Annotated in this window: 94 protein-coding genes and 7 pseudogenes; 53 read left to right on the top strand and 48 right to left on the bottom strand. The window is 72.9% G+C overall.

Going from position 1 to position 102053, the window contains the following annotated elements; all coding sequences use genetic code 11:
• A pseudogene (locus AB0F11_RS11395) lies at window positions 1-586 on the bottom strand (hypothetical protein); the annotation flags it as partial.
• Window positions 587-970: 384 nt separating this feature from the next.
• Between AB0F11_RS11395 and AB0F11_RS11390 the strand changes: the two are divergent.
• Both AB0F11_RS11390 and AB0F11_RS11385 read left to right on the top strand, forming a co-directional pair.
• Complete coding sequence (locus tag AB0F11_RS11390) at window positions 971-2671, top strand: glycoside hydrolase family 18 protein (protein WP_362170795.1); 1701 nt, start codon at window positions 971-973, stop codon at window positions 2669-2671.
• A gap of 124 nt (window positions 2672-2795) precedes the next feature.
• Entirely contained in the window at window positions 2796-4133 is a 1338-nt protein-coding gene (locus tag AB0F11_RS11385) for a M14 family metallopeptidase (protein ID WP_362170792.1), read from the top strand.
• 72 nt (window positions 4134-4205) lie between these two features.
• Here AB0F11_RS11385 and AB0F11_RS11380 read toward each other — a convergent pair whose 3' ends face one another.
• On the bottom strand, window positions 4206-4997 hold the full coding sequence (locus tag AB0F11_RS11380; RefSeq protein WP_362170789.1) for an IclR family transcriptional regulator: 792 nt from the start codon (window positions 4995-4997) through the stop codon (window positions 4206-4208).
• 145 nt (window positions 4998-5142) lie between these two features.
• Between AB0F11_RS11380 and AB0F11_RS11375 the strand changes: the two genes are divergently transcribed.
• Together AB0F11_RS11375 and AB0F11_RS11370 are read left to right on the top strand one after the other, a co-directional pair.
• On the top strand, window positions 5143-6423 hold the full coding sequence (locus AB0F11_RS11375) for an alanine racemase (RefSeq protein WP_362170787.1): 1281 nt from the start codon (window positions 5143-5145) through the stop codon (window positions 6421-6423).
• An 8-nt stretch (window positions 6424-6431) separates the two neighbouring features.
• Window positions 6432-8002, top strand: a pseudogene (locus AB0F11_RS11370) (D-aminoacylase).
• 48 nt (window positions 8003-8050) lie between these two features.
• Here the strand turns inward: AB0F11_RS11370 and AB0F11_RS11365 are convergent.
• Window positions 8051-8539: a hypothetical protein gene (locus AB0F11_RS11365; protein ID WP_362170785.1), complete on the bottom strand. Its 489-nt coding sequence runs from the start codon at window positions 8537-8539 to the stop codon at window positions 8051-8053.
• An 88-nt stretch (window positions 8540-8627) separates the two neighbouring features.
• Between AB0F11_RS11365 and AB0F11_RS11360 the strand changes: the two genes are divergently transcribed.
• From AB0F11_RS11360 to AB0F11_RS11350, 3 genes are all read left to right on the top strand, one after another.
• Complete coding sequence (locus AB0F11_RS11360; RefSeq protein ID WP_362170782.1) at window positions 8628-9635, top strand: YdcF family protein; 1008 nt, start codon at window positions 8628-8630, stop codon at window positions 9633-9635.
• 86 nt (window positions 9636-9721) lie between these two features.
• A complete protein-coding gene (locus AB0F11_RS11355; protein WP_362170780.1) occupies window positions 9722-9916 on the top strand; it encodes a hypothetical protein in 195 nt (64 codons plus the stop codon).
• Window positions 9917-10103: 187 nt separating this feature from the next.
• A complete protein-coding gene (locus tag AB0F11_RS11350) occupies window positions 10104-10574 on the top strand; it encodes a nitroreductase family deazaflavin-dependent oxidoreductase (RefSeq protein ID WP_362170777.1) in 471 nt (156 codons plus the stop codon).
• Window positions 10575-11024: 450 nt separating this feature from the next.
• Here the strand turns inward: AB0F11_RS11350 and AB0F11_RS11345 are convergent, their stop codons facing one another.
• Entirely contained in the window at window positions 11025-11537 is a 513-nt protein-coding gene (locus AB0F11_RS11345; RefSeq protein ID WP_362170833.1) for a hypothetical protein, read from the bottom strand.
• Window positions 11538-11642: 105 nt separating this feature from the next.
• On the opposite strand from AB0F11_RS11345, the gene AB0F11_RS11340 reads away from it, so the two are divergent.
• Window positions 11643-12275, top strand: coding sequence for a DnaB-like helicase C-terminal domain-containing protein (locus tag AB0F11_RS11340; RefSeq protein ID WP_362170830.1), 633 nt, complete (start codon window positions 11643-11645; stop codon window positions 12273-12275).
• A 649-nt stretch (window positions 12276-12924) separates the two neighbouring features.
• Here the strand turns inward: AB0F11_RS11340 and AB0F11_RS11335 are convergent.
• From AB0F11_RS11335 to AB0F11_RS11325, 3 genes are all read right to left on the bottom strand, one after another.
• On the bottom strand, window positions 12925-13269 hold the full coding sequence (locus AB0F11_RS11335; protein ID WP_362170774.1) for a hypothetical protein: 345 nt from the start codon (window positions 13267-13269) through the stop codon (window positions 12925-12927).
• 157 nt (window positions 13270-13426) lie between these two features.
• Window positions 13427-13903, bottom strand: a complete 477-nt coding sequence (locus tag AB0F11_RS11330) for a macro domain-containing protein (protein ID WP_362170771.1) — start codon at window positions 13901-13903, stop codon at window positions 13427-13429.
• Between the two features lie 52 nt (window positions 13904-13955).
• Window positions 13956-14354 carry a hypothetical protein gene (locus AB0F11_RS11325; protein WP_362170768.1) on the bottom strand — a complete coding sequence of 133 codons (399 nt, stop codon included), beginning with the start codon at window positions 14352-14354 and terminating at the stop codon, window positions 13956-13958.
• Window positions 14355-14604: 250 nt separating this feature from the next.
• On the opposite strand from AB0F11_RS11325, the gene AB0F11_RS11320 reads away from it, so the two are divergent.
• Complete coding sequence (locus tag AB0F11_RS11320; RefSeq protein WP_362170765.1) at window positions 14605-15825, top strand: pyridoxal phosphate-dependent aminotransferase; 1221 nt, start codon at window positions 14605-14607, stop codon at window positions 15823-15825.
• A gap of 115 nt (window positions 15826-15940) precedes the next feature.
• Window positions 15941-16360 (top strand): hypothetical protein, encoded by a 420-nt coding sequence (locus AB0F11_RS11315; RefSeq protein WP_362170762.1) that lies wholly within the window; start codon window positions 15941-15943, stop codon window positions 16358-16360.
• A 181-nt stretch (window positions 16361-16541) separates the two neighbouring features.
• Here AB0F11_RS11315 and AB0F11_RS11310 read toward each other — a convergent pair whose 3' ends face one another.
• A complete protein-coding gene (locus tag AB0F11_RS11310; protein ID WP_362170759.1) occupies window positions 16542-17009 on the bottom strand; it encodes a hypothetical protein in 468 nt (155 codons plus the stop codon).
• A 137-nt stretch (window positions 17010-17146) separates the two neighbouring features.
• Here AB0F11_RS11310 and AB0F11_RS11305 point away from each other — a divergent pair, with 137 nt between their 5' ends.
• The 4 genes from AB0F11_RS11305 (at window position 17147) to AB0F11_RS11290 (ending at window position 21795) form a co-directional block, all read left to right on the top strand.
• Window positions 17147-18226 (top strand): hypothetical protein, encoded by a 1080-nt coding sequence (locus tag AB0F11_RS11305; RefSeq protein WP_362170756.1) that lies wholly within the window; start codon window positions 17147-17149, stop codon window positions 18224-18226.
• Between the two features lie 14 nt (window positions 18227-18240).
• Window positions 18241-19461: a toxic anion resistance protein gene (locus AB0F11_RS11300; protein ID WP_362170753.1), complete on the top strand. Its 1221-nt coding sequence runs from the start codon at window positions 18241-18243 to the stop codon at window positions 19459-19461.
• A 134-nt stretch (window positions 19462-19595) separates the two neighbouring features.
• Window positions 19596-21164, top strand: a complete 1569-nt coding sequence (locus AB0F11_RS11295; protein WP_362170750.1) for a VWA domain-containing protein — start codon at window positions 19596-19598, stop codon at window positions 21162-21164.
• Window positions 21151-21795: a hypothetical protein gene (locus AB0F11_RS11290; protein ID WP_362170748.1), complete on the top strand. Its 645-nt coding sequence runs from the start codon at window positions 21151-21153 to the stop codon at window positions 21793-21795. The genes AB0F11_RS11295 and AB0F11_RS11290 overlap by 14 nt, the downstream gene beginning before the upstream one ends.
• 140 nt (window positions 21796-21935) lie before the next feature.
• Here the strand turns inward: AB0F11_RS11290 and AB0F11_RS11285 are convergent, their stop codons facing one another.
• Window positions 21936-23762, bottom strand: a complete 1827-nt coding sequence (locus tag AB0F11_RS11285) for a phosphoenolpyruvate carboxykinase (GTP) (RefSeq protein WP_362170746.1) — start codon at window positions 23760-23762, stop codon at window positions 21936-21938.
• Window positions 23763-23973: 211 nt separating this feature from the next.
• On the opposite strand from AB0F11_RS11285, the gene AB0F11_RS11280 reads away from it, so the two are divergent.
• Together AB0F11_RS11280 and AB0F11_RS11275 are read left to right on the top strand one after the other, a co-directional pair.
• The gene (locus AB0F11_RS11280; RefSeq protein ID WP_362170743.1) at window positions 23974-24657 is read left to right on the top strand and encodes a hemolysin III family protein; all 684 of its coding nucleotides are present in this window, start codon (window positions 23974-23976) and stop codon (window positions 24655-24657) included.
• Between the two features lie 134 nt (window positions 24658-24791).
• A complete protein-coding gene (locus AB0F11_RS11275; RefSeq protein WP_362170740.1) occupies window positions 24792-25391 on the top strand; it encodes a hypothetical protein in 600 nt (199 codons plus the stop codon).
• Window positions 25392-25435: 44 nt separating this feature from the next.
• Here the strand turns inward: AB0F11_RS11275 and AB0F11_RS11270 are convergent, their stop codons facing one another.
• From AB0F11_RS11270 to AB0F11_RS11250, 5 genes are all read right to left on the bottom strand, one after another.
• Window positions 25436-27859, bottom strand: coding sequence for a galactose oxidase-like domain-containing protein (locus AB0F11_RS11270; RefSeq protein ID WP_362170738.1), 2424 nt, complete (start codon window positions 27857-27859; stop codon window positions 25436-25438).
• 22 nt (window positions 27860-27881) lie between these two features.
• Complete coding sequence (locus AB0F11_RS11265) at window positions 27882-29069, bottom strand: glycosyltransferase family 2 protein (protein WP_362170736.1); 1188 nt, start codon at window positions 29067-29069, stop codon at window positions 27882-27884.
• Between the two features lie 5 nt (window positions 29070-29074).
• On the bottom strand, window positions 29075-30658 hold the full coding sequence (locus AB0F11_RS11260; RefSeq protein ID WP_362170827.1) for a phospholipid carrier-dependent glycosyltransferase: 1584 nt from the start codon (window positions 30656-30658) through the stop codon (window positions 29075-29077).
• A gap of 116 nt (window positions 30659-30774) precedes the next feature.
• Window positions 30775-32142 (bottom strand): glycosyltransferase, encoded by a 1368-nt coding sequence (locus tag AB0F11_RS11255; RefSeq protein ID WP_362170733.1) that lies wholly within the window; start codon window positions 32140-32142, stop codon window positions 30775-30777.
• 243 nt (window positions 32143-32385) lie between these two features.
• A complete protein-coding gene (locus AB0F11_RS11250; RefSeq protein WP_362170730.1) occupies window positions 32386-34449 on the bottom strand; it encodes a thioredoxin domain-containing protein in 2064 nt (687 codons plus the stop codon).
• 202 nt (window positions 34450-34651) lie between these two features.
• Here AB0F11_RS11250 and AB0F11_RS11245 point away from each other — a divergent pair.
• From AB0F11_RS11245 to AB0F11_RS11235, 3 genes and pseudogenes are all read left to right on the top strand, one after another.
• Window positions 34652-34984, top strand: a pseudogene (locus AB0F11_RS11245) (Uma2 family endonuclease); the annotation flags it as partial.
• A 123-nt stretch (window positions 34985-35107) separates the two neighbouring features.
• Window positions 35108-35380, top strand: a complete 273-nt coding sequence (locus AB0F11_RS11240; protein WP_362170727.1) for a hypothetical protein — start codon at window positions 35108-35110, stop codon at window positions 35378-35380.
• Complete coding sequence (locus tag AB0F11_RS11235) at window positions 35377-35784, top strand: PIN domain-containing protein (RefSeq protein WP_362170724.1); 408 nt, start codon at window positions 35377-35379, stop codon at window positions 35782-35784. The genes AB0F11_RS11240 and AB0F11_RS11235 overlap by 4 nt, the downstream gene beginning before the upstream one ends.
• Window positions 35785-35817: 33 nt before the next feature.
• Here the strand turns inward: AB0F11_RS11235 and AB0F11_RS11230 are convergent.
• Window positions 35818-35976: pseudogene (locus tag AB0F11_RS11230) on the bottom strand (DUF255 domain-containing protein); the annotation flags it as partial.
• A gap of 96 nt (window positions 35977-36072) precedes the next feature.
• Here AB0F11_RS11230 and AB0F11_RS11225 point away from each other — a divergent pair.
• A pseudogene (locus tag AB0F11_RS11225) lies at window positions 36073-36234 on the top strand (DNA-binding protein); the annotation flags it as partial.
• Between the two features lie 42 nt (window positions 36235-36276).
• Here the strand turns inward: AB0F11_RS11225 and AB0F11_RS11220 are convergent.
• Entirely contained in the window at window positions 36277-36960 is a 684-nt protein-coding gene (locus tag AB0F11_RS11220; RefSeq protein ID WP_362170721.1) for a hypothetical protein, read from the bottom strand.
• Between the two features lie 52 nt (window positions 36961-37012).
• Entirely contained in the window at window positions 37013-37819 is an 807-nt protein-coding gene (locus AB0F11_RS11215) for a DUF4344 domain-containing metallopeptidase (RefSeq protein ID WP_362170718.1), read from the bottom strand.
• Between the two features lie 144 nt (window positions 37820-37963).
• Here AB0F11_RS11215 and AB0F11_RS11210 point away from each other — a divergent pair, with 144 nt between their 5' ends.
• Window positions 37964-41224: a tetratricopeptide repeat protein gene (locus AB0F11_RS11210; protein ID WP_362170716.1), complete on the top strand. Its 3261-nt coding sequence runs from the start codon at window positions 37964-37966 to the stop codon at window positions 41222-41224.
• 455 nt (window positions 41225-41679) lie between these two features.
• Here AB0F11_RS11210 and AB0F11_RS11205 read toward each other — a convergent pair whose 3' ends face one another.
• Together AB0F11_RS11205 and mca are read right to left on the bottom strand one after the other, a co-directional pair.
• Window positions 41680-41904, bottom strand: coding sequence for a hypothetical protein (locus AB0F11_RS11205; protein WP_362170713.1), 225 nt, complete (start codon window positions 41902-41904; stop codon window positions 41680-41682).
• 2 nt (window positions 41905-41906) lie between these two features.
• Window positions 41907-42788: a mycothiol conjugate amidase Mca gene (gene mca, locus AB0F11_RS11200; protein WP_362170710.1), complete on the bottom strand. Its 882-nt coding sequence runs from the start codon at window positions 42786-42788 to the stop codon at window positions 41907-41909.
• Window positions 42789-42918: 130 nt separating this feature from the next.
• Here mca and AB0F11_RS11195 point away from each other — a divergent pair, with 130 nt between their 5' ends.
• Together AB0F11_RS11195 and greA are read left to right on the top strand one after the other, a co-directional pair.
• Complete coding sequence (locus AB0F11_RS11195; protein ID WP_362170707.1) at window positions 42919-43359, top strand: DUF4307 domain-containing protein; 441 nt, start codon at window positions 42919-42921, stop codon at window positions 43357-43359.
• 202 nt (window positions 43360-43561) lie between these two features.
• A complete protein-coding gene (gene greA, locus AB0F11_RS11190) occupies window positions 43562-44059 on the top strand; it encodes a transcription elongation factor GreA (protein ID WP_362170704.1) in 498 nt (165 codons plus the stop codon).
• 108 nt (window positions 44060-44167) lie between these two features.
• On the opposite strand, the gene ilvA is transcribed toward greA, so the two are convergent.
• Window positions 44168-45427 carry a threonine ammonia-lyase gene (gene ilvA / locus AB0F11_RS11185; protein ID WP_362170701.1) on the bottom strand — a complete coding sequence of 420 codons (1260 nt, stop codon included), beginning with the start codon at window positions 45425-45427 and terminating at the stop codon, window positions 44168-44170.
• A 280-nt stretch (window positions 45428-45707) separates the two neighbouring features.
• Here ilvA and AB0F11_RS11180 point away from each other — a divergent pair, with 280 nt between their 5' ends.
• The 3 genes from AB0F11_RS11180 (at window position 45708) to AB0F11_RS11170 (ending at window position 47021) form a co-directional block, all read left to right on the top strand.
• Complete coding sequence (locus tag AB0F11_RS11180; protein ID WP_361901715.1) at window positions 45708-46229, top strand: MarR family transcriptional regulator; 522 nt, start codon at window positions 45708-45710, stop codon at window positions 46227-46229.
• A 70-nt stretch (window positions 46230-46299) separates the two neighbouring features.
• On the top strand, window positions 46300-46773 hold the full coding sequence (locus tag AB0F11_RS11175; protein WP_362170698.1) for a sigma factor-like helix-turn-helix DNA-binding protein: 474 nt from the start codon (window positions 46300-46302) through the stop codon (window positions 46771-46773).
• Window positions 46770-47021 (top strand): hypothetical protein, encoded by a 252-nt coding sequence (locus AB0F11_RS11170; protein ID WP_361901711.1) that lies wholly within the window; start codon window positions 46770-46772, stop codon window positions 47019-47021. Before AB0F11_RS11175 ends, AB0F11_RS11170 begins: the two co-directional genes overlap by 4 nt.
• A 44-nt stretch (window positions 47022-47065) precedes the next feature.
• Here AB0F11_RS11170 and AB0F11_RS11165 read toward each other — a convergent pair whose 3' ends face one another.
• Window positions 47066-48223 carry a cystathionine gamma-synthase gene (locus tag AB0F11_RS11165; protein ID WP_362170695.1) on the bottom strand — a complete coding sequence of 386 codons (1158 nt, stop codon included), beginning with the start codon at window positions 48221-48223 and terminating at the stop codon, window positions 47066-47068.
• 91 nt (window positions 48224-48314) lie between these two features.
• Between AB0F11_RS11165 and AB0F11_RS11160 the strand changes: the two genes are divergently transcribed.
• The 6 genes from AB0F11_RS11160 to AB0F11_RS11135 all read left to right on the top strand — a co-directional run bounded on the left by AB0F11_RS11160 (window position 48315) and on the right by AB0F11_RS11135 (window position 55643).
• Window positions 48315-49421, top strand: coding sequence for a hypothetical protein (locus tag AB0F11_RS11160; RefSeq protein ID WP_362170693.1), 1107 nt, complete (start codon window positions 48315-48317; stop codon window positions 49419-49421).
• A 413-nt stretch (window positions 49422-49834) separates the two neighbouring features.
• Window positions 49835-51442, top strand: a complete 1608-nt coding sequence (locus AB0F11_RS11155; protein WP_362170691.1) for a M48 family metalloprotease — start codon at window positions 49835-49837, stop codon at window positions 51440-51442.
• A complete protein-coding gene (locus tag AB0F11_RS11150; protein ID WP_362170688.1) occupies window positions 51439-52599 on the top strand; it encodes a hypothetical protein in 1161 nt (386 codons plus the stop codon). Before AB0F11_RS11155 ends, AB0F11_RS11150 begins: the two co-directional genes overlap by 4 nt.
• 99 nt (window positions 52600-52698) lie before the next feature.
• Entirely contained in the window at window positions 52699-53364 is a 666-nt protein-coding gene (gene msrA, locus AB0F11_RS11145; protein WP_362170685.1) for a peptide-methionine (S)-S-oxide reductase MsrA, read from the top strand.
• Between the two features lie 382 nt (window positions 53365-53746).
• On the top strand, window positions 53747-54559 hold the full coding sequence (locus AB0F11_RS11140; RefSeq protein ID WP_362170682.1) for a DUF2637 domain-containing protein: 813 nt from the start codon (window positions 53747-53749) through the stop codon (window positions 54557-54559).
• Between the two features lie 259 nt (window positions 54560-54818).
• Window positions 54819-55643, top strand: coding sequence for a class I SAM-dependent methyltransferase (locus tag AB0F11_RS11135; RefSeq protein WP_362170679.1), 825 nt, complete (start codon window positions 54819-54821; stop codon window positions 55641-55643).
• Window positions 55644-55683: 40 nt separating this feature from the next.
• On the opposite strand, the gene AB0F11_RS11130 is transcribed toward AB0F11_RS11135, so the two are convergent.
• From AB0F11_RS11130 to AB0F11_RS11120, 3 genes are all read right to left on the bottom strand, one after another.
• Entirely contained in the window at window positions 55684-56709 is a 1026-nt protein-coding gene (locus tag AB0F11_RS11130; protein ID WP_362170676.1) for a GNAT family N-acetyltransferase, read from the bottom strand.
• A 175-nt stretch (window positions 56710-56884) separates the two neighbouring features.
• The gene (locus tag AB0F11_RS11125; RefSeq protein ID WP_362170824.1) at window positions 56885-58150 is read right to left on the bottom strand and encodes an Ig-like domain-containing protein; all 1266 of its coding nucleotides are present in this window, start codon (window positions 58148-58150) and stop codon (window positions 56885-56887) included.
• 122 nt (window positions 58151-58272) lie between these two features.
• Entirely contained in the window at window positions 58273-58566 is a 294-nt protein-coding gene (locus AB0F11_RS11120) for a hypothetical protein (protein ID WP_362170673.1), read from the bottom strand.
• Window positions 58567-58721: 155 nt separating this feature from the next.
• On the opposite strand from AB0F11_RS11120, the gene AB0F11_RS11115 reads away from it, so the two are divergent.
• A complete protein-coding gene (locus AB0F11_RS11115) occupies window positions 58722-59045 on the top strand; it encodes a hypothetical protein (RefSeq protein ID WP_362170671.1) in 324 nt (107 codons plus the stop codon).
• A 483-nt stretch (window positions 59046-59528) separates the two neighbouring features.
• Here AB0F11_RS11115 and hutH read toward each other — a convergent pair whose 3' ends face one another.
• The 5 genes from hutH to AB0F11_RS11090 all read right to left on the bottom strand — a co-directional run bounded on the left by hutH (window position 59529) and on the right by AB0F11_RS11090 (window position 65389).
• Complete coding sequence (gene hutH / locus AB0F11_RS11110; RefSeq protein ID WP_362170821.1) at window positions 59529-61070, bottom strand: histidine ammonia-lyase; 1542 nt, start codon at window positions 61068-61070, stop codon at window positions 59529-59531.
• 136 nt (window positions 61071-61206) lie between these two features.
• Window positions 61207-62322, bottom strand: coding sequence for a GGDEF domain-containing protein (locus AB0F11_RS11105; RefSeq protein ID WP_362170668.1), 1116 nt, complete (start codon window positions 62320-62322; stop codon window positions 61207-61209).
• Window positions 62323-62367: 45 nt separating this feature from the next.
• The gene (locus AB0F11_RS11100; protein ID WP_361901688.1) at window positions 62368-63162 is read right to left on the bottom strand and encodes an enoyl-CoA hydratase-related protein; all 795 of its coding nucleotides are present in this window, start codon (window positions 63160-63162) and stop codon (window positions 62368-62370) included.
• 24 nt (window positions 63163-63186) lie between these two features.
• Entirely contained in the window at window positions 63187-64341 is a 1155-nt protein-coding gene (locus AB0F11_RS11095) for an adenylate/guanylate cyclase domain-containing protein (RefSeq protein ID WP_362170665.1), read from the bottom strand.
• A 169-nt stretch (window positions 64342-64510) separates the two neighbouring features.
• Window positions 64511-65389, bottom strand: coding sequence for a biotin--[acetyl-CoA-carboxylase] ligase (locus AB0F11_RS11090; protein WP_362170662.1), 879 nt, complete (start codon window positions 65387-65389; stop codon window positions 64511-64513).
• A 131-nt stretch (window positions 65390-65520) separates the two neighbouring features.
• On the opposite strand from AB0F11_RS11090, the gene AB0F11_RS11085 reads away from it, so the two are divergent.
• From AB0F11_RS11085 to AB0F11_RS11070, 4 genes are all read left to right on the top strand, one after another.
• The gene (locus AB0F11_RS11085) at window positions 65521-67119 is read left to right on the top strand and encodes an acyl-CoA carboxylase subunit beta (protein WP_362170659.1); all 1599 of its coding nucleotides are present in this window, start codon (window positions 65521-65523) and stop codon (window positions 67117-67119) included.
• Between the two features lie 20 nt (window positions 67120-67139).
• Window positions 67140-67352 carry an acyl-CoA carboxylase epsilon subunit gene (locus AB0F11_RS11080; protein WP_361902335.1) on the top strand — a complete coding sequence of 71 codons (213 nt, stop codon included), beginning with the start codon at window positions 67140-67142 and terminating at the stop codon, window positions 67350-67352.
• A 161-nt stretch (window positions 67353-67513) separates the two neighbouring features.
• On the top strand, window positions 67514-67645 hold the full coding sequence (locus tag AB0F11_RS11075) for a hypothetical protein (protein WP_361901681.1): 132 nt from the start codon (window positions 67514-67516) through the stop codon (window positions 67643-67645).
• A gap of 21 nt (window positions 67646-67666) precedes the next feature.
• A complete protein-coding gene (locus AB0F11_RS11070; RefSeq protein ID WP_362170656.1) occupies window positions 67667-68290 on the top strand; it encodes a nucleoside triphosphate pyrophosphatase in 624 nt (207 codons plus the stop codon).
• On the opposite strand, the gene AB0F11_RS11065 is transcribed toward AB0F11_RS11070, so the two are convergent.
• Window positions 68271-68699: a hypothetical protein gene (locus tag AB0F11_RS11065; protein WP_362170654.1), complete on the bottom strand. Its 429-nt coding sequence runs from the start codon at window positions 68697-68699 to the stop codon at window positions 68271-68273. The genes AB0F11_RS11070 and AB0F11_RS11065 overlap by 20 nt on opposite strands.
• A gap of 370 nt (window positions 68700-69069) precedes the next feature.
• Between AB0F11_RS11065 and AB0F11_RS11060 the strand changes: the two genes are divergently transcribed.
• On the top strand, window positions 69070-70833 hold the full coding sequence (locus AB0F11_RS11060) for a biotin carboxylase N-terminal domain-containing protein (protein ID WP_362170651.1): 1764 nt from the start codon (window positions 69070-69072) through the stop codon (window positions 70831-70833).
• Window positions 70834-70906: 73 nt separating this feature from the next.
• On the opposite strand, the gene AB0F11_RS11055 is transcribed toward AB0F11_RS11060, so the two are convergent.
• Window positions 70907-71167, bottom strand: a complete 261-nt coding sequence (locus tag AB0F11_RS11055; RefSeq protein ID WP_362170648.1) for a hypothetical protein — start codon at window positions 71165-71167, stop codon at window positions 70907-70909.
• Window positions 71168-71217: 50 nt separating this feature from the next.
• On the opposite strand from AB0F11_RS11055, the gene AB0F11_RS11050 reads away from it, so the two are divergent.
• Window positions 71218-71346 carry a hypothetical protein gene (locus tag AB0F11_RS11050; RefSeq protein WP_362170645.1) on the top strand — a complete coding sequence of 43 codons (129 nt, stop codon included), beginning with the start codon at window positions 71218-71220 and terminating at the stop codon, window positions 71344-71346.
• A 39-nt stretch (window positions 71347-71385) separates the two neighbouring features.
• On the opposite strand, the pseudogene AB0F11_RS11045 reads toward AB0F11_RS11050, so the two are convergent.
• From AB0F11_RS11045 to AB0F11_RS11035, 3 genes and pseudogenes are all read right to left on the bottom strand, one after another.
• Window positions 71386-71796: pseudogene (locus AB0F11_RS11045) on the bottom strand (hypothetical protein).
• Window positions 71797-71877: 81 nt separating this feature from the next.
• Window positions 71878-72825 carry a DeoR/GlpR family DNA-binding transcription regulator gene (locus tag AB0F11_RS11040; protein WP_362170642.1) on the bottom strand — a complete coding sequence of 316 codons (948 nt, stop codon included), beginning with the start codon at window positions 72823-72825 and terminating at the stop codon, window positions 71878-71880.
• 197 nt (window positions 72826-73022) lie between these two features.
• Window positions 73023-74462 carry an NAD(P)H-quinone dehydrogenase gene (locus AB0F11_RS11035; protein ID WP_362170639.1) on the bottom strand — a complete coding sequence of 480 codons (1440 nt, stop codon included), beginning with the start codon at window positions 74460-74462 and terminating at the stop codon, window positions 73023-73025.
• A gap of 233 nt (window positions 74463-74695) precedes the next feature.
• Here AB0F11_RS11035 and AB0F11_RS11030 point away from each other — a divergent pair, with 233 nt between their 5' ends.
• From AB0F11_RS11030 to AB0F11_RS11020, 3 genes are all read left to right on the top strand, one after another.
• Window positions 74696-75133: a gamma-glutamylcyclotransferase gene (locus tag AB0F11_RS11030; protein ID WP_007266087.1), complete on the top strand. Its 438-nt coding sequence runs from the start codon at window positions 74696-74698 to the stop codon at window positions 75131-75133.
• Window positions 75134-75326: 193 nt separating this feature from the next.
• Window positions 75327-76133: a purine-nucleoside phosphorylase gene (locus AB0F11_RS11025; protein WP_362170636.1), complete on the top strand. Its 807-nt coding sequence runs from the start codon at window positions 75327-75329 to the stop codon at window positions 76131-76133.
• Window positions 76134-76175: 42 nt separating this feature from the next.
• Entirely contained in the window at window positions 76176-77831 is a 1656-nt protein-coding gene (locus AB0F11_RS11020) for a phospho-sugar mutase (RefSeq protein WP_362170633.1), read from the top strand.
• Window positions 77832-79326: 1495 nt separating this feature from the next.
• Here AB0F11_RS11020 and AB0F11_RS11015 read toward each other — a convergent pair.
• Genes AB0F11_RS11015 through afsQ1 form a run of 3 tightly spaced genes read right to left on the bottom strand, consistent with a single transcriptional unit; the run spans window position 79327 to window position 82176 of the window.
• Window positions 79327-80031, bottom strand: coding sequence for a hypothetical protein (locus AB0F11_RS11015; RefSeq protein WP_362170630.1), 705 nt, complete (start codon window positions 80029-80031; stop codon window positions 79327-79329).
• Entirely contained in the window at window positions 80009-81445 is a 1437-nt protein-coding gene (locus AB0F11_RS11010; RefSeq protein ID WP_362170818.1) for a HAMP domain-containing sensor histidine kinase, read from the bottom strand. Before AB0F11_RS11010 ends, AB0F11_RS11015 begins: the two co-directional genes overlap by 23 nt.
• 53 nt (window positions 81446-81498) lie before the next feature.
• Window positions 81499-82176, bottom strand: a complete 678-nt coding sequence (gene afsQ1 / locus AB0F11_RS11005) for a two-component system response regulator AfsQ1 (protein ID WP_185117195.1) — start codon at window positions 82174-82176, stop codon at window positions 81499-81501.
• Window positions 82177-82381: 205 nt separating this feature from the next.
• Between afsQ1 and AB0F11_RS11000 the strand changes: the two genes are divergently transcribed.
• Window positions 82382-83095: a SigE family RNA polymerase sigma factor gene (locus AB0F11_RS11000; RefSeq protein WP_362170627.1), complete on the top strand. Its 714-nt coding sequence runs from the start codon at window positions 82382-82384 to the stop codon at window positions 83093-83095.
• A gap of 136 nt (window positions 83096-83231) precedes the next feature.
• On the opposite strand, the gene AB0F11_RS10995 is transcribed toward AB0F11_RS11000, so the two are convergent.
• Window positions 83232-83933, bottom strand: a complete 702-nt coding sequence (locus AB0F11_RS10995; RefSeq protein ID WP_362170815.1) for a uridine kinase — start codon at window positions 83931-83933, stop codon at window positions 83232-83234.
• A gap of 83 nt (window positions 83934-84016) precedes the next feature.
• Here AB0F11_RS10995 and AB0F11_RS10990 point away from each other — a divergent pair, with 83 nt between their 5' ends.
• Window positions 84017-84367 carry a hypothetical protein gene (locus AB0F11_RS10990; RefSeq protein WP_362170625.1) on the top strand — a complete coding sequence of 117 codons (351 nt, stop codon included), beginning with the start codon at window positions 84017-84019 and terminating at the stop codon, window positions 84365-84367.
• A 105-nt stretch (window positions 84368-84472) separates the two neighbouring features.
• On the opposite strand, the gene AB0F11_RS10985 is transcribed toward AB0F11_RS10990, so the two are convergent.
• From AB0F11_RS10985 to deoC, 3 genes are read right to left on the bottom strand one after another with little or no spacing between them, the layout of a single operon-like run.
• The gene (locus AB0F11_RS10985) at window positions 84473-85369 is read right to left on the bottom strand and encodes an aldehyde dehydrogenase family protein (RefSeq protein ID WP_362170622.1); all 897 of its coding nucleotides are present in this window, start codon (window positions 85367-85369) and stop codon (window positions 84473-84475) included.
• Window positions 85362-86807: an aldehyde dehydrogenase family protein gene (locus tag AB0F11_RS10980; RefSeq protein WP_362170812.1), complete on the bottom strand. Its 1446-nt coding sequence runs from the start codon at window positions 86805-86807 to the stop codon at window positions 85362-85364. Before AB0F11_RS10980 ends, AB0F11_RS10985 begins: the two co-directional genes overlap by 8 nt.
• Before the next feature lie 12 nt (window positions 86808-86819).
• Window positions 86820-87782 carry a deoxyribose-phosphate aldolase gene (gene deoC / locus AB0F11_RS10975; protein WP_219669019.1) on the bottom strand — a complete coding sequence of 321 codons (963 nt, stop codon included), beginning with the start codon at window positions 87780-87782 and terminating at the stop codon, window positions 86820-86822.
• 308 nt (window positions 87783-88090) lie between these two features.
• Between deoC and AB0F11_RS10970 the strand changes: the two genes are divergently transcribed.
• Window positions 88091-88933 (top strand): hypothetical protein, encoded by an 843-nt coding sequence (locus AB0F11_RS10970; RefSeq protein ID WP_362170619.1) that lies wholly within the window; start codon window positions 88091-88093, stop codon window positions 88931-88933.
• A gap of 125 nt (window positions 88934-89058) precedes the next feature.
• Window positions 89059-89715 carry a PH domain-containing protein gene (locus AB0F11_RS10965; protein ID WP_362170616.1) on the top strand — a complete coding sequence of 219 codons (657 nt, stop codon included), beginning with the start codon at window positions 89059-89061 and terminating at the stop codon, window positions 89713-89715.
• A gap of 44 nt (window positions 89716-89759) precedes the next feature.
• Here AB0F11_RS10965 and AB0F11_RS10960 read toward each other — a convergent pair whose 3' ends face one another.
• Window positions 89760-90188 (bottom strand): hypothetical protein, encoded by a 429-nt coding sequence (locus AB0F11_RS10960; RefSeq protein ID WP_362170613.1) that lies wholly within the window; start codon window positions 90186-90188, stop codon window positions 89760-89762.
• A 163-nt stretch (window positions 90189-90351) separates the two neighbouring features.
• Entirely contained in the window at window positions 90352-91497 is a 1146-nt protein-coding gene (locus AB0F11_RS10955; RefSeq protein ID WP_362170610.1) for a calcium-binding protein, read from the bottom strand.
• 207 nt (window positions 91498-91704) lie between these two features.
• On the opposite strand from AB0F11_RS10955, the gene AB0F11_RS10950 reads away from it, so the two are divergent.
• Complete coding sequence (locus AB0F11_RS10950) at window positions 91705-92289, top strand: VanZ family protein (protein ID WP_362170608.1); 585 nt, start codon at window positions 91705-91707, stop codon at window positions 92287-92289.
• 42 nt (window positions 92290-92331) lie between these two features.
• Window positions 92332-92532: a PspC domain-containing protein gene (locus AB0F11_RS10945; protein ID WP_361901633.1), complete on the top strand. Its 201-nt coding sequence runs from the start codon at window positions 92332-92334 to the stop codon at window positions 92530-92532.
• Window positions 92533-92609: 77 nt separating this feature from the next.
• Here the strand turns inward: AB0F11_RS10945 and AB0F11_RS10940 are convergent, their stop codons facing one another.
• The 3 genes from AB0F11_RS10940 to AB0F11_RS10930 form a co-directional block, all read right to left on the bottom strand.
• Complete coding sequence (locus AB0F11_RS10940) at window positions 92610-93389, bottom strand: hypothetical protein (RefSeq protein ID WP_362170605.1); 780 nt, start codon at window positions 93387-93389, stop codon at window positions 92610-92612.
• A gap of 204 nt (window positions 93390-93593) precedes the next feature.
• Window positions 93594-93866: a hypothetical protein gene (locus tag AB0F11_RS10935; RefSeq protein ID WP_362170602.1), complete on the bottom strand. Its 273-nt coding sequence runs from the start codon at window positions 93864-93866 to the stop codon at window positions 93594-93596.
• Window positions 93867-94005: 139 nt separating this feature from the next.
• On the bottom strand, window positions 94006-95154 hold the full coding sequence (locus tag AB0F11_RS10930; RefSeq protein ID WP_362170599.1) for an adenosine deaminase: 1149 nt from the start codon (window positions 95152-95154) through the stop codon (window positions 94006-94008).
• A 113-nt stretch (window positions 95155-95267) separates the two neighbouring features.
• On the opposite strand from AB0F11_RS10930, the gene AB0F11_RS10925 reads away from it, so the two are divergent.
• The 3 genes from AB0F11_RS10925 to AB0F11_RS10915 all read left to right on the top strand — a co-directional run bounded on the left by AB0F11_RS10925 (window position 95268) and on the right by AB0F11_RS10915 (window position 97903).
• Complete coding sequence (locus AB0F11_RS10925; protein WP_362170596.1) at window positions 95268-95993, top strand: alpha/beta hydrolase; 726 nt, start codon at window positions 95268-95270, stop codon at window positions 95991-95993.
• Between the two features lie 95 nt (window positions 95994-96088).
• Window positions 96089-96457: a cupin domain-containing protein gene (locus tag AB0F11_RS10920; RefSeq protein WP_362170593.1), complete on the top strand. Its 369-nt coding sequence runs from the start codon at window positions 96089-96091 to the stop codon at window positions 96455-96457.
• Window positions 96458-96841: 384 nt separating this feature from the next.
• Complete coding sequence (locus AB0F11_RS10915; protein ID WP_362170591.1) at window positions 96842-97903, top strand: LuxR C-terminal-related transcriptional regulator; 1062 nt, start codon at window positions 96842-96844, stop codon at window positions 97901-97903.
• Between the two features lie 97 nt (window positions 97904-98000).
• On the opposite strand, the gene AB0F11_RS10910 is transcribed toward AB0F11_RS10915, so the two are convergent.
• Window positions 98001-99029 (bottom strand): LysR family transcriptional regulator, encoded by a 1029-nt coding sequence (locus AB0F11_RS10910; protein WP_362170809.1) that lies wholly within the window; start codon window positions 99027-99029, stop codon window positions 98001-98003.
• 63 nt (window positions 99030-99092) lie between these two features.
• Here AB0F11_RS10910 and AB0F11_RS10905 point away from each other — a divergent pair, with 63 nt between their 5' ends.
• On the top strand, window positions 99093-100415 hold the full coding sequence (locus AB0F11_RS10905; RefSeq protein ID WP_362170588.1) for an MFS transporter: 1323 nt from the start codon (window positions 99093-99095) through the stop codon (window positions 100413-100415).
• A gap of 154 nt (window positions 100416-100569) precedes the next feature.
• Window positions 100570-101670: a sigma-70 family RNA polymerase sigma factor gene (locus AB0F11_RS10900; protein WP_362170585.1), complete on the top strand. Its 1101-nt coding sequence runs from the start codon at window positions 100570-100572 to the stop codon at window positions 101668-101670.
• Here the strand turns inward: AB0F11_RS10900 and AB0F11_RS10895 are convergent.
• Window positions 101641-101871 (bottom strand): annotated as a pseudogene (locus AB0F11_RS10895) (hypothetical protein); the annotation flags it as partial. The gene AB0F11_RS10900 and the pseudogene AB0F11_RS10895 overlap by 30 nt on opposite strands.
• Window positions 101872-102053: the final 182 nt, after the last annotated feature.

The raw sequence follows: 102053 nt of genomic DNA, 5'->3' as shown, positions 1-102053 counted from the left end.
CGCCCCGGCCCCCGCGTGCGGCCCGCCCGCCCGCGCCGGCCCCCGCACCCGAGCCGGCACCTGCGCCCCCGCTCCCGCCCGTCAGCCGCAGCACCGCGGGCATCGGGTGCGCCAGGACGGCGAACTGGGCGCTCGGCGACCAGGAGCGGGCGTGCGCCTTCAGCCCGACCGGGACCCGGTCGAGCTTGGCGACCGAGCCGAGCAGGGCCCCGGCGTGGATGTAGTGCGACAGCAGGCGGGCGGACGCGGCGACGACGCCGGGGCTGAAGTCGCAGACGCTGAGCTGGCGCAGCTGGCGTACCAACAGGGCGGTGGCCAGCGGCGGCAGGTCGACGTCGAGGATCGCGATCCGGTCGGTTTCCAGGATGGCGCGCACGGTGTGCATCCGGCGGACGGTGGCGGGCGGCAGCCAGGGCGGGACGACGGCCAGGACGTGGCCGTGGCGCTCCAGCAGGGCGCTGGTCTCGGCGAGGGCGCCTTCGAGGTCGAGCTGCCCGGGCGGGCCGATGACGGCGGCCGGCGGCGTGTGCCGGTCAGGGGCCGGCAGCACCAGATCGGCGCTGGTGACGGCAATGGCGATCGGCACAGCGAATCCCCCTGTTCACCCCGTACGCCACACACGTTCACGCGGTCGCCGCGTACGCGCACACCCTGCGCGACCGCAAACGCCTCGCGCGTTTCCCCCTTGCACCGGAACCATATCCGCGACCTTGCCGAGGAGTCAGGGCCTTGGGAATTCCTGTGCCAGGAGCACATGTCACAGGTGGCGGAAAACCCGGACATCCAGGATCGGACGGTCGATCAGTTCAAGCCAGATTGCAAAGAGTATTGACACCAGAATTGGTCTGGACCAACTTGTCTGCGGGGTCCCCACACGCCACCCCCCACGGCCCCGGTCCCTCCTGAGCACCCTTCACCTCCCCACCGCTTCCCCACCCCCCTCCCCACCTCCTCCCCCCACGGAGCCCACGTGAACCGCATACGCTCCCTCGCCCTGCTCGGCGCGGCGACGCTCACCGCCGGCGGCCTGACCGCCCTGGCCACCGGCACCGCACAGGCCGCCGACGTCAACGTCGTCCGCAACGGCGGCTTCGAGTCCGGCCTCACGCACTGGAACTGCAGCTCCGGCAGCGGCGCCGCCGTCCCCTCACCCGTCTACGCCGGGGCCGCGGCCCTGCGCGCCACGCCGGCGGGCCAGGACAACGCGCAGTGCAGCCAGACCGTCACGGTCAAGCCGAACTCGACGTACACCCTCAGCGCGCAGGTCCAGGGCAGTTACGTGTACCTCGGCGCGACCGGCACCGGCACCCAGGACGTGTCCACCTGGACCCCCGGCTCGGGCGGCGGCTGGCAGAAGCTGGCGACCACCTTCACCACCGGCCCGAGCACCACCCAGGTCACCGTCTGGACCCACGGCTGGTACGGCCAGCCGGCCTACACGGTGGACGAGTTCAGCGCCTTCGGCCCGGACGGCGGCGGCCCCACCGACCCCGGCCCCTCGCTCCCGGGCGCCCCGGCCGGGACCGCCGTTTCCGGCCAGAGCGCGGACGCCCTCACCCTTTCGTGGAGCGCGGTCAGCGGGGCCGCGGGCTATTACGTCTATCAGGACGGCGTCCGCGTCCAGACCGTGTCCGCCCCGCCCGCCCGGATCACCGGGCTGGCCGCCTCCACCTCGTACGCCTTCCAGGTGAGCGCGTACAACGCGGCGGGCGAGGGCCCGAAGTCCGCCCCGGTGACCGGCACCACGACCGGCACCGGCAACCCGGACCCGAATCCGAACCCGGCCGTCCCCAAGCACGCCCTGACGGGCTACTGGCAGAACTTCGACAACGGCGCGACGGTCCAGAGGATCTCCGACGTGCCGTCCCAGTACGACATCATCGCGGTCTCCTTCGCCGACGCCACCGCCACGCCCGGGGCGATCTCCTTCACCCTCGACTCGGCCGGCCTCGGCGGCTACACCGTCGACCGGTTCAAGGCGGACATCGCCGCGAAGAAGGCGGCCGGCAAGTCCGTCGTCCTCTCGATCGGCGGCGAGAAGGGCACCATCACGGTGAACGACTCCGCCTCCGCGGCGAACCTGGCGAATTCGGCGTACGCGCTGATGCAGGAGTACGGCTTCGCCGGCATCGACATCGACCTGGAGAACGGCCTCAACCCGACGTACATGACCCAGGCGCTGCGCGCACTGTCGGCGAAGGCGGGCCCCTCCCTCGTGCTCACCATGGCCCCGCAGACGATCGACATGCAGTCCACGCAGAGCGGCTACTTCAAGACGGCCCTGAACGTCAAGGACATCCTCACCGTCGTCAACATGCAGTACTACAACAGCGGCTCGATGAACGGCTGCGACGGCAAGGTCTACTCCCAGGGCTCGGTGGACTTCCTCACCGCGCTGGCCTGCATCCAACTGGAGGGCGGCCTCGATCCCTCGCAGGTGGGCATCGGCGTGCCGGCCTCGCCGAGCGGCGCGGGCAGCGGCTACGTCGCGCCGGCCGTCGTGAACAACGCCCTCGACTGCCTGGCCAGGGGCGTGAACTGCGGGTCCTTCAAGCCGGCGCGGACCTGGCCCGGGTTGCGCGGGGCGATGACCTGGTCGACCAACTGGGACGCCAAGGCGGGGAACGCTTGGTCCAACGCGGTGGGTCCGAAGGTTCACAGCCTGCCGTAGGCGGTACGTGTGGGGGTGGCCTTCGCGGAATCTGGCCGAATTCAGGCCCTTGACCGGGACATGCCATAAGAGCACGCTGTGCGCGTCCGCACGGCTACCCCCACACTCCCACCCAGGAGAACGCATGCGGCTCCACACACGACGCAGGGCCGCCGTCACGGCGGCCCTGCTCGCTCTCGCTCTCGGCGCACCCGCCTACGGCCTGAGCGCGACGGCGGCCCCGCCGCCCAGCCCCTCGACGGCCACCCTCGACGACACGATCGCCCAGTACGAGATCAAGGGCCCGGCCACGCCGGCCGAGCGAACCGCCCTGCTCCGTACGGGTGTCTCCATCGACGAGGTCGACGCCCGCTCGGTCGTCGTCAGCGCCGACGCACAGCAGGCCAGGAAACTGCGCGCGCTCGGCTACAAGCTGACCGCCCTGCCCGGCCCGCCGGACCGCTCCGAACGGGGGGTCGTCGCGAACCCGATGGACTTCCCGTCCGCGGACTCCAAGTACCACAACTACGCGGAGGCGAGCGCCGAGATCGACCAGCGCATCGCCCAGTACCCCTCGATCATGAGCAAGAAGGTGATCGGCAAGTCGTACCAGGGCCGCGACATCATCGCCATCAAGATCAGCGACAACGTCGCGACGGACGAGAACGAGCCCGAGGTCCTCTTCACCCACCACCAGCACGCCCGCGAGCACCTGACCGTCGAGATGGCGCTCTACCTGCTCAAGGAGTTCGGCTCCAAGTACGGCACCGACTCCCGCATCACCAACCTCGTCAACAGCCGCGAGATCTGGGTCGTCCCCGACCTCAACCCGGACGGCGGCGAGTACGACATCGCCACCGGTTCCTACCGCTCCTGGCGCAAGAACCGGCAGCCGAACTCCGGCTCCTCCTCGTACGGCACCGACGAGAACCGCAACTGGAACTACAAGTGGGGCTGCTGCGGCGGCTCCAGCGGCAGCAAGAGCTCCGAGACCTACCGCGGCTCGGCCCCCGAGTCCGCGCCCGAGGTGAAGGTCGTCTCGGACTTCGTCCGCAGCCGCGTCGTCGGCGGCAAGCAGCAGATCACCGCCGCCATCGACTTCCACACCTACAGCGAACTGGTGCTGTGGCCGTTCGGGTGGACCTACAACGACACGGCGCCCGGCATGACCGCCGACGACCTCGCCGTGTACAAGACCATCGGCACGAGCATGGCCAACAGCAACGGCTACACGCCGGAACAGTCCAGCGACCTGTACATCACCGACGGCACCATCGACGACTGGCTGTGGGGCGACCAGAAGATCTTCGCCTACACCTTCGAGATGTACCCGTCCGACACCGGCGGCGGAGGCGGCTTCTACCCGCCCGACGAGGTCATCGACCGCGAAACCGCGCGCAACCGCGACGCCGTGCTCCAACTCCTGGAGAACGCGGACTGCATGTACCGCTCCATCGGCAAGGCGGCCCAGTACTGCGCCTAGCGACCGCCTGACGCCCGCGGTTCCGGGGCGCCCCCGCCACCAGGGGGGCGCCCCGCTCCGTTGCGCCGGCCCCTACGGCATCGGCGTCGGGGCCGTAGGAGCCGTAGGGGTCGTCGGGGCAGGACCGCCGCCCGCGTAGTCGCGGCCGATGGCGTCGGCCGTGCGCACCAGGAGCGGCAGCAGGTCCAGCAGGCCGTCCGCGTCGGCCACCACGGTCGGCGCGGAGAGCGACATCGCGGCGGCGACCCGCCCGTGCGGCCCGTACACCGGCGCGGCCAGGCAGTTGAGGGACTCCTCGTGACCGCCGAGGTCAGTGGCCCAGCCCTGCTCCCGCACGAGGGCCAGCTCGCGCAGGAAGGCGGCCGCGTCCGGGGTGGAGCGGGCGGTGTGGCGCGGGTAGTCGATCCGCTCGGCGAGGGCGCGGCGCTCGGCCTCGGGCAGATCGGCGAGCAGGACCTTGGCGACGGCGGCGACCGTCAGCGGGACGGGCCGGCCGATGCGGGAGTACATCCGGACCGGGTAGCGGCTGTCGACCTTGTCGACGTACACGACCTCGTCGTCCTGGTGGAGGGCCAGGTGCACGGTGTGGCCGGTGGCCCGGTTCAGCTCCACGAGGTGCGGGTGCGCGACCTCGCGGACGTCGAGGTTCTCCACGGCCTCCGCGGCCAGGGCGAACAGGCGGGCGCCGAGCCGGTAGCGGCCGTCGCCCTGGCGGTAGGCGTAGCCGTGCTCGTGCAGGGTGCGCAGCAGCCGCAGGGCGGTGCTCTTGTGGACCGCCAGCTCCTCGGCGACCTCGCCGAGGCCGGCCGGCCCCGCGGCCAGCACGGGCAGGATCCGCAGCGCCCGCTCCACCGACTGGCTCACACCCTGCCCTTCCGTCTGTCTTCCCTGCAACCGCGGCACGTTGACCCGTCGTCACCGCGGATGTTAGACAGCAGAAGCACCACCCGCAACGGACGTTGCGGACACTGCAACGCATGCACCGCAGCGCAACCCGAGGAGGATCCGCATGGGCAGCGACGCCGTCCGCAGGCTCGCCGACGAGCCGGTAGACCACCGATTCAAGGGCCTGCCCCCGGACGCCGAGCGCGCCGCCCTCACCGTGGGCGCCCTCGCGGCCCAGCGCCGCAGCCTGTACACCGGCGGCTTCACCACCCCCGTCCTGACCCTCGACGCCGAGGCGCTGGAGCACAACCTCACCGCCCTCGGCGAGTACGCCGCCCGCCACCACCTGGCCTTCGCCCCGCACGGCAAGACCTGCATGGCGCCGCAGCTGTTCGAACGCCAGCTGGAGCACGGAGCCTGGGGCATCACCGCCGCCGTCCCCCACCAGGCCCGCGTCTACCGCGCCTTCGGCATCCAGCGGATCTTCCTCGCCAACGAGCTCGTCGACCCCGCCGCCCTGGCGTGGGTCGCCGAGGAGCTCGTCGCGGACCCCGACTTCCGGTTCGTCTGCTACGTGGACTCCGTACGCGGCGTCCACCTCATGGACCGGGCCCTGCGCGACCACTCCGCGGTCCTCGACGTCGTGATCGAGCTCGGCGCCGGCGAGGGCGCCCGCACCGGCGCCCGCAGCGACGACGACTGCCGGGCGGTCGCCGACGCCGTCGCCGACGCCACCGCCCTGCGCCTGGTCGGCATCGCCGGGTACGAGGCCGAGGTGCCGGACGCGAACCCGGAGTCCGTCCACGCCTACCTACGCCGGATGACCGCCCTGGCCGTCGAGTTCGACAAGGCCGGCCGCTTCGGCCCCGACCTCGCGGAGATCATCGTCAGCGCGGGCGGCTCCGCCTGGTTCGACGCCGTCGCCGACGTCTTCGCCGAGCTGCCGGAACTGTCGCGGCCCACGCTGCGGCTGCTGCGCTCGGGTGCGTACGTCTCCCACGACCACGGCTGGTACACCCGCCTCACCCCCTTCAACCGGATCCCGCAGGAAGGCGGGCTGCGGCCGGCGTTCCGGCTGTGGACCCAGGTGGTCTCCCGGCCCTCCCCCACGCAGGCCTTCGTCAACGCCGGCAAGCGCGACATCGCCTACGACCTCGGCCTGCCCGAGGCCGAGCTGGTGCGCGACGCCCTGACCGGCGAGGAGCGGCCCGCCGCCGGGATCCGCGTGGTCAAGCTGTCCGACCAGCACGCGTGGCTGGAGACCGACTCCGCCGGCGCGGTCGACGTCGGCGACTGGGTCGCGCTCGGCATGTCCCACCCCTGCACCATCTTCGAGAAGTGGCCGCTGATCCCGGTCGTGGAGGCCGACGGCACCGTCACCGAGTTCGTGCGCACCTTCTTCTGATTCCTCCGATGGACCTGGTGATCCGCGGGGCCCGCGTCGTCGACGGCACGGGCGGGCCCTCGTACACCGCCGACGTGGGCGTCCACGAGGGCCGGATCGCGCAGATCGGCCGGATCCGCAGCGGCGGGCGGCGCACCCTCGACGCGCACGGCCTGGCGCTGGCCCCGGGTTCGTCGACATGCACGCCCACAGCGACCTGGCCCTGCTGCGCGACCCGGACCACAGTGCGAAGGCGGCCCAGGGGATCACCCTGGAGGTCCTCGGCCAGGACGGGCTGTCGTACGCGCCGGTCGACGACCGCACCCTCGCCGGGGTGCGGGCGGCCATCACCGGCTGGAACGGCCCCGGCGAGGACGCCGACTTCACCTGGCGCAGCGTCGGCGGCTACCTCGACCGGCTCGACACCGCCGGCATCGCCGTCAACGCCGCCTACCTCGTCCCGCACGGCACCGTACGCGCGTACGCGGTCGGCTGGGACGACCGGCCCGCGACGCCGGCCGAGCTCGACCGGATGCGCGCGCTCGTCGCCGAGGGGCTCACGCAGGGCGCGGTCGGGATGTCCTCGGGGCTCACCTACACCCCCGGCGCGTACGCCTCCCGCGCCGAGCTGACGGAGCTGTGCCGCGTGGTGGCCGCGTACGGCGGCTACCACTGCCCCCACCACCGCTCGTACGGGCGCGGGGCGCTCGCCGCGTACGCCGAAATGCTCGCCGTGGCGCGGGAGGCGGGCTGCGCGCTGCACCTCGCGCACGCCACCTTGAACTTCCCCAAGAACGAGGGCCGGGCCCCCGAACTGCTCGCCCTGCTCGACGAGGCACTGGCCGGCGGCGCCGACATCACCCTCGACACCTACCCGTACACCCCCGGCTGCACCACCCTCGCGGCGCTGCTGCCGAGCCGGGCCGGCGAGGGCGGCCCGGACGTGGTCCTGGCGCGGCTGCGCGACGACGCCGAGGCGGAGCGGATCCGGCACGCGCTGGAGGTGACCGGGTCCGACGGCTGCCACGGCGTCCCCGTCGACTGGACGGCCGTGGAGGTCTCGGGCACCGCGGACCCGGCGCTCGCCGCGTACGCGGGCACCCGGCTGCGGGACTGGGAGGGCGCCCGGCGGCTGCTGCTGGCGGACCGGCTCGGGACGACCGTCCTGCAGCACGTCGGGCACGAGGAGAACGTCCGGGCCATCATGCGCCACCGCACCCACACCGGCGGCTCCGACGGGATCCTGCAGGGCGCGAAGCCGCACCCGCGGGCGTACGGCACCTTCCCGCACTACCTCGGCCGGTACGTGCGCGAGCTCGGCGTGCTCTCGCTGGAGGAGTGCGTGGCCCACCTGGCGGGCCGCCCGGCGGCCCGGCTGCGGCTCCCGGACCGGGGCCTGGTGCGGGCGGGCCACCGCGCCGACCTCGTCCTGTTCGACCCGGAGACGGTGGCGGCCGGGGCCACGTACGACAACCCGCGCGCCCTGCCGGCCGGCATCCCGCACGTCCTGGTCGACGGCCGCTTCGTGATGCACGACGGCCGCCGCACGAACGCCCTGGCGGGGCGCGCCATCCGCAGGACGCGGCACGGGGGGCGGTGAGCGGAGCGGGCGGTGAGCGGGGGCGGGGGGAGCAGGTAGCGCGGGGCGCTATTCCGCGGGCAGGATGATGCCCCCGGCCGCGATGCCCAGATCGACCCGCGCCCGCTCGTGGTACACGTTCATCAGCTCGATCAGCCTCAACGTCCCGCCCGGGAAGTCCGCTTCGGGGTCGCGGGTGGCAACCTCCTCCCGCCACAGCTCCCGGTTGACGGCGTCGGCGGCCTCGACCGCCTCCGGCGACGCCAGCAGGATCAGCGTCTCGAACATCGCCGAGCGCCGCAGCTCGGCCTCCTCCATCGCGGCGAGGTACCCCTGCCGCTCCTCACTGCCGGCCGCGGCGGCCTGCCGCGCCCGCTTCGCGTTGGCCGATATCTCCTTCACGCACGTGGCGTACTGGAGGTAGGTGTCGAGCTTGCGCTCGTCCCAGCGCGTGGCCATCGCCCGCCGGTGGCGGGCGCGTTCGGCCGCCGACGTGGCGAGGAAGGAGGTCACCGCTCCGATGAGGACGCCCGCGAGCGTCACGAGTTGACTGATCATGGACAGGCATCCTGTCCCATCCGGTCCCGCGCCCGCGGCCTGGGCAAGACGCCCCCGCCACGACGGGCCGGCTGCCTACGATGAGGGCGTGATCGCTTTCGTGCCCGCCGCCGTGCTCCTGGTCCTGTTCCTGGTGAGCGTGCGGGCCGACCGCCGGCGCTTCCGCAACGCGGTCCTGCTGGGGCTGACCCTGATATGCGCCTCGCTCGGGGTGCTGTTCCTGATACCGGCGCTCCCCGGACCGCTCGCGGTCGCCGCCTGGGCGCTGGTCCTCCTCATACCCGGGCTGGGCACGCTCGCGCTGGGCTGCTTCCTGGTCGGCAACGGCCTGACCATGATCCGGAGGGAGGGGCGCAGCCCGACCAACCTGCTGTCCTTCGCCGCCGGCATCGGGATCTTCGCGCTCACCGCCCTGGTCCTCACCCTGGCCGGGCAGGGCTCGCGGGCCATGGACACGCTGGCCGCGGGGCTGGTCCTGGTCGTCGGCTACGTCTCCTTCATCTTCGTCTGCTTCCTCGCGTACGCGTTCCTGTACGGGCGGATCCGGGTCCGCGGGGACGTGGACTACGTGGTGGTGCTGGGCTCGGGCCTGATCGGCGGCGACCGGGTGCCGCCGCTGCTGGCGTCCCGGCTGGCGAAGGGCCGGCAGATCCAGGACGTCCAGGCGGCGCGCGGCGGCCGGGTGCCGCTGCTGCTGGCCTCGGGGGGACGGGGGTCGGACGAGCAGCTGTCGGAGGCGCGGGCCATGGCCGACTGGCTGATCGCGTCGGGGGTTCCGCGGGAGCAGATCGTGCTGGAGGACCGCTCCCGTACGACGCGGGAGAACCTGGAGTTCAGCCACGCGATCATGGAGGCGGCCGACCCGGACTACCGGTGCGTCGTCGTCACCAACAACTTCCACGCCTTCCGCGCGGCGATGACGGCCCGCAGGGCCGGGGTGAACGGGCAGGTGCTGGGCTCGGCGACCGCCCGCTACTTCTGGCCGAGCGCCACGATCCGCGAGTTCGTCGCGGTGTTCTGGGAGCACAGGGCGGTCAACCTGACCGTCTGCGGAGCCATTGCCGTACTGACGGTGGTGGCGGCGCTGGCGGCGTAGCGGGCGACATGACGCCCTGGGATGCGTTCATGGGGCCGGCGCCGGAGTATGGGGGCACTGGGGGGAACCGACGCAGGAGGTAACCGATGGGAAGTGAATCGGACCAGCAGCGTGAGACCGTCACTCCGTCGTCCAAGCTGTGGACGGGCGGAGAGCGGGCTTACGACCCCGAGGACCTCGTCATGGCGACGGGCGCCGACCCGACTCCGGAGCGGGTCGAGAAGGCCCGGCAGCTGATCGAGAAGGAAGGCGCGAGGGTCATCGAGCGCTTCCTCCCTTGAGGGAGAGGCCGAGGTCACCGGCAGTGTCCACCGGGCGGCCGGCCGTACTCGCAACGGTCGGCCGCCCGCACGCGATCAAGGCGACGATCCACCGCACCGGAAGCCGTACCGGGCCGTGTCGCGGCGGCCGCATCCGGACCGGGTGAAGGATCGTTAAGCCTCCGGGGGGTCGTTACTCGGAGGCAGCATGCAGACGATCACCATCGACTGGGACCACCCCGCCGACCCGGCGCCGCCCCTCGCGCGGGACCACGTACGCGATTACGTGCGGACCGGCGGCGAAGACGGCCACCTCTGGCACGGGGTGCCCACGCTCCTCCTGACCACCTTGGACCGCGCGACGGGCCGCACCGCCCGCACCCCGCTGATCTACACCGAGGACGAGCGCAGACTGGTCGTCGCGGCGGCGGCCTGGGGCGCCCCGGAGCACCCGGCCTGGTACCGCAACCTGACGGCACACCCCGAGGTCCGCATCCAGATCGGCCGCACGATCTGCTGCGCCGAGGCCCGCACGGCGACCCGCCACGAACGCGAGGCCTACTGGCCGGCCCTGACCGCGCTGTGGCCCCCCTTCGACGACTACCAGTCGCAGACACCGCGCACGATCCCGCTGGTCATCCTGGACCGCGGGGCGGGCCCGGAGGGGGCGGGGCGGTAGCGAGGCGGGGCGGGCGGGACTCCGGCCAGCCGGGGCCGGGGCGCCGCGGGACGACGACGGCGGAGGTCACGCCCGGAGCCGGCCTGGAAGCTGGACGGGAGCCGAAGGGCGGGGTCGGAGGAGTGTCCGGGGGCTTTCCCGGCCGCCCACTGTCCTTCCGGTGCGGGCCGGCCTGCCCCGGAATGCCAAAGAGCTGCCGGGAAAGCCCCCGAAGGATGGCCAGGGGGAACAATCCGGCAATGGCCCTCGTCAGAGAGGGCAGGGCCGGGTCGGGCACAGCCGGTTCGTCGACATGGCGAACACCTGATCGGCCTGTTCTACTTCGTTAGCAATGAAGGCAGTTCGTCGGCAGTGGACTGGCAAATCCGCGGTCCCGTTGGCAATGACCACATCCAGTAGGGATGTTTGTTGGGGCTCTTCCCAACTTCTCCGGGTGCACGTGGTCGGTGGTCATGCTTGGCCCCGTGCCCGGTGCCGCTTCGTGTACGACCAGGTCACGGCCGTCATCAATGCCGGGATGGCGCACAGCGGCGCGAAGACGAAGCCCCAGACGGTCTGTGCCGTACCACTTGACATGTACGTCTGGCTCTCGACGGTGAAGGCGACCACGAGTTGCCACAGTGCCATCATGACCAAGACGGCCGAGGCGGTCCAGGCCAGCGCGGCGAGAGTTCGGGGGCGCAGTGGCCGCCACCGGTCGCTGACAAGTAGCAGCGGGAACAGGGCGGCCAGCTCGGCGATGACGGAGAGGCCGACGACGTACGCGATACCCCACCCCGGGATGTCGAAGACGTCGCGCAGGACCTGGTCGCTGTAGCCGACGTAGACACCGGATGCCATGGCGATGCGCCACAGACCGGACGGGACGGCGCAGAGGGCGATGGCGTGGGCGGCGCGGCGGGCCCAGACGGGTGCGGAGTCAGAGCCATGGAGTGGAGCGGTCGCTGTCGTCATGACATACATGCTGGCCGTGGACATGGCAGCCAGGCATCGTCCGCTACGGCGGACCGTCTCCACTGTGCGGGGGAGGGCGCACCCCGCTGAGGTACAACCTGAGCGGGGTGCGTCCTGGGCCGCAGCACCCTTCTGCAGAACATCTGCCAGTGGAACGCCGGGGGCACGCTCGGCGGCCGGGACGAGGAAGGCATGGTGGTGCCCGTCCTGCTCCCGTCCGCCGAGCAGAGCGCGGAGCAGATCACGGTTCGCGCACTGGTCACGGCCGGGCGGGTGGCCAGAGACCACGTCCGGACGGGCGAGCTCGTGGAGGAGGACCTCCGCCGGCTGGCGCGTGCCCGCTCGATCCTCCAGGTGGCCCCGCTGTTCGTCCTGGCCCCGGCCGTACTGGGGACGGGCAGCTGGTGGAGCACGCCCGGCGCCTGGTGCGCGAGCACCAGGTCCAGCTGGTCGGGGTGGACGGCCTGGACGCCGTGGGACCCGGTCGCCACCACCCCACTCGGCGCCGTCTCGCGGCGACGCGACAGATCGCTACACGGTCTCTCACATCTCGGCGTCCGGCGGCCATTACGCGACAGACCGCTGCCCACATCAGCCCGTTCGGCATCCGGCTCCGGTCCGCGCCCAAAGAGCGCCCACCGGCGGCCCAGGCGCACTCACCGCAGCAATCAACCGTCCCTTGGACGTTGGGATGCTTCATACGACCCGAAGACGGCCGCCAGTCGCCGAGCAAGAGGCAAAACGTAGCGATCCAACGCGCCCACCAGCCAGGGACGGTCGTCGGCCGCCGAGACGTGAGGGACCACGTAGCGTTCTGCTGCGCTACCAGCCCAAGACGGCCGCCGGACGCCGAGACGAGAGGAGCGCGTAGCGATGTGGGGCGCTCCCCGCTCCTGGCAGCCATTTCGTCGACGTCTGGTGCAGGTCGGAGCCCCTCGGCTCCGGAGAAAGCCCTCTTGCGCGTCTTGGCGGCTCGGCTGCCCCGATGCCCGGTGCCGGGCAGGGGTGGTGGTCCCAGGCGGAAGGATTCCGCACATCGCGACCCGGCCCTGCCCTCTCTGACGAGGGACGAGGCCGGACATGACCCCCTGGCCATCCTTCGGGGGCTTCCCGGCAGCTCTTTGGCATTTCGGTTCGTGTCGGCTTGTCAAGGGTCGCCGAAGGCGATCGCGCAGCGACGCGACGCAGGAGCGCCCTTGACGAGCCGGCGCGAACCGAAAGGACAATGGGCGGCCGGGACGCCCCCGGACGCCCCCCGACCCCGATCGACCGTGACCCCGCCCCTCAGCTCCCGGCCGGCCGATCCATCCGCACCCGCCCCGAAGCCCCGCCCCGCCGACGCAGCCCAGCCCAGCCCTCTCTCCCCCCCACGGGAGCCCCCGCCCCCCGACATGGGTCAGCTGAAGACGACCGAGCGGAGGAGGAGGCGTTCGCTTGCGCGGCCGCCCGGGCGGAGGGAGTAGTGGTCGCCCGTGCAGTCGGGCTCGGTGAAGACCACCGCCGTCGAGTCGGTCAGGTTGCGCGGCGAGTGGGCCGGGGAGCTGGCGCCCGGGTCCGCCACCTCGGGCAGGGTGATGCACTCCCCGCTGGCCGGGTTCTCCAGGACGCCCACCTGCGGGCTGCCGTTCAGGCCGCTGTAGACGTAGACGAAGTCGCCCGTGGCCGCGGACGCGGAGGCGGGGATGGTCAGGACAAGGGTCAGGGCGCCGAAGGCGGCGACGGCGGCATTGCGAAGACGCATGGAAAGGGGATCCCTTCACAAGGAGCAACAACCACAAGGAGCGACAACGTGCGGGAGCCACCTTTCCGGCGCACCGCCTCCCGGGTCACTGGTCCGCCCCCGGCGAATCGATCCGTCGTCGCCTGAACGGAGCAACCTCCGTGTCACCGCGCGCCCCTCACCCGTGGTCGTAGACCGTCACCGCCACCCCCCGCTCGCACAGCGCCCCCCTGACCAGCGGTTCGATGCGGGACCACTTGCCGCCCGCCAGGCCGCAGCCGATGCGCGGCATGTGGACCGAGGCGTCCAGCTCGACGGCGTGGTCGGCGAGGGCGGCCAGGCAGCGTTCCACCGCGTCGTAGCGGATCGGGACACCGGCGCTGCCGGTGCGTATGCCGTGCTGGCCGACCATGTTGGCGACCCAGGTGTCGGGCCGGACCCGGACCAGCCGGACCGAGCCCAGCCCGAAGTCGTTGCCGGCGCGCCCCCGGTGCCAGGCCCGGTAGTCGGCCTCGGGCTCGGGCCAGCGTTTCGAGAGGGCCAGGACGAAGCCCTTGCCCCAGCCGCCGATGTCGTTGCAGACGTGGGCGATGATCTTCGGCCCCTTGGCCTGCGGGCTCGTCGCGTCCCCTTTGATGATCTGCAGCGGTGTCATCTGCCCACGGTACGCAGGGCCACTGACACATCCCGGCCCGGCGGGACCCCGCCTACGCCCGCACCCGTACGAAGCCGCCCCGCGCCGCTCCCGAGCCGAGCAGGTGGGGCCAGTCCGGCTCCGCGGGCAGGGACTCCAGGGAGAGCACGAGCGCCCCGCCGGCCTGCTCGACGTCCGCGCACCAGTCGGCCGTGGCGTCCGGGCCGCAGGGCGCGCCGGAGCCGTCGACCACCGGGGCGCCGAGGGCCGGGATGACGAGCCCCGCGTCACCGGGGCCGTCCACGAGGCACAGCGTGAGCATCGGGGCGATCATCCAGCCTTCGCACACGGGCACCCGCCCGTCGGGCGCGGCGAGGACCGGCAGGGCTTCGTGGACGGAGGTGTCGGCCAGCAGGAGCGCAGGGCGGTCTGCACCCCGTACGAACAGGGCGTTCTCGGGATCGAAGAGCATCGGGCCACTCTCGCAGACCCTGCCGCGCGGCCGACGAGGCCCGGCCGCGGCCAAGGTGACGAGCGCAACACCGCCCTGCCGCTGATCCTGCGCACCCCACCGATTCCGCAGGTCGGGGCCGGGCTCAGCCCCCGTTTCCAAGGGTTCGGCGGGCCGCCGGCCTCCCATCCCGCTAAACGGGACATTTCCCTCGCGCTGCTTCGGCGGAGAAACCGCAGCGGCCCCGCCGCCAGGCCCGTAAGCTCCCGTCATGCAGGTGATCCAGTCAACGAAACTCGCCAATGTCTGCTACGAGATCCGCGGCCCCGTGCTCGAAGAGGCCATGCGACTCGAAGCAGCAGGTCATCGCATCCTCAAGCTGAACACCGGCAACCCCGCGGCCTTCGGCTTCGAGTGCCCGCCGGAGATCCTCGAGGACATGCTCCGCAACCTGGGCAACGCCCACGGCTACGGGGACGCGAAGGGGCTGCTCTCCGCGCGCCGCGCGGTCATGCAGCACTACCAGACCAAGGGCGTCGACCTGGACGTCGAGGACATCTACCTCGGCAACGGTGTTTCCGAGCTGATCCAGATGTCGATGCAGGCGCTGCTCGACGACGGCGACGAGGTGCTCGTCCCGGCGCCGGACTACCCGCTGTGGACCGCCTCCGTGAACCTCGCCGGCGGCACCGCCGTGCACTACCGGTGCGACGAGCAGTCCGACTGGATGCCCGACCTCGCCGACATCGAGCGCAAGGTCACCGACCGCACCCGCGCAATCGTGATCATCAACCCGAACAACCCGACCGGCGCCGTCTACGACGACGAGATGCTGCGCGGTCTGACGGACATCGCGCGCCGCCACAACCTGGTCGTCTGCTCCGACGAGATCTACGACCGGATCCTCTACGACGGCGCCACGCACACGAACACCGCCGTGATCGCGCCGGACCTGCTGACCCTCACCTTCAGCGGGCTGTCCAAGAACTACCGCGTCGCCGGCTACCGGTCCGGCTGGATGGCGGTCTGCGGCCCGAAGAAGCACGCGGCCTCGTACATCGAGGGCCTGACGATCCTGGCCAACATGCGCCTGTGCGCGAACATGCCCTCGCAGTACGCCGTCGCGACGGCCCTCGGCGGCCGGCAGTCGATCCAGGACCTGGTGCTGCCCGGCGGGCGGCTGCTGGAGCAGCGCGACACCGCGTACGACCTGCTGACGCAGATCCCGGGCGTCACCTGCGTGAAGCCGAAGGGTGCGCTGTACCTGTTCCCGAAGCTCGACCCGGCCGTCTACAAGATCAAGGACGACCGGCAGATGGTCCTGGACCTCCTGCGCGCCGAGAAGATCATGGTGGTGCACGGTACGGGCTTCAACTGGCACGAACCGGACCACTTCCGCATCGTCACGCTGCCGAACGCGAAGGACCTGGCGGACGCGGTGACCCGGATCGGGAAGTTCCTGGACGGGTACGGCCAGGTAGGCCAGCCGTAGGGCCGTCACCGCCCCTCGCCGCGAGCGGGGCTCCAACCTGACTCAAGTCAAGATCAAGCACAACTTTAGAACGAATCCAATGTAGGATGGTCTCCTGACACGCAGGAGGCCACCTATGTACGAGCCGATCCGGACCAAGCCGGCCGTCCACCGTGTGGGCGGCCGCCACTCCGACCATCACGCCGACCACTCCGGCGGGTACCCGCACAGCAGCCGCGCCGAGGCGCTGGACATGCAGCTCGCGGGACACCTGTCTGCCCTGCTCACGGTCACCGACGAGCTGGGCCTCGACGGGGCCGCCGCCCGCATCGCCGCCGAGGTGGCGCGCCTGCGCGGCAGCGAGCCCGCCCGTGCGCCGCACGCCTCGGCCGCGGATCCCGCCAAGCTGCACCAGCGGGCGCACGACCTCGCAGGGCGGGCGCTGGTCGTGGCCGCGTCCCGCGCCGACACCACCGTCGCTATCCTCGCCGCCGAGCGCATGGACGCGCACGCCGCCGCCCTGGCCTCCCCGAGGCCGGCCGGCAGCAGCCTCTGACCGGCCCCGGTCCGGGGCCGCGGAGGCTCCGGACCGGGCGCCATGCCGGGCGGCCGGCCCGCGCCCGCATCACGCCCCGCACATCTCCTCGCCCGCGTCACGGCGCCCACGTCACGGCGCCCGCATCACGGCGCCCACGTCACGGCGCCCGCATCACGGCGCCCACGTCACGGCGCCCGCATCACGGCGCCCGCTCGAACTCCGCCCCCGCCACCCCGCACCACGGCACCGTCGCCGCCGGCCAGACCGGGCCGACGGCCTCGCCGCGCTCCGTGGCTCCCGGGGCCACGCCCGGGACCTTCACCAGCGCCTGGGCCGCCCGCTCGCCCGGGACCGCCTCGGCCTTCTCGCGGAACTCCACCGTGACGACGTACGCGCCGACGCCCCCGGGCCGGCCCGCCGCCTCCACCGCGGCGACCACGCGCCGACTCACCGGATCGACCCGGCACCCGCTGACCCGTACGTCCTCCACCGCGGCCCGCGGAGGACCGGCTCCGGCCGCCCCCGCCCCTCCCGGACCTCCGCTGGCCCACACGTACAGACCCAACGGGGCGAACACGAGCCCGGCGGCCAGGGCCACCAGCCCGACCAGCCAGCCCTGCCACCTCAACGCGCCCACGCTCCGGCTCCCGCTCACGCTCACGGCCATGCCACGATGTTGGCGGCCCGCTGCCCCCGCTGCCAGCACCCGCCGATTCATACGGCATTTCGAAGTGGGACCGCTTGGTCACCCGGCGTTCACCCAACTCGGCGCGGAATGTGGGTTTCCGTGAGCAGGCTGCCCCCGTGAGACGCATCCTGGCAATCGCCCTGGCCGTCCTCCTCCTCGGCGGTGTGATCTACATCGTCGCGTTTCGAGGTGATGGCGGGACCGGGGGCACGGCAACGAAGACCGTGCATGGCGTGATCGGGTCGGAGAAGTCCGAGTACTTCCGCGATCCCGACGTCGTCAAGGCCCTGAAGGACAAGGGCTACACCGTACAGACCGAGACCTCAGGCTCCTGGGCGATGGACCGACTCGCCCTGAACAAGTACGACTTCGCCTTCCCGGGCAGCAGCGAGCCGGCCGCGGAGATCGAGGCCGCGGCCGGGGTGAAGGGCGCGCAGACCGCCAAGCCCTTCTTCTCCCCCCTCGTCGTCATCGCCCGCGCAAACGCCGCCAAGGTCCTCGCCGACAGCGGCCTGGTGAAGATGACCGGCAAGAACTCCGGGACCCTGCTCATGGGCCCCTACCTCAAGGCCGCCGGCGAGGACCGCACCTGGCAGCAGCTGCCCGGCTCCGCCCCGTACGCGGAGCTCACCGGGACCGTGTTCATCAAGACCACCGACCCGGCCACCTCCAACTCCGGCGCGCTGTTCCTCGCCGCCACCTCCAACGTCGCCAACGACAACAAGGTCGTCGCCGACGAGGCGGCGATCGAGCGGACCGCGCCCCTGATGCGGAAGCTGATCTCCGTCCAGGGCGCCCTGGAGCCGAGCACCGACGACCCGTTCCGGGCCTTCATCAGCGGCAGCGGCGAACCGCTCATCCTCGCGTACGAGTCCCAGGTGGCGGCCCTGGTCCAGCAGAAGCAGGCCCCCGGCGACATGGTCGTCCTCTACCCGGACACCACCGTCAACTCCCCGCACACCTTCGTCCCGATCAAGGACAGCGCCAGGGAGCTTGGCACCCTGCTGGCCACCGACCCCAAGCTGCGCGCCCTCGCGGTCAAGCACGGGTTCCGGCCGCAGGACGGCGTGCCCGAGTTCACCGCCGCGACGGCCGCGCACGGCGCCTACCTCAACCCGGAGCTGACCGGCATCCGCCAGGTCAGCGCACCCACCGTCAAGATCCTCACGGCGCTGGCCGAGCGCGCCAAGGGCTAGGGGGACCACCACCGATGACACTGTCACCTCCCGAGGACGGCCCGCTCGTCCTCAACGCACCCGAGCCCGTGCCCGCCGTGAAGCGGGAGCAGGCCGCAGGCCTGGTCCCGCTGGAGGACGGCGTCCGCGACGAGATGGCCCGCCGGGCCGGGGAGTACGTCGACGCCCTGGCCGGCATCGACGCCCGCTCCCCCGAGTTCGCCGGTCGCATCGGCGAGATCACCGCGCTCGGCGCCGCCGACATGCGCACCGCCGACCGGCAGTCCAACCGGATGCTGGAGCGGGCCGTGCGCGCCCTCGGCCCGTCCGGCTCCGCCGGCTCCGGCGGGGGCGCAGGGGGCGGCGACGCCCAGGCCCGGGTCGCGGGCTCGCTGGTCGAGCTGCGGCGCACCGTCGAGGACCTCGACCCGCGGGACACGGCCGCCAAGGGGGCCCGCAAGCTGCTGGCGAAGCTGCCGGGCGGCAACCGGTTCCGCGACCACGTGGCGAAGTACGCCTCCTCGCAGACCACCCTCAACCGGATCGTGGGCGCCCTGCGCAGCGGCCAGGACGAGCTGCGCCGCGACAACGCGGCCCTGCACACCGAGCGGACCCGGCTGTGGGAGACCATGGCCCGGCTCCAGGAGTACGCGGTGCTCACCGAGGCCCTGGACGCGGCCGTGGAGCAGCGGATCGCGCAGACCTCGTACACGGACCCGGAGGCGGCCGACGCACTCCGCGCCGACCTGCTCTTCCCCGTCCGGCAGAAGCACCAGGACCTGCTGACCCAGCTGGCGGTGTGCGCGCAGGGCTATCTGGCGATGGACGTGGTCCGGCGCACCAACGACGAGCTGATCAGGGGCGTGGACCGGGCGGCGACGACGACGGTGTCGGCGCTGCGGATCGCGGTGATGCTGGCCTCGGCGCTGGACAACCAGCGGCGGGTGGTCGAGCAGGTGGGGGCGCTGCGGTCGACCACCGAGGAGCTGATCCGGGGCAACGCGCAGATGCTGGCCTCGCAGAGCGGGCAGGTGCAGCGGATCGCCGCCGATCCGGCGGTGGGGGCGGAGACGTTGCGGGCGGCGTTCGCGGAGATCTACCGGACGCTGGATGCGATCGACTCGTTCAAGGTGCAGGCCGCCGAGAGCATGGCGGCGACCGTGGAGTCGCTGAGCGGGGAGTTGGAGGCGGCGTCGGGGTATCTGGCGCGCGCTCGCAGCGCCGGGGCTGGGCTGGACGGGGGTGCGGGGCAGTGAGCCGTTCGCCGTTCCGGGGGCCGCTGCGCGGAGCCTCTCCCCGCCCCGCCCCTTCCCGCAGTATCGATCAGCGGCTCCGCCGCGGGTGGGGCTCCGCCCCGGACCCCGTTCGCCTCAAGCGCCGGCGAGGCTTGATGTGCCTGGCCCTCGCGGCTCTCGTCGGGGTGGCGGGTTGTACGTCCGACGGGGCCGCCAAGCCCACCGAGTCGAAGTATCAGGACGGCAAGCTGCGGGTGTTGGCCTCCAGTGAGCTCTCCGATATGGAGCCCGTGCTCAAGTCGGCGAAGGCCGCGACCGGGGTGAGCGTCGAGTTGACCTGGTCGGGGACGTTGGACGCGGCCGAGCAGGTTGCCTCCGGCAGGGCCGACGGCAAGTACGACGCGATCTGGCTGTCCTCCAACGACTACCTGCGGCTGCGGCCCGAGGCCGCCGGGAAGCTCAGCAGTGAGACGCCGGTGATGTCCTCGCCGGTCGCGCTGGGCGTGCGGCCCGATGCGCTGGCCCGGCTCGGCTGGAAGCCCGAGGAGGTGACCTGGTCGGCCGTGCACGAGGCGGTGGCGGCAGGGAAGCTCACGTACGGGATGACCGACCCGGTGCGGTCCAACTCGGGCTTCTCGGCGCTGGTGTCGGTGGCGTCGGGGCTCTCGGGCGCACAGGCGGCGCTGACGGACGCGGACGTGCAGGCGGCCCAGCCGAAGCTGAAGCAGTTCTTCGCCGGGCAGCGGCTGACGTCGGGCTCCTCGGGCTGGCTGGCGACGGCGTACACCAAGCGCGGCGACGTGGACGCGCTGATCAACTACGAGTCCGTGCTGCTGTCGATGAACCGCGACGCGAAGACGAACCTGACGGTGATCCGGCCGCGCGACGGCGTGGTCACCGCGCACTACCCCCTGACGCTGCTGACCTCGGCGCCGGCCGGGGCGCGCGAGTCGGGGCGGGCCCTGACGGACTGGCTGCGGGGCGGTGAGGCGCAGAAGGCGATCACGGAGCGGACGTTCCGCCGGCCGGTGGCGGCCGGGGTGGCGCCGGCGGCCGGGCTGAACGCGGAGAAGCGGCGCGAGCTGCCGTTCCCGGGGACCCGGCCGGTCGCGGACGGGCTGCTGGCGAGCTACGAGAACGAGCTGCGCAGGCCCTCGCGGACGGTGTACGTGCTGGACACCTCGGGCTCGATGGCTGAGGAGAACCGGATCGGCCGCCTGCGCGACGCGCTCACCGAGCTGACGGGCACGGGGAGTTCGGGGCCCGGGCAGCGGTTCCGGGACCGCGAGGAGGTGACGTTGCTGCCGTTCGGCGACAAGGTGAAGAAGGTGCTGACGCACGTAGTCGAGCCGGGCAATCCGCAGCCGGCGCTGGACTCGATCCGCGGGGACGTGAAGTCGCTGTCGCCCGACGGGGGCACGGCCGTGTACGCGAGCCTGAAGGCGGCGTACGAGCACCTGGGCAAGGGCAACGCGGACGCGTTCACCTCGATCGTGCTGATGACGGACGGGGAGAGCGGGGACCGGGCGAAGGACTTCGAGACGTTCTACGCGGGCCTGCCGGAGGCGCAGAAGCACACGCCGGTCTTCGCGGTCGTCTTCGGCGACTCCGACCGCAAGGAGCTCAGCCGGATCACGGAGGTGACCGGCGGACGGCTCTTCGACGCGACCGGCGGCAACGGCTCGCTCCAGGGGGCCTTCGAGGAGATCCGTGGCTACCAGTAGAGCGGCGAGCAGAGACCCGGGGCGGGTGTCGAAGGGCGCGGCCCTGCGCTACCTGGAGTCGAAGAAGAACCTGGCCGGCTGCGCCTGCGGCGTGGCCGGGGTGGGTCTGACCCTGACGGGGGCCGCCGGCACGTGGTGGCCGGCGGTCGTGGCCGGGCTGTACGGCGTCGGCGCGCTGCTCGCCCCGCCGGAGCCGCCCGAGCCGCCGCCGCCGGGGAACCCGACGGACCGGCTGGACGAGGTGCGCGAGCGGTTCGGGCGGCTGAAGGAGTACCTGGCGGAGGTGGAGCTGCCGGCCTCGGCCGAGGGGCGCCTCGCGGAGCTGCTCGAGGTGTACGGGGCCCTGCTGGAGCCGGGGTGGGTGGCCGAGGCGCTGGCCGGTGAGGCGGAGTCGGTGCACGCGCTGTCGCGGGCGATCGGGGTGGACGTGCCGGAGTGCGTGGACACGTACAACCGCACCCGCTGGTGGACGCGGATCACGCCGGGCGGGGAGTCGCCGGAGGGGCACCTGGAGCGGCAGCTGGCGCTGCTGCACGAGGAGGCGGAACGCGTGGCGGCGGACCTCCGTGAGACGGAGGCCCGCCGCCAGCAGACGCACACGACCTACCTGGAGGAGCGCGGACGCTCCTGACCAGGGGTGTCAGGCCGTGGCTGCGGTGGGCGCCGCTTGGTCGGGGGCTCCCACAGCGGTGGGAATCGCTTGGTCGGGGACTCCCACGTTCTTCGGCCCTTCTTCAGGGCGCGCCCCTCGCGCGCGAGGGGCGGTCCGGCTCAGCCCAGGCGCTCGACGAGCGCGTGGTACTGGTCCCACAGCTCCTTGGGAGTGTGGTCGCCGTAGGTGTTGAGGTGCTCGGGGACCAGGGCGGCCTCCTCGCGCCAGACCTCCTTGTCGACGGTGAGGAGGAAGTCGAGGTCCGCGTCGGCGATCTCGAGGCCGTCGAGGTCGAGGGCGGCCTTGGTCGGCAGGATGCCGATGGGGGTCTCGACGCCCTCGGCGGTGCCGTCGAGGCGGCCGACGATCCACTTCAGAACGCGGCTGTTCTCGCCGAAGCCGGGCCAGACGAACTTGCCCGCGTCGTTCTTGCGGAACCAGTTCACGTAGTAGATCTTCGGGAGCTTGGCCTGGTCCGCGGAGGCGCCGACCTTGATCCAGTGGGCCATGTAGTCGCCCATGTTGTAGCCGCAGAACGGCAGCATGGCGAACGGGTCGCGGCGCAGCTCGCCGACCTTGCCCTCGGCGGCGGCGGTCTTCTCGGAGGCGATGTTCGAGCCGATGAAGACGCCGTGGTTCCAGTCGAAGGACTCGGTGACCAGCGGGACGGCGGAGGCGCGGCGGCCGCCGAAGAGGATCGCGGAGATCGGGACGCCCTTGGGGTCCTCCCACTCGGGGGCGATCGTCGGGCACTGGGCGGCCGGGACGGCGAAGCGGGCGTTGGGGTGGGCGGCCGGGGTCTCGGACTCCGGGGTCCAGGCGTTGCCCTTCCAGTCGATGAGGTGGGCGGGGGCCTCCTCGGTCATGCCCTCCCACCACACGTCGCCGCCGTCGGGGGTGAGCGCGACGTTGGTGAAGACGGTGTTGGCGTACATCGTCTTCATGGCGTTGGCGTTGGTGTGCTCGCCGGTGCCGGGGGCGACGCCGAAGAAGCCGGCCTCCGGGTTGATCGCGTAGAGGCGGCCGTCCTCGCCGAAGCGCATCCAGGCGATGTCGTCGCCGATGGTCTCGACCGTCCAGCCGGGGATCGTGGGCTCCAGCATGGCGAGGTTGGTCTTGCCACAGGCGGACGGGAACGCGGCGGCGACGTAGCGGGCCTCACCCTGCGGCGGGGTGAGCTTGAGGATCAGCATGTGCTCGGCGAGCCAGCCCTCGTCGCGGGCCATGACGGACGCGATGCGCAGGGCGTAGCACTTCTTGCCGAGCAGGGCGTTGCCGCCGTAGCCGGAGCCGTAGGACCAGATCTCGCGGGTCTCGGGGAAGTGCGAGATGTACTTGGTGGTGTTGCAGGGCCACGGCACGTCGGCCTGGCCCTCGGCGAGCGGAGCGCCGAGGGTGTGGACGGCCTTGACGAAGAACCCGTCGGTGCCGAGCTCGTCGAGGACGGCCTTGCCCATGCGGGTCATGGTGCGCATGGCGACCGCGACGTAGGCGGAGTCGGTGATCTCGACGCCGATCGCGGAGAGCTCGGAGCCGAGGGGGCCCATGCAGAACGGGACGACGTACATCGTCCGGCCCTTCATGGAGCCGCGGAAGATCCCCTTCTCGCCCGCGAAGATGTCCTTCATCTCCGCCGGGGCCTTCCAGTGGTTGGTCGGGCCCGCGTCCTCTTCCTTCTCGGAGCAGATGAAGGTCCGGTCCTCGACGCGCGCGACGTCGGACGGGTCGGAGGCGGCGTAGTACGAGTTCGGGCGCTTGGTCTCGTCGAGCTTCTTGAACGTTCCCTTGGCGACGAGCTCCTCGCACAGGCGCTCGTACTCCGCCTCGGAACCGTCGCACCACACGATGCTGTCGGGCTGGGTGATCGCTGCGATCTCGTCAACCCAGGCGATCAGCGCCTGGTGGTTCGTCGGGACGGTGGTGGGAGCCGCGTTGTCGCGCGCCACGATTGCTCCTTGTTGAGGGGTTTGTTTGGTGTATGCCCCGTGGGGGCTGCGACCCGGACGCTTCGCGCTCCGCTCATCCGGTGCCGACCGCACTCATCTGATCATCCGGTGCATGTGCGCATATGTCCAGGGGGCCTCTCACGTGAGCATCGCCACTCCCGTCAATCTTCCGTAAAGAGCACTAACGGAAACCTACGGACCCGTAGGTAGCATGGCGGCCATGACTTCTGACGCCGCAGCCGTGCCGGCCGCCGCCGCGCCGGAGGCCAAGCCGCTCATGCGCGGCTGGCTGCACACCGGGATGTTCCCCGCCGTGGTCGTCGCCGGCCTGGCGCTGATGGCCTTCACCGACTCGGCCAAGGCACGGGTGGCCTGCGGGGTGTACATCCTCACGGCCTGCCTGCTCTTCGGCGTCAGCGCCGTGTACCACCGCGGCACCTGGGGCCCGCGGGGCGAGGCCATCCTGCGCCGGCTCGACCACGCCAACATCTTCCTCATCATCGCGGGGACCTATACCCCGCTGACGGTGCTCCTGCTCCCGCCCTCCACCGGACGGACGCTGCTGTGGGCGGTGTGGCTAGCGGCCGCGGCCGGGATCGCCTTCCGCGTCTTCTGGGTCGGCGCCCCGCGCTGGCTCTACACGCCCTGCTACATAGCGATGGGCTGGGCGGCGGTCTTCTTCCTGCCCGACTTCCTGCGCACCGGCGGCATCGCCGTGCTCGTCCTGGTGATCGTCGGGGGCCTGCTGTACAGCGCGGGCGGGGTCATCTACGGGCTCAAGCGGCCCAACCCCTCGCCCCGCTTCTTCGGCTTCCACGAGGTCTTCCACTCCCTGACCCTCGCGGCGTTCGTCGCCCACTACGTCGGCATCTCGCTCGCCGCGTACCAGCACTAGGCGTTGCAGGTCGGGCAGCCGGCCCGGGCGGCGCGCCCGCGCGGGCCGGGCCGGCCCGGCGTACCGTCGAATGGGGGAAGATCCGCCAGTCGGTCGGCTCGGGGAAGATCACCGAAGTCCCGGAGGGGTACGTCATGAAACTCCGGCAGAGCCGGGCCCTGCTCGCTCCCTGCATGATCCTGGCGCTGGCGCCGGCGCCCGCCGCGGCCGCGACGGCCACCGGGGCGGCGGCCGTCCCCACGATCTGCCACAAGCTGTCCACCAAGACGGACCAGTACACCCTGGGCTGTCGCGAGGGCGTGCGGCAGGGCCGTGCCGCGGGCTTCGCGGACGGCAGTCAGCCCTTCTGCGCGCGGCGCACGATGCCGCTGGCCCCGGTCAAGCCGACGGTGTTCGAGCAGGGGAAGATCGCGGGCTGGAAGTACGGCTACGACACGGCGTACGCGGCTGCGTACAACAAGAACTGCGCCGGCAAGCAGACGGCGCCGAAGCCCCCGCCGCCGCCCCCGGGGACGCAGCAGACGCAGGAGAGCATGTTCGCGCTGGGCAAGCAGTCCGGTGAGACCCTGGGCGCTCAGGACGCCAAGTCCTGCAACAACACCCGGCCCAACGCCAACCTGACCCCGGGCACGGACCCTCTCGTCATCGCCTTCCAGAACGGCTACCGCGTCGGCTACGACACCGCCTACGACGAGGCGTATCGGCAGAACTGCCTGAAGAAGACCGGCCCGTGACACGGCGTGGGTGACGTGTCACGGGCCGGCCCCGCCCCCTGCTGCTAGCCGCAGGCGTGGCCGTCCCGGTCCGGGTCCAGGCCGAGCGGGTCGCTGCCGTGGACCCTCATGCGCGCCGGGTAGCGGTGGGCGGCCAGCCAGTAGCAGCGGGCCTTGCCGGTGTCCTCCACCTCCGCCGGGAAGGCCGTCGGGACGCACTGGTTGACGGTGCCGTAGTGGCGGTCGCAGCCGGCGGTGCTCGGGGCGACCGGGACCGAGTCCCGCCGCTCGGGGTTCTGCTTCGGCGCCGCCTGCGGGGCGTCGGCGAAGTCGTGGACGTGCGGCGAGGGCTGCTGCCGGGTGGCGGCGAGGGCCGAGGGGCCGCCCAGGTGCACCCAGGTCGCCACCGACGGGATGCCGTTCGCATCGACCCCGAAGAGCATGTACCAGCCGGGCGGCGCCAGGTTGGGGTTGCTGGTGACGTTGAGGTCGACGGTGGTGTTGTTGACCACCGTCAGCGGCAGGTCCACGAACCGCTGGTTGGGGTCCGAGGAGTGGGTGACCGCCGCCGGGCGGATCAGCTCGGCCTTGGCGATCGGCCGGTCCACGGTGATCCGCTGCGTGTCCCCGTACACCCACTGGGTGTCGATCACCGAGGTCAGCTTCGGGCGCGGGCCCTTGAACAGGTACGGCGGCGTGTAGATCGACACGTTGTGGTTGTACGTGCCGTTGCCGGGGTTGTCTCCGACCGTCATCACGCGCCCGTCGGGCAGCAGGAAGGCCCCCGAGTGGTACGTCCGCGGGATCGGGTCGGACGGCAGGCCCGCCTGGTAGGTGTCGGTGACCGGGTCGAAGAAGGACGCCTCGTACACCGGGTCGGCCCGGTCGTGGAGCCCGCCGCCGGTCTCCAGCACCTTGCCGTCGGGCAGCAGGACGGCCGAGACGTACATCTTGCCCTCGGCCCCGGCCTGCGGGCGCTGGCCGGTGCCGGTGTCGACCAGGCCCTGCGGGAGGTCCGGGCCGGCCCGGTAGGAGGGGTTCGCGGCCTTGAGGTCGATCAGGTCGGTCAGCCGGTTCGCCGCCGGGTTGGTCTCGTTGTTGCCGCCGCCGATGGTGAGCACCCGCTGGTCCTGCGCGGGCGGCAGCAGCACGCTCGCCGACTCGTCGCGCTCGTCCTTCTTGCGCAGGCCGGGCACGTCGGTGATCGTGTTCGCGGTGTAGTCGTAGATCGAGGCGCCGCTGCCCTGGGTGCCGTTGCCGAAGGTGTGGCTGCCGGAGTAGAAGAGCCGCCCGTCCTGCATGAGGATCATCGACGGGTACAGCCCCCAGTACGACCAGGTCTGGTTGACCTCGTTCATCGGCAGCCACTTGCCCTGCGCCGCCGAGAACCTCTCCGCGGTGACGTTGCCCGTGGAGTCCTCCTTCAGGCCGCCGAAGGAGATCACGTCGCCGTTGCCGAGGACGGTCGCCGACGGGTACCAGTGCCCGCCGTTCATGTCGTTGGTCTTCGTGTACGTCTCGGTCGCCGGGTCGAAGAGGTACGAGTCCTTCAGCCCCTGGTAGCCGATCTTGCCGTCGGCGGACGGGTAGCCCTTGTTGCCGCTCATCACCAGGACCCGGCCGTCCGAGAGCTGCACGTGGCCCGAGCAGAACATGTCGACCGGCGTCGGGATCGTCTTGAAGCTGCCGTTGGCGGGGTCGTACACGGCCGACGTGAAGGTGCCCGCGTTGAACTGGGAGATGTCGTTGCCGGAGCCCGCGATCAGCAGCACCTTGCCGTTCTTGAGTACGACGGCGTGCATCGAGCGGACCGGGTTCTTGGCCGGGATCACCTCCCAGGCGCCCTTGGCGCACTCCTGCGGGGTGCCGGTGCAGCCGGGCTGTGGCGGGACCGCGCCGACCTCCTCGACCGCGTAGTCGTCGGTGGTCAGCGTGCCCGTTCCGTAGACGGACAGCCCCCAGGTGATCTTGTCGGTGTTCGGCGGGACGGCGGGCGTGCGCACCTCGGTGCGCGCCCAGCCGGCGCTGACCGGCGGGTTCTGCAGGTCGGTCCAGTACTGCCAGCCGGCGGTCGTGTCGTGCCGGAAGACGGTCACCGACACGTCCGGGGTGTCCGACTTGTACCAGGCGGACAGGTCGTACTGCCTGCCCGGTACGACGGTCGGGGCGCAGGTGGCGTTCTCGGTGACCAGGGCCTTGCGGTCGCCGGTCACCCGGCGGGTGAGGGAGACGCGCATGGCCTTGGTGCCGCTGTGGGCGTCGGCGACGGTGGTGAAGGAGAAGTCGTTGTCGCCCCAGCCGGACTTCTCCCAGCAGGACGGCATGTCGGCGCCGGGCGCGCCGGCGGTCTCGAATCCGGGGTTGGTGAGCAGGTTGGGCGGTCCGGCCGTGGCCTGCTGCGGTGCGGTCAGCAGCAGGCCCGCGGTCATCGCCCCGACGGCGGCCAGGGCGGCCCGCCGCCCGGTCCGCCGCCGGATGGAGCGTGGCATGGACGTTTCCCTTCTGTGCGGCTCAACTCCTGGTGGTGTGCGGGGTACGGGAGGCGCCGGCGGTACGGGAGGACCGGCGCGGCAGGTAGACGAGGGCCTCGGTGGCCGCGAACCGCAGGACGAAGGTGGTGACCAGGGCGAGCGCGGTGGCGGGCAGCACGGCCAGGGCGAACCGGTCGACGAACAGGGCGATCAGCGGGATGCGCAGCAGCAGGTCGGCGTTGGCGAGCAGGGCGAAGCGGCCGAGGCGGTCCGTCCAGTGCCGGTGGCGGCGCCGGTCGCGGAACAGCAGCAGCTCGATGAGGAGGAAGTTCCACAGCACGCCGGCCTGGTTGGCGGCGATCTCGGCGGGCAGGTAGTGCAGCCCGGCACGGGTGAGCAGCCACAGCGCGAGCAGGTTCGGGACGAAGCCGGAGAGCCCGATCAGCCCGAAGCCGATCATCCGGGCCAGCGGGGTCGCGGACCGCAGCGCCGCGAGGTGGGCGAGGAAGCGCATGCCCTCGCGGGCGCCGGACTTCGAGGCGCCGGCATAGCGGTCCTGGAAGACGAACGGCACCTCGGCGACCTTCGCGGGGCGGCAGCGCACGGCCAGCTCCAGCAGGATCTTGTAGCCGAGGGGTTGGAGGGCGTCGGCGGCCACGGCCCGGCGGCGCATCGCGAAGAAGCCGCTCATCGGGTCGCTGATCCCGCGCAGGGCGCGCGGGAAGAGCCCCTTGGCCAGCCAGGTCGCACCGCGCGACACGGCGACGCGGTAGTTGCCGGCGAGGCCGGCGCGGCTGCCGCCGGGCAGGTAGCGGGAGGCGACGACGAGTTCGGCGCCGGTGCGCTCGCCCTCGCCGACGAGCTCGGGCACCAGGTGGGGCGGGTGCTGGAGGTCGGCGTCCATGACGACGATCCAGTCGGTCTCCGCGCGGGCGATCCCCTCGACGACGGCGCCGCCGAGGCCGCCGTGCGCGGTCTCCCGGTGCAGGACCGCGACCGGGAAGGGGCAGGCCGGTGCGGCCTTCTCGATCACGGCCGGGGTGTCGTCCGTGGAGTCGTCGACGAAGAGGACCTCGCAGGGCGGGCCGGCGGGGAGGGACTCGGCGAGCCGGGAGAGCAGTTCCCCGATGTTCCCGGCCTCGTTGAAGGTCGGGATGATCAGGGTGACGCTGCCGCGGGCGGGTTCCTCCGCCGGCTCCCGCACGTGGGCCGTGGCCAGGTCGGTCATGCGGGTCAGCTCCCCTTCGGGCGGTCGGCGGAGTCGGTCCGGCGGATCTCGATGCGGTCCTCGCCGGAGCCGAAGACGGCCACCGCCGTCGAATGCTCCAGCGCCGCCCTGACGTTGGGGAGGTCACGGGCGTCGCGGCGGACGGTGGGCGAGGAGACGACGTAGTCGATGTCGCGCCAGCCGTGCGGGAGGGTCCTGGTGACCGCCGGGTCGAGGTCCGCTTTGTAGAACCAGATCGCGCCGAGGCCGGGCGCGTAGCCGTGGTGGACGGCGTCCAGCCACAGCGCGTCGTCGAGCAGCACCCGGGTGTGCGCCGGGTCGGGGACCTCGTGCCCGAGCCAGGCCGCGGCCTGCCGGTACGGGGCGTTGGCGTCGGCCGTGAGCGCCGTGCGGTCGCCCTCGTACCAGCGCGGCAGGACGTACGCCGCGGCCGCGACGGCGAGGGCGCCGAGCAGCAGCCGGCGCCCGTACGTGAGGGCCCGGCGCTCGGCGGGTCCGCGGCGACGGCGCAGTACGGCGTGGGTGACGGCGGCCGCCGCGGCGGCGAGGACCAGCGCGAGGAACGGCAGCGCCTGGATCACGTACATCGCCGGCAGGTAGCCGGAGGGGCGCAGGGCGACGGCGGCGAGGAGGGCGGCGGCCAGCGCCGGGCCGGCCAGGGCGCGGGCGGTGACGGAGCGCCGCAGGACGGCGAGGAGCAGGAGGGCGCCGGCCAGTCCGCCGAGCGGCAGGACGGTGTCGTAGTAGAGCCAGGAGCGCAGGACGCCGTTCGAGCCGGAGCCGGGGGTGAGGAGGAAGCCGGAGCCGGGGCGGCTCATCTGGTAGGTGATGCCGTCGAGGAGGGAGACGTGTCCGGCGCCGGGCAGGAGCTCGCTGTTGAGGAGGGCGTACAGCGGGTACGAGAGTCCGATCAGGGCGCAGGCGGTGACGGCTCCGGTGACGGCGAACTTGCGGGTGTCGCGGTGGCTGTGGCGCCACATCGTCACCAGCAGCGCCGGCAGCACCACCAGCATCGTCTCCTTGGTCAGGACGGCGATGGCCGCGGCCAGCCCGGACGCGAAGTGGTGCCACAGGTGCCGGCGCGGGGAGGCGGCCAGGCAGAACGCCAGCAGCATCCACATCACGGCGAGGTTGTCGAGGAAGATCTCCCGCTGCAGGACCACGGAGAGCGGTGAGAGCCCGAACAGGGCCATGGCGAGCCCGGACGCCCAGCGCGGCAGCCACAGGCGGCGGGCGAGGACGTAGAGCAGCACCGAGCTCGCGGCGGACACGGCGAGCATCGACAGGCGCATCGGGGCGACGGTCATCCAGTCGGGCGTGACGAGGGACGGCAGGTAGGTCAGGGCCGCGATCTGGATCCAGCCGAGCGGCGGGTGGTCGTACCAGTACGTGTAGTGGGCCAGGCCCTCGCCCTGCTGGACGGCCCAGGCCTGGGCGAGGTAGGTGCCCTCGTCGTCGCTCAGGGTCGGGAAGTCGGTGATGTTCCAGCCCTGTACGGCGATGATCACGAGCAGCAGGGCCCCGCAGAGCAGCAGGTCGGGGCGGGAGGAGCGGAAGCGGACCGGCGGCCGGGCCGGCGCGGGCCGCACCCCGAGGCCGCCGCGGCGCGGGGCGGGGACGCGGGGCCCGGCGGTGGCGGTGGCGGCGGTGGGGCCGGCGGCTGCCGGGCCGGTGTGGGGATCCGCGGCCGTGTGCAGGGTGGCGGTCACTGGTGGCTTTCCTCTCGGCTCGCGGTGGACTCGGTGGCAAGGGAGGGCACGGGAGCCGGGGCGGCACCGTCGTCGGGGGCAGCGGCGGCGGGGGCCTCGGCCAGGTGGGCCCCCGTATGGCTGGTCAGCTCCCACTCGTTGCGGCCGCGCTGCTCGCGCCAGACCGCGCGGATCGCCGCGCCGGCCAGCATCACCTGGTAGAAGGGCCCGCCCGCGATGAGCTTGGCGTAGTGGACGAGGCGGATGCGCAGCCCGTACTGGCGGCCGAAGTCGTGCAGCCCGACGATCTCGAAGACGAAGGTGACCATCGCGGTGATCATCGGCAGGAAGGTGGTGATCGCGATGCCGACGGGCACGTCGAGGAAGAGGGCAACGGCGGCGTTGACCGGGATGATCACCCCGGTCGCCGCCTGCATGAACGGGGTCATCAGCGTGTGGCGGGCCAGCCAGCGCTGCCCGCGGCCGGGCAGCTGCTGCCAGTCCTTCTTCCGGTAGACCTGCAGGAAGCCCTGGTTCCAACGGGTGCGCTGCTTGAGCAGGCTCAGCAGCGAGCCGGGCGTCTCCTCGCGGGTGACCATGTCGGAGTCGTACGCGACGACCACCTTCTTGCCGGCCGACGACAGCCGAACGCCCAGGTCGCAGTCCTCCGCCAGGCAGTTCTGGTCCCAGCCGCCGGCCTCGCGCAGCACGCCGGTGCGGACGAAGACGGTGTTCCCGCCGAGCGGGATGAACCCCTTCTCCGCGTGCAGGTGCAGGCGGGAGCGGAACCAGAAGAAGTACTCCAGGCAGTTGCGCAGGCTGTACCAGCTGGAGTGGAAGTTGATGAGCTGGACGCCGCCCTGGACCACGTCGGCGCCGGTGGCGCGGAAGGCGTGGTCGACGTGGGCGAGCAGCTCGGGGTGGACCTGGTCCTCGGCGTCGAAGACCCCGACGATGTCGCCCCGGCAGTGCGGGAGGGCGGTGTTGAGGGCCTTGGGCTTGTTCTTGGTCTCGTTGTGGTCGACGACGACCCGGACGCGCTCGGGCGCGCGGGCGGCGGCGGCCTCGGCGACGGCGGCGGTGCCGGGGTCGTCGTGGCCGACGATGACGATGACCTCGTAGTCGGTGTGGGTCGATTCGAGCAGCCGGTCGATGGTGTGGCGGAGCACCGCCTGCTCGTGCCGGGCGGGCAGGAGCAGCGAGAAGGCGAGGCGGCCCTCGCCGTCGGGCCGGTCGAAGCGGGTCGAGGCCAGCGTCTCGGGCGTGCGCCAGGCGTGCATCTGCCACCACAGGGTGAAGGCGGCCATCCAGAACAGCGCGACCGACAGCACGGTGACGAACGCGGAAACGAACACAGAGGTGTACACACTGCCCCCCACAGCCATGCGGTCGAGAGCGCAGCACGGCGCTCCCGGCCAACCCCCCAGGGGATCAGGCCGGCCCCCCGGCCCGCCTGCCCCCGCTTCCCCCCTCGGGCGCACCCCCCAGTGCGCCGTCTCGGAGCCACCCCCGTGACTCCCGAAGCCATGAGACTAGACAGCGAACATGAAACTCAGGAGCCGCTCGAATAAAAATCGCGTGTCCGAAATGATGCGCCGCCAACCGGAATTGACGCTACTCCGGCGGAATCACGGGCGAACCCGACCCAACTGCTCGGCGAGCTCGACCGGATCGGTCGTAGGCCGCGCGCAGACGAAATGCCGACACACATACGCCGTGGGAAGGTCGCGTACGAGTGTGCGCTCGGCCAGAAGGGGGAACTCGCCCCCGCTGTCGTCCGCCGCCTGCGGCAGCCCGACCGCCACCACCGCCCCGGGAGCCGTCCCCAGCAACGCGGCCCGGTGCAGCTGCGCCCGCGCCGGATCGTCCGGGTGGCCCACCACGGCCACCTCCCGCGGACCGTCCAGCAGCGCCTCGGCGACCGCGAGCCCGTGCCCGATGAAACGGGGCACGCGCGGGCCGAGCGCGTGGACCACGCCGAGCGCCCGCTCGGCCGCCGTACGGTGGGCCTCGGAGCCGGTGTGCGCCGCGTACGACAGCAGCGCCCCGGCGGCGGCCGTCCAGCCGGAGGGGGCCGCGGTGTCGGTGGGGTCCTGGGGGCGGCGGATGAGCTGCTCGGCGTCGTGCGCGGTGTCGTAGAGGGAGCCGTCCTCGGCGGTGAACCGGTCCAGGACCAGGTCGACGAGGAAGCCGGCGAACTCCAGCCAGACGCCCTCGCCGGTCACGGACGCCAGCGCGAGGAAGCCCTCGGCGACGTCGCCGTAGTCCTCCAGCACCCCCGCGTTCGCGCCGGCCCGGCCGTCCTTGCTGGTCCGGGCCAGCCGCGGGGCCCGGCCGGCCTCGGCCTCGAAGTGGACCCGTACCAGCAGGTCGGCGGCCTCGGTGGCCCGCTCGACCAGGTCGGGCCGGTCGAAGTAGGCCCCGCACTCGGCGAGGGCGGCGATGGCCAGGCCGTTCCAGGCGGCGACGATCTTGTCGTCGCGGCCGGGCGCGGGCCGCTCGGCGCGCGCCTCCAGCAGCCGCCGCCGGATGTCCGCGATCCGCTCCGCGTCCACGACCGGCCCGTCCTGGGGCAGCTGGAGCACGGAGCGGCCGTGTTCGAAGGTGCCCTCCTCGGTCACCCCGAAGTACGCGGCCGCCAGCGCCCCGTCGGCCTCCCCGAGCACCTCGGCCAGCTGGGCGGGTGTCCAGGCGTAGTAGGCGCCCTCCGCCGGCTTGCCGGTGTCGGGGTCCTCGCTGTCTGCGTCGAGGGCGGATGCGAAGCCGCCCTCGGCGGTGCGCAGGTCGCGCACCATGAAGTCGGCGGTCTCCAGCGCGACGCGCCGGGCGAGGTCCGAGCCGGTGGCCCGCCACAGGTGCGCGTAGACCCGGCACAGCAGGGCGTTGTCGTACAGCATCTTCTCGAAGTGCGGGACGACCCACTCGCGGTCCACGGAGTAGCGGGCGAAGCCGCCGCCGAGCTGGTCGTAGATGCCGCCGCGGGCCATGGCCTCGCAGGTGTCGGCGGCCATCTGCAGGGCGCCCTCGGCCCCGGTGCGGGCGTGGTGGCGCAGCAGGAACTCCAGCACCATCGACGGGGGGAACTTCGGCGCCCCGCCGAACCCGCCGCGCACCGCGTCGTACTCCCGGGTCAGCCCGAGCAGCGCCTGCGCCAGCTCCTCCGGGCCTGGGCTGCCGGCCCGGCCGTAGTCCAGCTGCCGGCCGGCCAGGTCCCGTACGATCCGCTGCGCGACGTCGGCCACCTCCTCGCGGCGACCCGTCCAGGCGGTCCGCACTCCCTCCAGGACCTGCAGGAAGGACGGCATCCCGTGCCGGGGCTCCGGCGGGAAGTAGGTGCCGAAGTAGAAGGGCTCGGCGTCGGGGGTGAGGAACACGGTCATGGGCCAGCCGCCCTGGCCGGTGGCGGCCTGGACGGCCTCCATGTAGACGGCGTCGACGTCGGGCCGCTCCTCGCGGTCCACCTTGATGTTCACGAAGTGCTCGTTCATGTACGCGGCGGCGAGCTCGTCCTCGAAGGACTCGTGCGCCATGACGTGGCACCAGTGGCACGCAGAGTATCCGACCGACAGCAGAACGGGTACATCACGCCGTTTCGCTTCCTCGAACGCCTCGGGTCCCCACGGCCACCAGTCGACCGGATTGTCAGCGTGCTGAAGCAGATAAGGCGAGGTCATACCAGCCAACCGGTTCATACGACCCAGCCTCTCACAGCGCCTGGCGCGGCCGATGAAGCCTTCACGGGATCGCTTGGCTTGACTGAATTCCACGTGTGGGCCATCACGTGGCGGCCTGCTCATGCCTCCTTCGAACCGGGCGGCCCGACCCCTTGGAACAGCAGGCTGGGCGCAGCAGTGCCGGACCTGCCGAGACTCCTCGAAGGAAGGGGCCGCCGAGATGGTGGCGCCCGCGTGGATGCATACGCAGATCGGTGCGGAACAGTACGACTCCTGGTCCGAGGAGCAGTGCGCCGGCATCGAGATCGTGGACGGGATGGTCGTCGTGAGTTCGACGTTCGCCTGCAGGACGTTCCGCTCACCAACCGCCGTCCGGACGTCATCGTCTATCGGGCGGAGACCATCGACCTCGCGCCCACCCGCCCTGCGCACGTACTCCTGGTCGTCGGGGTCGTGTCGCCCGGTTCGCGAGACCACTGACCGGATCGTGAAGGTGGACCAGTACGCCAAGGCCGGCATCCCCTCCTACTGGCGGGTCGAGCAGGCCGCCACCCCGGCTCCGGCCGGGTGGCCGCCGGACGGAGACGGTCTCCCTCACGGGTGACCGCAGGACATCGAAGGCTTCCACTCCGCCAAGGAACCCCCTCTGTAATAGAGTTTGTCTTACACTAGGGCTATGAAGACGACCCGAGCCGGGACCACCGAGAACATTTCCGTCTCCATGCCCGCCGAGCTGGTCAGCGAGCTGCGCTCTCGCACCGGCCGCCGCGGCCTGTCCAGCTACATCACCGAAGCTGTCCGGCACCAGCTCGCCATGGACGGGCTCGCCGAGATCGTCGCGGCCCACGAGGAAGCACACGGCGCGCTCACGGAGCAGGAGATCGAAACCGCTCGTCGCGAGCTGTTCGGAGACGACAGCGCCGAGGGTGTCGAGCGGGGCGCCGCGTGAAGGAGCAGCCGGCTCGCTCGCTGGTGCTCGACTCCGAGGCGCTCTCCCTGCTCCTGCGCAACGACCGCAAGATGGTGGCGCGCATCGAGGCATCCCGGCAGGTCGGAGTTCCCGTCCTCGTGTCTGCGCTGACCATCGTCGAAGCCATGCACGGGAAGACCGATCTGGCGCGCTTGAAGTGGGTGCTGTCCCGGCTGCGCGTGGAGCCGGTCAGTCAGGAGGACTCCCTGACCGCAGTGAAGCTTCTTCAGGACGCAGGTGGGTTGCACGGGCGCAAGTACGCGATCGACGCCCTCGTCGCCGCGCTCGCGCTCCGCGTCCCGGCTCCAGCAGTCGTTCTGACCTCCGACCGCGACGACTGGTCGAAGCTCTGCGGGAGCCGCGTGATCATCAGAGAGGTGTGAGCGCCGCCGACTACTGGGTTGACGAGTTCACTGGCACCAGTGGCAGCTGCTGTAGCCGACGCTGAGCAGCACGGGCACCCCGCGCTCACGGGCCTCGGCGAACGCCTCCGGCGACCAGGGCCACCAGTCGACGGGGTTGTCGGCGTGCTGGAGGAGATGGGGCGAGGTCTCGTTCGCGAGGCGGTTCGACATGGGGCCGTCCTCGCTCAGGTGCCGCGAGCCCGTCGTGCTGCGCCACACGGTCCCCACCGGCGGCATCGACCACGCGGCCCACACCGGCCCGTGCAGTTGCTGCGCGACGCCGGCGGGCTGCACGGCCACGAGTACGCCATCGATGCGCTGGTGGCGGCACTGGCCCTGCGCTCTCCGGCGCCCGTCCTCGTCCTGACGTCCGACCGTGACGCCTGGTCGAAGCCGTGCGGGGACCGGGTCGCCGTCAAAGACGTGTGACGGCTCGGGGCCGTCATGCAGCCGAGTTCGCCGCGACGGGGTTCAGGCGCGGGTGCACATGTGGATGGAGATGTTGCCGCGCAGGTCGAGGTGGTGGATGCGCAGCTGGTCCTTGCCGTTGTAGGCGACGTCCAGGTGGCCGAAGACGTCCTGGGCGCCCATCGGGAACCAGTTCAGCAGCTGCGAGGTCGGGCCGTCGACGGTGTCGGGGACCTTCTGGGCGGAGGAGGTGGAGATGTCGGGGTCGGTGAGGTGCTTGGGGCCGGTGAGGACCTGGAGGTCCAGGCGGCCCCGCTGCAGGGACCAGCGGCCGCTCCATATGCCGTTGAGGCCGGTCCAGATGATGGTCCAGGTGCCGTCCGGGTTCACGGCGGCCCGGCCGGTGTCCTTGCGGCCGGCGCCGTTGTCGCCGCCGGGGAGGGTCGAGCTGATGGTCCAGGCGCCCTTGACGAACTCGGCGAAGGCGTGGCCGACGACGCCGGAGGCGGGAGACGCCGAGGGCACGGAGGGCGGGGCGGCGGCCGGGGCGGTGGCGGAGGCGGAAGGCGAAGCGGAACCGGTGGTCGGGCCCGGGGTCGCGGTCGCCGTCGGGGTCGCGGGGCCGGCGGGCTTGTCCTTGCCCGTGCAGGCGGACACCAGTGCCGCGCCGGCTCCGAGCGCGAGGTAGCGCAGGGCGGTGCGGCGCCCGACCATCCGGGCCGCCGCGCGTATCTCTCGTACCGTCACCAGGTCCCCCGGGGCGCGCAGTTGGATCTTGAAAACGGGAGTCTACGGGAGGTCAGCGCCGCACCACCGGCCCCAGCAGGCGCGCCCACTCCTCCTGCACCGCAGGCCAGGCGGGGGCGCAGCCCTGCGTACGGGCCGCAAGGTCGGGGTGGCGGCCGGCGGCCGCGCCGTACAGCAGGCACAGGTGTCCGGCGGCGCGCTCGGCGGGCGGCGCGTGCTCGTCGCGTCCACGGTCGCCGGGGCCTTCGGCAGCGGCCGTGAGCTCGTACGCCTCGGCGGCGGTGCGCAGCCTGCGCTCGCCCTCCGGGCCCTCGCGCAGCAGCATCAGGGCCGCGAACCGGTCGGCGGCGTCCTCCTCGGCGCGGTCGTCGCCCACGCGCAGGCCGAGGAGGTCGACGAGGGCGTGGCCGGCCTCGTGGTAGAGGGTTTCGGCGGCCACCGCGGCCACCTCGTCGTCGGCCGGGCCGCGGCCGGCCGATGCGAACAGCTCCCGATCCTCGGCGAGGTCGTCGTAGCAGAGCTCGATGCGGCGGGTGGCCGGGTCGTAGCCGGAGCCCTGATCGGCGCAGGAGAGGGCGACGACGGTCACGCGGTGCGGGAGGTCGAGGTGGCCGTTCAGGGCGGCGGCGACGGCCTCGGGCAGGCGGCGGTCCCGCAGGAGGCGGGCCTCCGCTGCGTCGGCCGGGCCGTCGGGCTCGGTGTGGCGGACGGCGAAGCCGCGGGCCGAGGGGGATGGGGGCGGGGGCGGCTCGGTGCAGGCGGCCGCCAGGGCCGCCACCGTCGTCGACAGAACGACCGTGCGCAGAACGAGGGTTCCCCGGGGCCGGCCGTGGCGGCTGTGTCGGCTGTGTCGGCTCATTGCGCCAGTAGAACGCACATATATGCACGCGGACGCCCGAAGAGGGGTCAACTCCCTCTGATCTAGCTCAAGTTCCCTCGCGCTCACGCACGTACCGCCCCACACTTGTGGCACGTTGCCGGAGCTCTCTTGAGGGGGATGCCGATGCGGGACAGCCATCGCGGTGAGGCCGAGCGACTGCTGGAGCGGGCCGTGGACGAGGAGGCCCAGCGGGCTGCCGGGACGGGTGTGCCGGTCGACAGGGCGGCGCTGCTGGCGCGCGGGCTCCAGGCGCTGGACGCGCTCGCCGCGAGCGCCGCCGAGGAGTACGAGGCGTACGTACGGGCCCTGGACGAGGCCGATGCCGGCGAGGAGTCCCTCGGCGAGGCCTTCCGGCGGCAGAACACCTCGACCGCGCTGCTGGTGACCGCGGTCGCGGCGGCCGCGGCGGTCGGCGCCGACCTCTCGCTGGGCGTGGCCACGGGCACGGCGCTGGCGGCGGGAGCCGTCACCGGCGTCGCCGGGGCGGCGGCCACCGTCGCCAAGGTGACCGCCCTGCACCTGCCCGCCGCGAACCGCCGGGCCGGTGAGCGCGGGCGCCCGGGCGGGCCGGAGCAGCTGCGGCTGCAGTGGCTGACGGCGCTGGAGGTCCGCGGCGTACGGCCGTTCCTGGAGCAGCAGCGGGCCGTGGCCGCCGCGGCCCGGCTGCCGCGCCAGCCGGGGCGGCCGCCGGGCGGCGGGCCGGTCCTGCGCGGCGGCGACCGCAGCGCGGAGGCCCGGCGGCGCAGCGTGCTGGAGCAGTCGTTCGCGCACCTGCCGCAGCCGGCGGCCCCGTTCAGCGGCCGGCGCGCGGAGCTGACCCGGATCGCGCAGTGGGTGCAGGCCGCCCGGGCCAGCACGGAGACCCGGCCCGTGGTCGTGGTGCTGCACGGGGAGCCCGGGGTTGGCCGCACCGCGCTGGCCCTGCGGGCGGCGGACGCGCTGAAGGACCAGTTCCGCGGCGCGTGCGTGGTGGACCTGCGCGGCGGCGCCTTCAGCGGGGAGTCCCCGCTGCCGACCCGGGAGGCGCTGCTGCACCTGCTGAACCGGCTCGGCGCGCCCCGCGAGCAGCTGCTGTTCCGCGACGGGGCGTCCGCGGAGCAGCAGGTACGGCGCCTGGGCGAGCTGTACCACCAGCACCTGCAGGGGCTGCCGGTGACGGTGGTGCTGGACGACGCGGCGGACGCGGAGCAGATCCGGCTGCTGGTGCCGGAGCGGTCGGAGAGCCTGGTGCTGGTCACGGCCCGGGAGCCGCTGGAGCTGCCGGGGGCGCCGGCCTGGGTCCACCAGCTGCCGGTGGAGCCGCTGGCCGACCCGGAGGCGGCGGAGCTGGTCCGCGCGGCGGCGGCAGCCTCCGACGACGCCGCCCTGCGGGAGCTCCTGCCCCTGGCCGGCGGCCTCCCCCTGGCCCTGCGGGCGCTGGCTCCGCTGGCGGGGGGCGCGGTGGCCGGGGCCGGAGCCGGGGCCGCGGTGCAGGCCGGCGACCCGGCCCCGCCCGGCGGCGGTGTCGTCGAGCGGGCGCTCGGGGCCGCCTATGCGGGGCTGCCCGAGGAGCGGCGGCGCCTGCTGCGGCGGCTCACGCTGGCCGGGCGGGCCTCCCTCGGCCCGTCGGCGGCGGCCGCGCTGATCGACGCGGACCGGGTGGAGGCCGGGCGGCTGCTGCACGAGCTGGCCGGCGCCGGCCTGCTGGACCTCGTACGCGGGGAGCGGTTCCGGATGCACGACGCGGTGCGCTCGTACGCGGCGGCGCGGCTCGCCGCGGACGAGGACCGGGCCGAGGCCTCGGCGGCGCACGGCCGCCTGATCCGCAACTACGCGCAGCTCGCCGACTCCGTGATCCGGATGGTCGACGGGAAGATGTCGACCCGGGCGAACCACTTCGGCGGACACGGCTTCGTCTCGCTGGACGCGGCACTGCGCTGGCTGGACGAGGAGTCGAGCTTCATCACCGCGGCCCTGCGGCACTCGCAGGACGACGTCGACCAGCAGGCGGTGCTGGACCTGCTGGGCGCGCTGTGCGACTTCTGCCTGCTGCGCGGGGACCTGTACCGGCTCGGCGAGATCAACGAGCTCACCCAGGCCGTGGAGGCCGCCCGCGCCGGGCAGGGCCGGCCCGACCGGGGCCGCCTGGTCCGCTCGGTGCAGTGGCGCACGGGCATCGCGGCCCGCCAGCTCGGCGAGCTGGACAAGGCCCGCACCACCCTGTCCTCGGTGGTCGACCAGTACCGCGAGGCGCAGCAGGACGCGGGCGCCGGCATGGCGCTGATCTCCCTCGGCATCACCCTGCACCACCAGGGCCAGCTGCCGGAGGCGGCGGCCCGGATCCGGGAGGCGCTGGCCCTGCAGGAGCCGGACAAGCTGGCGGGCGACCGGGCGTGGGGGCTGCACGCCCTGGCGGCGGTCGAGCGGGACCGGGCGCACCTGGCGGAGGCGATGCAGCTGTTGGAGCAGTCGCTGGAGCTGCACCGGGAGAGCGAGAGCGTGCACGGCGAGGCGTGGGCGCACTTCCAGCTGGGTCAGGTGTACCTGCGGCTCGGCGAGGTGCCGCGGGCGGAGGCGGAGCTGCGGCTCGCCCTGGAGCTGTACGGGCGCACGCGCGACGACCGCGGCGAGGCGTGGGCCCTGACCCAGCTGGGCCGGGCCCGGGTGGTGGACGGCGACCCCGAGCCGGCCCTGGAACGGCTGCGGGAGGCGCTGGCCCGGCACCGGGACGCGGAGGACGCGCGCGGCGAGGCGTGGACGCTGTACTACCTCGGGCAGGCGCTGGAGGAGCGGGGCGAGCGCGACCAGGCGGTACGGGAGCTGGAGCGGGCCCGGACGATGTTCTCGCGGATGCGGGACGTGTACGGGCTGGCGTACGCCCGGCACCACTCGGGCCGGGTGACCCGCGACCAGCGGGCCGCACAGACCGGCAACCTGAAGAACTCCGGCTTCGCGCGGCAGCTGCTCGTGGACGCCCGGGCCGACTTCCGGCGGATCGGGCTGGCGCACGGGGAGGCGTGGACCTGCCTGGAGCTGGCGGTGGTGGACGCGGGCAACGACCGGGTCTCGCAGGCGCTGGGGCTGTGCGAGGAGGCGGCCCGGCTGTTCATCTCGTACGGGGACCGGCGGGGGGAGGACTGGGCGCGGTTCCTGCGGTGCACGCTGCTGCCGTACGCGGTGCCGGGGGGTGGGGGTGCGGAGGAGGCGCGGGCCGAGCTGGCCCGCCTCACCGGTGCGCCGCATCCGATGCGGGACGCTCGCCTGGAGGACGGGCTGGACGCCTACGCCGTCGTCCTGGCCCGGGGCGTGGACCCCGGCGAGGGCTGGCAGGCCTGGCGCCTGGGCCTGACCCCGACCCTCCGGGCCCGCGAAATCATGGGCGTCCCCAAGCCACCCCCGCGCTGACGCGACCCGCCCAACCGCCGGCGGCCACCGGCCGCGCCTCAAACGCCGGCGGGGCTGGGATGGTCCGGCGGGGCTGAAAGACCCGTGCGATCCGCGCCCGGTGCGCTCAAACGCCGCGCGGGCTGGATCGTCCAGCCCCGCCGGCGTTTGAGGCGCTGGGGGTCCCCCCAGCGGTAGCTGGGGGAGGTCCGGGGGCGGAGCCCCCGGATCTTTGAGCCTCGCCGGCGACTGAGGCGTTTCGGGAAGGGGCGGGGTGGGGGAAACGGCTCCGCGCAGCGGGAGCGGCAGGACAGGCCCCGGACCAGGGCAGGGGACCGGGGCAGGCCGGAGCCGCCCGGCGGCCCCCCGGGCCGGGCCGGGCCGGGGTATGCAGGGGCCCCGCCCGGCGGGGGTCCCGCCTGGCGGGCCGGGCCCGGGCCGACGGCCGGGATCGCGGCGGCCGGGGGCCGCCCCGGTCAGGCCGAGGTGGTCGGGTCGGCGGCGCCGCCCGCCGGCTCCGGGGCCTCCTGGAAGTCGACCCGCCCCATGTGCCGGTTCATCGACTTCATCAGCCCCCACACCCCAAGGGCAAGGGCCGCGAACACGATGAACCCCAGAAGCCCGGGCGTCACCTTGTTCTTGTCGAAGGTGTCACCCGCCAGCGGCAGGAACTGGGCCAGTGCTGCATGAGTAGCGCTCATGGCTACGCATTCTCCCGGATGCCCGCGAAGAGGTCCGACTCGGGGAGGGAGGTGTCGACGAGCGACTTCGCGAGCTCGTACTCCTCCGTCGGCCAGACCTCCTTCTGGATCTCCATCGGAACGCGGAACCAGCCCCCGTCCGGGTCGATCTGCGTACGGTGCGCGATCAGCGCCTTGTCGCGGATCTCGAAGAACTCAGAGCACGGGATGTGCGTGGTCAGGGTCCGCTCGGTGCGCTCGAACTCCTTCCAACGCTCCAGCCACTCCCCGTAGGGGGACTCCATGCCGCGCGAGAGCAGCGCCTCGTGCAGGGCGATGGTGCGCGGCTTGTTGAAGCCCTGGTTGTAGTACAGCTTCTGCGGCTGGTACGCCGGGCCGAACTCGGCCTCCGGGTACTTCTCGGTGTCGGCCGCGCCCTCGAAGGCCACCATCGTGATCTTGTGGGTCATGATGTGGTCGGGGTGCGGGTACCCGCCGTTCTCGTCGTACGTGGTGATGACCTGCGGCCGGAAGGCGCGGATCTTCTTCACCAGGCGGCCGGCCGCCTCGTCGACGTCCTCCAGCGCGAAGCAGCCCTCCGGCAGCGGCGGCAGCGGGTCGCCCTCGGGCAGGCCGGAGTCGACGTAGCCGAGCCACTCCTGCTCGATGCCGAGGATCTGGCGCGCCTCGTCCATCTCCTTGGCGCGCACCTCGTGGATGTTCTCCTCGATGTACTTGTCACCCTGGAGCTTGGGGTTGAGGATCGAGCCCCGCTCGCCGCCGGTGCAGGTCACGACCAGGACGGGCACCCCCTCGGACACGTACTTGGCCATGGTGGCCGCGCCCTTGCTCGACTCGTCGTCGGGGTGGGCATGGACGGCCATCAGTCGAAGCTGCTCGGTCAAGACAGGATCCTCTGTGATACGTCAGGCGGACGGCTTCTATAGTGACCGAACCAGGGGGTGGAAAAATTCCGGGGCCGGACCCCGGATCGCCCGGATCTCCCGGATCCCGGCCCTCCCGGAAGGAACGATCATGAGCACGGTGCGCGAGGGACTGCCCGAGGGCCGCTACGGCCGGTCGGCGGACGCGCGCGCGGACCGCAGGCTGAAGATCGTCGGCTCGGTGCTCGGCGTCGGCCTGCTGGCCGTGGTCGGCTGGATCGGCTGGGACTACGTCGCAGGTCAGAGCGTCAGCGCCGAGGTGATCAAGTTCCAGGTGGTCTCGGACGCCGAGGTGAAGGTACACCTGGAGGTACGCAAGGACGCCGGGGTGACCGGGGTCTGCACCCTGATCTCCCAGGACCGGGACCACGCCGAGGTGGGCCGCGCGGACTTCACCTTCGCGCAGCGGGCGTCGCGCGTGGACGAAATGGTGTCGCTGAAGACGACCGGACGCGCGACGATGATCGAGCTGGTCGGCTGCCAGGCCGCCGGCTCGGCCGGCTCGGCCGGCTCGGCCCACTCGGCCGGCTGACACCCCCGCATCCCCCGGGGATCCCGAGCGGTCGGGAACCAGCCGACACCCCCGTCGGCAATCTGGTCCCTTTCCTGCTCACGGGCCCGATGACACACTTCATACACATGGTGTCCTCCCCCTTTTCTTCCCGAATTGTTAGGCTCGTGGTTTCGCCCGCCACCGGCGGCCAAGTAGTCCCCTGTACCGACGAGGAGCACCCGTGACCCAGACGAGCGAGAGCGTCACCTGGCTGACCCAGGCGGCGTACGACCAGCTGAAGGCCGAGCTGGACTACCTCTCTGGTCCCGCACGCACGGAGATCGCCACCAAGATCGCAGCTGCCCGTGAGGAGGGCGACCTGCGCGAGAACGGCGGTTACCACGCGGCCAAGGAGGAGCAGGGCAAGCAGGAGCTGCGCGTCCGCCAGCTGACGCAGCTGCTGGAGAACGCCAAGGTCGGCACCGCCCCCGCGGCCGACGGCGAGGTCGCCCCGGGCACGGTCGTCACGATCGCCTTCGACGGCGACGAGGACGACACGATGTCCTTCCTGCTGGCCTCCCGCGAGTACGCGTCGGCGGACTTCGAGACCTACTCCCCGCAGTCCCCGCTGGGCTCGGGCGTGCTGGGCAAGAAGATCGGCGACGACGCCGAGTACGAGCTGCCGAACGGCAAGAAGGCGTCCGTCCGAATCCTCGACGTCAAGCCCTTCACCGGCTGATCACCCGGGACTGAACACGGGCGGAGCCCCCTGCCGGAGCAATCCGGCAGGGGGCTCCCCCCTTTACGGGCCTTGCGGGACTTACGGGCCCTGCAGGCCTTGCCCGGCCTAGCCGCGCCCGTCCTCCTGGCCGCCGCCGCCCATGACCGTGTACCCCGCGGCGTGCAGGGCGCGGGCGACCTCCGTGCAGTGCTCGCGGCCCTTGGTCTCCAGGTGCAGTTCCACCTCGACCTCGGTCAGGCCCAGGCGCGGGTCGGTCCGTACGTGGCTCACGTCCAGCACGTTCGCGTCGACCACCGACAGCACGCCCAGCAGCCCCGCCAGCGCCCCCGGCCGGTCGGCCACCCGCAGTCGCAGCGACAGGTAGCGGCCCGCCGCGGCCATGCCGTGGCGCAGGATCCGCTGGAGCAGCAGCGGGTCGACGTTCCCGCCGGACAGGACGGCGACGACCGGGCCGCCGCCGTACCGCTCGGGCTCGCTCAGCAGGGCGGCCACGGTGCTGGCGCCGGCCGGCTCGACGACCAGCTTGGCCCGCTCCAGGCACAGCAGCAGGGCGCTGGAGAGCGCGTCCTCGGAGACGGTGCGGACGTCGTCGACGAGCTCGCCGATGATCTGGAACGGGACGTCGCCGGGGCGGCCGACGCGGATGCCGTCCGCCATGGTGGCGGGGCTGTCGATCGAGACGGGGTGGCCGGCCTTGAGGGAGGGCGGGTACGCGGCCGCGCCCGCCGCCTGGACTCCGACCACCTGCACGTCCGGGCGCAGCGCCTTCACGGCGGTGGCGATGCCCGCCGCGAGGCCGCCCCCGCCGATCCCGACGAGGATGGTGCGCACCTCCGGGCACTGCTCCAGGATCTCCAGGCCCACCGTGCCCTGGCCCGCGATGATGTCGCGGTGGTCGAAGGGGTGGATGAACACCGCGCCGGTGCGGTCCGCGTAGTCCTGGGCGGCGGCGAGGGTCTCGTCGACGACCTGGCCGTGCAGCCGTACGTCGGCTCCGTACTCCTCGGTGGCCGCGACCTTCGGCAGCGGCGCCCCGACCGGCATGAAGACGGTGGAGTGCACGCCGAGGAGGGAGGAGGCCAGGGCCACGCCCTGCGCGTGGTTGCCGGCGCTGGCGGCGACGACGCCGGCGGCCCGCTGCTCGGGGAGCAGGCCGGCGATGCGCACGTACGCGCCGCGCAGCTTGAAGGAGCCGGTGCGCTGGAGGTTCTCGCACTTGAGGTGGACCGGCGAGCCGACCAGGGCGGAGAGGTGCCTGCTGCCTTCCATCGGGGTCACCCGGGAGACGCCCGACAGCATCTTCTGGGCTCCCAGGACGTCGTCGAGGATGACCTGCGGGACGGGCTGGGGCACGCGGTAGCTCATGCCGCCAGTCTCGCAGGCCGCACGTGGCGCGGGGCACGGCGCGGGGCACGGCGCGGGACCCACGGGCCCCACCCGCACCGTCGGCTCCAGGTCCTTCCGGGCGCTGCGGGAGGGGCGAAATCCCGCCATCCGGGACGGGCCCGGGAGCTTGGTACGGACCGGGTCCGCGGCAGATCCGTACCGGTCGTATCAGTTCTCCTACGCGGCGTACGAGCCGGGTCGGGGCCGCGTACTCTGTCCCCCAATCCCTGTCGGCCCCACGCGAAGAGAGCTCACGGCCATGCCTTCCAACCCGGCCAATTCCGACCTGCCCACGGCGGCCGAAGCGCCTGCCGAAGCCGGTCTTCTGGACGCGCTCCAGCACCAGGTGGCCGTTTTCGCGCGCCGCGCCGAGCAGACCCGCCTGGGCGGGGTCGGCCAGGCCCGCAACTCGATGGACCGCGCCGCGTACCTGCTGCTGAACCGGCTCGACCTGGAAGGCCCGATGGGCGTCAAGGCGCTCGCCTGCGGCATGGGCATCGACTCCTCCACCGTGACCCGGCAGGTCGCGCCGCTGGTCGACACCGGCCTGGTCAAGCGGACCTCGCACCCGGAGGACGGGCGGGCCGTGGTGCTGGCGCTGTCCCCCCGCGGGCTGGCCCGGCTGGAGGAGGTCCGCCTGTCGCGGCGCGAGCTGATGGCCCGGGTCACCGAGGGCTGGAGCGAGGTGGAGCGCGAGTCGTTCACCGGGCTGCTGACCCGGTTCAACAGCTCCCTGTCGGAGCTGATGGGCACCGTCGCCGAGGCGGGCCCCGCCTCCTGAGCGGACGGGGCGACGCGGGGCCGTCCGACCCCTTGACCGGGGCGGTGCCCCTGGCCGCACTATGTGGCCTGTGGACCACCGAGCGGGGCCCTACGCCGAGTTCGAGGCCTTCGTCGCCGGCGCGGCGGGGCGGCTGCTGCACGTCGCGGTCCTGCTGACGGCGGAGGACGGGCCCGGGGCGGATGTCGTTGCGGGTGCCGGCTCCGGAGCCGGGGCGGGTGCCGACTGCCCCGCGGCCCGCCGGCTGCTGGCGGGCGCGCTGGCCCGTACGTACGCGAACTGGCGCCGGCTGCGCGGCGACGACCCCTACGACCACACCCGCCAGGAGTTGTGCGCCGCGTTCGCCCGCACCGGCTGGCGCCACCACGGCGGCCGCGGGATCCTCGCGCCGCTCGGCCCGCTGGAGCGGCTCGTGCTGGTGCTGTGCGTGTACGAGGGCGTCGCCGAGGAGGTCGCGGCCGCCCAGCTGGGGCTGCCGGTCGAGCGGGTGCGGCAGCTGTGCGCCCGGGCGGTGGACGTGATGCGCGCCCGGGATGCCGCATGAGCGTCCCGGACCGCAAGGAGGACCGGGTCCGGCGGCTGATGGAGGGCCCGCACCCGGTGGTCCCGGCCGGTCTGGCGGCGGCGGCCGCGGCCCGCGGGACTCGGCTGCTGCGCCGCCGGCGGGCGTGGCGCCGGGCCGGGTGGACGCTGCTGTTCGCGGCCGCGGTGGCCTTCGCGGTGTGGGCCTCGCTGACCCGGCCGTGGGAGGTGCCGCCGAGCGAGGTCTCCCCGCCCCTGGAGGGCTGGTAGACCCACCGCCCGGCGGCCGGTCCCGTACGACTGGCCGAGGACGACTAGCCGAGGGCCTGGGTCAGGTCGGCCAGCAGGTCGTCGGCGTTCTCGATGCCGACCGAGAGGCGGACCAGGTCCGCGGGGACCTCCAGGGCCGAGCCGGCCACCGAGGCGTGCGTCATGCGGCCCGGGTGCTCGATCAGGGACTCCACGCCGCCCAGGGACTCGCCGAGGGTGAAGAGCTTGGCGCGGTTGCAGACCTCGACCGCCGCCTCCTCGCCGCCGGTGACCTGGAAGGAGATCATGCCGCCGAAGTTGCGCATCTGCTTGGCGGCGATCTCGTGGCCCGGGTGCTCGGCCAGGCCCGGGTAGAGGACCTTGTGCACCTTGGGGTGGCGGGTCAGCATGTCGGCGATCTTCGCCGCGTTCTCCGCGTGCCGGTCCATGCGGACGGCCAGGGTCTTGATGCCCCGCAGCACGATCCAGGAGTCGAAGGGGCCGGCCACCGCGCCCATCGCGTTCTGGTGGTAGGCCAGCTCCTCGCCGAGGGCCGCGTCGGCCGTGACCAGGGCGCCGCCGACGACGTCGGAGTGGCCGCCCATGTACTTCGTCAGCGAGTGCACGACGACGTCCGCGCCGAGGGCCAGCGGCTGCTGGAGGTACGGCGAGGCGAAGGTGTTGTCGACGACCAGCTTGGCGCCGGCCGTACGCGCGATGTCGGCGACGACGGCGATGTCGGTGATGCCGAGCAGCGGGTTGGAGGGGGTCTCGACCCAGATGACCTTCGTCTTCGGGGTCAGCGCGGCCCGCACCGACTCCGGGTCGGAGGTGTCGGCCACCGACCACTCCACGCCCCAGCGGGAGACGACCTTCGCGAAGAGGCGGAAGGTGCCGCCGTAGGCGTCGTTCGGGATGACCACGTGGTCGCCCGGGACGAGCAGCGTGCGCAGCAGGCAGTCCTCGGCCGCGAGCCCCGACGCGAAGGCCAGGCCGCGGCTGCCGCCCTCCAGCGCCGCGAGGTTCTCCTCCAGGGCGGTGCGGGTCGGGTTGGCGCTGCGGCTGTACTCGTATCCGCCGCGCAGTCCGCCGACGCCGTCCTGCTTGTACGTGGACACCTGGTAGATCGGGGGCACGACCGCGCCGGTCAGCGGGTCCGCGGTGTTGCCCGCGTGGATCGCGCGGGTCTCGAAGCTCTGGTGCTCGTGGCTGTCGTCGCTCATGGGCAGAGCCTAATCCCCGCAGGCCCGGGGTGGTTGCCCACGGGGCGCGGGCATTGGCCTTTGCGCGGGTGCGTCTGGTTCGCTTGTGGGCATGGAGATTCTCTGGTTCCTGATCGCGATGGGCCTGCTCGTGGCCGCCCTCGGTCCGCTGATACGGCGCCGGCGCGGCGGCGGCATCCGCCTGGCCGCCCCCGGCAGCCCCGACGCGGCCGACCCGGCGGCGTACGGCTTCGCCCTGCAGGAGGAGCTCGACATCCGGGTTCCCGGACCCGACCAGGACCTGATGGACGCCCTCACCGCCGTGCAGAGCAGCGGGCGCTGGCAGGCCGCCTCGCAGCTGCTGGCCGGCACCGCGAAGGAGGGCGAGCTGCGCTGGCAGCGGGTCCAGGCCTTCGGCGGGGCCGCGGCACTGGAGCTGGTGGAGCGGCCCGGGGTGGGCGCACAGTGGCTGAAGGCGTGGCGGCTGGAGGCCGGCAAGGACGCGGGCGGGGCGCAGGTGCACGCGGAGCTGCTGGTGCAGCAGGCGTGGCGGCAGTCCGGCGGCGTCGGCTCCGCGGACCACCGGATCATCCTGGAGGAGGCCCGCGAGGCCTGCCGCAAGGCGGCGCTGCTGGCGCCGGGCGACCCGGTCCCGTACATCACCGAGCTGGCGGTGGCGCGGGGCCTTGCCTACCCGGAGGCGGAGTTCGACGAACTCTGGGCGAAGGTCATCGACGTCGCCCCGAACCACATGGGCGCGCACCTGGCGGCGCTGCACTACTGGTGCGAGTCGTGGCACGGCTCGCGGGAGAAGGCCGACGCGTTCGCGCACGCGGCGGCGGCCCGCGCGCCGCAGGGATCGCTGCTGGCGGCGCTGCCGCTGTTCGCGGTGTACGCGCACATCCCGGAGGTGGTCCTGACCAACTTCTGGGAGAGCGCGGTGGTGACGCGGGCGGTGCAGGGGGCGATGTACGCGGTACGGACGGCGCGGGGCGACGATCCGATGCTGGCGCACGTCCGGCACCTGCTGCTGTGGTTCCTGGTGGGAATGGAGCGGTGGGCGGAGGCGATGGAGCAGGTCCGGCACGTCGACGGGTGCGTCGGTGCCCTGCCGTGGTCCGCGGCCGAGGATCCGGCGGCCCAGTACGCGGTCTACCGCGCGCTGGCCGTCGCCGGCTACGAAGCCAACGGCGGCTCCCCGGCCACCCTCCCGAACTGACCCCCGCCCGGGGCAGGCCGGTGCCGCTGCGCGGAGCCGTTTCCCGGCGGGGCTGATTTCAGCCCGCGCGGCGTTTGACCGCACCGGGCGCGGAGCGCACGGAACGGGGTCCGGGGCGGAGCCCCGGCTTCGGGAAGGGGAACGGCTCCGCGCAGCGGCCAGCGGCCAGCGGCCAGCGGCGCCCGATCGCGCCAGAGGCACCGCATAAGGTTGCCGTAAGTGACCGGGAGGGCGCATGATCCCCCGGTGGCCGTTCGGCCGGCCGGTACGCCGGCCCGGCCAGGGGCCGCCGCCGGCCCGGCACACACACCGGCCGCGCCCGCCCCCGCCCGCACCCACCGCGGCGGCAGCGCAACAACCACCGGCGTACCTCTGCACCCGCACCACCGTCATCCCGGGGGGATCTGTCCTACATGGGCGCTTCACTGCGCGCGCTGCGCGCCCTCGTCCTGCTCGCAGGCTTCTATCTGCTCGGCGTCGTCCTGCTGGCCATCCTGGCGGCCGCCGACATCGGCATCATCGCCGCCGGCCTCCACGGCTTCGCCGCCGCCAAGCTGGTCGCCGTCACCGCCGTCCTCGCAGTCCCGATCGTCCGCGGCATGTTCATGCTGCGCACCCCCAAGGGCGACCCGGTCCCCGGCGTCCCGGTGACCGAGGCGCAGGAACCCGCCCTGTGGCAGGCCGTCCGCGAGGTCGCCACGCAGGTCGGCACCCGCGCCCCCGACGAGATCGCCCTGATCGCCGACGTGAACGCGGCCGTCAGCGAGGACGCCCGGCTGCTCGGCCTGCTCCCCGGCACCCGCCGCCTCTACATCGGCCTGCCGCTGATGACCGGCTTCGACGAGATGCAGCTGCGCGCCGTGCTCGCCCACGAGATGGGCCACTACGCCAACCTCGACACCCGCCTCACCCCGCTGATCGCCCGCGGCCGCGCCCAGCTCATCCGCACCATCCGCCACTTCCACGAGCGCGCCGACGCCAAGGTGGCCAAGGAGCGCGCCCGCCAGGAGAAGAAGGCCGCCCAGCGCCTCGCCAAGGGCAAGACCGCCCAGGAGATCGACACCCGCGGGCAGGGCGCCACGTACCGGGCCATGGCCAGGATCTACGTGGCGTACGGGAACTTCTACCAGCGCGCCACCCTCTCCTCCGCCCGCCGCCAGGAGCTCGCCGCCGACCTGGCCTCCGTCGAGGTCGCCGGCCGGGACTCCGCCGCCTCCGCGCTGCGCGAGCTCAACGCACTGGGCCCGGCCCAGGAGTTCTACATGGACTCCTACGCCACCCTCGGCGTCGGCGCGGAGCTGCTGCCCCCGCCCGGCGAGGTCTTCGGCGGGCTGCGCCGCCTCCTCGACGCCCGCCGCGCCGAACTGGACGAGCTGCGCCGCGACCTGCCGACCGAGCCCACCGAGCCGTACGACTCCCACCCCGCGCTCGCCGAACGCGTGGCCCGCATCGAGGCCCTGCCCGACGACGGCCGCGGCGCCCAGGACGCCCGCCCGGCGCTGGCGCTGCTGTCGGCGCCCGAGGCCGCGCAGGCCGCGCTGGAGCAGGCCGTGCTGACCCCGCAGGCGCTCGCCCTGAAGCGGGTGGACTGGCCCGAGCTCGTCCACCTGAGCATGACCCGGTACGTCTCCCAGGGTTCCGAGGAGATCCGCGCGGCCTTCACCGCCGAGGGCGCCGATCCCGCCCTCGGCCTGGGCGCCGTGCTGGACGCCGTCGACGCCGACCCGGCGCTGCGCTGGCGCGTGGCCGACCGCTTCCCGAAGTCCGAGGAGGCGGCCGCGGCCACCGGCCGCACCGCCCGCGAGTTCGCCCGCCCGGTGGTCCGCCGGGCCCTGAACCAGCTGGTCACCGTCGAGCTCACCGCCCGCGACAGCGCCCGCTGGGAGCTGTCCTGGTCGGACTCCGCGGCCCTGCGCTACCCCTCCGACGACTTCGAACAGCAGCTGAAGTCCGCGCTGGAGGCGGCCACGGCCGACCAGTGCGACACCGAACCGCTGCGAAAGCTGGTGCTCGCCCCGTGATAGGTCTCATCGTCTTCGGCGTCCTGCTGCTCGCAGGTGCCTGGAAACTGCTGCGCGGCATGTACTTCGTCCGCAAGGCGCGCAGGCTGAACGCCGCCTCGGACGCCCTGGAGGCCGAGACCGCGGCCACCAAGGCCCGTACGGCCGCTCTGGAGGAGCAGGCCGAGGCCGAGAAGGCCGCCGCGGTCGTGGCGCTCGGCTTCGTCGCGGAGGCCGACCTCGACACCGAGCACGGCCAGCCCGTACCGCCCGGACAGGAGGCCGCGCTGGCGGCCGTCCGGGGAGGCGACTGGGAGGCGGGCGCCGACTGGATCGCCGCCGCCGGGCAGGACTGGGAGGAGCGCTGGTCGCGGGTCCGCGACCTCGCCGAGGCGGCCGCCGAGGACGACGCGTGGCTGCTGGCCTGGAAGGCGGCCCGGCCGGGCGATCCGACCGCGGCGCTCGTCGACGCGGACACCGCGGTGCTGGTGGCGTGGAACGTACGCGGCAGCCAGTCCGGGGCCCGCACCACGCAGGAGCAGTTCCGGCTCTTCCACGACCTGCTGCTCACCGCGCGCCGTACCGCGCAGGAGGCGCAGGAGCTCGCCGACCCGGCGGACCCGGTGCCGTACATGGTCGAGCAGCCCATCGCCATGGGGCTGGGCTACCCGCACGAGCAGTACGAGGAGCTGTGGGCGCAGATCACCAAGCGCGCCCCGAAGCTGCTGTGCGCGCACACCAGCGCCCTGCAGTACTGGGCCGGGAAGTGGCGCGGCTCGCACGAGCTGGCCCTCGGCTTCGCCCGCACGGCGGCCGACGGCGCCAAGCCGGGCGAGCTGCTGTCCGTACTGCCGCTGATCGCGCACTTCGAGAACGAGGCGTGGGTCAAGGAGCTGCGGGCGGAGGAGTACTACAAGGAGCCGGAGGTCGTCGCGGCCGTCGACGCCGCCCTCGCCGACCTGGCCGCGGCCGCGCCGGACGACCGGCGGGCGGTCACGCTGCGGCACATGCTGGCGTGGATGCTGTTCTGGCAGGACCGGGACGCGGAGGCGGTCGAGCAGTTCCGCCACATCGACGGGTACATCGGCGCGATCCCGTGGTCGTACGCGGGGCGGCCGAAGCAGCGGTACCTGTACGCGCGCGACTGGGCGGTCCGCGTGACGATGCAGTCGCAGTAGCGGGAGCTGTCCGGTTCGGGGGGCGGGGCGGGGGCGGGGGCGGGAATCCTCCCCCGTCCCCAACCGTTGTCCCTCCTACCCGAAGGAGGCGATCGATCCATGTTCCCGTTCCGCCGCACGCCCGAGCTGCCCACCGCCGAGGAGGCCCTCAAGGGCCGCCCGGAGCCCCTGTTCGCCCTGCCGCCCGAGCACACGGTCCTCGGCAACCCCCTCGCCGGCCCCTACCCGGAGCACCTGGACGTCGCGGACTTCGGGCTGGGCTGTTTCTGGGGCGCGGAGCGGAAGTTCTGGCAGACCCCCGGTGTGTGGACCACGCTGGTCGGCTACCAGGGCGGCCACACCGAGAACCCGACGTACGAGGAGGTGTGCTCGGGTCTGACCGGCCACACGGAGGTCGTCCGCGTGGTGTTCGACCCGGCGCAGGTCTCGTACGACGCGCTGCTGAAGCTCTTCTGGGAGTCCCACGACCCCACGCAGGGCTTCCGCCAGGGCAACGACGTGGGCACCCAGTACCGCTCGGCGGTCTACACCCACTCCCCCGCCCAGCAGTCCGCGGCCGAGGCCTCCCGCGACGCCTACCAGCGGGTGCTGACCTCCTCGGGCTACGGCCCGATCACCACGGCCGTCCTGCCGGCCGCGGACCGCCCCTTCTGGCCGGCCGAGGCCTACCACCAGCAGTACCTGGACAAGAACCCGGCCGGGTACTGCGGCATCGGCGGCACGGGCGTGTCCTGCCCCATCGGCGTGGCCCGCGCCGACTCCTGACGGTCCCGAACGGTCCCACCGCGGAGAGAAGATGATAAAAAGCAGGGTGGATTTGCCGGGGATTGTCGCCTGCTGGCACCCATAGAGAAGATAAGATTCCGCGCGCTCCCCTGATCGGAGCATCGAACTCACTCGTATGCCGCACACCCCGCTGCCGTCGGCGCCGTTATCTGGCATATGACGGACAGGAACACCGCCGACGTACGTGCCGACTCCCGGAACGAAAGTGACGTCGTTCCCCTGGAATGGTCCGCACCCTCCGCGACTCCCCTGAAGCAGTTCACGGAGGCGATGGACCGGATCGAGTGCGATTTCTGGCGCTGCTGGAACCGAATCGTTCACACACCGAAGGCGACCCGCGCCGGGGTGGGGATTCGCGGGAATGCATGACTTCCACAGCGGCGAACCCTTCGCGTACCCCGAAGAGTTCTACGCAGCCTCCAGCACCCAGGCGTGGCGTCCCACGGCCCAGTACGACACGCTCGCCGGCGAACCCGACCGCCTCGGGTCGGGTCTTCCGGGCGTGCCGCCGCAGATGTCGCCGAACCCGACGGAAGAACTGGGCTTCCTGCTACAGGAGAGCCTGGCGGCCGAGTACGACACCCCGCCCGTGCGTCCGCAGCCGAACCCCTACGCCGTCCATCCCGAGGGGTCCCCCCGCCGGCGCCGCAGACCACGTCGCTGGGTCGTGGACTGGCTGCGCACGACCAGCTTCTCCATTGCCACGCTCGCCGCCGCCCTGGTGACCCTGGTCAGCCTGTTCGGCGGCATCATCGCCTACGAACCGCTGCACCGGATCGCCGAGCTGCGCACCCCGGCGTACGTGGCCGACTGGTGGCCCCTCCTCGTCTACGGTCCGTGGGCCGTCGCCTCCCTGAACATCCTGCGCGCCGCCCTTCACCAGCGCCGAGCGCTCCACTCCTGGCTCGTGGTCCTCGTGTTCTCGGGCACCGCGATCCTGCTGTGTCTGGCGCAGGCGCCCAAAACCCTCACCGACGAGGCCGCCGCCGCATTGCCGCAGATGGCGTCACTCGCCTGCTTTCACCAACTGGTCCGCCTCATCACTTTGACCAACCCACCCCGCAAGTCCGGCGCCCGCCACCGCACCGTTCTCCCGCGCATCGGACCCTCCGCCCCGCCGTCCACCCCGCAGCCGACCAGGCCGCCGTTTCCGAGGAGCAGAAGACCCTTCTGAAAGGAATCCGCAAAACCCCTCCCGAACACCCCCCTTGCGGCTCTGGCCAGGCTTTTCGGCTGCCAAGGAGGGGATCTCCCCGATGGCTCCGATTCTTTCCCAGGCAAGATCCATTTAGCAAGGCGCCCATCACCCGGACGGCCCAATATTCCGGTTATTGATCGTGATCTTCACGGTCGGCGGGTCATGGGCGCCGCCCTTGCAGGGGCTGGCCGAAACCCGGTCGACCGTCGGCGGGGCGGTCGGCACACTGGGCCGAATGGACAGCCAGGGGCAAGGCGGCAGTGCGGGTGCGCTCAACCGGGCGGTGTGGGACGAGCGGGCCCGGGTGCACGGGACCACCGCCGGGGACCGGTTCTACGACGTCGAGGGGTTCCTCGCCGGGCGGCAGACCCTGCTCGGCACCGAGCGGGAGCTGGCCGGGGAGGTGCGGGGGCTGGACCTGCTGCACCTGCAGTGCCACTTCGGCATGGACACCCTGAGCTGGGCCCGGCTCGGGGCACGGGTGACGGGGGTGGACTTCTCCCCCGTGGCCGTGCACCGGGCCCGGGAGCTCGCGGCCCGCGCCGGCTTGGCCGCGGAGTTCGTCGAGGCGGACACGCAGGCCCTGCCGGCCTCCCTCGCCGGCCGGTTCGACCTGGTGGTGGCCACGTACGGGGTGCTGTGCTGGATCGGCGACCCGGACGCCTGGATGCGGGGTGCGGCCGCGGCACTGCGGCCCGGGGGCCGGCTGCTCCTGGTCGACCTGCACCCGCTGTTCCAGGTCTTCGCCTCCTACGAGCCGCTCGTCGCCGACTGGCCGTACGGCGGCGGGGCGGCGCTGCGGGAGCCGGTGACCGGGACGTACGCCGATCCCGAGCTGCGCGTCGAGGCCCGCGAGGCGGTGCAGTACCCGCACTCCCTCGGGGAGATCGTGACGGCGGCCGCCGGGGCCGGACTGGTCCTCGCGCACCTCGGCGAGCACACCGAGGCCGACACCGACGGCCGGGGGCTGCTGCCCCGGGGCGAGGACGGCAGGTACCGCTTCCCGTTCGGGCAGACGCACCTGCCGGTCCTCTACTCCCTGGTGGCCGCGAGGCCCTGAGTCCGTCTCCGCACCGGGTGCGCGGCGGGCGGCTCCGCGGCTACAGCTTGAGCTGGTAGATCGCCGCCGCGCGCTCGCGGCGGTAGCCGAGCGCCTCGTTGACGGCGAGCATCGGGGTGTTGGCGTCGGCGACGGTCGTGGCGATGGTGCGCAGGGCGGGGTGACGGGCCGTCGCCTCGGCGAGCATGCGGAGCTTGACCGCGCGGCCGAGGCCGCGGCCGCGGTGGCCGGGGACGACGGCCGTGTCGTACTGGATGGCGCGCGGGCCGTCCGGGTCCGGCAGGACGAGCTCGGTGTACGCGGCGACCTCGCCCTGCGGGGTGACGGCGGCGACGGTGGTGATCGCGCCGCCGCGGTCCAGGATCAGCTGCTGGGCGGCGTGCAGGCGCTCCGCCGTCCAGGCCTGGGTCTGCTCGTCGGTGTCGCCGCTCGGGGCGTCCTCCATGGAGCCGTGCGCGATGGCGGCGGCCCCGGCCCAGGCGTCGGGGACCAGGCCGGGCCAGCACAGCAGCGTGTAGCCGGGGGTCTGCGGTGCCTGCTCCGGCTGCGGCGCAGCCACGTCCTGGACGTACCAGGCCATCCGCAGCGCCTCGGTGAAGCCGAGGGACTCGGCGAAGGCCTGGCCGGGGCCGCCGAGGTCGACCACGGCGGAGACCGAGCTCCGGCCGTCGGCGAGGAGCGCCTCGCGGACCTGCTGCCACAGGGCCGTGCCGAGGCCCTGCCGGCGCGCCTCTGGGCGCACGGCCAGGACGTCCAGGAAGGCGGTGTGCCGGTTCTTCTCGTCGCTGAAGAGGAGCAGCCCGGCGACACCGAGCGTCGCGGCGGCGCCCTCCCCTGCGACGCCGTCCCCGGCCGCACCGGCCTCGGCGGCCCAGAGCGCGGCGCGGCCGCGGGCGGGCGCCACCTGGATCCGGCCGGACACCTCCACGCGGGACGGCGTCGGCAGTTGCGGCAGGTCGGCGGCCTGGACGGCGGCCAGGACGGCCCGCCAGGCGTCCGCCTCGGCATCGGACGGGGGCGGGGTGAGGGCGCGTATCGCCGTGGGGGCGCTGCTCGGAAGGGTCATGATCGCGACCTTAGCCGCGGCGCGCCCGGCGCGCCCCGCACTTTCGGGCCCTCCGGCCCCGGCCCCAGCCCGTCGTCCCCGGCCCCGTAGCCCGGCCCGGCCCGGAAAACGCCGGACGGCGGGGAGCCGCCTCGGGCTCCCCGCCGTCCGGTCGGGGTTCGGTTCACACCGGGGGTCAGGCGGCCGAGCCGGCCTTCCACTCCGCCCAGCTCATGTTCCAGCCGTTGAGGCCGTTGTCCGGCTTGATGGTCTTGTCCGGGGAGTTGACCACCGTCACCACGTCACCGATGAGCGTGTTGTCGAAGAACCAGGCCGCCGGCTGGTCCGGGTCGCCCGCGCCCTTGACGTCGTTGAGGCCGACGCAGCCGTGGCTGGTGTTCACGCTGCCGAAGATCGAGTCCGATCCCCAGTAGTTGCCGTGGATGAAGGTGCCGGAGGTGGACAGCCGCATCGCGTGCGGGACGTCCTTGATGTCGTACTCGCCCTTGCCGTCACTGCCGGTGAAGCCGACGGTGGAGCCGTCCATCCGGGTCTCCTTGAACTTCTCGGAGATCACCATCTGGCCGTTGTACGTCGGGTTCGCCGGGGAGCCGGCCGAGATCGGGATGGTCTTGAGGACCTGGCCGTCGCGCGTGACGGTCATCTTCTTCGTCTTGGCGTCGACGGTGGAGACCTGGCTGCGGCCGATCTTGAAGGTGGCGGTGCGGTTCTGCACGCCCTGGACGCCCGGGGCGCCCTGCACGCCGTCCAGCGTCATCTTCAGGGTGACGGTGGAGTTGGCCTGCCAGTACTGCTCGGGCCGGAAGTCGAGCCGCTGCTCGCTGAACCAGTGGCCGACGATCTCCTGGTTCGAGCTGGAGGTGACGCTGATCGCGGCCTGGACCGCCTTCTTGTCCTTGATCGGCTTGTTGAAGGTGATCGAGACCGGCATGCCGACGCCGACGGTCTGGCCGTCCTCCGGCACGAACGAGCCGATGAAGCTGTTCTCCGGGGAGACGGTGGTGAAGGAGGCGTTCTCGTGCGCCTCCTTGCCGCTCGCGTCCTTCGCGGTGGCCGCCAGCGCGTACTTCGTGGAGCGCTTCAGCGGGGCGTCCGGCTTCCAGCTCTTGCCGTCGCCGGCTATCTTGCCGGCGACCGCAGCGCCCTCGGAGGTCTTCAGCTCCACGCCGGTGAGGGTGCCCTCGGCGACGCTGACGGCGGTGGAGTCCAGGCCGACGTTGGTCGCCCCGTCCTTCGGCGTGATCGTTATCTTGGCCTTCGAGGCGTCCTTGGCGGCGGCCGCGTCGACGTCCGACTGGGACTTTCCGGAGTCCCCGCCCTTCGCCTTGTCGTCGCCGCCGCCGTTACACGCCGTGAGCATCAGTACGCCGCCGAGCACGGCCGATATGGCCGCCATGGACCTGCGCCGCCGCTTGCTGTCCGTCCTCACACGCCACTCCATCATTGCCTGAACCCCCCGGGGCAGTCCCCGGGCAGGGGGAAAACGCCCCCTGCCTCGCCCCAGTCAACGCATTGACGGCCCGGTCGGTTCCACATTCCGTTTGAATGTGGGCAACCCCACGGTCAGGCGTTGTCGGTCTCCCTGTCGAAGCCTCCATCTTCCTCTTCGAGGTCCCATTCGAGCGACTCGGGGTCGTATTCCACGGGCTCGCTGCTCCAGGAGGCCTGTACGAGCTCCACTCCGGGGATCTCCGCCACCAGGTCCGTGGGGTCCACGAGGTACGCGAGAGCTTCCGATTCGTCCTCCCGGACGGCGGCCTCGGCGTGGCTGCGCTCCTCGTCCGGCATGAACTCGTCGGCGTCGATGTGCTCGAGGGCGGCGCCCGTCAGGGCCTCGGCGTCAGATACCTCCAGCACCAAATCCACCCGGAGCCGTACATATCGTGATGTGTCAGAAGGGTTCATACGACGGAGAGTAAGCCCGAACCGGCCCCGACTTTCCCACGACCCGCCCCTTTCCGTAGCATCACCGCACACGGCCAATTCGCTGCTTCCGCAAGGGGGATCGCACCGTGACCGCACGCCGACCGCTGCTCACCGCTCTCGGGGCGACCACCCTGCTCGCCGCCCTGTGGTTCGTGCCCTCGGCCAACGCCACCGCGCCCGAGGACTCCGCCGGGCGCGGCGCGCCCGCCGCGGCGAACACCGAAGGCTCGGGCGCCGACGCCGCCGCCGACGCCGCGGCCGGGCAGGGGACGGGCTCCGACGAGCCGGTGCTCGGCCTCGCGGACACCGGCGGCATCGACACCACGCCCTACCTGCTGGCCGGCACCGCCTGCCTGATCGTGGGCGCGGCCTCGGTCACCTTCTCCGTCCGCCACTCCCGCGGCGCGTAACCCCGCCTCTGCTTCCCAAGCAGAGGTCCGCCACCCCAGCCCCCCAGGCGCCTTCGAAGCGGGAGTCCGGCAATTCCAGCCCCGCCTTTGCCTGAGACGGGGGGCCGGCAAATCCAGCCCCGCCGGCGTTTGAGGGGCGGGTCCGGGCGGAGCCCGGTGCCCGGCGGAGCCGGGTTCCTCGGTGCGCCGCCTCGCCTCAAACGTCGGCGGGGCTGGAATGCCCGGACCCCGGCGCAAAGGCCGGCGGAGCCGGGGTTGCCGGGGCTCCGCCCCAAGCCCCGCGCCTCAAACGCCGACGGGGCTGAACATGCCCACCCCCGCTTCGAAAACGGGAGCGGCGGCCGGGCCGGCCCTCGGCTTCGGAAGGGCCGGCGAGGCCTGAAAGGCCACGCCAACCGCGCACGCCGAAGGGCCGCCCCCGGGGGAAGGCTCTCCCGGTGGCGGCCCTGGGCGGGCGCGGGCCGCGCGCGGCGGGGCGGCCCGTCAGGCCAGGGGGCCCGTTACCGACTCGACCGCGGTGACCAGGCCGCCCGAGCGGACGAAGGCGTCGGCGGCGGCCAGGTCGGGGGCCAGGAAGCGGTCCGGGCCGGGACCCGCCACGCCGGCCTCGCGGGTGCCCGCGATGGCGGCAAGGCTGGCCGGGGCGGCCGTCAGCCCGTGCCGCAGCTCGATGGCCCGGGTGGCCGCGTACAGCTCGATCGCGATGATCCGGGTCAGGTTGTCGATGGCGGTACGCAGCTTGCGCGCCGCTGACCAGCCCATCGAGACGTGGTCCTCCTGCATGGCGGAGGACGGGATGGAGTCGGCCGAGGCCGGGACGGCGAGCCGCTTCATCTCGCTGACCAGCGCGGCCTGCGTGTACTGGGCGATCATCAGCCCGGAGTCGACGCCGGCGTCCTCCGCGAGGAACGGCGGCAGGCCGTGGCTGCGGTTCTTGTCGAGCAGCCGGTCGGTGCGCCGCTCGGCGATGGAGCCGAGGTCGGCGGCCGCGATGGCCAGGAAGTCCAGCACGTAGGCGACGGGGGCGCCGTGGAAGTTGCCGTTGGACTCCACGCGCCCGTCGGGCAGGACGACCGGGTTGTCGACGGCGGAGGCCAGCTCGCGGGAGGCGACGAGGGCGGCGTGCGCCAGGGTGTCGCGGCCGGCGCCGGCGACCTGCGGGGCGCAGCGCACCGAGTAGGCGTCCTGCACGCGCGGGGCGGACTCCTCCTGGAAGTGCCCGGTGAGCCCGGAGCCCTTCAGGACGGCGGCCATGTTGGCGGCGGAGGCGCCCTGGCCGGGGTGGGGGCGGATGGCGTGCAGCTCGGGCGCGAGGACCTTCTCGGTGCCGAGCAGGGCCTCCAGCGTCAGGGCCGCGGTGATGTCGGCGGAGGTGTACAGCCTGCCGAGGTCGGCGAGGGCCATGACCAGCATGCCGAGCATGCCGTCGGTGCCGTTGAGGAGGGCCAGGCCCTCCTTCTCGCGCAGCTCGACGGGCTCGATGCCGGCCTCGGCGAGCAGCTCGCCGGCGGGCCGGACGACCCCGTCGGGGCCCTCGGCGTCGCCTTCGCCCATCAGGGTGAGCGCACAGTGCGAGAGCGGGGCGAGGTCGCCGGAGCAGCCGAGGGAGCCGTACTCGTGGACGACGGGCGTGATGCCCGCGTTGAGCACGTCGGCCATGGTCTGCGCGACGGACGGGCGGACGCCGGTGTGGCCGGAGGCGACGGTCTTCAGGCGCAGGAACATCAGGGCGCGCACGACCTCGCGCTCGACGCGCGGGCCCATGCCGGCGGCGTGCGAGCGGACGATGTTGCGCTGGAGCTGGGCGCGCAGCTCGGGGCTGATGTGCCGGGAGGCCAGGGCGCCGAACCCGGTGGACACCCCGTAGACGGGCTCGGGCTTGGCGGCGAGGGAGTCGACGATCTCGCGGGAGCGGGCGAGGGCGTCGAGGGCCTCGGGGGACAGCTGGACCCGCGCGTTGCCGCGGGCGACGGCGATGACGTCCTCGGCGGTGGTCCCGGACGTCCCCACCACGACAGTGTGCATATCCATATTCAGCACCCTACGGACTGAATCGCTTCATGTCACTAGCGACTTTCACGAGCACCTGTTACGCAGCGCACGCACCGCCCCGTACGGCCCCGCCCGGCCCGGGGCACGCCGCGCACGGCCCCCCGCGCCCCTACGCCCGCCCCCGGAAGCGGCGCCGCTCGCCCGGCGCCTCCTGCTGCGCGGCATCGGCCATGCGCACCACCGCGGTGTCCCGGCCGGCGACGACGGGCCCCGCCGAGCGGGCCGCCTTCGCCTTGTACTGGGCGGCGTCGGCCAGCCGGAACAGCCGCCGCGAGGACTTCACGGGGCCGATCGGGTCCCCGGTCGAGGCGACCCCGCAGGCCACCCCCTCGCCCAGCTCCAGCCCGGCGGCCCGCCGGCACAGCTCCTCGGTCACCCGCACCACCTCGTCGGCGGCGGGCCCCACGCTGACCAGGCAGAACTCGTCCCCGCCGAGCCGGGCGACGAGCGCACCGGGCAGCATGGCCCCGCACAGGCTGAGCACGGACCCGAAGCGCTCCAGCAGCCGGTCGCCGGTGGCGTGGCCGAGGGTGTCGTTGACCCGCTTGAGGCCGTTGAGGTCGCACACGACCAGGCTGACGACGGCCCCGGCCCGGCGGTGCTCCTCCAAGGCCTCGTCGAGCCGCATGTCCACGGCGCGCCGGTTGGCCAGCCCGGTCAGCGGGTCGGTGAAGGCGAGCCGCCGGGCCTCCTCCAGCCGGTCGTTCTGGGCGAGCCCGGCGGCGATGACGGCGGCCAGGACGGCCGCGAACTCGGCGTCGTCCTCGTCGAAGTCGGGCAGGCCGTCGTCGCGGGCCACGTACAGCTCGCCCCACGCCCGCCCGCTGAGCACGACCGGCGCGACGACACAGGTGCCGCGGCCGCGGCGGCGCAGCTGCTCGCCGCGCCGCCCGGGTCGGCCGCCGCCGGCGCTCTCGACCCAGGCGTGCGGGCCGGCACCGCCGACCCACCGCTCGTGCAGGAACTCGGTGATCTCGGGGAAGTCGTGCACGGGGTAGGACTCGTCCTCGGGGAACTCGGCCTCGTCGGCCCGGCGCTCGCCCTCGTTGACGAGCACCCGCAGCCGGCCCCGCTCGCGCTCCCAGGCGGAGATGGCGGCGAACGACCCGTCCATCGCCAGCCGGGCCCCGCGCGCGGCCGCGCGCACGCTGTCCCGCGGCGCGACCGCGGCGGCCATGGCCTGGGCCAGGCCCACGACGGCTCGCAGCCGTCCGTCGACTCCCATCACCCCAGGTTAGGGAGTTTTGCCCGTTTTGGAGACGGGAAGGCCTCAGACCCCCGGCCAGTTCGGCCGGCGCTTCTCGTTGAACGCCGCAACGCCCTCGGCGCGGTCGCCGGAGAAGGCCACCGTCCGCCACGCGGCGTCCTCGATCTCCAGGCCCGCCGCGAGGTCCATGCCGTGCCCCAGCCGCAGCGCCCGCTTGGCCGCCCGCAGCCCCACGGGGGAGTTCGCCGCCATCCGGGCGGCCAGCGCGAGCGCCTCGTCGCGGTCCGTGCCGGCCGGGACCACGGAGTCCACCAGGCCCAGGGACAGCGCCTCGGCCGCCTCCACCCGGCGCGCCGTGAAGATCAGCTCGGCCGCGCGGGCCGCGCCCACGCGCCGCGGCAGCAGCTGCGTGCCGCCGCCGCCCGGGATGACGCCGACGGACACCTCGGGCAGGCCGACCACGGCCGTCTCGTCCGCCACGATGACGTCGCAGGCCAGGGCCAGCTCGAAGCCGCCACCGAGGGCGAAGCCGTGCACCGCCGCGATCGTCGGCATCGGCAGCTCCAGCACGCCCCCGTACGCACCGCGCGTGGTGGGGCGCTGGCGCAGCAGCTCGGCGTCGGAGAAGGAGTTGCGCTCCTTGAGGTCGGCGCCGACGCAGAAGGCCCGCTCCGCGGTCGAGGTGAGCACGACGACCCGGACCGAGTGGTCCGCCGCCAGCTCGGCGCAGGCCGCGCCGATGGCCCGCGCCATGTCCGTGGACACCGCGTTCATCGCCTTGGGCCGGTCCAGGGCCAGCTCGACGACCCCGTCCTCACCGTGCCGACGTACGCTGACGAACTCCGACTCCACCGACACAGGAACCCTCCCGGTTAACGAACGTTACCCGGGGATCTTAGGCTTCCGCCGCGTCAGCGACCAGGGCTCCACGACGCCCAGCCCGCGCACCGGCCGCTGCCAGTTCGGCTGGAGCGCGAAGCGGTACGAGCCGCCGCCCTCCTCGGCCTCGGCCTCCTTCTCCGAGACCGGCGCCGCACCGGTGCGGCCCAGCTCCTCGGCCATGGCGCCGTCGACCAGCACCGCGTCCTTCGGGGCTATGGAGGTCAGGCGGCTGGCCAGGTTGACCGTGGTGCCGAAGACATCGCCCATCCGGGTCGTCACGGTCCCGAAGGCGATGCCGACGCGCAGCTCCGGCATCTGCGGATCGGCCTCCATCGTCTCGATCAGCCGCAGCGCGATCTCGGCCGCCGTCGCCGCGTCGTCCGCGACGTAGAGCACCTCGTCGCCGAGGGTCTTGATCAGCCGGCCGCCGTGGGCGGCGACCAGGTCCGCGGATGTGGTCTCGAAGGACTCGACCAGCTCGCCGAGCTGCTCCTCCTCCAGGCGGCGGGTGAGCCGGGTGAAGCCCACCAGGTCGGCGAAGCCCACCGCCAGGCGCCGGTCGACCATCTCCTCGTCGTCCGCGGCCTGCACCACCCGCCCGGTGGCGGCCGCGAGCTGCCGCCGCCACACGTAGACGAGGAACTCCTCCAGCTCCGGCAGCAGCAGCTCGACCAGCGGGTACGTGACCTCCGTACGGGTCATGCCCGGCTCCGGCGGCTCGGTCAGCCCCTCCAGGAAGGAATCGATCTGCCATTCGGCCAACCGGGCGGTGGTCTGCCCGGTCGACCGGGCCACCTGCACCGCCATGGGCTCGCTCAGCAGCCCCGCCTCCACCAGGCCCGCGAGCCGGCGCAGCGCCAGGACGTCCGCCTCGGTCAGGGCCCGGGCCTGGCCGATGTCGGCGAAGCCCATGGCCCGCCAGAAGCGGGAGGCGAGCTCCATGGACACGCCGGCGCTGCGGGCGGCCTGGAACGGGGTGTAGCGGCGCTCCGCACCGAGGATCAGCTGCTCCAGCCGGATGGCGAGCGGGTCCGCCGTCGGCTGGGCCGTGTGGTCCACCTCGTGGTGGGGAGTGTGCTGGTCGCGCCCGATCGGCGTGCCCGGGCCGCTGGGGCCGTGGGCGGACGCGCTGGACTTTGAGTCGTCGACGGTCAAGGGCCGCCTCCTGTCCATTCCGTGCGCACTGCCCTGGCGAACCGGTGATCGCCGTGAGGACCGGGATCGCCTAAACCATACGGCAGGTGTGCCGTAGCTCACTCCCCAGTCCTGTGACCTCCGTCCTGCGCGGGGCCCCGGGCCGGTCCCGGCGCCCGGGGCGGCGCCGCTAGCGGACCGAGCGCAGGTGCACCACGTCCCCGGCTCCGACGGCCTCGTGGGCGTCCTCGGCGGTCCGTACGACGAGCCGCCCGTCCGCGTCCACGGCTTCGGCCGTCCCGGTGAGCGTGCGGCCGCCGGGCAGCTCGGCCCGTACGTGCCGGCCGAGGGTGGCGCACTCCGCCGCGTACGCCTCCTGCAGGCCGCTGGCGGCGGGATCGCCGCCGGCCGCACGCCAGGTGCCGTACCACTGCTCCAGGGAGCGCAGTACGGCCTTCAGCAGCGGCTCGCGGTCCGTCACGGCGGCCTCCGCCAGGAGCAGGGACCCGGCCTCGGGGACGGGCAGCTCCTGCTCCGTCAGGCTGACGTTGAGCCCGATCCCGATGACGATGCCGTCGGCGACGCGCTCGGCGAGGATGCCGCCGGCCTTGCGCTCCTGGCCGTCCACGGTGACCAGCAGGTCGTTGGGCCACTTGAGTGCGGTGTCCACGCCGGCCGCCCGCGAGACCCCGGCCGCGGTCGCCACCCCGGCCAGCAGGGTCAGCCAGCCCCACTGCTCCTGCGGCACGGCCCCGCCGGGCTTGAACAGGACGGAGAAGAACAGTCCGGACCGGGCGGGCGCGACCCAGCTGCGGTCCAGGCGCCCCCGCCCGGCGGTCTGCTCCTCGGCGACGAGCACGGCCCCCTCGGGCAGCTCCCCGGCCCGCGCGGCGAGATCGGTGTTGGTGGACCCGGTGGCGGGGACGACTTCCAGGGAGGTCCACAAACCTCCGTCGGTGACGAGGGACCGCTGCAGTGCGGCGGTGTTCAGCGGCGGCCGGTCAAGGTCGGACCAGCGGTTCGCGGAGGCTCCGGAGGAGGCCTCTCCTGAAGCATCGGATGGCGTCATGCAAGCCAGATTAGGTGTGTCAAACGCCGCACTGCCGAGCGCCATGCCCGCCGATACGCTACGCACCAGTAGCCAGCAGTAGTCAATCAATTGACCAGGCAGTTGACACCACACAGGGAGCCGCGACCCCGATGTCACAACCGTCAGAGCCGATCGACATCCACACCACCGCGGGGAAGATCGCGGATCTGCAGCGCCGTATCGACGAAGCCACCCACGCCGGGTCCGCACGGGCGGTGGAGAAGCAGCACGCCAAGGGCAAGCTGACGGCGCGCGAGCGGGTGGCCCTGCTGCTGGACGAGGGCTCTTTCGTGGAGCTGGACGAGTTCGCCCGGCACCGCTCCACCAACTTCGGCCTGGAGAAGACCCGCCCCTACGGCGACGGCGTCGTCACCGGCTACGGCACGGTCGACGGCCGCCCGGTGGCGGTCTTCTCCCAGGACTTCACCGTCTTCGGCGGCGCCCTCGGCGAGGTCTACGGCCAGAAGATCATGAAGGTGATGGACTTCGCGCTGAAGACCGGCTGCCCGCTCGTCGGCATCAACGACTCCGGCGGCGCCCGCATCCAGGAGGGCGTCAGCGCGCTCGGCATGTACGGCGAGATCTTCCGCCGCAACGTGCACGCCTCCGGCGTGATCCCGCAGATCAGCCTGATCGTGGGCCCCTGCGCGGGCGGCGCCGTGTACTCCCCGGCCATCACCGACTTCACGGTCATGGTCGACCAGACCTCGCACATGTTCATCACCGGCCCGGACGTCATCAAGACGGTCACCGGCGAGGACGTCGGCTTCGAGGAGCTGGGCGGCGCCCGCACCCACAACTCCACCTCGGGCGTGGCCCACCACATGGCCGGGGACGAGAAGGACGCCATCGAGTACGTCAAGTCCCTGCTGGCCTACCTGCCGTCGAACAACCTCTCGGAGCCGCCGGCCTTCCCGGAGGAGGCCGACACCGAGGTCTCCGACGCGGACCGCGAGCTCGACGTGCTGATCCCGGACAGCGCGAACCAGCCGTACGACATGCACACGGTGATCGAGCACGTCGTCGACGACGGCGAGTTCCTCGAGACGCAGTCGATGTTCGCCCCGAACATCCTCACCGGCTTCGGCCGCGTCGAGGGCCACCCGGTCGGCATCGTCGCCAACCAGCCGATGCAGTTCGCCGGCTGCCTGGACATCAACGCCTCCGAGAAGGCCGCCCGCTTCGTGCGGACCTGCGACGCCTTCAACATCCCGGTGCTGACCTTCGTGGACGTGCCGGGCTTCCTGCCGGGCACCGACCAGGAGTACAACGGCATCATCCGGCGCGGCGCGAAGCTGATCTACGCCTACGCCGAGGCCACCGTCCCGCTGATCACCGTCATCACCCGCAAGGCCTTCGGCGGCGCCTACGACGTCATGGGCTCCAAGCACCTCGGCGCCGACCTCAACCTGGCCTGGCCGACCGCGCAGATCGCCGTCATGGGCGCGCAGGGCGCGGTCAACATCCTGCACCGCCGCACCCTGGCGGAGGCGGAGGCCGCCGGCGAGGACGTCGAGGCCGTGCGGGCCCGGCTCATCGCCGAGTACGAGGACACGCTGCTCAACCCGTACACCGCCGCCGAGCGCGGCTACATCGACGCGGTGAGCATGCCGTCGGAGACCCGGGCGCACGTCGTCAAGGGTCTGCGTCAGCTGCGCACCAAGCGGGAGTCCCTCCCGCCGAAGAAGCACGGCAACATCCCCCTCTAGTCCGGGAGGTCAGTCCTGTGGTGATCAAGGTCGTCAAGGGGAATCCGACCCCCGAGGAGCTGGCCGCCGCACTGGCGGTGGTCCAAGCGCGCGCGGCGGTGCTGGCCTCGGCACCGTCGGGCGCTCCGCGGCCGGCCGACGCGTGGGCGGCCCCGGGCCGCGTGGCGCGGCGGACGGTTCCGCAGCCGGGGCCGCGGGCGTGGGCCCGTACGTACTGGCCCGGCCAGAGCTGAAGGCCGGGCTGAACACGGCGCCGGGCACGGCGGCGGGCCCTGTGGCGGGCACGGCGGCGGGCCCTGCGTTCGGCACGGTGCCGAGAACGGCGTGAAAGCACCGTGGCGCCTGAGTACCCGTACTCAGGCGCCACAGCCGTTCCCGGGGCCAGGATCGGGGCATGCTGTGGTCAGACCCTGAGAACGAGCCGCCGAAGGACATGCGCGACGCGCAGGCGATGGTCCGGCGGATGACCGTGGTGGTCGTGCTCGCGATGCTGGTGGTCGTCTACGTCCTGGGCGTGGGCTTCTGATCCGCGCCTACGATGGCGGGCATGACTGCTGCCCAGGCCGCCCAGGCCCCCGCCCGCGCGCTCGTCCTCGCCTCCGCCTCCCCCGCCCGGCTGAACCTGCTGCGCCAGGCCGGGCTGGCCCCGCACGTGATCGTCAGCAACTTCGACGAGGACTCCGTCACGGCGGACTCCCCGGCCGAGCTGGCCCTGGCGCTGGCCGAGGCCAAGGCGGCGGTCGTGGCGGCCCTGGACGAGGCCGCGGGCGCCCTGGTGATCGGCTGCGACTCGGTGCTGGAGCTCGACGGCGAGGCGCTGGGCAAGCCGGCGGACGCCGACGAGGCCACGGCCCGCTGGAAGGCGATGCGCGGGCGGGCCGGCGTGCTGCGCACCGGGCACTGCGTGGTCGACACGGCGACGGGGCGGCGGGTTTCGGCCACGGCCTCGACCACGGTCCGCTTCGGCGAGCCGACGGACGCGGAGGTGGCGGCCTACGTGGCGAGCGGCGAGCCGCTGCACGTGGCCGGGGCGTTCACCCTGGACGGGCTGTCGGCCCCGTTCATCGAGGGCATCGACGGCGACCACGGCAACGTCATCGGGCTGTCGATGCCGCTGCTGCGCTCGCTGCTGGCCGAACTGGGCGTGTCGATCACCGAGTTGTGGGCTTGAGCCAATTTCCCTCGGCTGCGTGGAGCGCCAGGGTCAGCACGAGGAGGCACAGGATCAGCATCGTCGCCGCGAAGGCGCCCCAGCCGACCAGGGCCGCGGCGAGGGCGCCGAGCACCCCGTGGGTGACGGCGGCGGTGACGATCACGACGCGGGCGAAGCCGCCGGGCGGCCGGTCCCGTACGGCGGTCACGGCGAGCAGCACCGCGCACAGGAGCAGGAACGCGGCGATGGCCGCCCCCATGGCGTACGTGGCCATGGACATGACGTCCGGATCGGCGCCCGCGACGGACATCGACTGGTTGCGGGTGGTCCGCCCCAGCACGAAGTGCACGAGGGCGAGCAGCAGCGCCTCGGCGGCCACCACGGCGGAGGCCAGGCCCGCCACGGCCCTGCGCAGCACGACGTCCACGAGGCCCCACCCCTCCCACGTGTGTTCGACGTCGTGGAGGCTACTAACGGGTAAACGTACGGACAAGGGGTGTGCACCGCTTCGTTATAGGGGGTGCCCCGGTCGGCGATCCCGCAAAGAATGTGTGGGCCGTTCGTAGGGAATCGACAAAGAATCGCCGGGGGCCGCTGACCCGCCGCACAGAGACCGTGGCTACCTGACGGGGTTACTGTGCAGTCGGGGATCCCCCTGACCTGGGGCGCCACTTGGCCTTTCCTCGATCGAGGCGGACTCGAATCACACTCCGTGTGGGCAAGGTCACCTCTAGGGAAGGGTCGAAAGGCCGTGTGGGCAGTCCCTAAACTCAGCTTGTTTCAAGGAGGGAGCCATCGTGCGCAAGGTGCTCATCGCCAACCGTGGCGAAATCGCTGTCCGCGTTGCTCGGGCCTGCCGGGATGCCGGAATCGGGAGCGTAGCCGTCTACGCCGATCCGGACCGGGACGCCCTGCACGTCCGCGCGGCCGACGAAGCTTTCGCGTTGGGCGGTGACACCCCGGCCGCCAGCTACCTGGACATCTCCAAGGTCCTGCAGGCCGCCGCCGATTCCGGCGCGGACGCCATCCACCCCGGATACGGCTTCCTCTCCGAGAACGCCGAATTCGCGCAGGCCGTCATCGACGCGGGCCTGACCTGGATCGGCCCGCCGCCGCAGGCCATCCGCGACCTCGGCGACAAGGTCGCCGCCCGCCACATCGCGCAGCGCGCCGGCGCCCCGCTGGTCGCCGGCACCCCGGACCCGGTCTCGGGCGCCGAGGAGGTCGTCGCCTTCGCCAAGGAGCACGGCCTGCCGATCGCGATCAAGGCCGCCTTCGGCGGCGGCGGCCGCGGCCTGAAGGTCGCCCGCACCCTGGAGGAGGTGCCGGAGCTCTACGACTCCGCGGTGCGCGAGGCGGTCGCCGCCTTCGGCCGCGGCGAGTGCTTCGTCGAGCGCTACCTCGACAAGCCGCGGCACGTCGAGACCCAGTGCCTGGCCGACTCCCACGGCAACGTGGTCGTCGTCTCCACCCGTGACTGCTCGCTGCAGCGCCGCCACCAGAAGCTGGTCGAGGAGGCCCCGGCGCCGTTCCTCTCCGCGGAGCAGAACGCCGAGCTGTACGCCGCCTCGAAGGCGATCCTGAAGGAGGCCGGCTACGTCGGCGCCGGCACGGTCGAGTTCCTGGTCGGCCTCGACGGGACGATCTCCTTCCTCGAGGTCAACACCCGCCTGCAGGTCGAGCACCCGGTGACCGAGGAGGTCGCCGGCATCGACCTGGTCCGCGAGATGTTCCGCATCGCCGACGGCGAGGAGCTCGGCTACGGCGACCCGGTGCTGCGCGGCCACTCCTTCGAGTTCCGCATCAACGGCGAGGACCCGGGCCGCAACTTCCTGCCGGCCCCCGGCACGGTCACCAAGTTCAACGCGCCGTCCGGCCCCGGTGTCCGCCTGGACGCGGGCGTGGAGTCCGGCTCGGTCATCGGCCCGGCGTGGGACTCCCTGCTGGCCAAGCTGATCGTCACCGGTGCCACCCGTGAGCAGGCCCTGCAGCGCGCCGCCCGTGCGCTGGAGGAGTTCGAGGTCGAGGGCATGGCCACGGCCATCCCGTTCCACCGTGCGGTGGTCACGGACCCGGCGTTCGCCCCGACCGACGGCACCCCGTTCAAGGTCCACACCCGCTGGATCGAGACCGAGTTCGTCAACGAGATCCCGGCCTTCGCCGCCCCCGCGGCGGACGAGGCCGAGGAGGAGCCGGGCCGCGAGACGGTCGTCGTCGAGGTCGGCGGCAAGCGGCTGGAGGTCTCCCTCCCGTCCTCCCTGGGCATGACCCTGGCCCGCACGGCAGCCGCGGGCGGCGCCAAGCCGAAGCGCCGCGCGGCGAAGAAGTCCGGCCCGGCCGCCTCGGGCGACACCCTGGCCTCGCCGATGCAGGGCACGATCGTGAAGGTCGCGGTCGAGGAGGGCCAGCAGGTCAACGAGGGCGACCTCGTCGTGGTCCTGGAGGCCATGAAGATGGAGCAGCCGCTGAACGCCCACCGCTCGGGCACGATCGTCGGCCTGACGGCCGAGGTCGGCGCCTCCCTCACCTCGGGCGCCACGATCTGCGAGATCAAGGACTGACACCCCGAACACCCCGAACGCCGGCGTCTGGCCCCCAGCCGCCGGCGTTCGCCGTTTCTTCCCCGCGGGGACTTCAGAGGCGGATCCTCTCCCAGCAGCGGACCGGATCGTGCTGCAGGCCCCAGCCGAACCTGCAGCGGGGGCAGTGCACCATGGTGGTGCCGTAGCGCTGCACGAGCGGGGCGACCTCCCGGCAGGACGGGCACGGCAGGGTCGTCCGCCGACAGACGCCGCCCGGATGCGCCACGGACGGGGCGACCACCAGACCCACGGCCCACCCGGCCAGGTTCGCGGCCTCGCCCTGCATCTGCTCAAGGCTCCGCCACCGGCTCACCGCGGCACCTCGCGCAGCTCTCCGGGCCGGGACCGAGGACACGAGGCCCCATGGACGACGACGCCCCCCTCAGGCCCGCCAAGCGGCTGACGACGGAGACCGGGCAGCGGCTGGCCGATGAGCTCCTCGGTCAGGGCCCACTGGACTGGCTGCGCAGCGCCCTCGGGGAGCAGGCCTGATGCGCGCACCGTACCGCTCCCCGAACCGCGGTTCCTGCCCTACGACTTGACGATGTCGACGAGGTCGGTCAGGGAGTCGATCGACCAGTCGGCGGCCGCCTGCACCGCCGGATCGTCGGCCCACCAGTGCCCCCAGGGCCCGCGGCGCAGGTGCGCGGTGCGCAGCCCGGCACGCGCCGCCGGCACGATGTCGTTGGCCGGGTGGTCACCGACGTACGTCGAGTTGTTCGCCGCGGTCGGCGGCATCACGCGCGGCGTACTCCGCGCCGATGTCCACGCCGGGCCTCAGGAGGCGAATCGCGTCGGCATTGTCCCGGCCGTCGACGACGACTGCGCCGACGATCGCGGACAGGGTGTGCCTGGCACGCCGAGCCAGTCCGCCCATGCGGCCCAGTAGCGGTCATCGCGCGTGAGGGTCTCCCCCACGTCCAGCACCACGGCACGGATCACCCGTCCAGCGTAAGCGGGCCGAGTGGACCCGTCACAGGTCGCTCGCGCCCCCGGCAGTCCCACCGTGCCGGAGGCGCGGGGTCAGCGGCGGCGGAGGTCGGCCACGCGGGGGCGGTCCTGTTGTTGGTCCAGGAGGGACGCGGGGGCGCTGCGGAGTTGGGGGGTGGGGGTGCCTCGGCGTTGGACCGGGAGGGGGGCCTCGCGGCGTGGGCGGCGGCTCTGCATCGCGTCCAGCGGGCCGGTGGACGCGGTGCCCGCCACCGTGATCTGGACGCCTTGGTCCGCCAGGGCCTGGAGTTCCGTGGCCGCCCGCTCGTCGTGCGCGGGCGGCTCGTCCGTGACCAGGCGGGTCATGACGTCCGTCGGGACCGTCTGGAACATCGTGTCCGTGCCGAGCTTGGTGTGGTCCGCCAGGACCACCACCTCCGCCGCGGCCTGGACCAGTGCCCGGTCCACGCTTGCGGACAGCATGTTGGACGTGGACAGGCCCCGCTCCGCCGTCAGTCCGCTGCCCGACAGGAAGGCCCGGGAGACCCGCAGGCCCTGGAGGGACTGCTCCGCCCCGCTGCCGACGAGCGCGTAGTTCGAGCCGCGCAGTGTCCCGCCGGTCATGACGACCTCGACGCGGTTGGCGTGGGCCAACGCCTGGGCGACGAGCAGGGAGTTGGTGACGACGGTCAGCCCCGGCACCCGGGCCAGCCGTCGGGCCAGCTCCTGGGTCGTGGTGCCCGCACCGACGACGACGGCCTCGCCTTCCTCCACGAGGCCCGCCGCCACGTCGGCGATGGCGGTCTTCTCCGCCGTCGCGAGATGGGACTTTTGCGGAAACCCGGACTCCCGCGTGAAACCTCCGGGCAGTACCGCACCGCCGTGCCGGCGGTCGAGGAGTCCTTCTGCCTCCAGCGCCCGCACGTCCCGACGTACGGTCACTTCGGAGGTCTGGACGACGCGGGCGAGCTCCCGGAGCGATACCGCTCCGTTGGCCCGCACCATTTCGAGAATCAATTGGCGACGTTCTGCAGCGAACACGAAACTGACAGTAACCCGGGCGACCGTCTGGTTTCAGCTCCTTGCGCCGGAATACCGAAGTTGTCCATAAGGCGGGGTGCTTAGTGGTATACGCGGCGGGGCGAGGACGTGAACATCCGTCCCTCCGCCCGCAGTCCGCCCGCACCCCGCCCCAACTGTCCTGGCCAGCAGGAAGGTTGTCGCCGGACCGGCCCGACTCAGCCCTCGCCGGCGGTCTTGCGGGTGTGCAGCTGGCGCGCCACCTCGGCGATCGAACCGGACAGCGAGGGGTACACCGTGAACGCGTTTGCGATCTGCTCGACCGTCAGGTTGTTGTCGACGGCGATCGAGATGGGGTGAATCAGTTCGCTCGCGCGCGGCGAGACGACCACGCCGCCCACCACGATGCCCGTGCCCGGACGGCAGAACAGCTTCACGAAGCCGTCCCGGATGCCCTGCATCTTCGCGCGGGCGTTGCGCAGCAGCGGCAGCTTCACCACGCGGGCGTCGATCCGGCCGGCGTCGACGTCGGCCTGCGTGTAGCCGACGGTGGCGATCTCGGGGTCGGTGAAGACGTTCGAGGAGACCGTCTTGAGGTTCAGCGGGGTCACCGCGTCGCCGAGGAAGTGGTACATCGCGATGCGGCCCTGCATGGCCGCCACCGAGGCGAGGGCGAAGACGCCCGTCACGTCGCCGGCCGCGTACACGCCGGGCGAGGAGGTGCGCGAGACCTTGTCGGTCCAGATGTGGCCGGACTCCTTGAGCTTGACCCCGGACTCCTCCAGGTTCATGCCCCGGGTGTTCGGGACGGCGCCGACCGCCATCAGGCAGTGGGTGCCGGTGACGACGCGGCCGTCGGAGAGGGTGACCTCGACGCGGTCGCCGACGCGCTTGGCGGACTCGGCGCGGGAGCGGCCGATGACGTTCATCCCGCGGCGGCGGAAGACGTCCTCCAGGACGGCGGCGGCGTCCGGGTCCTCGCCCGGCAGCACGCGGTCGCGGGAGGAGATCAGCGTGACGCGCGAGCCGAGGGCCTGGTAGGCGCCGGCGAACTCGGCGCCGGTGACGCCGGAGCCGACCACGATGAGCTCCTCGGGGAGCTCGTCGAGGTCGTAGACCTGGGTCCAGTTCAGGATGCGCTCCCCGTCGGGCATCGCGTCCGGGATCTCACGCGGGGTACCGCCGGTGGCGATCAGCACGCACTCGGCGGTGAGGATCTGCTCCGTGCCGTCGGCGGCCGTGACGATGACGTCGCGGGTGCCGTCGATGCCCTGCGGGCCGCCGAGCCGCCCGCGGCCGCGGATGACGCGGGCGCCGGCCCGGGTGACGGAGGCGGTGATGTCGTGCGACTGGGCGAGCGCGAGGCGCTTGACGCGCCGGTTCACCTTGCCGAGGTCCACGCCGATGATCCGGGCGGACTGCTCGATCGGCGGGGTGTCGTCGGCGACGACGATGCCGAGCTCCTCGTAGGAGGAGTCGAAGTTCGTCATGACCTCGGCGGTCGCGATGAGCGTCTTGGAGGGCACGCAGTCGGTCAGGACCGAGGCGCCGCCGAGGCCGTCGCAGTCGACGACGGTCACCTCCGCGCCGAGCTGGGCCCCCACGAGGGCCGCCTCATACCCGCCGGGTCCGCCGCCGATGATCACGATCCGGGTCACGAAAACTCCGCCTCACGTCTACCCGGCCGAGCGCCGCCCCGGCCGGGGCTTCCGGGGGGTCTCCCCGGGGGATGCATTCCGTGCTCCATTGTCCCGCACGCTTCAAGGTGCTTCTCCCCCGGTCCCGCGGCGGCCCCGCGGACGTCCCCCTACCGGTCCCCCGCGAGGACTCCGTACGGGGGTACACCCACCGGGCACGCGTCCCGGGCCGCCCCTCCCGTACCCTCGACTCCATGTCGCTCTACGCCGCGTACGCCGGCAACCTCGACCCGCGGCTGATGACGCGCCGCGCCCCGCATTCGCCGCTGCGCGGAACGGGCTGGATCAACGACTGGCGGCTGACCTTCGGCGGCGAGCAGATGGGCTGGGAAGGCGCCCTCGCGACCATCGTCGAGGCGCCCCGCCAGCAGGTCTTCGTCGCCCTGTACGACATCGCGCCGCTGGACGAGGACTCGATGGACCGGTGGGAGGGCGTCGGCCTCGACATCTACCGCCGGATGCGGATCCGCGTCCACACCCTGGACGGCGAGGAGGCGGCCTGGTGCTACGTCCTCAACGGCTACGAGGGCGGCCTGCCCTCGGCGCGCTACCTGGGTGAGATCGCCGACGCCGCCGAGTCCGCGGGCGCTCCGCACGACTACGTGATGGAACTGCGCAAGCGCCCCTGCTGAGCCCCGGGACGTACGCGGCCGACCCCGGACGCGTACGCCTGCCGCGCCCCGTCCCCGCAGGTCAGCGGCGGCGGGGCCAAGGCCGCGTACGCCGCGCCCCGGGACGATTCGGCGGAAACGACAAGGCAACGATCCGAACACCGTGACCTGCGCCATCTACGCGCGTAGGCCATCAGCGGCTACGCTCGTCTGCGTGAACGCATCTGTAACCGACCCCTACGCCGCCGCCGATGCCGCCGCCGCGCGTCTGCGTGAGCTGACCGGCGCCGAGACCCACGACGTCGCCCTGGTCATGGGCTCCGGCTGGGCCCCCGCGGCCGAGGCCCTCGGCACCCCCGAGTTCGAATTCCCCGTCACCGAGCTGCCCGGCTTCCCGCCCCCCGCGGTCGAGGGCCACGGCGGCAAGATCCGCTCGTACAAGATCGGCGACAAGCGCGCGCTGCTCTTCCTCGGCCGGACCCACTACTACGAGGGCCGCGGCGTCGCCGCCGTCGCCCACGGTGTCCGCACCGCCGTCGCCGCCGGCTGCAAGACCGTCGTGCTGACCAACGGCTGCGGCGGGCTGCGCGACGGCATGAAGCCCGGCCAGCCGGTCCTGATCAGCGACCACCTGAACCTCACCGCGACCTCGCCGATCGTCGGCGCGAACTTCGTGGACCTGACCGACCTGTACTCGCCCGAGCTGCGCGCGATGTGCAAGGAGATCGACCCGACCCTCGAAGAGGGCGTGTACGTCCAGTTCCCCGGCCCGCACTACGAGACCCCGGCCGAGATCAACATGATCCGCGTCATGGGCGCCGACCTGGTCGGCATGTCCACCGTGCTCGAGGCCATCGCCGCCCGCGAGGCAGGCGCGGAGGTGCTCGGCATCTCCCTGGTCACCAACCTGGCGGCGGGCCTGTCCGGCGAGCCGCTGAACCACGAAGAGGTGCTCCAGGCCGGCCGCGACTCGGCCGCGCGCATGGGCAAGCTGCTGACCCAGGTCCTCGCCCGTATCTGAGGCACCGGCGACCGGCACCGTACGAGAGACAAGGCGGAAGTAGTGCAGGAACAGGACGACCTGATCACCCGGGCCCGGGCCTGGCTGGCCGAGGACCCCGACCAGGAGACCGCGGACGAGCTCGCCGGGCTCCTCCAGGCCGGCGACACCGCGGAGCTGGCGGACCGGTTCTCCGGCACCCTGCAGTTCGGCACCGCCGGGCTGCGCGGCGAGATCGGCGCCGGTCCCATGCGGATGAACCGCTCCGTGGTCATCCGGGCCGCAGCGGGTCTCGCCGCGTACCTGAAGGCCCAGGGGCACGCCGGGGGCCTGGTCGTGATCGGCTACGACGCGCGCTACAAGTCGGCCGACTTCGCCCGCGACACCGCCGCCGTCATGACCGGTGCCGGGCTCCGCGCGGCCGTCCTGCCCCGACCGCTGCCGACGCCTGTCCTCGCGTACGCCATACGGCACTTGGGCGCCGTCGCCGGCGTCGAGGTGACCGCGAGCCACAACCCGCCCCGGGACAACGGCTACAAGGTCTACCTCGGCGACGGCTCGCAGATCGTGTCCCCCGCCGACACGCAGATCGCCGCCGAGATCGCGCGCGTGACGACGCTCGCGTCCGTGCCGCGCCCGGAGTCCGGCTGGGAGCAGCTCGGCGACGAGGTGCTGGAGGCCTACCTGGCCCGTACGGACGCCGTCCTGAGCCCCGGCTCCGCCCGGGGCGTGCGGACCGTCTACACGGCCATGCACGGCGTCGGCAAGGACGTCGTCATGGCGGCCTTCGCCCGGCACGGCTTCGCCGAGCCGGTGCTCGTCGCCGAGCAGGCCGAGCCGGACCCGGCCTTCCCGACGGTGGCGTTCCCGAATCCGGAGGAGCCGGGTGCGATGGACCTGGCCTTCGCCAAGGCCGCCGAGGTCCAGCCGGACATCGTGATCGCGAACGACCCGGACGCCGACCGGTGCGCGGTGGCCGTCCCCACCGCGTCCGACGGCAGCGGCTGGCGGATGCTGCGCGGCGACGAGGTCGGCGCGCTGCTGGCGGCGCACCTGGTGCACAAGGGCGCGACGGGCGTCTTCGCGGAGTCGATCGTCTCGTCCTCGCTGCTGGGCCGGATCGCCGAGGCCGCCGGGGTCGGCTACGAGGAGACCCTCACGGGCTTCAAGTGGATCGCCCGCGTCGACGGCCTGCGCTACGGGTACGAGGAGGCGCTCGGCTACTGCGTGGACCCCGAGGGCGTCCGCGACAAGGACGGCATCACCGCCGCGCTGCTGGTGGCGGAGCTGGCCTCCGAGCTCAAGGAGCAGGGGCGGACCCTCACCGACCTGCTGGACGACCTGGCGATGGCGCACGGCCTGCACGCCACGGACCAGCTGTCGGTCCGCGTCTCGGACCTGTCGGTCATCGCGTCGGCGATGGCAGCGCTGCGGGCGCAGCCGCCGGTGTCCCTGGCGGGCCTGCGGGTGGTCTCGGCGGACGACCTGACGCAGGGCACGGCGTCCCTGCCGCCCACGGACGGTCTGCGCTACTACCTGGAGGGCGACTACAAGGCCCGGGTGATCGTGCGGCCGTCGGGCACGGAGCCGAAGCTGAAGTGCTACCTGGAGGTCGTGGTACCGGTGGCCGACGCCGCGGACCTGGCCCCGGCCCGCGCGCGGGGGCAGGAGATCCTGGACGCCATCAAGAAGGACCTGGCGGCAGCCGCGGGCATCTGAGCCGCCGCCGCGGGCATTGACCCCCGCGCCGCGGGCATCTGACCGCTGTCCGGGGCATTGCCCCCGCGCCGCGGGCAGGTGACCGCCGCCGCGAACCGGCCCCCGAAGCCATGGCTTCGGGGGCCGGTGTCGTTCCCGGTTCCGTTTCCGCTCCCCGGTTCCGTTTCCGTCCGCTGCGCGGAGCCGTTCCCCACCCCGCCCCTTCCCGCAGTATCGATGAGCGGATCCGCCGCGGGCGGGGCTCCGCCCGGACCCGTTTCGCCTCAATCGCCGGCGGGGCTGGATAGGCCCGGCGAGGCTGGGATGGGCCCGGCGGGGCTGGGGAGGAACCGGCGGGGCTGGGAGACCCGGGCGCTTCGCCCGGTGCGCTCAAACGCCGCGCGGGCTGGAGCTGGCGGGGTTCCGCCGGGGCGGGATCGGAGAAGGGCTGGGGTTTCCCGTCAGTCTCATCGTCCTTCCGCGTCGTGACGGCCTGTCAAGGGCGCTCCCTGCGGTCGCGTCGCTTCGCGATCGCCTACGGCGCCCCTTGACAGACCGCCCCGCCACGGAAAAACGAAGACTGCCGGGAAGCCCCCAGAGGAACGGCACGGTCCATGGCAAGGGACACCCGTATCAGAGACGGGGCCCAGCACCGGGCGTCGCCACCCGCACCGAATGCCGACCGGACCGCCCGACGGAGCGCGCAAGCGCACCAGATCGCTACGCGCTCCTCTCGGCTCGGCGTCCTACGGTCGTCCGTGGCTGATACCCGCAGCCAGCCCCGTCCGAGCCGCAGACGCCGAGCCGCGAGGAGCGCGTAGCGACCTGCGGCGCCTCCCGGGCGCTGGCGGCCATCTCGTCGTCATCTGCCGCGGATATCAACCCCAGACAGACTGCAGACGCCGAGCCGCGAGGAGCGCGTAGCGATCTGCGGCGCCTCCCGGGCGCTGGCGGGCATCTCGTCGTCATCTGCCGCGGGTATCAACCCCAGACGGACTGCAGACGCCGAGCCGCGAGGAGCGCGTAGCGATCTGGTGCGCCTGGGGCTTCGGAGAGGGGTGAAACGGGGTGGAGGCTCGGCGCGGTGAGGCCCGACCCCTCGTCTGAGCGCTGACGGGGGGAGCCTGTGGCTGTGGACCCGTGCCGTCCTTTTGGGGGTTTCCCGGCAGTCTTCGTTTTTCCGTGGCGGGGCGGTCTGTCAAGGGGCGCCGTAGGCGATCGCGAAGCGACGCGACCGCAGGGAGCGCCCTTGACAGGCCGTCACGACGCGGAAGGACGATGAGACTGACGGGAAAGCCCCAAGGCCTCCCTGATCCCGCTCAGGAGGAACCCCGCCCTCCCGACCCCGGACCCGCATCCACATCCGCACCCGCACCCGCACCCAGTGGCGGGTGGGCAGCCGCCGTCCGAGCCCGGGGGGGTCGAGGGGGTGATAGCGCGCCCGCGCCCCGAAGCCGCGTACCGCCCGACCGCGCCCCCGCCCCCGGCCCCCCGCCCCGCCGGAACGCCAGCCCCCTCAGCGCGTAGGCGTTGCAGGCGTAGCAGGCGTTGCAGGCGTTGCAGGCGTAGCAGGCGTAGCCGCAGGCGGAGCCGTGGTCGACGACCGGACCAGTTCGCCCAGGGTCGGGACCGATTCCGGGCGGCGGCGGACCGCCGGGGTGCATTCCCACGCGCGCGGCGGGTCCGCGTCCGGGCCGCCCAGGACCACCGGGCCCGGGCCGGCCGAAACCGTCTCGCTCCCGGCCAGTGTGCACACCACCTGCGACAGTGCCACCGGCGGCAGGTCCTCCGGCTTCCGGCTCAGCCGGACCGTGCCCGCCGGGTCTCCGGGCTGCCCGGCGGCGACCGTCAGGCCCCCGGGTACGGCCGAGCTGAAGCCCGCGTCGCGCTCCTCCTGCGACGGCTCCCGCTCCAGCGCCTCCAGCAGTGCTTCTGCGGCGAGCATGGCGGGGTCGCGGGCCGGCTTCTTCTCGGCTATGGGAACCACGCGTTCCACCCCGACCAGCTGTGAGCCGCACACCAGTTCCACGGTGGCCCGGAAGCCCTGCGTACCGCCCTGCTGCGCCGGGATGTCGCAGGACACCCGCGACGGCGCCGCGCCGACGTCCACCGGCACGGTGGTCGCCCGAATCCCGCAGCCCGAGACCAGGGACGCCAGGGCCGCGGCCCACACCACCGCGGCCGCGGCGGCGCCGCCCCTACGCGTCGTTCGCGCCGCCACGGGCGATCACCTTCCCCACGTCCACCGGCAGCCGCAGCGTGAACAGCGCGCCCCCGCCCTCCGCGTTGGCCGCGGTGATCTCGCCGCCGTGGATGTGCGCGTTCTCCACCGCGATGGACAGGCCGAGCCCGCTGCCCTCGGACTTCGGGCGGGACGCGCTCGCCTTGTAGAAGCGGTCGAAGACGTGCGGGAGGACTTCCTCGGGGATGCCCGGCCCGTTGTCGCGCACCGCGATGACGAGCCATTCGTCGTCCACGCGCACCGACACCCGCACCGGCGAGCCGCCGTGCTTGAGCGCGTTGCCGATCAGGTTGGCGAGGATGACGTCGAGGCGGCGCGGGTCGAGCCGCGCCACGATGCCCCGCTCGGCATCCAGTTCGACCGCGTCGAGCCAGGCCCGCGCGTCGATGCACGCCGTCACCTGGTCGGCGACGTCCACGTCGTCCAGCACCAGGCGCGCCGTCCCCGCGTCGAAGCGGGTGACCTCCATCAGGTTCTCCACCAGGTCGTTCAGCCGCCGGGTCTCGCTCACGACGAGCTTCACCGCCGGGGCGATCATCGGGTCGAGGTCGTCGGCCTCTTCCTCCAGCACCTCGGCGACCGCGGTCAGCGCGGTCAGCGGGGTGCGCAGTTCGTGCGACATGTCCGCGACGAAGCGCCGGCTGGCCTCCTCGCGGGCGCTCATGTCGGCGACCTTCTTCTCCAGCGCTTCCGCCGTCTTGTTGAAGGTGTGCGACAGGTCGGCGAGTTCGTCGTTGCCGGACACGTCGAGGCGGTGGTCGAGCTCGCCCTCGCCGAGGCGCCGGGCCGCTTCCCCGAGCCGCTGTACGGGCTTGAGGACCGTACGGGCGGCTGCCTGCGCGAGCAGCGCGGAGCCGAGCAGCGCGAGGCCCGTCGCGATGGTCAGCGACCAGCCGAGCGCGTTGAGGTCGTCGCGCTCCTGGGCGAGGCTCTTGTACATGTAGCCGGTCGGCCCGCCGCCGACGATCCGGGTCCCGCCGACGAGGTACGGGTTGCCGTGCGGCTTGGTGCGCTGCCAGTACACGTGGTACTCGGAGTCGTTGGCCGACGTCTCCTTCTGGCGGTCGTTCACCGCCCGCTGCAGGGAATCCGGTACGTCCTCCAGCCGGAAGGCGTCGGGGCCCGCCGCGCCGAAGACGATGCGGTGGTCGGCCCGCTCGTCGACGAGCAGCACGCTGTAGCCGGGGCTGCTGCCCGCCATCAGCTCGGCGGTGCGCTGCAGCTCCTCCTGCGTGGGGTCGGCGGGCAGGGCGGCGGCCCGGTTCTGCATCTCCTGGCGGAAGTCGCCGAGTGCCGCGTCCTGGGTGCGGGTCAGCACCGCCTCGCGGTTGAGCCAGTAGGCGATCCCGGACGCGGAGACCGCGGCCGTCAGCGCGACGAGGGAGAACACCATCAGGAGCCGCAGCCGCAGGCTGGTCCAGCGCCGGCCCGCGAAAAAAGCTTTGATCACTGCGGCGAGTCCAGGCGGTAGCCGACACCCCGTACGGTGCGGATGAGCGTCGGTGAGGAGGGGACCTCCTCGACCTTGGCGCGCAGCCGCTGCACGCAGGCGTCCACGAGCCGGGAGTCGCCGAGGTAGTCGTGCTCCCACACCAGCCGCAGCAGTTGCTGGCGGGAGAGGGCCTGCCCGGGCCGGCGGCTGAGCTCGAGGAGCAGCCGCAGCTCGGTCGGGGTGAGCTGGAGGTCCTCGCCGTTCTTCGTGACGGTCATGGCGGCCCGGTCGATGACGAGGGAGCCGAAGACCGCGGAGTCGCTGGCCTCCCGCTCGCCGCGGCGCAGCACGGCCCGGATGCGGGCGTCGAGCACCCGGCCCTGGACGGGCTTGACGACGTAGTCGTCGGCACCGGACTCCAGGCCGACGACGACATCGATGTCGTCGCTGCGCGCGGTCAGCAGGATGATCGGCAGCTGGTCGGTGCGGCGGATGCGCCGGCACACCTCGAAGCCGTCGATCCCGGGCAGCATCACGTCGAGCACGATCAGGTCCGGCCGCTGCTCGCGCAGCAGTTTCAGGCCGTCCTCGCCCGTCGCCGCGGTGGCCACACGGTGGCCCTGGCGGGTCAGGGAGAGTTCGAGGGCCGTGCGGATGGCGTCGTCGTCCTCGATCAGCAACAGGAAAGGCACGGGCTCATTCTGTCCCATCGGTGGTTGGGAGTTCGACCGTCGGGTGAGGGGATCTCACCGCGGGGCCCGCGGGCGGTGCGGCGCGGCGGCTGTGACATGCCTGTGACAGTCGGCGGACACCCCGGTTATGTCCGCGGGGCAGGCTTCTACCAACGCACCGAACGGATGCGGGAACCGAAGCAGACTCCACGACGGGGGGCGCGAGATGAACACGCTGCACAGCACCAACACCAGCGCGGTTGTCACGCGGCTGCACGATGTGAACCGCCGGGCAGGTGCCCGTTCGGTGACGGTCGCCCGTCCCCGGCAGGCGCACACGGCGGCCATCGACGCGAACACGTACCAGGCCGCCGCCGCGGTCACGGGCCGGCCCGCGACGCCCCGCCTGTCCTCCACCTCGGAGGCGGAGTTCACCGCGTACGTCCAGGAGCGCCGGGCCGCCCTCTACGCCACGGCCTTCCACCTGACCGGCGACCGGTACGAGGCCGAGGACCTGCTGCAGAGCGCGCTGTTCTCGACGTACCGGGCCTGGGACCGCATCAGCGACAAGGCGGCGGTCGGCGGGTACCTGCGGCGCACGATGACGAACCTGCACATCAGCGCGTGGCGTCGGCGCAAGCTGAACGAGTACCCGACGGAGGAGCTGCCGGAGACGGCCTCCGACGCGGACGCGATGCGGGGCACGGAGCTGCGCGCGGTGCTGTGGCAGGCGCTGGCCCGCATCCCGGAGCCGCAGCGCACGATGCTGGTGCTGCGCTACTACGAGGGCCGCACGGACCCGGAGATCGCCGAGATCCTGGGCATCAGCGTCGGCACCGTGAAGTCGAGCATCTGGCGCTCCCTGCGTCGCCTGCGCGACGACGAGGTGCTGAGCTTCGGCCGCGACGAGGCGGAGTCCTTCGAGGAGCTCGTCGCGTAACACCACAGACCACTGGCCAGGGGGCCCGTCCTACGGGGGTGGGGCGGGGGCCATTGGGGGGGATGAAGGCGGGATCGTGCGGCCGGGGGTCCGCACGGTCCCGCTTTCGCATGCGTACGGGGGAAGGTCCCGGCGGTCAGGCCGCCGGGGCGGGGGTGCGGTGGCGGCCGGCTGCGGCTGCGGCCAGGCGGCCCAGGGCCTCGTCGGAGCCGCAGGGGTGGGCGCCGAGGGCGATGTGGCGGGCGACGATGCCGCGTTCGGCCCGCATCAGGCGCCAGCCGCGGCGCAGCAGGAACAGCACCGATTTGCGGCCCTCGCGCAGGTCGCGGGCCAGGCGCCGGCGGAAGGTGGTGGAGGGCCGGCCGCGCAGGCACAGGGCGTCGGCGAGCAGCCCGAGCTCCTGGCAGCGGGCCGCGATGTCGGCCGCGAAGATCCCCTCGGCGATGAACAGCGGCGTGCGCGCGATGTCGAGGGTCTCGGTGCCGGTGCGGGAGGAGGTGGCGATGTCGTACACCGGGACCTCCGTGCGGCCGGAGCGGCACAGTTCGGCGACGGCCGCGACGGCGACGTCGGCGTCCCACGACAGCGGGGAGTCCCAGTCGATGTCGGAGCTGCCCTCGACCAGGGGGAGGGTCGGGTCGTCGCCCTCCTTGTAGAAGTCGTCCAGGCGGAGCACGGGGAGCCCGGACCGGGCTGCCAGGGAGGACTTGCCGGAACCCGAAGGTCCGGTCAACAGGACGACACGCGTAGGCAAAGAAGGGGAGCTGCTCACGGAACACCAGTGTGGGGCATTACCCCGCGCAGGGGATGCCTCTTGCAGCCGGTTGGTATCCAGGATCACACCTCGACTACGCTGCGTGCGCACGCGAACACGTTGACCGACAGCCCGTAGACCCACAGACCGATACAGGCGGGATCCCCATGGCACGTCACGCAGCCCCCGGCGCCTCTTCGCTGCGCTCCGCAGGGCTCACCCTCTCCATGGCCGGTGCGGCCCTCGCGATGGCCGCCGGCGGCGCCCAGGCCGGCGAGCTGTCGGTCCCGGCGGCGCTCTCCGGCGTCGTCGACCCGATCACGAACCTCAAGGTGAACCCCCTCGCCCACACGGGCGTGGACCCGCTCGACAACGGGCTCGCCACCAAGGTCGCCGACTTCCCCTCGGTCGGCACCGGCATGGTCACCGGCGTCCTGACCCAGGGCCCGTCGGTCGGCGAACTCCCCGAGGCGGCCTCGTCCTCCCTGCTGGGGCCCCTCACCGGCGGAGGCCGGTAGGGCCGGTAGGGCCGGTGGACGGACGCCGGCCCCGGCAGCGCGGGTGGCTGCCGGGGCCGGCGTTTGCGTACGGGTGAGCGGTGACCGGTCACCCGTGACCGTTGATCAGTACGAGGAACCCGAGGCGCCCAGGGAGCCCGTCGGGTGCCAGACCGTCTTGGTCTCCAGGAACGCCGTCATGCGCGACGTGCCCGGGTCGGCGCTCCAGTCGTCCACAGGCTGTGGACGCAGGACGCGCTTGAGGTTGTCCGCGGCAGCGATCTCCAGCTCCTTGGCCAGGGCCGCGTCGGCGCCCGCCAGGTCGATCGCGTTGACGTCCTGGTGGGCCGCCAGGTGCGGGCCCATCTCGGAGGCCTTGCCGGACAGGATGTTGACCACGCCGCCCGGCAGGTCGGAGGTGGCCAGCACCTCGCCCAGGGACAGGGCGGGCAGCGGGGCCTTCTCCGAGGCGATGACGACCGCGGTGTTGCCGGTCGCGATCACCGGGGCGATGACCGAGACCAGGCCCAGGAAGGACGACTCCTGCGGGGCGACGACGGTGACGACACCGGTCGGCTCCGGGGTGGAGAGGTTGAAGAACGGGCCCGCGACCGGGTTGGCCCCGCCCACGACCTGGCCGATCTTGTCGGTCCAGCCCGCGTACCAGACCCAGCGGTCGATGGCGGCGTCGACGACCGCGGCGGCCTTCGACTTCGACAGGCCCTCGGCCTCGCCGACCTCGCGGACGAACTGCTCCCGGCGGCCCTCCAGCATCTCGGCGATGCGGTAGAGGATCTGGCCGCGGTTGTACGCGGTCGCGCCCGCCCAGCCGCCGAACGCCTTGCGGGCCGCGACGACCGCGTCACGGGCGTCCTTGCGGGAGGACAGGGGGGCGTTGGCCAGCCACTTGCCCTTCGAGTCGCTCACCTCGTACACCCGGCCGCTCTCGGAGCGGGGGAACTTGCCCCCGACGTACAGCTTGTAGGTCTTGAAGACGTTCAGACGCACAGAGGTCTCAGACATCGAGGTAGGCCTCCAGACCGTGGCGGCCGCCCTCGCGGCCGAAGCCCGACTCCTTGTAGCCGCCGAAGGGCGAGGTCGGGTCGAACTTGTTGAACGTGTTGGCCCACACCACACCCGCGCGGAGCTTGTTGGCGACCGCGAGGATGCGCGAGCCCTTCTCCGTCCAGATGCCGGCGGACAGGCCGTACTGGCTGTTGTTGGCCTTGGCGACGGCCTCGTCCGGGGTGCGGAAGGTCAGCACGGACAGGACCGGGCCGAAGATCTCGTCGCGGGCGACGGTGTGCGCCTGGGTGACGTTCGTGAAGAGCGTCGGGGCGAACCAGTAGCCGGCGGACGGCAGCTCGCACGCCGGGGACCAGCGCTCGGCGCCCTCGGCCTCGCCGGTCTCGGCGAGCGCGGTGATCCGGGCCAGCTGCTCGGCGGAGTTGATCGCGCCGATGTCGGTGTTCTTGTCGAGCGGGTCGCCCAGGCGCAGCGTGGACAGGCGGCGCTTGAGCGAGTCCAGCAGCTCGTCGTGGATCGACTCCTGGACCAGCAGGCGGGAGCCCGCGCAGCAGACCTGGCCCTGGTTGAAGAAGATGCCGTTGACGATGCCCTCGACGGCCTGGTCGATGGGGGCGTCGTCGAAGACGATGTTGGCGCCCTTGCCGCCCAGCTCCAGGGTGACCTTCTTGTCGGTGCCGGCGATCTGGCGGGCGATGGCCTTGCCGACCGCGGTGGAGCCGGTGAAGGCGACCTTGTTCACGTCCGGGTGGGCCACCAGCTCGGCGCCCGCGTCCCCGTAGCCGGGGATGATGTTGACGACGCCCTTGGGCAGGCCCGCCTGGCGGCAGATGTCCGCGAAGAACAGCGCCGACAGCGGGGTCGTCTCGGCCGGCTTCAGCACGACCGTGTTGCCGGTGGCGAGCGCCGGGGCGATCTTCCACGCGAGCATCAGCAGCGGGAAGTTCCACGGGATGACCTGGCCGGCCACACCGAGCGGGCGCGGGTTCGCGCCGTAGCCGGCGTGGTCGAGCTTGTCCGCCCAGCCCGCGTAGTAGAAGAAGTGCGCGGCGACCAGCGGGAGGTCCGCGTCGCGGGTCTCCTTGATCGGCTTGCCGTTGTCCAGGGTCTCCAGGACGGCCAGTTCGCGGCTGCGCTCCTGGATGATCCGGGCGATGCGGAAGAGGTACTTGGCGCGCTCGGAGCCCGGCAGCGCGGACCACTTCTCGAAGGCCTTGCGGGCGGCCTTCACGGCGCGGTCGACGTCAGCGGCGCCGGCCTGGGCGACCTCGGCCAGCACCTCCTCGCTGGAGGGGCTGACGGTCTTGAAGACCTTGCCGTCGGCGGCGTCGGTGAACTCGCCGTCGATGAAGAGCCCGTAGGAGGGGGCGATGTCGACGACCGAGCGGGACTCGGGAGCCGGTGCGTACTCGAAGAGGGAGGTCTTGGTGTCCATGTTCATGGGGTCTCAGTCCACCGTCACGTAGTCGGGACCGGAGTAACGGCCGGTGCTCAGCTTCTGGCGCTGCATCAACAGGTCGTTGAGCAGGCTGGAGGCGCCGAAGCGGAACCACTCGTTGGTCAGCCAGTCCTCGCCCACGGTCTCGTTGACCAGGACCAGGAACTTGATCGCGTCCTTGGTGGTCCGGATCCCGCCGGCCGGCTTCACGCCGATCTGGATTCCAGTCTGCGCCTTGAAGTCGCGCACGGCTTCGAGCATGAGCAGGGTGTTGGCGGGGGTGGCGTTGACGCCGACCTTGCCGGTGGAGGTCTTGATGAAGTCGGCGCCCGCGAGCATGCCGATCCAGGAGGCGCGGCGGATGTTGTCGTACGTCGACAGCTCGCCGGTCTCGAAGATGACCTTGAGGCGGGCGGCGGTGCCGTCCTCGCGGACGCAGGCCTCCTTGACGGCCTTGATCAGCTCGTAGGTCTCCAGGTAGCGGCCGGCCAGGAAGGCGCCACGGTCGATGACCATGTCGATCTCGTCGGCGCCGGCGGCGACGGCGTCACGGGTGTCGGCGAGCTTGACGGGCAGCGCGGCGCGGCCGGCCGGGAAGGCGGTCGCGACGGACGCCACCTTCACGTCGGCACCGTTCAGGGCGGCCTTGGCGGTGGCCACCATGTCCGGGTAGACGCAGACCGCGGCGGTCATCGGCGTCGTACGGTCGGTGGGGTCGGGGTGGACGGCCTTGGCGGCGAGCGCACGGACCTTGCCCGGGGTGTCGGCACCCTCAAGCGTGGTCAGGTCGATCATCGAGATGGCCAGGTCGATGGCGTACGCCTTGGCCGTGGTCTTGATCGAACGGGTACCGAGCGCGGCCGCGCGGGCCTCCAGGCCGACGGCGTCCACGCCGGGCAGCCCGTGCAGGAACCGGCGCAGCGCGCTGTCGGACGTCGTCACGTCAGCGAATGCGGTGAGGGTGGTGGGCATGGTCACCACATGAGCATATCTACGCGCGTAGCGACCTGTCACCCCCCAGGGCTGCACATCTGTGCGGGGTTGGCCACATCCGCGCGGGGAGGGTTCCGGGGAGGAGGTCCGGGCGGGGCTCGGAGGGAGGGTGAATCCGCTGGTCAGCGCCGTTACACGGCCATGACAGGAATCCCACGCTCCGGGGTCACGGGATCCGTAGATTTCTCTTCAGCAGCCCGCCAGATCCTCACCGGATGAAAGCCCGACAGAGACCCCGCGGCATGCGACTCTCCCTCTCATCCTCGACACTGCTTCAAGGAGTCGTTATGCGTACCGCCCTCCGCACCTCGATCGTCACCGCCGCCCTCGCCGGGGCGCTGCTGGCGCCCGCCGCGGCCACCGCGTTCGCCGCGCCCGCGGCTGCGGCCGCCGCGCAGAGCACGGCCTCGGCGCACGCGACCGCCTCGGACGACGACCGCTATGCGGGCGAGCCGGTCTACATCGGCGAGGGCCTCGTCGCGGTGCTGCGCAACAAGGAGGAGGGCCCCGAGGCCTGGATCCGGTTCGTGGGCTCGCAGTGGAAGCCGGGCGACCCGTACATGGTCCGCGTCCTGACCGTGCTGGAGCGCAGCCACCCCGGCGACACCGTGAACGGGCTCCTGCTGAAGCTGACCAAGGCGGACACCTCCGCCCCGGTGCTCACCGTCACCAAGGACGGGGTGACGGCCTCGTACCCGCTGCCGAAGGGCAAGGGCGCGGGTACGGGCAAGGACGGCGGAAGCTCCGACGCCGCCGCCCAGGCCCCGGTCGCCCCGAAGGCCCCGGAGGCGGCGAAGGCCCCGCAGACCACGGCCGTGCAGCCGGTCTCGGCCGCCGCACTGCCTTCGACGGCCGAGGTTCAGACGCCGGAGCAGGCGCAGGCGCAGGCGCAGGCGACGGACCAGGGTGCGAAGCCCGCCGCCGCACCGGCGGACGTGAAGCCGCAGACGGGCGCGCAGACCCTCGCCGCGCCGCAGGGCCCGGTCGCCGCGGACGCCGAGCTCGCCGCCGCGGACGCCGACACCGACGACACCACCACCGCGGCCGCGGGCGCAGGGCTCGTCGCGATCGTCGCCGCGCTCTGTGCGGCCCACGTGGCCCGCACCCGCCGCGCCCGCAACGGCGCCTGAGCCTTCCCCGTTGTCCCACTGGAATGCCGCTTCCCGGCGGGCCACCCCTGCGGTGGCCCGCCGGGCCCGTTTCCGGCAGTACGCCGCTCTCGTGGGCCGAGACGCCGTGAGGCAGAATCGGCCCCATGAGCAGCCAGCAGCCCACCGAGCCTGATGAGCCCGTCTACGACGACCGGGTCTACCGCTCCCCCATGGCCGTCGTCACGGGCATCGCGCTGCTCGCGCTCATCGCGTGGCTGTGCGGGGACGCCCTGGTGCGCGGGACGGGCAGCGCCCGCTGGCTGGGGGCGGGGATCGCCCTGTTCGCCGTGCCGCTGACGGTGGCGTTCACGATCCGGCCGGCGGTCTTCGCCAACGACAACCGGATGCGCGTGCGCAATCCGTTCCGGGTCATCGAGCTGCCGTGGGCCGCCGTGGACGCGGTGCGCGCCGGGTACTCGGCGGAGGTCCTGGCCGAGGGGGCGAAGTACCAGATGTGGGCGGTCCCCGTCTCGCTGCGCGAGCGCAAGAAGGCGCAGCGCCAGGGGTACAGCCGCCGCGGCGGGCTGACCGGCAAGGGCATGACCGTGCCGAAGGCGAATGGTTCGCCGGACGGCGGTGCGCCCGCCGATCCACAGCGGGCACACGCCGACCAGGTGGTGGAGGAGCTGCGCGAGCTCGCCGAGCGCGGGGCCGGCCGGGTCGGCGCGCAGGGCAGCGTGCGGGTGCACTGGTCGTACGAGATCATCGCGCCCGCGGTGGCGGGCGCGGTGCTGCTGATCGTGCTGCTGGCCCTGCACTGAGCGCCGGCGGCATCGGCGTCGGCTTCCGGCGCCGGCCTCGATGATCAGGTTCTGGTCGTGTCCCAGTCGGTGCACAGCGCCCAGATGACGAACACGGCGATGGCGATCGCGACCAGGCCCCACAGCGGCTGGTAGGGCAGCCAGAAGAAGTGGACGATCACCGCCAGCGAAGCCAGGAAGACACCGGCGAACCGGGCCCACACGGCACCCTTGAGCAGGCCGATGCCGGTGACCAGGACCACGATGCCGAGGATCAGGTGGATCCAGCCCCAGCCGCTCAGGTTGAACTTGAAGATGTAGTCGCCGATGCGCTGGTAGAACACGTCGTCCTTGGAGAGGGCGACGATGCCTTCCAGGATGGTGAAGACGCCCATGACGGTCATCAGGACGCCTGCGAACGTGATGCCGCCGGACGCCCACTCACGGTGGGTGCCGGACCGGCCGCTGGGGGCGGGGGTGGGGGTGGTCGTCATCGCGCCACCTCGTCTCTCGCTGAGCCGGATCTTCGTGAGATCTCGGATGGATGGGGCCATTCGAGCGTGCGGGGGCACGCCCGGCACGGCGAGTGGCACTGGGCCGAACGGGTGACGTCGGCGGACGTGGGCCGGGTACGGGTGCGCAGGGCGCCGTTCTGCCCTAGATCTCGCAGTTGAGCTGCACGTTCGTACCGCTCTCGCCGTCGCAGTCGTCGGTGCCCGCGCTGCCGTTGAGGGTGTCGTTGCCGGGGCCGCCGCGCAGGAAGTCGTCGCCGAGGCCGCCGGTCAGGAAGTCGATGCCGCCGGCGGTGCCGATGGAGTCGTTGGTGGTCTGGGCGTCGGCGTTGTCCCCGATGATGCGGTCGTTGCCGCCGCGGCCGTCGATGACGTCGTTGCCCGCGGTCGCCCCGGCGGGATCGCCGAGGCCGCTGTCCCCGGCGAGGATCACCTCGTCGGCGGCGCCGCCGAACATGCGGTCGTTGCCGGAGCCGACGGCGGTGCCGTAGTAGGTCTGGTGGTCGCCCCAGGCGCCGAAGCCGCCGTCCACGCCGAGGTCGATGATGTCGTCGCCGCCGGCGCCGGTGACGTTGCCGAGGATCGAGGTGCTGTCGCCGGTCACGACGCCGTTGTTGCCCGGTCCCTCCAGCAGGACGTCGTCCCCGGCGCCGTCGGCGTCGTAGAAGCCGGACGAGTCGCCGAGGAGGCTGTCGCTGCCGTTGCCGCCGTCCAGGCGGTCGTCGGCCCCGCCGGTGGCGTGGTCGCCGACGCTGTCGCCCGTCAGGCTGTCCTCGCCGTCCCCGCCGAAGAGCAGGTCCTTGGAGGCGCCGGTGGCCGTGCCCTGGACGGCGTAGTGGTCGCCGACCAGGAAGTCGCCGTCGGCGCCGCCCAGGATCCGGTCGCGGCCGGTGGGGCCGGTGGCGTCGCCGGTCCAGGCGATGTCGTCGCCCACCAGCAGGTCGCCGCCGGCGCCGCCGTCGAGCTGGTCGTCGCCCGCGCCGCCCGCGACCTGGTCGTCGCCGGGGCCGCCGATGAGGACGTCGTTGTCGCCGAGGCCGCAGATCTTGTCGTTGCCGCCCCCGCCGTCGATGACGTCGCGGCCGGCGGTGCCGATGATCACGTCATCTCCGGGCGTGCCGACGGTGCCCGTGGCGGGCGCGTTGAAGCAGGTCGGCACGTCGTCGGCGGCGTGGGCCGGGGTCACACCGAGGCCCGTCAGGGCGGCGGCGAGGGCGTGGGCGCCCACGAGGGAGACGAACGTGCGCAGGGGCCGGACCCGCCCCCATGCGGTTCTGCGGTGTACGAGCATGCCTGCCGTCCTTCCGTGGCGTGTCGTATGCATCGGTGTGCATGCGGCGGCGCGGGTATGCGTCGCGCTCACTGTGCGTGGTGGCGGCCGGGGCCCGGGGCGGACGCGTCCACCGCACCGGTCTTTTCATCCGATCGGATTCTCATCGGACTCCACCGGCCGGAACGGACCGGAACCGAAGCCGCCGGCAGGGGCGTCCTCGCAGGTGTGCAGCGTCATGAGGTCGGCCACCGCGCCGCCACCGCCATACACCTGCGGCTCCGGCTCCTCGGCGGGGGCCTGCTGGTCGCCCATCTGCTCCTCGTCGCCTGGCTCACCCTGCGTCCCCTGGACGTCCCGTGGGCGGCGGCCGCCAATCTGACCCCGCTGGAGGGGATCAGGGCCGATCTCGCGCTCGGGCCGCTGGAGGCCGCCCGCCGGATCGGGGAGGGGCTGGCGCTGCTCGCTCCGCTCGGTGTCCTGCTGCCGCTGGCCAGCGGGAGCCTGGCGCCCTCGCCGCTGGCCGCGTGGTCCTCGCTGGCCCGGACCGCCGCCGCGGCCGTGCTGGTTTCGCTGAGCATCGAGATGCTGCAGAGCGCCGTCCCGGGCCGGGTCGTCGACGTGGACGCGGTGCTGCTGAACACCCTCGGCGTGGTGCTGGCGCACGTGGCCGTCGTACCGGCGCTGCGCGCGCGGCTGCGGCGCTCGCGCAAGGCCCTGGCGGAGGTCCCCCAGGGGTCCACCCCGAGAATTCCCAGGGTCGGGCTCGGTCCGTGGACCGACGTTCTGTCGGCGGTGCCGCGGGAGTATTGAGGCATCGCGGGAAACTCCCGCGAACACCTCGGAGGAGATCCCATGAGCGCCCTTGTTCGACCCCGTGACGGCCGCTGGATCGGCGGCGTCTGCGCCGGACTGGCGCGACGCTTCGGAATTTCCGCGAACACGATGCGGGCGATATTCGTCGTCTCGTGCCTGCTGCCCGGCCCGCAGTTCCTGATCTACCTGGCGCTGTGGGTGCTGCTGCCCAACGAGAAGTCCCCCTCCACCGCCTGGTGACCGGCCGGGCGGTGACGCACCGCCCGGTGGTCGGCCGCACGGCGGTCAGCGTGCGCTGCGGTCAGCGTGCACGGCGGTCAGCGTGCGCTGCGGACCTTCTCCACCTGCTTGTCCGCCACTTCCTGCGGGACCAGTGCCTTCTGTCGGCCCGCGGCCACGTTGAGGGCCATCAGCCGGACGACGGTGTCGCCCTGGCGTACGACGACCACGTGGACCTGGGCGGAGACGCCCTGCGCGGCGGCCGTGGTGGTCCAGCTGACGGTGTCGTCGCCGGACGTCCTGTACGCGGCGGCGCGGACGTCGCGGTAACTGCCGCTCTGCTTCTCGACGGTGGCGGTGAAGCCCGTACCGCAGGCGGCGACCGCGTCCTTGAGGCGGGTGACGAGGGCCTTGGCGTCCCGCTCGGCGTAGGAGCTGACGGAGGCGGAGACGGCGAGCCCGACCTGCTTCTGGGAGCCGATCCCGCGGTTGACGGTCTCCCGCGCGGCCGGGTCGGGCTTGTCGCCCATGATGTCGGCGAGCGGCTGGCAGGCCTTGCGGTCGGCCTGGGGCTGCCCGTCGGGGGCGTTGGGGTTCTTGCCCTGGGCGGAGACCTGGTAGCCGGGCAGGTCGCCCTGTTCCAGGGCGGAGCGCTCCAGCCGGCTGCCGCCGGTCTTCTGCGCGGCGGGGCCGGAGGGGGAGGCAGCGCCCGGGGAGCCCGCGGCGGAGCCGGCCGGGGTGGAGTTCTTGGGGTCCGGGGGGTCCGGCGCCTTGCCGCCCGCGGGCGCGCCGCTGCTGCACCCCGCGGCGCCCAGCAGCAGGGCGGGCAGCAGGACGGCCGTGGTGGCTTTGGCCGTGAACCGTGTCTTCAGGCGCATGAACCGGTGACCTCTCACCTCTCCGCCGGCTGCTGCCGGGCGGTCTCCCGCCCTTTCCCGGAGGGGCAGTTGGCGGGGATCCTGGCACAACGGCACCGCGCGGCGCACCCCGGTCGAACCGGCGTGCGCCGCGCGTGCATGCGTACGAATCCGGCGCGGAACCGGCAGGGAACCGGCACGGATCGGCGCGCGGATCGGCGGGGGTCAGCCGCCGAGGGCGCCGCCGATCGGCAGGCCGCCGAGGGTCGGGCCGACCGCGTCCGTCAGCTGGCCGAGCGGGGCCGCCGGGTCGCTGGACTGGCCCTCGGTGCTCATGTGCTGCTGGCTGGTGAGACCCTGGAGCGCGCCGGTGGCGGTGCCCAGCGCGTCGGTCAGGCCGACGGCGGGAACGGCGGCGGAGGCGGTGCCGGCAGCGGCGGCGGCGAAGGCGGCACCCACGGCGGCGGCACCGAGGATCTTGGCGGCTGACTTCTTCATGAAGGATCGTCCTTGCGACGGGGAACGGAGCGGCTCCGCAAACTAGTCACTTCAAACGGCCGCCCGCAAACATCCTTAAATACGAGAAAGCGCCCGGGAATTGCTCCTCCCGGACGCCTTCATTCCGTCAGGTCGTGGCCTAGGCCGAAACAGAACCGCTGGTGGAGGCGGTCTGCCGGAACAGCCATTCCGACTTCAGCTCGGCATAGCCGGGCTTGATGACTTCGTTGATCATGGCCAGTCGTTCATCGAAAGGAATGAACGCGGACTTCATGGCATTGACGGTGAACCACTGCATGTCGTCGAGCGTGTAGCCGAAGGTCTCGACCAGGTGCTCGAACTCGCGGCTCATGCTGGTGCCGCTCATCAGCCGGTTGTCGGTGTTGACCGTGAGGCGGAAGTGCAGCTTGCGCAGCAGCCCGATGGGGTGCTCGGCGTACGAGGCGGCCGCCGCGGTCTGCAGGTTCGAGGTGGGGCACATCTCCAGCGGGATGCGCTTGTCGCGGACGTACGAGGCCAGCCGGCCCAGCTTCACCGAGCCGTCGGCGGCGACCTCGATGTCATCGATGATCTTCACGCCGTGGCCGAGGCGGTCGGCGCCGCACCACTGCAGGGCCTGCCAGATCGACGGCAGGCCGAAGGCCTCGCCCGCGTGGATGGTGAAGTGGTTGTTCTCGCGCTTGAGGTACTCGAACGCGTCCAGGTGGCGGGTGGGAGGGAACCCGGCCTCGGCGCCGGCGATGTCGAAGCCGGCCACGCCGTTGTCGCGGTAGCGGTTGGCCAGCTCGGCGATCTCCAGCGCGCGGGCGGCGTGGCGCATCGCGGTGAGCAGGGCGCCGACGCGGATGCGGTGGCCGTTGGCCCGGGCACGGCGCTCGCCCTCGCGGAAGCCCTCGTTCACGGCCTCGACGACCTCTTCGAGGGTCAGGCCGGCTTCCAGGTGCTGCTCGGGGGCGTAGCGGACCTCGGCGTAGACGACGCCGTCCTCGGCGAGGTCCTCGGCGCACTCGGCGGCGACGCGGAACAGCGCCTCCTTGGTCTGCATGACGGCGCAGGTGTGCGCGAACGTCTCCAGATAGCGCGGCAGGGAGCCGGAGTCGGCGGCCTCGCGGAACCAGATGCCGAGCTTGTCGGCGTCCGTTTCCGGCAGGTTCTCGTAGCCGACCTCGCGGGCCAGCTCGATGATGGTCCCGGGACGCAGGCCGCCGTCGAGGTGGTCGTGCAGCAGCACCTTCGGGGAGCGGCGGATCTGATCCGGGGTGGGCAGGTTGGGGGTCTCGCTCGTCATCTCCGCACTCTAACTCCTACGCGCGTAGAGCACCGGACGGCGCCGGGCGTCGATATCCAACAGAGACCGTACGGACGGGTCGCGTACACCTGTCAGTCTGAGACTGTTCCGCCATGTCACATGATGCGCCTCCGGCGCGCGGGGCCCGCCTGGGGCGGGCGGTCGGCGCGAACGGCACGTACTCGACGGTCAGCGGTGTGGTGCTCCTGCTCCCCGGGGCCTCCCGGTGGGCCCCCGGCCCGGTGCGCCCGCTCGCGCGGGCCCTGGCCCGGGCGGGCGGGGCGGACGGGCTGGTCGCCCACACCGTCGTCCACGGCGGGCAGGCCTCCCGCGAGGAGGACGCCCGCTGGGCGGCGGACGAGGCGGTGCGCCGGTACGGGGACGTGCCGGTGTGCCTCGCCGGCTACGACGCGGGCGGGCGGGCCGCGCTGCTCGCGGCGGGCCACGACGCCGTCAACTGCGTACTGGCGCTGGCCCCTTCACTGGACGAGGCGCCGCCGGGCGCGGCCGCGCCCGAGCCGGTGAAGCAGCTCTCCGGCCGGCAGGTGCTCATCGTGCACGGGACGAACGACGCGCGCTGCGACCCGGAGGCCTCCTTCCGGCTCGCGGCGCGGGCGAAGAAGGCCAACCGGACGACCTGCCGCTTCGAAGTCCACTCCGACGGCCACCGGTTACGCGACCACCAGTCCGAAGTCGTCGCGCTGGCCGTGGACTTCGTACTCGGAGCGATGTTCTCCGCGCGCTGGTCGCGGCCGGTGACGGACGCCCTGGCGGCGCCGCCCCCGCTCGGCCTGCGGATGCCGCTCGCCTCGGGCTTCGGGCGCTCGCTGCGCGGCTGAACCGCCTGGTCGGGCTCCGCGAGCGCGGGAGGCTCGCGCGCGCAATAGTGAGAAGTGGACTCGGGGGTGGTTTTCTCCTGGAGAGGCGATCCTTCATGACCATCGTGCGCAGGAGCTTCGACGAAGCCGACGAGACGCGCCCCTTCGCGGACGGCAAGGGCCGGCTGGACCTGATCCAGGCGGAGGGCGGGCCGGTGGGCCGCGCGGTGTTCGAGCCGGGCTGGCGCTGGTCGGAGCACATCAAGCCGCTCGCCGGCACCGACAGCTGCCAGTCCGCTCACACGAGCTACGTGGTGAGCGGCCGCATGCACGTCGTCATGGACGACGGGCAGGAGGACGACTACGGCCCAGGCGACTTCATGCAGGTCTCCCCGGGACACGACGCCTGGGTCGTCGGCGACGAGCAGTGCGTGGCCGTCGACTGGACGGGCTTCGGCGACTACGCGAAGGCGGCCGGCGGCTGACGGCCGCTGCGCCTGCTCCCGCCGACGGGCCCCGGGGCGGGGCTCCGTGGGCGGGCTCCGTGGCGCGGCGGTGGGCGCACCGGTCCGGTCGCGCCTGCCGTTCCGCCCCCTCACGGTCGGATGGCACCGGTGGATCCGGCGCGGCCACCGCCGTGCGCGGCCCGCGCACCGGGCGGCCGCCGTCATGGCGGGACGCGGCTGAGCAGAACGGTCCTGGTCGCGGACCGTCCGTGCGGGTCGGCTCCCCCGTACCGCGCTTCCCCCTCCCGGTGCGTCCACTCTGCCGGGCGGTCCGCCGTGGTTACCGCCCGTGAGGGCGTCGTCTTGCCGCCTTGCGGGAACACGAGGGGTTTACGAACCTCCCCAATCCGGGACGAATACGGTATGCCCGCCGACGCAGCCGTCCCCCCGCCCGGCGGCGACCTGAGCCCCGCCGCCCGGCGGCTGTACGCGTACGCCGTCGAGCGGCACTCCTTCGCCCCGGACGAGGCCACCGAGGCCCTCGGCGTGCGGGCGGCCGCGGCGATCACCGAGCTGGCGGCGGCGCACCTGCTCCAGCGCACCCCCGGCGGCGGCCCCGACCGGTGGAGCGCCGTCGCGCCCCGGACGGCGGCGGCCCGGGCGCTGGCTCCGCTGGCCCTGCTGGCGCGCGAGACCCACGACGAGATGGACCGGCTGCGCGGGCGGCTGGAGGCGCTGGTGCCGGCGTACGAGGCCGGGGCGGTCCAGCGCGACCGCAGCGGGTCGGGGCGCCAGCAGCTGGAGACGGTCACCGACCTGGGGGCGGTACGGGCGCTGATCGCGGAGCTGGTCGCGGGCTGCGAGAAGGAGCTGCTGGCCTCGCAGCCGGGCGGCGCGCGACCGCTGGAGACGCTGCAGGAGGCCATCGGGCGCGACGAGTCGCTGCTGGCGCGCGGGGTCCGGATGCGGACGATCTACCAGCACACGGCGCGCTACTCGCGGCCCACGGCGGCGTACGTGGAGCGGGTGACGGCGCTCGGCGCGCAGGTGCGCACGATCGGGGACGGGCTGATGCGGATGCTGATCTTCGACGGGCACACGGGGCTGATGGCGGTACCGGACCGCGTCGGGGCGGCGCTGGTGGTGCGCGAGCCGAGCGTGGTCCACTTCATGGCCTCGGCCTTCGAGCGGTCCTGGCTGGACGCGGAGCCGTTCCCCACGACGGTGACCCCGGAGGCCGCCAAGTCCCTCTCGGACGAGCTGCGCCAGACCATCGTGCGGCTGCTGTCGGAGGGCTTGGAGGACAAGGTGATCGCCCGCCGCCTGGGCATGTCGGAGCGGACCTGCCAACGCCACATCGCGGAGATCATGCGCGCGGTGGGCGCCAAGTCCCGTTTCCAGGCGGGCTTTTTACTGTCGGCTGCGGCGCCCCGGCGCTGGGACGATGCCCCGAGCCCGACGGGCGGCGCTGATACCGCTCCTTGAGGCCGGTCGGCCCCCGGTCCCGGCCGGCAGACCCGAACCCGCCCGGCGGCCGACGGACGGAATCCGGCGTGAGGAAGGGGTCCCGTTTCCAGGCGGGCTACTTGCTCTCCGCGGCCTCGGTGCCGCCGGGTGCGGGAGCGGGCGGGGGCTGAGTCGGGCCGCCGAAGGCTTCCGGGATGAGTTTGCCGCGCCGGGACAGCAGGAAGCGCTTGAACTGGGCCACGGGCGGGGTGTCGGGGTGGCCGTCGAGCCAGGCCACGCCGATCTCGCGGACGGCGCGCGGGGCGGTCACCGTCAGCTCGACCACGCCGGGGCGGGCCACCGCCGGGGGCGGCAGCAGGGCCACGCCGAGGCCGGCGGCGACCAGGCCGCGCAGGGTCTCGGCCTCCTCTCCCTCGAAGGCGACGCGGGGCGTGAACCCGGCCTCGGCGCACAGGTCGTCGGTGATGCGGCGCAGCCCGTAGCCGGGCTCCAGGGTGACGAAGGTTTCCTCGGCGGCCTCGGCGAGGCGGATGCGCTTGCGGGTCGCGAGGCGGTGGTCGTCGGGGACGACCAGGCGCAGCCGCTGCTCGTCGAGGCGCCGGGCGACCAGGTCGGGGGCGTCGGGCAGCGGCGAGGTGAGGCACAGGTCGAGCTCCCCGGCCCGCAGCCGCTCCAGCATGGCCTCGCCGTAGTTCTGGACCAGGGAGAAGCGCACGCGCGGGTGGTCGGCGCGGAAGGCGCGGATCAGGCCGGGTACGGTCTCGGGGCCGAGGGTGTGCAGGAAGCCGAACGCCACCTTGCCGTAGGCCGGGTCGGCGTCCTGCTGGACGGACTCCGCGGCGCGGGCGATCTCGGCGAGGGCCTTCTCGGCGGAGGCGAGGAAGGTCCGCCCGGCGGTGGTGAGCGCGACGGTGCGGCCCTTGCGGGCGAACAGCACGACACCCAGGTCCTGTTCGAGGCGGACCATGGCCCGGGACAGGGTGGACTGCGGGACGCCCAGCTCGTGGGCGGCGCGGGTGACGTGCTCGTGGCGGGCGACCGCGGCGAAGTACGCGAGGCGCGGGGCGAGCAAACCTGTCACGGGGATGTTCTCTTCGTAACGGTTCGTTGACATGCACCCTCCTGAGCAGTGCTGATGCACCAGTGGATCGATTATCGCGATTCTGTGCATTGGACGCATGAAAGGCGGCGGGTCTACGGTCGTGGCATGCCTCCCGTTCATACCGGGGCACCCGCCATCCCGGGTGCCTCCACCCCGTCGTCCCCGGACACCACCGCCGCCCCCGGCGCCACCGCAGTCGGCGACGCCCCCGAGGCCCTCGCCCCCGGCCGCCCCGGCTACCGCCGCATGAGCCTCGCGCTCTTCGCCGCCGGACTCGCGACGTTCGCACTCCTCTACTCCACCCAGGCCCTGCTGCCCGCGATCTCCGACAGCTTCGGGGTGACGGCCGGTCAGGCCAGCTGGACCGTCTCCGCGGCCACCGGAGCCCTCGCCCTGTTCGTGCTGCCGCTCAGCGCGCTCTCCGAGCGCTTCGGGCGGACCCGGACGATGACGGTCTCCCTCGCCGTCGCCGTCGGCGTCGGGCTCCTCGTCCCGTTCGCGCCCAGCCTGGAGTGGCTCGTCGCGCTGCGCGCCGTACAGGGCGCGGCCATCGCCGGCATCCCGGCCTCCGCGATGGCCTACCTGGCGGAGGAGGTCCGGCCGAAGGCGCTGGTCGGGGCGATCGGCCTGTTCGTGGCGGGCAACTCCATCGGCGGCATGAGCGGCCGCCTCGCCACCGGCTGGGCGGCCCAGGCCTGGGGCTGGCGGGCCGGCCTGCTGACCGTCGGCCTGCTGGCGCTGGGCTGCGCGGTCGCCTTCCGGGTGCTGCTGCCACGGGCCCGGTTCTTCCGCCCGGCCTCGCTGGACCTGCGCGCCGTCGGCGCCTCGGTCACCCGCCACCTGCGCGATCCGCTGCTGCTGCGGCTGTACGCGATCGGCGCCCTGTTCATGACCGTCTTCGGCGCCGTGTACACCGTCATCGGCTACCGGCTGGTCGAGGAGCCGTTCTCCCTCGGACAGGGCGTGATCGGCTCGATCTTCCTGATCTACCTGGTCGGTACGGCCTCCTCCGCGGCCGCAGGGCAGCTGGTGGCCCGGATGGGCCGCCGCGGGGCGCTGTACCTGGCGGTGGCGACGACCGCGCTGGGCCTGCTGCTGTCGCTGTCGGAGTCCCTCGCGGCGGTCGTCGCCGGGCTGGTGCTGATCACGGCCGGCTTCTTCGCGGGCCATGCGGTGGCCTCGGCCGCCGTCAGCCGGACCGCGGTGTCGGGCCGCGCGCAGGCCTCCGCGCTGTACCAGTCGGCGTACTACCTCGGCTCCAGCGCGGGCGGCACGCTCGGGGCGCTCGCCTTCCACGCGGCGGGCTGGGAGGCGACGGCGGGCCTGGCGCTGCTGGCGGTGCTCGGCGTCGTGTCGATCACCCTGTACGGCTCGCACGCGGCCCGCACCGGGCGCCGGATCCCGGCGGGGGCGGCGGCGGCCCGCTGAGCCCGGCCGCTGAGCCCGCCCGCTGAGCCGGACCGGAAGGGGTCCCGGGGGGGCAACTCCCCCGGGACCCTTCGGGTTTGTGTCCCGGGCTGCAGGTGTCGGACCCCTCGGGTAGGTTCACCGGGTATCAGGATCGACCAGGGGGACGGAAGAGATGACCAACACCGCAGACCTCCCGGCCGGCGCGGCCACCGCCCCCGATGCGGACGGCGGCCTGGAGGCGGCCCTGGACCGCTACCGGGTGGAGCTCACCGGCTACTGCTACCGGATGCTCGGCTCCTCCTTCGACGCCGAGGACGCGGTGCAGGACACGTACGTCCGCGCCTGGCGCAGCTTCGAGAAGTTCGAGGGCCGCTCCTCGCTGCGGTCGTGGCTGTACCGGATCGCGACCAACGTCTGCCTGGACCTGCTGAGCGCGGGCAACAAGCGGGCCCGCCCCATGGACCTCACCGCCCCGCAGCACCAGGCCACCGCCGTCCTGAGCGAGCGGCCCGAGGTGACCTGGCTGGAGCCGGTCCCCGACGGGCGGGTGCTCCCGCAGACCGCCGACCCGGCGGAGATGGCGCTGGCCAAGGAGTCGGTGCGGCTGGCGTTCGTCGCGGCGCTGCAGCACCTGCCGCCCAAGCAGCGGGCCGTGCTGATCCTGCGCGAGGTGCTGGCCTGGAAGGCCGACGAGGTGGCGGTGCTGCTGGAGACCACCACAGCGTCGGTGAACAGCGCCCTGCAAAGGGCGCGGGCCACGCTGTCCGCGCACCCGCTGCGCGAGAGCGAGAGCGCCGACCCGTTGGACGCGGAGCAGGTCGCGCTGCTGGAGCAGTACCTGTCGGCGTTCGAGGCGTACGACATCAGCCGGCTCACCACGCTGCTGCACGAGGACGCGGTGCTGTCCATGCCGCCGTTCGACCTGTGGCTGCAGGGACCGGCGGACATCGCCGCCTGGCACCTCAACCAGGGCATCGGCTGCAAGGGCTCGCGCCTGGTCCCGACCACCGCCAACGGGCTGCCGGCCTTCGGCCAGTACCGGCCCCGCGAGGACGGGCGGCCCGGGCACGTCCCGTGGGCGCTGCAGGTGCTGGAGGTCTCAGCCGGGCGGATCGTCGGGCTCAACGCCTTCCTGGACACCGCGCGGTGGTTCCCGCTGTTCGGGCTGCCCGAGCAGCTCGACCAGGCCCACCAGGCCGAGCAGGGCCCGCAGCTCGGGCCCTGCTCCGGTCACCGCGAGGCCGCGGCCCCAGCGGCGGGCGGTCAGCCGTAGCCTGGCCAGGGTCTCCACGGCTGCGAGCCCGGGCGCGGTGACCGCGCCCACGTCGCACTCCACGGCCCCGGCCCCGGCCCCGTACAGCTCCGCCAGCCGCAGACACACCGCGTCCGCGCCCCCCACCGCCACGTCCGGCCCCGCCAGGACCAAGGTCTCCGTCTTCACGCCTGTCAGACCGCCGCCCCCGCCAAAACTCATCGGCCCGGCCGTGTCACCCAGCCGGCTCCCCCGACACCTGTGGCGGTGGTCCGGCCATTCCAGCCCCGCCGGCGATCGAGGCGCGGGGCCGGGCAGAGCCCGGTGCCCGGCGGAGCCGGGTTCCTTGGGGGGGGGGGGGGCCCCCCCCCCCCGCCCGCGCGCGCGGGCGGGCGCGGCGCGGG

Origin of the sequence: Streptomyces sp. NPDC032472 (assembly GCF_040636955.1) — a bacterium.
In the GTDB taxonomy this organism is placed as follows: Bacteria; Actinomycetota; Actinomycetes; order Streptomycetales; family Streptomycetaceae; genus Streptomyces.
Note: the sequence above shows the minus strand (reverse complement) of the source record. Positions and strands in the feature narration are given on the sequence as shown.

What these genes read in the sequence shown, in the direction of transcription:
- AB0F11_RS11385 (WP_362170792.1), top strand. Translation starts at nt 2,796, where the DNA reads ATGCGGCTCCACACACGACGCAGGGCCGCCGTCACGGCGGCCCTGCTC.
- AB0F11_RS11375 (WP_362170787.1), top strand. Translation starts at nt 5,143, where the DNA reads ATGGGCAGCGACGCCGTCCGCAGGCTCGCCGACGAGCCGGTAGACCAC.
- AB0F11_RS11365 (WP_362170785.1), bottom strand. Translation starts at nt 8,539, where the DNA reads ATGATCAGTCAACTCGTGACGCTCGCGGGCGTCCTCATCGGAGCGGTG.
- AB0F11_RS11355 (WP_362170780.1), top strand. Translation starts at nt 9,722, where the DNA reads ATGGGAAGTGAATCGGACCAGCAGCGTGAGACCGTCACTCCGTCGTCC.
- AB0F11_RS11350 (WP_362170777.1), top strand. Translation starts at nt 10,104, where the DNA reads ATGCAGACGATCACCATCGACTGGGACCACCCCGCCGACCCGGCGCCG.
- AB0F11_RS11345 (WP_362170833.1), bottom strand. Translation starts at nt 11,537, where the DNA reads ATGTATGTCATGACGACAGCGACCGCTCCACTCCATGGCTCTGACTCC.
- AB0F11_RS11335 (WP_362170774.1), bottom strand. Translation starts at nt 13,269, where the DNA reads ATGCGTCTTCGCAATGCCGCCGTCGCCGCCTTCGGCGCCCTGACCCTT.
- AB0F11_RS11330 (WP_362170771.1), bottom strand. Translation starts at nt 13,903, where the DNA reads ATGACACCGCTGCAGATCATCAAAGGGGACGCGACGAGCCCGCAGGCC.
- AB0F11_RS11325 (WP_362170768.1), bottom strand. Translation starts at nt 14,354, where the DNA reads ATGCTCTTCGATCCCGAGAACGCCCTGTTCGTACGGGGTGCAGACCGC.
- AB0F11_RS11320 (WP_362170765.1), top strand. Translation starts at nt 14,605, where the DNA reads ATGCAGGTGATCCAGTCAACGAAACTCGCCAATGTCTGCTACGAGATC.
- AB0F11_RS11315 (WP_362170762.1), top strand. Translation starts at nt 15,941, where the DNA reads ATGTACGAGCCGATCCGGACCAAGCCGGCCGTCCACCGTGTGGGCGGC.
- AB0F11_RS11310 (WP_362170759.1), bottom strand. Translation starts at nt 17,009, where the DNA reads ATGGCCGTGAGCGTGAGCGGGAGCCGGAGCGTGGGCGCGTTGAGGTGG.
- AB0F11_RS11300 (WP_362170753.1), top strand. Translation starts at nt 18,241, where the DNA reads ATGACACTGTCACCTCCCGAGGACGGCCCGCTCGTCCTCAACGCACCC.
- AB0F11_RS11295 (WP_362170750.1), top strand. Translation starts at nt 19,596, where the DNA reads ATGTGCCTGGCCCTCGCGGCTCTCGTCGGGGTGGCGGGTTGTACGTCC.
- AB0F11_RS11280 (WP_362170743.1), top strand. Translation starts at nt 23,974, where the DNA reads ATGGCGGCCATGACTTCTGACGCCGCAGCCGTGCCGGCCGCCGCCGCG.
- AB0F11_RS11275 (WP_362170740.1), top strand. Translation starts at nt 24,792, where the DNA reads ATGAAACTCCGGCAGAGCCGGGCCCTGCTCGCTCCCTGCATGATCCTG.
- AB0F11_RS11270 (WP_362170738.1), bottom strand. Translation starts at nt 27,859, where the DNA reads ATGCCACGCTCCATCCGGCGGCGGACCGGGCGGCGGGCCGCCCTGGCC.
- AB0F11_RS11265 (WP_362170736.1), bottom strand. Translation starts at nt 29,069, where the DNA reads ATGACCGACCTGGCCACGGCCCACGTGCGGGAGCCGGCGGAGGAACCC.
- AB0F11_RS11255 (WP_362170733.1), bottom strand. Translation starts at nt 32,142, where the DNA reads ATGGCTGTGGGGGGCAGTGTGTACACCTCTGTGTTCGTTTCCGCGTTC.
- AB0F11_RS11250 (WP_362170730.1), bottom strand. Translation starts at nt 34,449, where the DNA reads ATGAACCGGTTGGCTGGTATGACCTCGCCTTATCTGCTTCAGCACGCT.
- AB0F11_RS11240 (WP_362170727.1), top strand. Translation starts at nt 35,108, where the DNA reads ATGAAGACGACCCGAGCCGGGACCACCGAGAACATTTCCGTCTCCATG.
- AB0F11_RS11215 (WP_362170718.1), bottom strand. Translation starts at nt 37,819, where the DNA reads ATGAGCCGACACAGCCGACACAGCCGCCACGGCCGGCCCCGGGGAACC.
- AB0F11_RS11210 (WP_362170716.1), top strand. Translation starts at nt 37,964, where the DNA reads ATGCGGGACAGCCATCGCGGTGAGGCCGAGCGACTGCTGGAGCGGGCC.
- AB0F11_RS11205 (WP_362170713.1), bottom strand. Translation starts at nt 41,904, where the DNA reads ATGAGCGCTACTCATGCAGCACTGGCCCAGTTCCTGCCGCTGGCGGGT.
- AB0F11_RS11195 (WP_362170707.1), top strand. Translation starts at nt 42,919, where the DNA reads ATGAGCACGGTGCGCGAGGGACTGCCCGAGGGCCGCTACGGCCGGTCG.
- ilvA (WP_362170701.1), bottom strand. Translation starts at nt 45,427, where the DNA reads ATGAGCTACCGCGTGCCCCAGCCCGTCCCGCAGGTCATCCTCGACGAC.
- AB0F11_RS11180 (WP_361901715.1), top strand. Translation starts at nt 45,708, where the DNA reads ATGCCTTCCAACCCGGCCAATTCCGACCTGCCCACGGCGGCCGAAGCG.
- AB0F11_RS11170 (WP_361901711.1), top strand. Translation starts at nt 46,770, where the DNA reads ATGAGCGTCCCGGACCGCAAGGAGGACCGGGTCCGGCGGCTGATGGAG.
- AB0F11_RS11165 (WP_362170695.1), bottom strand. Translation starts at nt 48,223, where the DNA reads ATGAGCGACGACAGCCACGAGCACCAGAGCTTCGAGACCCGCGCGATC.
- AB0F11_RS11160 (WP_362170693.1), top strand. Translation starts at nt 48,315, where the DNA reads ATGGAGATTCTCTGGTTCCTGATCGCGATGGGCCTGCTCGTGGCCGCC.
- AB0F11_RS11155 (WP_362170691.1), top strand. Translation starts at nt 49,835, where the DNA reads ATGGGCGCTTCACTGCGCGCGCTGCGCGCCCTCGTCCTGCTCGCAGGC.
- msrA (WP_362170685.1), top strand. Translation starts at nt 52,699, where the DNA reads ATGTTCCCGTTCCGCCGCACGCCCGAGCTGCCCACCGCCGAGGAGGCC.
- AB0F11_RS11140 (WP_362170682.1), top strand. Translation starts at nt 53,747, where the DNA reads ATGCATGACTTCCACAGCGGCGAACCCTTCGCGTACCCCGAAGAGTTC.
- AB0F11_RS11135 (WP_362170679.1), top strand. Translation starts at nt 54,819, where the DNA reads ATGGACAGCCAGGGGCAAGGCGGCAGTGCGGGTGCGCTCAACCGGGCG.
- AB0F11_RS11130 (WP_362170676.1), bottom strand. Translation starts at nt 56,709, where the DNA reads ATGACCCTTCCGAGCAGCGCCCCCACGGCGATACGCGCCCTCACCCCG.
- AB0F11_RS11125 (WP_362170824.1), bottom strand. Translation starts at nt 58,150, where the DNA reads ATGGAGTGGCGTGTGAGGACGGACAGCAAGCGGCGGCGCAGGTCCATG.
- hutH (WP_362170821.1), bottom strand. Translation starts at nt 61,070, where the DNA reads ATGCACACTGTCGTGGTGGGGACGTCCGGGACCACCGCCGAGGACGTC.
- AB0F11_RS11105 (WP_362170668.1), bottom strand. Translation starts at nt 62,322, where the DNA reads ATGGGAGTCGACGGACGGCTGCGAGCCGTCGTGGGCCTGGCCCAGGCC.
- AB0F11_RS11090 (WP_362170662.1), bottom strand. Translation starts at nt 65,389, where the DNA reads ATGACGCCATCCGATGCTTCAGGAGAGGCCTCCTCCGGAGCCTCCGCG.
- AB0F11_RS11085 (WP_362170659.1), top strand. Translation starts at nt 65,521, where the DNA reads ATGTCACAACCGTCAGAGCCGATCGACATCCACACCACCGCGGGGAAG.
- AB0F11_RS11075 (WP_361901681.1), top strand. Translation starts at nt 67,514, where the DNA reads ATGCTGTGGTCAGACCCTGAGAACGAGCCGCCGAAGGACATGCGCGAC.
- AB0F11_RS11070 (WP_362170656.1), top strand. Translation starts at nt 67,667, where the DNA reads ATGACTGCTGCCCAGGCCGCCCAGGCCCCCGCCCGCGCGCTCGTCCTC.
- AB0F11_RS11050 (WP_362170645.1), top strand. Translation starts at nt 71,218, where the DNA reads ATGGACGACGACGCCCCCCTCAGGCCCGCCAAGCGGCTGACGACGGAG.
- AB0F11_RS11030 (WP_007266087.1), top strand. Translation starts at nt 74,696, where the DNA reads ATGTCGCTCTACGCCGCGTACGCCGGCAACCTCGACCCGCGGCTGATG.
- AB0F11_RS11010 (WP_362170818.1), bottom strand. Translation starts at nt 81,445, where the DNA reads ATGGTGTTCTCCCTCGTCGCGCTGACGGCCGCGGTCTCCGCGTCCGGG.
- AB0F11_RS11000 (WP_362170627.1), top strand. Translation starts at nt 82,382, where the DNA reads ATGAACACGCTGCACAGCACCAACACCAGCGCGGTTGTCACGCGGCTG.
- AB0F11_RS10990 (WP_362170625.1), top strand. Translation starts at nt 84,017, where the DNA reads ATGGCACGTCACGCAGCCCCCGGCGCCTCTTCGCTGCGCTCCGCAGGG.
- AB0F11_RS10985 (WP_362170622.1), bottom strand. Translation starts at nt 85,369, where the DNA reads ATGTCTGAGACCTCTGTGCGTCTGAACGTCTTCAAGACCTACAAGCTG.
- AB0F11_RS10980 (WP_362170812.1), bottom strand. Translation starts at nt 86,807, where the DNA reads ATGGACACCAAGACCTCCCTCTTCGAGTACGCACCGGCTCCCGAGTCC.
- deoC (WP_219669019.1), bottom strand. Translation starts at nt 87,782, where the DNA reads ATGCCCACCACCCTCACCGCATTCGCTGACGTGACGACGTCCGACAGC.
- AB0F11_RS10970 (WP_362170619.1), top strand. Translation starts at nt 88,091, where the DNA reads ATGCGTACCGCCCTCCGCACCTCGATCGTCACCGCCGCCCTCGCCGGG.
- AB0F11_RS10965 (WP_362170616.1), top strand. Translation starts at nt 89,059, where the DNA reads ATGAGCAGCCAGCAGCCCACCGAGCCTGATGAGCCCGTCTACGACGAC.
- AB0F11_RS10960 (WP_362170613.1), bottom strand. Translation starts at nt 90,188, where the DNA reads ATGACGACCACCCCCACCCCCGCCCCCAGCGGCCGGTCCGGCACCCAC.
- AB0F11_RS10955 (WP_362170610.1), bottom strand. Translation starts at nt 91,497, where the DNA reads ATGCTCGTACACCGCAGAACCGCATGGGGGCGGGTCCGGCCCCTGCGC.
- AB0F11_RS10945 (WP_361901633.1), top strand. Translation starts at nt 92,332, where the DNA reads ATGAGCGCCCTTGTTCGACCCCGTGACGGCCGCTGGATCGGCGGCGTC.
- AB0F11_RS10940 (WP_362170605.1), bottom strand. Translation starts at nt 93,389, where the DNA reads ATGCGCCTGAAGACACGGTTCACGGCCAAAGCCACCACGGCCGTCCTG.
- AB0F11_RS10935 (WP_362170602.1), bottom strand. Translation starts at nt 93,866, where the DNA reads ATGAAGAAGTCAGCCGCCAAGATCCTCGGTGCCGCCGCCGTGGGTGCC.
- AB0F11_RS10930 (WP_362170599.1), bottom strand. Translation starts at nt 95,154, where the DNA reads ATGACGAGCGAGACCCCCAACCTGCCCACCCCGGATCAGATCCGCCGC.
- AB0F11_RS10925 (WP_362170596.1), top strand. Translation starts at nt 95,268, where the DNA reads ATGTCACATGATGCGCCTCCGGCGCGCGGGGCCCGCCTGGGGCGGGCG.
- AB0F11_RS10920 (WP_362170593.1), top strand. Translation starts at nt 96,089, where the DNA reads ATGACCATCGTGCGCAGGAGCTTCGACGAAGCCGACGAGACGCGCCCC.
- AB0F11_RS10915 (WP_362170591.1), top strand. Translation starts at nt 96,842, where the DNA reads ATGCCCGCCGACGCAGCCGTCCCCCCGCCCGGCGGCGACCTGAGCCCC.
- AB0F11_RS10905 (WP_362170588.1), top strand. Translation starts at nt 99,093, where the DNA reads ATGCCTCCCGTTCATACCGGGGCACCCGCCATCCCGGGTGCCTCCACC.
- AB0F11_RS10900 (WP_362170585.1), top strand. Translation starts at nt 100,570, where the DNA reads ATGACCAACACCGCAGACCTCCCGGCCGGCGCGGCCACCGCCCCCGAT.